General features: G+C 62.3%; 77 protein-coding genes and 2 pseudogenes (1 of these 79 only partly in view). 33 read left to right on the top strand and 46 right to left on the bottom strand.

The genetic code is table 11. The annotated features are described in order from the left end of the window. Together NKJ73_RS06525 and NKJ73_RS06530 are read left to right on the top strand one after the other, a co-directional pair. Nucleotides 1-551 carry the final stretch of a monovalent cation:proton antiporter-2 (CPA2) family protein gene (locus NKJ73_RS06525; RefSeq protein WP_352568753.1) on the top strand. It extends 1,285 nt beyond the left edge of the window, so only the last 551 of its 1,836 coding nucleotides appear in the window; the start codon falls outside the window, past its left edge; its stop codon occupies nucleotides 549-551. Nucleotides 552-568: 17 nt separating this feature from the next. Beyond that, complete coding sequence (locus NKJ73_RS06530; RefSeq protein WP_502894566.1) at nucleotides 569-1,120, top strand: DUF924 family protein; 552 nt, start codon at nucleotides 569-571, stop codon at nucleotides 1,118-1,120. Nucleotides 1,121-1,144: 24 nt separating this feature from the next. Here NKJ73_RS06530 and folK read toward each other — a convergent pair whose 3' ends face one another. From folK to folP, 3 genes are read right to left on the bottom strand one after another with little or no spacing between them, the layout of a single operon-like run. Further along, complete coding sequence (folK, locus tag NKJ73_RS06535; protein ID WP_352568754.1) at nucleotides 1,145-1,669, bottom strand: 2-amino-4-hydroxy-6-hydroxymethyldihydropteridine diphosphokinase; 525 nt, start codon at nucleotides 1,667-1,669, stop codon at nucleotides 1,145-1,147. Further along, on the bottom strand, nucleotides 1,653-2,012 hold the full coding sequence (gene folB / locus NKJ73_RS06540; protein WP_352568755.1) for a dihydroneopterin aldolase: 360 nt from the start codon (nucleotides 2,010-2,012) through the stop codon (nucleotides 1,653-1,655). The genes folK and folB overlap by 17 nt, the downstream gene beginning before the upstream one ends. Nucleotides 2,013-2,015: 3 nt before the next feature. Then, nucleotides 2,016-2,861, bottom strand: coding sequence for a dihydropteroate synthase (gene folP / locus NKJ73_RS06545; RefSeq protein WP_352568756.1), 846 nt, complete (start codon nucleotides 2,859-2,861; stop codon nucleotides 2,016-2,018). A 96-nt stretch (nucleotides 2,862-2,957) separates the two neighbouring features. Here folP and NKJ73_RS06550 point away from each other — a divergent pair, with 96 nt between their 5' ends. Together NKJ73_RS06550 and NKJ73_RS06555 are read left to right on the top strand one after the other, a co-directional pair. Beyond that, nucleotides 2,958-3,575, top strand: coding sequence for a DUF922 domain-containing Zn-dependent protease (locus NKJ73_RS06550; protein ID WP_023674836.1), 618 nt, complete (start codon nucleotides 2,958-2,960; stop codon nucleotides 3,573-3,575). A gap of 201 nt (nucleotides 3,576-3,776) precedes the next feature. Next, entirely contained in the window at nucleotides 3,777-5,258 is a 1,482-nt protein-coding gene (locus tag NKJ73_RS06555; RefSeq protein WP_352568757.1) for an MDR family MFS transporter, read from the top strand. Nucleotides 5,259-5,285: 27 nt separating this feature from the next. Here NKJ73_RS06555 and NKJ73_RS06560 read toward each other — a convergent pair whose 3' ends face one another. The 3 genes from NKJ73_RS06560 to NKJ73_RS06570 all read right to left on the bottom strand — a co-directional run bounded on the left by NKJ73_RS06560 (nucleotide 5,286) and on the right by NKJ73_RS06570 (nucleotide 7,183). Continuing rightward, nucleotides 5,286-6,314: an NAD(P)/FAD-dependent oxidoreductase gene (locus NKJ73_RS06560; protein ID WP_352568758.1), complete on the bottom strand. Its 1,029-nt coding sequence runs from the start codon at nucleotides 6,312-6,314 to the stop codon at nucleotides 5,286-5,288. An 82-nt stretch (nucleotides 6,315-6,396) separates the two neighbouring features. Continuing rightward, on the bottom strand, nucleotides 6,397-6,717 hold the full coding sequence (locus NKJ73_RS06565) for a 2Fe-2S iron-sulfur cluster-binding protein (RefSeq protein WP_023674833.1): 321 nt from the start codon (nucleotides 6,715-6,717) through the stop codon (nucleotides 6,397-6,399). A gap of 97 nt (nucleotides 6,718-6,814) precedes the next feature. Next, a complete protein-coding gene (locus NKJ73_RS06570) occupies nucleotides 6,815-7,183 on the bottom strand; it encodes an Hpt domain-containing protein (RefSeq protein ID WP_292660938.1) in 369 nt (122 codons plus the stop codon). Nucleotides 7,184-7,468: 285 nt separating this feature from the next. Here NKJ73_RS06570 and NKJ73_RS06575 point away from each other — a divergent pair, with 285 nt between their 5' ends. Next, nucleotides 7,469-13,855, top strand: coding sequence for an apolipoprotein A-IV repeat region-like domain-containing protein (locus tag NKJ73_RS06575; RefSeq protein WP_352568760.1), 6,387 nt, complete (start codon nucleotides 7,469-7,471; stop codon nucleotides 13,853-13,855). Between the two features lie 104 nt (nucleotides 13,856-13,959). Here the strand turns inward: NKJ73_RS06575 and NKJ73_RS06580 are convergent, their stop codons facing one another. From NKJ73_RS06580 to NKJ73_RS06595, 4 genes are read right to left on the bottom strand one after another with little or no spacing between them, the layout of a single operon-like run. Further along, complete coding sequence (locus NKJ73_RS06580) at nucleotides 13,960-14,613, bottom strand: ABC-type transport auxiliary lipoprotein family protein (protein ID WP_352568761.1); 654 nt, start codon at nucleotides 14,611-14,613, stop codon at nucleotides 13,960-13,962. 37 nt (nucleotides 14,614-14,650) lie between these two features. Then, nucleotides 14,651-16,024, bottom strand: coding sequence for an MlaD family protein (locus NKJ73_RS06585; protein ID WP_023679998.1), 1,374 nt, complete (start codon nucleotides 16,022-16,024; stop codon nucleotides 14,651-14,653). A gap of 13 nt (nucleotides 16,025-16,037) precedes the next feature. Beyond that, a complete protein-coding gene (locus NKJ73_RS06590) occupies nucleotides 16,038-16,856 on the bottom strand; it encodes an ABC transporter ATP-binding protein (RefSeq protein WP_352568763.1) in 819 nt (272 codons plus the stop codon). Nucleotide 16,857: 1 nt separating this feature from the next. Beyond that, on the bottom strand, nucleotides 16,858-18,042 hold the full coding sequence (locus NKJ73_RS06595) for an MlaE family ABC transporter permease (RefSeq protein WP_352568764.1): 1,185 nt from the start codon (nucleotides 18,040-18,042) through the stop codon (nucleotides 16,858-16,860). A 78-nt stretch (nucleotides 18,043-18,120) separates the two neighbouring features. On the opposite strand from NKJ73_RS06595, the gene dgcA reads away from it, so the two are divergent. Then, nucleotides 18,121-19,104 carry an N-acetyl-D-Glu racemase DgcA gene (gene dgcA / locus NKJ73_RS06600; protein WP_352568765.1) on the top strand — a complete coding sequence of 328 codons (984 nt, stop codon included), beginning with the start codon at nucleotides 18,121-18,123 and terminating at the stop codon, nucleotides 19,102-19,104. On the opposite strand, the gene NKJ73_RS06605 is transcribed toward dgcA, so the two are convergent. Both NKJ73_RS06605 and NKJ73_RS06610 read right to left on the bottom strand, forming a co-directional pair. Further along, nucleotides 19,075-20,292, bottom strand: a complete 1,218-nt coding sequence (locus tag NKJ73_RS06605) for an MFS transporter (protein WP_352568767.1) — start codon at nucleotides 20,290-20,292, stop codon at nucleotides 19,075-19,077. The genes dgcA and NKJ73_RS06605 overlap by 30 nt on opposite strands. Before the next feature lie 127 nt (nucleotides 20,293-20,419). Continuing rightward, a complete protein-coding gene (locus NKJ73_RS06610; RefSeq protein WP_352568769.1) occupies nucleotides 20,420-21,241 on the bottom strand; it encodes a UDP-2,3-diacylglucosamine diphosphatase in 822 nt (273 codons plus the stop codon). A 120-nt stretch (nucleotides 21,242-21,361) separates the two neighbouring features. Between NKJ73_RS06610 and NKJ73_RS06615 the strand changes: the two genes are divergently transcribed. The 5 genes from NKJ73_RS06615 to NKJ73_RS06635 all read left to right on the top strand — a co-directional run bounded on the left by NKJ73_RS06615 (nucleotide 21,362) and on the right by NKJ73_RS06635 (nucleotide 25,764). After that, complete coding sequence (locus NKJ73_RS06615; RefSeq protein WP_352448726.1) at nucleotides 21,362-22,141, top strand: SDR family oxidoreductase; 780 nt, start codon at nucleotides 21,362-21,364, stop codon at nucleotides 22,139-22,141. A gap of 163 nt (nucleotides 22,142-22,304) precedes the next feature. Continuing rightward, entirely contained in the window at nucleotides 22,305-22,604 is a 300-nt protein-coding gene (locus tag NKJ73_RS06620) for a hypothetical protein (RefSeq protein ID WP_352568770.1), read from the top strand. A 52-nt stretch (nucleotides 22,605-22,656) separates the two neighbouring features. Then, a complete protein-coding gene (locus tag NKJ73_RS06625) occupies nucleotides 22,657-22,920 on the top strand; it encodes a hypothetical protein (protein ID WP_352568771.1) in 264 nt (87 codons plus the stop codon). Continuing rightward, nucleotides 22,917-23,225: a hypothetical protein gene (locus NKJ73_RS06630; protein WP_352568772.1), complete on the top strand. Its 309-nt coding sequence runs from the start codon at nucleotides 22,917-22,919 to the stop codon at nucleotides 23,223-23,225. The genes NKJ73_RS06625 and NKJ73_RS06630 overlap by 4 nt, the downstream gene beginning before the upstream one ends. A gap of 214 nt (nucleotides 23,226-23,439) precedes the next feature. Continuing rightward, a complete protein-coding gene (locus tag NKJ73_RS06635) occupies nucleotides 23,440-25,764 on the top strand; it encodes an NADP-dependent malic enzyme (RefSeq protein ID WP_352568773.1) in 2,325 nt (774 codons plus the stop codon). A gap of 12 nt (nucleotides 25,765-25,776) precedes the next feature. Here the strand turns inward: NKJ73_RS06635 and NKJ73_RS06640 are convergent, their stop codons facing one another. After that, the gene (locus NKJ73_RS06640; protein ID WP_051406245.1) at nucleotides 25,777-26,397 is read right to left on the bottom strand and encodes a DUF1287 domain-containing protein; all 621 of its coding nucleotides are present in this window, start codon (nucleotides 26,395-26,397) and stop codon (nucleotides 25,777-25,779) included. A gap of 263 nt (nucleotides 26,398-26,660) precedes the next feature. Between NKJ73_RS06640 and NKJ73_RS06645 the strand changes: the two genes are divergently transcribed. Further along, the gene (locus NKJ73_RS06645) at nucleotides 26,661-27,875 is read left to right on the top strand and encodes a DUF2865 domain-containing protein (RefSeq protein ID WP_352568774.1); all 1,215 of its coding nucleotides are present in this window, start codon (nucleotides 26,661-26,663) and stop codon (nucleotides 27,873-27,875) included. Here the strand turns inward: NKJ73_RS06645 and gltX are convergent. From gltX to NKJ73_RS06670, 5 genes are all read right to left on the bottom strand, one after another. Then, nucleotides 27,793-29,166, bottom strand: a complete 1,374-nt coding sequence (gltX, locus tag NKJ73_RS06650) for a glutamate--tRNA ligase (RefSeq protein WP_352568775.1) — start codon at nucleotides 29,164-29,166, stop codon at nucleotides 27,793-27,795. The two genes, NKJ73_RS06645 and gltX, sit on opposite strands and share 83 nt — an antisense overlap. Nucleotides 29,167-29,299: 133 nt before the next feature. Next, nucleotides 29,300-31,105, bottom strand: a complete 1,806-nt coding sequence (locus tag NKJ73_RS06655; RefSeq protein WP_352568776.1) for an ABC transporter ATP-binding protein — start codon at nucleotides 31,103-31,105, stop codon at nucleotides 29,300-29,302. A 375-nt stretch (nucleotides 31,106-31,480) separates the two neighbouring features. Beyond that, nucleotides 31,481-31,882 carry a GNAT family N-acetyltransferase gene (locus NKJ73_RS06660; protein ID WP_352455666.1) on the bottom strand — a complete coding sequence of 134 codons (402 nt, stop codon included), beginning with the start codon at nucleotides 31,880-31,882 and terminating at the stop codon, nucleotides 31,481-31,483. Nucleotides 31,883-31,908: 26 nt separating this feature from the next. Further along, on the bottom strand, nucleotides 31,909-33,591 hold the full coding sequence (locus NKJ73_RS06665; RefSeq protein WP_352568778.1) for an NAD+ synthase: 1,683 nt from the start codon (nucleotides 33,589-33,591) through the stop codon (nucleotides 31,909-31,911). A 65-nt stretch (nucleotides 33,592-33,656) separates the two neighbouring features. Next, nucleotides 33,657-34,370 carry a DNA-3-methyladenine glycosylase I gene (locus NKJ73_RS06670; protein ID WP_023680014.1) on the bottom strand — a complete coding sequence of 238 codons (714 nt, stop codon included), beginning with the start codon at nucleotides 34,368-34,370 and terminating at the stop codon, nucleotides 33,657-33,659. Nucleotides 34,371-34,453: 83 nt separating this feature from the next. Between NKJ73_RS06670 and NKJ73_RS06675 the strand changes: the two genes are divergently transcribed. After that, the gene (locus NKJ73_RS06675; RefSeq protein WP_023680015.1) at nucleotides 34,454-35,017 is read left to right on the top strand and encodes a DUF1003 domain-containing protein; all 564 of its coding nucleotides are present in this window, start codon (nucleotides 34,454-34,456) and stop codon (nucleotides 35,015-35,017) included. Further along, nucleotides 35,014-35,289, top strand: a pseudogene (locus NKJ73_RS06680) (DedA family protein); the annotation flags it as partial. The gene NKJ73_RS06675 and the pseudogene NKJ73_RS06680, both read left to right, overlap by 4 nt. Nucleotides 35,290-35,292: 3 nt before the next feature. On the opposite strand, the gene NKJ73_RS06685 reads toward NKJ73_RS06680, so the two are convergent. Continuing rightward, the gene (locus NKJ73_RS06685; RefSeq protein WP_352568779.1) at nucleotides 35,293-35,622 is read right to left on the bottom strand and encodes a hypothetical protein; all 330 of its coding nucleotides are present in this window, start codon (nucleotides 35,620-35,622) and stop codon (nucleotides 35,293-35,295) included. 298 nt (nucleotides 35,623-35,920) lie between these two features. Between NKJ73_RS06685 and NKJ73_RS06690 the strand changes: the two genes are divergently transcribed. Next, entirely contained in the window at nucleotides 35,921-36,133 is a 213-nt protein-coding gene (locus NKJ73_RS06690) for a hypothetical protein (RefSeq protein ID WP_352568780.1), read from the top strand. Nucleotides 36,134-36,152: 19 nt separating this feature from the next. Here the strand turns inward: NKJ73_RS06690 and NKJ73_RS06695 are convergent, their stop codons facing one another. From NKJ73_RS06695 to NKJ73_RS06705, 3 genes are all read right to left on the bottom strand, one after another. Beyond that, a complete protein-coding gene (locus NKJ73_RS06695) occupies nucleotides 36,153-37,037 on the bottom strand; it encodes an IS1 family transposase (protein ID WP_352568781.1) in 885 nt (294 codons plus the stop codon). 361 nt (nucleotides 37,038-37,398) lie between these two features. Next, nucleotides 37,399-37,860, bottom strand: a complete 462-nt coding sequence (locus tag NKJ73_RS06700; protein WP_352568782.1) for a Panacea domain-containing protein — start codon at nucleotides 37,858-37,860, stop codon at nucleotides 37,399-37,401. Continuing rightward, the gene (locus NKJ73_RS06705) at nucleotides 37,860-38,072 is read right to left on the bottom strand and encodes an RNA-binding protein (protein WP_352568783.1); all 213 of its coding nucleotides are present in this window, start codon (nucleotides 38,070-38,072) and stop codon (nucleotides 37,860-37,862) included. Before NKJ73_RS06705 ends, NKJ73_RS06700 begins: the two co-directional genes overlap by 1 nt. A gap of 183 nt (nucleotides 38,073-38,255) precedes the next feature. Here NKJ73_RS06705 and NKJ73_RS06710 point away from each other — a divergent pair. Next, nucleotides 38,256-38,585 (top strand): annotated as a pseudogene (locus NKJ73_RS06710) (DedA family protein); the annotation flags it as partial. A 3-nt stretch (nucleotides 38,586-38,588) separates the two neighbouring features. Here NKJ73_RS06710 and NKJ73_RS06715 read toward each other — a convergent pair. From NKJ73_RS06715 to NKJ73_RS06740, 6 genes are all read right to left on the bottom strand, one after another. Further along, complete coding sequence (locus NKJ73_RS06715; RefSeq protein WP_352568784.1) at nucleotides 38,589-39,176, bottom strand: hemerythrin domain-containing protein; 588 nt, start codon at nucleotides 39,174-39,176, stop codon at nucleotides 38,589-38,591. 99 nt (nucleotides 39,177-39,275) lie between these two features. After that, the gene (locus NKJ73_RS06720; protein ID WP_031212866.1) at nucleotides 39,276-39,635 is read right to left on the bottom strand and encodes a diacylglycerol kinase; all 360 of its coding nucleotides are present in this window, start codon (nucleotides 39,633-39,635) and stop codon (nucleotides 39,276-39,278) included. A gap of 77 nt (nucleotides 39,636-39,712) precedes the next feature. Further along, the gene (locus NKJ73_RS06725) at nucleotides 39,713-40,132 is read right to left on the bottom strand and encodes a GFA family protein (protein WP_352568785.1); all 420 of its coding nucleotides are present in this window, start codon (nucleotides 40,130-40,132) and stop codon (nucleotides 39,713-39,715) included. Nucleotides 40,133-40,282: 150 nt separating this feature from the next. Next, nucleotides 40,283-41,656 carry a class II 3-deoxy-7-phosphoheptulonate synthase gene (locus NKJ73_RS06730; protein WP_352568786.1) on the bottom strand — a complete coding sequence of 458 codons (1,374 nt, stop codon included), beginning with the start codon at nucleotides 41,654-41,656 and terminating at the stop codon, nucleotides 40,283-40,285. 179 nt (nucleotides 41,657-41,835) lie between these two features. Beyond that, on the bottom strand, nucleotides 41,836-45,333 hold the full coding sequence (mfd, locus tag NKJ73_RS06735) for a transcription-repair coupling factor (protein ID WP_352568787.1): 3,498 nt from the start codon (nucleotides 45,331-45,333) through the stop codon (nucleotides 41,836-41,838). A gap of 13 nt (nucleotides 45,334-45,346) precedes the next feature. Then, nucleotides 45,347-45,634 carry an FAD assembly factor SdhE gene (locus NKJ73_RS06740; protein WP_023680023.1) on the bottom strand — a complete coding sequence of 96 codons (288 nt, stop codon included), beginning with the start codon at nucleotides 45,632-45,634 and terminating at the stop codon, nucleotides 45,347-45,349. Between the two features lie 91 nt (nucleotides 45,635-45,725). Between NKJ73_RS06740 and recG the strand changes: the two genes are divergently transcribed. Further along, nucleotides 45,726-47,834: an ATP-dependent DNA helicase RecG gene (recG, locus tag NKJ73_RS06745; RefSeq protein WP_352568788.1), complete on the top strand. Its 2,109-nt coding sequence runs from the start codon at nucleotides 45,726-45,728 to the stop codon at nucleotides 47,832-47,834. Here the strand turns inward: recG and NKJ73_RS06750 are convergent. Then, on the bottom strand, nucleotides 47,786-48,538 hold the full coding sequence (locus tag NKJ73_RS06750; protein WP_352568789.1) for a DUF502 domain-containing protein: 753 nt from the start codon (nucleotides 48,536-48,538) through the stop codon (nucleotides 47,786-47,788). The two genes, recG and NKJ73_RS06750, sit on opposite strands and share 49 nt — an antisense overlap. Nucleotides 48,539-48,618: 80 nt before the next feature. Further along, entirely contained in the window at nucleotides 48,619-50,442 is a 1,824-nt protein-coding gene (gene glmS / locus NKJ73_RS06755) for a glutamine--fructose-6-phosphate transaminase (isomerizing) (protein ID WP_352455656.1), read from the bottom strand. A gap of 227 nt (nucleotides 50,443-50,669) precedes the next feature. Here glmS and NKJ73_RS06760 point away from each other — a divergent pair, with 227 nt between their 5' ends. After that, entirely contained in the window at nucleotides 50,670-51,023 is a 354-nt protein-coding gene (locus NKJ73_RS06760) for an ADP-ribosylation/crystallin J1 (protein WP_352568790.1), read from the top strand. Between the two features lies 1 nt (nucleotide 51,024). Here the strand turns inward: NKJ73_RS06760 and glmU are convergent, their stop codons facing one another. Continuing rightward, entirely contained in the window at nucleotides 51,025-52,386 is a 1,362-nt protein-coding gene (glmU, locus tag NKJ73_RS06765; protein ID WP_352568792.1) for a bifunctional UDP-N-acetylglucosamine diphosphorylase/glucosamine-1-phosphate N-acetyltransferase GlmU, read from the bottom strand. A gap of 129 nt (nucleotides 52,387-52,515) precedes the next feature. Further along, nucleotides 52,516-53,463 carry an AraC family transcriptional regulator gene (locus NKJ73_RS06770; RefSeq protein WP_352568793.1) on the bottom strand — a complete coding sequence of 316 codons (948 nt, stop codon included), beginning with the start codon at nucleotides 53,461-53,463 and terminating at the stop codon, nucleotides 52,516-52,518. Between the two features lie 129 nt (nucleotides 53,464-53,592). Here NKJ73_RS06770 and NKJ73_RS06775 point away from each other — a divergent pair, with 129 nt between their 5' ends. After that, entirely contained in the window at nucleotides 53,593-54,498 is a 906-nt protein-coding gene (locus NKJ73_RS06775; RefSeq protein ID WP_352568794.1) for an SDR family oxidoreductase, read from the top strand. 53 nt (nucleotides 54,499-54,551) lie between these two features. Here NKJ73_RS06775 and NKJ73_RS06780 read toward each other — a convergent pair whose 3' ends face one another. Next, on the bottom strand, nucleotides 54,552-55,298 hold the full coding sequence (locus NKJ73_RS06780) for a cytochrome c biogenesis CcdA family protein (protein ID WP_031212847.1): 747 nt from the start codon (nucleotides 55,296-55,298) through the stop codon (nucleotides 54,552-54,554). Nucleotides 55,299-55,485: 187 nt separating this feature from the next. Here NKJ73_RS06780 and NKJ73_RS06785 point away from each other — a divergent pair, with 187 nt between their 5' ends. From NKJ73_RS06785 to rpmG, 9 genes are all read left to right on the top strand, one after another. After that, nucleotides 55,486-55,863 carry a COG4315 family predicted lipoprotein gene (locus tag NKJ73_RS06785; protein WP_352568795.1) on the top strand — a complete coding sequence of 126 codons (378 nt, stop codon included), beginning with the start codon at nucleotides 55,486-55,488 and terminating at the stop codon, nucleotides 55,861-55,863. 448 nt (nucleotides 55,864-56,311) lie between these two features. After that, complete coding sequence (topA, locus tag NKJ73_RS06790; RefSeq protein ID WP_352568796.1) at nucleotides 56,312-58,927, top strand: type I DNA topoisomerase; 2,616 nt, start codon at nucleotides 56,312-56,314, stop codon at nucleotides 58,925-58,927. Between the two features lie 6 nt (nucleotides 58,928-58,933). After that, complete coding sequence (gene rnr / locus NKJ73_RS06795) at nucleotides 58,934-61,240, top strand: ribonuclease R (RefSeq protein WP_023679975.1); 2,307 nt, start codon at nucleotides 58,934-58,936, stop codon at nucleotides 61,238-61,240. Then, nucleotides 61,240-61,692, top strand: coding sequence for a DUF983 domain-containing protein (locus NKJ73_RS06800; RefSeq protein ID WP_023679976.1), 453 nt, complete (start codon nucleotides 61,240-61,242; stop codon nucleotides 61,690-61,692). The genes rnr and NKJ73_RS06800 overlap by 1 nt, the downstream gene beginning before the upstream one ends. Before the next feature lie 72 nt (nucleotides 61,693-61,764). Then, entirely contained in the window at nucleotides 61,765-62,499 is a 735-nt protein-coding gene (locus NKJ73_RS06805; protein ID WP_352568797.1) for an NUDIX hydrolase, read from the top strand. Nucleotides 62,500-62,515: 16 nt separating this feature from the next. Then, a complete protein-coding gene (locus NKJ73_RS06810) occupies nucleotides 62,516-63,691 on the top strand; it encodes an MFS transporter (protein WP_023679978.1) in 1,176 nt (391 codons plus the stop codon). 109 nt (nucleotides 63,692-63,800) lie between these two features. Then, nucleotides 63,801-64,262: a YqfO family protein gene (locus NKJ73_RS06815; protein WP_352568798.1), complete on the top strand. Its 462-nt coding sequence runs from the start codon at nucleotides 63,801-63,803 to the stop codon at nucleotides 64,260-64,262. A gap of 51 nt (nucleotides 64,263-64,313) precedes the next feature. Beyond that, nucleotides 64,314-64,682, top strand: coding sequence for a YybH family protein (locus NKJ73_RS06820; protein WP_352455648.1), 369 nt, complete (start codon nucleotides 64,314-64,316; stop codon nucleotides 64,680-64,682). A gap of 319 nt (nucleotides 64,683-65,001) precedes the next feature. Next, nucleotides 65,002-65,169 carry a 50S ribosomal protein L33 gene (gene rpmG / locus NKJ73_RS06825; protein WP_006201775.1) on the top strand — a complete coding sequence of 56 codons (168 nt, stop codon included), beginning with the start codon at nucleotides 65,002-65,004 and terminating at the stop codon, nucleotides 65,167-65,169. A 67-nt stretch (nucleotides 65,170-65,236) separates the two neighbouring features. Here rpmG and NKJ73_RS06830 read toward each other — a convergent pair whose 3' ends face one another. The 8 genes from NKJ73_RS06830 to NKJ73_RS06865 all read right to left on the bottom strand — a co-directional run bounded on the left by NKJ73_RS06830 (nucleotide 65,237) and on the right by NKJ73_RS06865 (nucleotide 73,806). Beyond that, nucleotides 65,237-66,304 (bottom strand): ABC transporter ATP-binding protein, encoded by a 1,068-nt coding sequence (locus tag NKJ73_RS06830; RefSeq protein ID WP_352568799.1) that lies wholly within the window; start codon nucleotides 66,302-66,304, stop codon nucleotides 65,237-65,239. Nucleotides 66,305-66,308: 4 nt separating this feature from the next. Beyond that, nucleotides 66,309-67,157 carry a carbohydrate ABC transporter permease gene (locus NKJ73_RS06835; protein WP_352455646.1) on the bottom strand — a complete coding sequence of 283 codons (849 nt, stop codon included), beginning with the start codon at nucleotides 67,155-67,157 and terminating at the stop codon, nucleotides 66,309-66,311. Beyond that, nucleotides 67,157-68,080, bottom strand: coding sequence for a carbohydrate ABC transporter permease (locus tag NKJ73_RS06840; protein ID WP_352455645.1), 924 nt, complete (start codon nucleotides 68,078-68,080; stop codon nucleotides 67,157-67,159). Before NKJ73_RS06840 ends, NKJ73_RS06835 begins: the two co-directional genes overlap by 1 nt. Before the next feature lie 214 nt (nucleotides 68,081-68,294). Further along, entirely contained in the window at nucleotides 68,295-69,572 is a 1,278-nt protein-coding gene (locus NKJ73_RS06845) for an ABC transporter substrate-binding protein (RefSeq protein WP_031212851.1), read from the bottom strand. A gap of 29 nt (nucleotides 69,573-69,601) precedes the next feature. Continuing rightward, nucleotides 69,602-70,789, bottom strand: coding sequence for a PLP-dependent transferase (locus NKJ73_RS06850; protein ID WP_352568800.1), 1,188 nt, complete (start codon nucleotides 70,787-70,789; stop codon nucleotides 69,602-69,604). Then, on the bottom strand, nucleotides 70,786-71,520 hold the full coding sequence (locus NKJ73_RS06855) for a FadR/GntR family transcriptional regulator (protein WP_023679986.1): 735 nt from the start codon (nucleotides 71,518-71,520) through the stop codon (nucleotides 70,786-70,788). Before NKJ73_RS06855 ends, NKJ73_RS06850 begins: the two co-directional genes overlap by 4 nt. Nucleotides 71,521-71,982: 462 nt before the next feature. Continuing rightward, nucleotides 71,983-73,356 (bottom strand): PleD family two-component system response regulator, encoded by a 1,374-nt coding sequence (locus NKJ73_RS06860; RefSeq protein ID WP_352568801.1) that lies wholly within the window; start codon nucleotides 73,354-73,356, stop codon nucleotides 71,983-71,985. 33 nt (nucleotides 73,357-73,389) lie between these two features. After that, nucleotides 73,390-73,806, bottom strand: coding sequence for a response regulator (locus NKJ73_RS06865; RefSeq protein ID WP_348625950.1), 417 nt, complete (start codon nucleotides 73,804-73,806; stop codon nucleotides 73,390-73,392). 172 nt (nucleotides 73,807-73,978) lie between these two features. Between NKJ73_RS06865 and NKJ73_RS06870 the strand changes: the two genes are divergently transcribed. After that, entirely contained in the window at nucleotides 73,979-74,278 is a 300-nt protein-coding gene (locus tag NKJ73_RS06870) for a DUF3572 domain-containing protein (protein ID WP_352568802.1), read from the top strand. Between the two features lie 190 nt (nucleotides 74,279-74,468). Here NKJ73_RS06870 and NKJ73_RS06875 read toward each other — a convergent pair whose 3' ends face one another. Continuing rightward, nucleotides 74,469-76,016, bottom strand: coding sequence for a hypothetical protein (locus NKJ73_RS06875; protein ID WP_352568803.1), 1,548 nt, complete (start codon nucleotides 76,014-76,016; stop codon nucleotides 74,469-74,471). 96 nt (nucleotides 76,017-76,112) lie between these two features. Continuing rightward, nucleotides 76,113-76,688: a GNAT family N-acetyltransferase gene (locus tag NKJ73_RS06880; RefSeq protein WP_023679991.1), complete on the bottom strand. Its 576-nt coding sequence runs from the start codon at nucleotides 76,686-76,688 to the stop codon at nucleotides 76,113-76,115. A gap of 68 nt (nucleotides 76,689-76,756) precedes the next feature. On the opposite strand from NKJ73_RS06880, the gene NKJ73_RS06885 reads away from it, so the two are divergent. After that, the gene (locus tag NKJ73_RS06885; RefSeq protein ID WP_352568804.1) at nucleotides 76,757-78,085 is read left to right on the top strand and encodes a DNA polymerase IV; all 1,329 of its coding nucleotides are present in this window, start codon (nucleotides 76,757-76,759) and stop codon (nucleotides 78,083-78,085) included. A 248-nt stretch (nucleotides 78,086-78,333) separates the two neighbouring features. Then, on the top strand, nucleotides 78,334-78,621 hold the full coding sequence (locus NKJ73_RS06890; RefSeq protein ID WP_352568805.1) for a GIY-YIG nuclease family protein: 288 nt from the start codon (nucleotides 78,334-78,336) through the stop codon (nucleotides 78,619-78,621). Nucleotides 78,622-79,244: 623 nt separating this feature from the next. Here the strand turns inward: NKJ73_RS06890 and NKJ73_RS06895 are convergent. Next, nucleotides 79,245-79,751: a hypothetical protein gene (locus NKJ73_RS06895; protein WP_352568806.1), complete on the bottom strand. Its 507-nt coding sequence runs from the start codon at nucleotides 79,749-79,751 to the stop codon at nucleotides 79,245-79,247. A gap of 173 nt (nucleotides 79,752-79,924) precedes the next feature. On the opposite strand from NKJ73_RS06895, the gene NKJ73_RS06900 reads away from it, so the two are divergent. Further along, entirely contained in the window at nucleotides 79,925-80,806 is an 882-nt protein-coding gene (locus tag NKJ73_RS06900) for a DMT family transporter (protein WP_023679994.1), read from the top strand. A 14-nt stretch (nucleotides 80,807-80,820) separates the two neighbouring features. Here NKJ73_RS06900 and dnaE read toward each other — a convergent pair whose 3' ends face one another. Together dnaE and NKJ73_RS06910 are read right to left on the bottom strand one after the other, a co-directional pair. Beyond that, nucleotides 80,821-84,348, bottom strand: coding sequence for a DNA polymerase III subunit alpha (gene dnaE, locus NKJ73_RS06905; RefSeq protein WP_352568807.1), 3,528 nt, complete (start codon nucleotides 84,346-84,348; stop codon nucleotides 80,821-80,823). A 437-nt stretch (nucleotides 84,349-84,785) separates the two neighbouring features. After that, entirely contained in the window at nucleotides 84,786-86,798 is a 2,013-nt protein-coding gene (locus tag NKJ73_RS06910) for an acetyl-CoA carboxylase biotin carboxylase subunit (RefSeq protein ID WP_352568808.1), read from the bottom strand. A 213-nt stretch (nucleotides 86,799-87,011) separates the two neighbouring features. Here NKJ73_RS06910 and NKJ73_RS06915 point away from each other — a divergent pair. After that, nucleotides 87,012-87,345 (top strand): alcohol dehydrogenase catalytic domain-containing protein (locus tag NKJ73_RS06915; RefSeq protein WP_352568809.1); only part of this gene is annotated, 334 nt, incomplete at its 3' end.

An 87,345-nucleotide genomic window follows, 5' to 3' on the forward strand; every position in this document is an offset into this window, starting at 1 on the left:
TCTCGATCATCGACAATGAGGTCGAGATGATCCAGGCAGCGGCCGATTTCGGCTTCAAGGTCTATTACGGCGACGGCACGCGGCTGGACATCCTGCGTGCCGCGGGAGCCGGGCGCGCACGCGCCGTGCTGATCTGCGTTGACAAGCCCGATGCCGCCGTGCGCATCGCCGAGCTCATCAAGGCGGAGTTTCCGTTGCTGACGGTGCTGGCGCGGGCTTTCGACCGCGGCACGGCGTTGCAGCTCATTCGTGCCGGCGTCGACTATCAGCTCCGCGAGACGTTCGAATCGGCGCTTGTCTTCGGCGGCTCGACACTGGAAGCTCTCGGCGTCGATCCGGAAGAGGTCGCCGAGGTAGTCGAGGACGTCCGCCGCCGCGATGCTGCCCGTTTCGAACTTCAACAGGCAGAAGGCATCCGCGCCGGGCGGCGCTTCCTCAAAGGCAATATCGGCACCCCCATCCCGACGCCGCTCAGCACGCCACGGCGCGTGGGCCAGGCGCTCAACGAGGAGACCGCCGGCGTGCTGCAGAAATCCGAACCGGCCGATTAAACGTTGGAAAGACGCGAATGATGAACGAACTGGACGAGCGCGCTGTCTCCATCACCAGATTCTGGCGCGACGCCGGGGAGGACGCGTGGTTCGAGAAGAACGACGCCTTTGATGCCGACTTCCGCACCCGGTTTCTCGATCTGCACTTTGCCGCCGCCCGCCGCGAATGCGACGGCTGGTCCGAACACGCCGAAGGGTCGCTGGCACTGATGATCCTGCTCGACCAGTTTCCGCGAAACTGCTTTCGCGCCACCGGCCACATGTACGCCACGGACCCGCTGGCGCGGCATTTCGCCGGGAAAGCGATCGCTGCCGGCCATGACCTGGCACTCGACGAAGAGCTCCGCGTTTTTCTCTATCTGCCCTATGAGCATTCGGAGGACCTCGCCGATCAGCTCAAATCGGCAGAGCTTACCGCCGCCAAAGCCCCGATCTATCTGAAATATGCGATCGAGCATCGCGACATCATCCAGCGCTTCGGCCGCTTTCCGCATCGAAACAGGATGCTTGGCCGCGAGACGACACCGGACGAACAAATGTTCCTCGACGGAGGTGGGTTCTCCGGCTGATTTCAGGCACCGATGGCGGCAGCATCAGGTTTTCCACCAATCCCGGCCTGACGGCAGCCGTTCAATGCCCGATGTGTCGACGGCGGCCAGCCGCTCCGATACGCTCTTGCCGTCGACCACAAGCTCCGGCGCAATTTCTGCCAGCGGCGCCAGCACGAAGGCGCGCTCCAGCATGCGCGGATGCGGCACCTCCAGTCCGGTCTCGTGGATGATGCGGTCGCCGAACACCAGAATGTCGATATCGATCAGGCGTGGACCCCAGCGCTCCTCGCGCACCCGCTTCAGTTTTCGCTCGGCGTCGAGGCAAAGGTCGAGCAAAGCCCGTGGCGCGAGCGCGGTCGAGATTTCGGCCGTCGCGTTGAGGAAATCCGGCTGATCGAGCTTGCCCCAGGGGGGCGTGCGGTAGAGCGACGAAACGGCAACGACGCGCGTTCTCTCGTTGGCATCCAGAATGCCCAGTGCCGCAGCCATCGACTTCGCCGGATCGCCGAGATTGCCGCCAAGGCTGAGATAGACGGTGTTGTTGTTGTTACTATTCTGGCCAGACAACGGTCACCTCGACATGATCGAGCACACCCGGCACCGGGGCGTTCGGCTTGCGCACGGTGATTTCGGCCTTTTTGATCTGCGGAAACCGCGCCGTCAGCGCCCTCGCCACTTCGAGCGCCAGCGCTTCGATCAGAAAGCGCCGTTCGCCGGTAATGATCTTCTCGATGACCGCAAAGGCGATGCCGTAATTGACGGTGTCCTCGATGGAATCCTCGACCAGCGCCTGCCCGGGATCCACCGTGAGTGCCGCATCGACATAAAAGCGCTGGCCGAGCGTCTCTTCTTCGTCCAGCACACCGTGCCGGGCAAAGAAGGCGCAGTTCTTCATGCGGATGACATACATGGCTCAGCTTTCCCCGATCTCACGTGCCAGCATAGCATCGGCGATGGCCAGCGCATCCACGTTGATTGCGACATCGTGGACGCGAAAGAGATGCGCGCCTTTGAGCCTCAGGATAACGCTGGTGGCCGCGGTCCCGGCGCCTCTTGCGGCTGCGTCGCGGCCGGTGACGGTGCCGATAAAGCGCTTTCGCGATGTGCCGGCCATCAGTGGAAAACCCAGCGCATGAAGCTCGGAAAACCGTGCCATCAGGTCAAGATTTTCCGCTGCCGTCTCCTTGGCAAAGCCGAAGCCCGGATCGAGCACGATATGGTCGTCGGCAACACCGCTCCGCCGCGCGATTTCCAGCGACTTCCTGAGGAAGAAGAGCTGATCGGCAATCACGTCGGGCAGTTTCTGCCGGTCCCGTCCAGTGTGCATGACGACAAGGCCAGCGCCGGTTTCGGCCGCGACCCGGGCAATGCCCGGTTCGCGCTGCAGGCCCCAGACGTCATTGACGATATGCGCGCCGGCTTGGACGGCAAGCCGGGCCGTATCCTCGCGATAGGTATCGACCGAGATCAGCGTTCCGCCAGACGTCGCGAGCGCCTCGATGACCGGCAATATGCGAGCCTGCTCTTCCTTTGCGGAGACCGCAGACGCCCCGGGACGTGTCGATTCTCCGCCGATGTCGATGACGGAGGCCCCCTCCTCGACCATGCGGCGCGCCTGAGCCACTGCTTTTTCCGGCGCATCGAACAGGCCGCCGTCGGAAAAACTGTCCGGCGTGATGTTGAGGATGCCGACGACCACGGCCTTGCCGCCAAGGTCGAGATGGCGTCCGTGCGCCAATTGCCATCGCCCTGTCATCATTGCCCATCAACCATGTTCGATCTCGCGGCGTGGCGGGGGATCAATTCCGTTGCGCCGAGGACGGCGGTAAAGCAAGGTGGGGAAAGAGGCAACACGATGAAACGATCCCTCCTCTGCGCCCTGATGCTCGCTCTGACCGCATTCCCGGCCGGCGCTGCAACTCTCGTCAAGACATATAGTTATTTCCCGATCGGCGGCAGGACGCTCGACGACATCGAGACCCAGCTGTCGAAACTCGGGCCTCAGGTGAAAAGCACCGGGTCGCGGCATCCGGGAGCTACCCAGATGGCGTTCACCACCCGCGTCAGCTATGCGCAAAAGCCGGGCTCGTGCTGGATTGCCGACGCTGTCGTCACCGTCAAGGTCAAGGTCATCCTTCCTGAGTGGCGCCGCCCGCGCAAAGCCGATGCCGGCGTCAGGCTGTTCTGGGATACGTTGTCCGCCGACATCAAGCGCCATGAGGAACGCCACGTCGAGATTGCCAAGAACCACGGCCGCGAACTAGAAGACGCCTTGAAGGCGAGCTACCCGGAAAAGACCTGCGAACTGGCAAAGGCCAAGGCCGCAAAAATCACTGCGGCCATGCTTGCCAAACACGACCAGGACCAGATGCGCTTCGATCGCGTCGAAAGCGCCAATTTCCAAAGCCGCATCCTGCGGCTCTTGCACTATCGCATCGAGCGCATTGAGAACGGCCGGCTCGCTCCCGGCTGACTCCGCGTCGTCGGACAAAGCCAATTTTGCCGAAACATAGTGCCAGCTTCGGAAAACTTTCGAGCCGCTGTCGAAATCGGCCTATAGCGAACGACATATGCCAGGTTCGCAGGGATCAGCCTCCGGCAAACGCCAATCGGCGTACCTAGATGCTTCCCAGCCCGTCGCGGACGTGCACGCAGGCATAATGGATGAACGGATATGGACCAGGCTGTCGACAAGCAAACGATGGTGGAAACCAGCGCGCCGCTGACCGAAACCGAGAAAAACGCCATCATCGGCGGCGTGCTTTTGTCGATGCTGCTGGCGGCGCTCGACCAGACCATCGTCGCGCCGGCGATGCCGACGATGGCCCGTCTGCTCGGGCATGCCGAATATCTGCCATGGATCGTGACCGGCTATCTTCTGACCGCGACCGCCGTGGCGCCGCTCTACGGCAAGATCTCCGATATTTATGGTCGCCGGCCGACCGTCTATGCTGCAATCCTGATCTTTCTCGCCGGCTCGCTGGTCAGCGCCACGGCCCCTAACATGCTGGTCCTGGTTGTCGGCCGGGCGATCCAGGGCGCCGGTGGCGGCGGCCTGTTCGCCCTGACGCAGACCGTGATCGGCGACCTCGTGCCGCCGCGCGAGCGGGCCCGATACGCCGCCTGGATCTCGGGCACATGGGCCGTCGCCAGCATCGCCGGGCCGCTCCTCGGCGGCACCTTCGCCGAACATCTGCATTGGTCGCTGATCTTCTGGATCAACATTCCGCTCGGCCTGCTGGCCATGGCGATCATCAACAACCCGCTCAAGAAGCTGCCGATCGCCGCAAAACATCACCGCATCGACGGCCTCGGCGCGCTGCTTCTGGTCGCGGCCACCTCGCTGCTGCTGCTTGCCTTGAACTGGGGCGGCAGCGAGTATCCGTGGCTGTCGCCTGAAATCCTTGGACTGCTCGCCTGCTCGGCGGTGTTCTGGAGCGCGTTCGCGCTGCGGCTCATGCGCGCGGCCGAACCGCTGATCTCGCTCGAAGTGCTCGGCAATCCGATCGTTCTCGCCGGCACATTGTCGATGTTCCTGCTGCAGGCCGCCAATGTCGGCTTGTCAGTCTATCTGCCGGTCTACCTGCAATCGGTCGTCGGCCTGTCGGTCAGTCAATCGGGCACCGCGTTGCTTGGGCTGATGCTCGGCACGGTGGCCGGTGCGACATTCAGCGCGCGAATGATCCCGCGCTTTTTCCACTATAAGCGCATTGCCATGATCGGAACTGTTTTCTCGATCCTGTGCCTCGGCGTGCTCAGCCTGGTCGCCGGGCATGCCTCACTTTTGCTCGTCGAGGTGTTGACGACCTGCGTAGGCCTGGGTACAGGCACGACCTTTCCGGTTGCCACCGTCTCGGTCCAGAACGCCGTCGATCGCATGCACCTTGGCGTAGCGACCGGCGTTCTCACCTTCCTGCGCTCGCTGGGCAGCGCGCTTGGCGTCGCTATGCTGGGTGCCGTCGCCCTTGGTTACGGGCTGCCGCTGGCCAGCGAAGGCACGCAGCCGGCCGGCCATATCGCTTCGGCCATGCCGTTCGTGATGATCTTTCTTGCCGCGGCCGCGATCTTGCTGTTGTCGCTCATCACGCTCTGGCTGATGCCGGAGAAAACGCTTCGCGGCCATGCCGAGGCTGTGGCTCCAGCCCTGGCGGAGTAGACCGGCCCGACGAAAATATGGCGAGGTTCAGTCGACCACGCCGAGCTTCTTCTGCAGACTGGTTGACGAGGTCGTATACTGAAAAACGATGCGCTCGCCGGGGCTGACGATGCGCTTGGCCGCTTGCGCCATCAAGGCGACCTCGTGGAAGCCCGACAGGATCAGCTTCAGCTTGCCGGGGTACCAGTTGATGTCGCCGACGGCGAAGATGCCGGGCACCGACGTCTGGAATTTTTCGGTGTCGACCGGGATCAGGTTCTCGTGGAGGTTGAGGCCCCATTCGGCGATTGGGCCGAGCTTCATCGTCAGGCCGAAGAACGGCAGCATCCGCGTACACGGCACTTCGATATCGCCCTCCGGCCCCTTGATGGTGGCGGAGGCGAGCTGGCCGTCGGCGCCGGTCAGGCCAGTCACCTGTCCGACCTGGAATTCCAGCTGCTTCATCTCCTGCATGGCATACATCTTGTTGACGCTGTCGGGCGCTGCACGGAATTCGGGCCGCCGGTGCACCAGCGTCACGCTCTTGGCAACCGGCTGCAGGTTCAGCGTCCAGTCGAGCGCCGAATCGCCGCCGCCGACGATGACGAGGTCGTGGCCGCGAAAGTCCTCCATCCGGCGCACCGAGTAGAACACGCTCTTGCCTTCATAGGGTTCGATGCCTGGAATCGGCGGGCGCTTCGGCTGGAACGAACCGCCGCCGGCGGCAATCACCACAATTTTGGCTTCGAACACCTCGTTTTCGTCGGTAATGACGCGGAAGCTGCCGTCCTCCAATCTTTCCAGGCTCGAAACCATGCGGCTATAGGTGAATTCGGGCTTGAACGGCGCGATCTGCTCAAGCAGCTTGTCGACCAGGCCTTGCGCCGAGATCGAGGGCCAAGCCGGAATGTCGTAGATCGGCTTTTCCGGGTAGAGTTCGGCGCATTGCCCGCCGGGCCGGTCGAGTATGTCGATCAGATGGCACTTCATGTCGAAGAGGCCGAGCTCGAATACGGCAAACAGGCCGACAGGCCCTGCCCCGACAATGAGTACGTCCGTCTTGGTGATAGCGGTCATGAAGCATGCGCCTCTATGGGAAAACGGCGCGACACTGCATGACCATTGGTCCGCTGCCAAGCGGCAGCCGCAAAAATCGGCTTCAGCCCTGGCGGGCCGGCACGCGCACGACCAGCCCGTCGAGGGCGTCGCGCACCTTGATCTGGCATGACAGCCGCGAGTTCGGCTGGACCTCGTAGGCGAAATCCAGCATGTCCTCTTCCATGGCTTCCGGCTCGCCGACCTCCGCCGTCCAGGCTTCGTCGACATAAACATGGCAGGTCGCGCAGGCGCAGGCGCCGCCGCATTCCGCTTCTATTCCCGGCACCGCATTGCGGATCGCATTTTCCATGACGGTCGAGCCGTTTTCGGCATCCACGTCAAAATGCGTGCCGTCATGGGCGATGAAGGTCAGCTTGGTCATTTGTCACCTGAAGGGAGTCTGAGCCGACATAATCACTCTGCCGGACAAGTCAACTGCGGCGCGAAAGCGCCCGTGCGTGGCGTCTTTGGGATAAGTCCTATCGGCTGATGGCGGCGACGAAGTCGCGCACTTCTTCGATCAGCGAGCCAAGCCGCTTCAGCGTGCTGGCGTCTTCGGGCCGGCATTCGATCGCGCTGGCGCAATCGGCAATGGCGAAGGCGCCGACCCCGCGCGCCGAGCCTTTGAGCCCGTGTGCCAATAGCAGCCGCTGCCTGACATCCGCATCGACGATCTTGTCGCGCACCGACAGCGCCTGCTGCACGAACAGAGCCAGCACCTCCTGCTCGAGGCTCCGATCGCCCATCGTCTGGCGCGCAAGATGCGCCAGGTCGATCGGCCGCGCCCCGGCTGTCCCCGACACGTCGCCGCCGGGCATCGAGAAGGCAATGCCGTTTTCGCCACGTATCACTTTGAGACTCCGTTCTTCGACCGCCGCAAAAACTAGGCGTATCCGGTGGACAACGGGTTAATGATTGGCCCGGAAAAATGTCGCGATAACGGCGCCGGAATCACGGCTGTGTTAACCTTATATTTAAAGTTTTACGTATCGGGCGGAATGCATGTTTTCTTTACCCGGCTGTGTCATTACGATACGACAGGTCCATTTTCAGCCTCCTGCGCGGGACACGCTAGGCAGAATCAATAAGCAGAACCATAAGTCCCGCGGCAGCTTGTACAGGGTAGCGAAGGCATGGCGAAGAAACCGACGACGACAAGAACGCTCGACAGCGACGTAGCCAGGGAACTTGAAAAGGCACTTGATATCGATCTGAGCGGCGATGCCGGCGGCGACTTCGACATGGCTGCATCCATGGAAGATCTCGAAGCGCAAATATCGCAAGCCGCCGACGAGCTGGCGCGCGAAGGTCGCAGCCAGAACCAAGCGCCTGCCCCGGACCAGACCCAGAACGCGGCACCTGCCGCCAATCAAAGCCAGATCGCAAATCCCACGCCAAAGGCCAAGCCGGCTGAGTTGCGTCCTGTCGCAACGCGCAATGGCTCGCAGCCGGCAGCTTTCTCGCCGGCCAACGACGATCGTCAAAAAGACTATAAGACGCTCCTGCACACCCTCAATCGGCGCGCCTCGAACACGATCTACTGGGTCGTGGCTTTCGTTTCGCTGGCCTGGATCGCCGGCGCTGGCGGCCTTGCGAACCTGTTGTTCGGACCTGGCATCTGGAACATCCGCACCTTCGATCAGTTTTTCGCCCGTCCGGAGCTGATCGGCCTGGCGGTCGCGGCAATCGTGCCCGTCATCCTGTTCTGGGCATTCGCAGTGATGATTCGCCGCGCTCAGGAGATGCGCCTTGCCGCGCAGTCGATGACCGAGGTGGCCTTCCGTCTGGCCGAGCCGGAAAATCTTGCCCAGGATCGCGTCATGATGATCGGCCAAGCGGTTCGCCGCGAGGTGGCAGCCATGGGCGAAGGCATCGAACGCACGCTTGCGCGTGCCGTCGAGCTCGAAACGCTGGTCCACAGCGAGGTGAACCAGATCGAGCGCTCCTATTCAGAGAACGAGTCCCGCATCCGCTCGCTGGTCGACGGGCTGGGCAGCGAGCGCGAAGCGGTCGTCACCCATGCCGAGCGCGTGCGCGCCTCGATCACCGGCGCCCACGAGACACTGAAAGACGAGATCAACGCCGCCAGCGATATCATTCGCGACAGCATTCTCAACGCCTCGACCAAGCTGTCGATGACGATCAACGAATCCGGCGATACGCTGATCGACAGGATCAACGGAAGCTCGTTGTCGATCTTCGATTCGGTGGAAGGCCGGCTCGAGTCGATCACCGATCGGCTGTCGACGTCGGGCGAGGCCTTCGCCAGCCTGCTCGACACCCGGATCGCCAAGCTGACGGACACCACCGATGGCCTGACGCGGTCACTGACCGACCTGCTCGACGACCGCACGAGCGGCATGGTGTCGCTGCTCGGCGGTGCCGCCCGCACACTCAATTCGGAATTCGAAGCCAGCCTCAACGGCATCGAGCGGACGCTTGCTGAACGTGGCCAGGCGCTGATCAGCGAGTTCCAGACCCGCGCCGAGGCGCTCGACACCGGCACGCAGAAGCTCAACGCCGCGCTGGAGGCTCGCGCACGCCAGATCAACGAGACGCTGGTCGAGCGCGCGCGCGAAATCGCCCACACCTTCCAGGATAGCAAGGAGACGCTGTCGGCGATGATCGATCAGGGCAAGACCCAGATCGGCGCCGACATGGCCGACATCATTTCATCGACCTCGACCATGCTTGAAGCCCGCGCCGGCGATTTCGCCGGGCGCATGGAAGCGGCGCGCCATGTCGTATCGCGTTCGTTCGATACGGACATCCAGCGGCTTGCCGATGCTCGCGCCGGCATCGAGGAAGCCGTCGAGAACCACAGCCGCAAGCTTTCCGAAAGCCGCGACCGGATGGCGGCGGCAATGCAGGCCGATCTGGCGAAGTTCGCCGAAGGTCGCGCCGAAGTCGACGCAGCGGTGGCTAACCAGGTGCAGAAGCTAGCCGAAGGCCGCGGCCTGATCTCGCGCGCCCTTGAAGAGGATCTGCGCAAGGTCAACGAATCGCGCGCAGCGATCGACGCTTCGCTGGGCAGCCATCTCGAAAGCCTTGAAGAGGGTCGCAACAGGCTTGCCCAGGCCTTGAACGAAGACTCCGGAAAACTCGTGCAAGCTCGTACGATAATTGATGAAATGGTTGCCGGGCACGTCGGCAAGCTCGCCGAAGGCCGCAGCATCCTTTCGCGCGCGCTCGAGGCCGACCTCGGCAAGCTGGCAGAGAGTCGCGCCAGCATCGACGGCCTCGTCGCCGGTCAGGTCGAAAAGATCGCCGAGGGTCGCGCCATACTCGCCAGTGCGCTGGAAGCCGACATCGCCGGCATCAATGGCCTCATCGAGGCGCATTCGGCGAAATTGGCGCAAGACCGCAGCGGCCTTTCCCAGTCACTCGATAACGACCTGTCCGACATCAGGAGCCTGATCGCCGATCATTCTGGCAGGCTCGCCGATGACCGCAGCCTGCTTTCGAAGACGCTTGAAGACGATCTTGCCAAGCTGGCCGAAAGCCGGTCGAGCATCGATGGGCTGGTTGCCGGCCAGGTCGAGAAGCTGGCCGAAGGCCGCGACATCCTCAAGCGCGCGCTGGAATCGGACCTGAACGCGATCAAGGGCGTCATCGCCGGCCAGTCCGAAAAGCTGGCGGAAGACCGTGGCCAGCTGTCGCGGGCACTGGAGAGCGACCTGCAGGCCGTGCGGGGCGTTGTCTCCGATCACATGAACAAGCTCGCCGAAGACCGCTCGACCCTGTCGAAGGCGCTCGAAGACGATCTCGGCAAGTTGGCCGAAAGCCGCTCGAGCATCGATGTGATGGTTGCCGGCCAGGTCGAAAAGCTGGCAGAGGGCCGCGACATCCTCAAGCGTGCGCTCGAAGCCGATCTGAGCACTGTCAAGGATGTCATCGCCGGCCAATCCGAGAAGCTGGCGGAGGATCGCGGTCAGCTGTCGCGGGCACTGGAGACCGATCTCGAGACCGTGCGGGGCGTCGTCTCCGAACATATGAACAAGCTCGCCGAGGACCGTTCGGCCCTCTCGAAGGCGCTCGAGGACGATCTTGCCAGGCTGGCAGAGAGCCGGTCGAGCATCGACGGGCTGGTCGCCGGCCAGGTCGAGAAGCTGGCCGAGGGTCGCGACATCCTCAAGCGCGCCTTGGAAGACGATCTTGCCAAGCTGGCCGAAAGCCGCTCGAGCATCGACGGACTGGTTTCCGGCCAGGTCGAGAAGCTGGCCGAAGGCCGCGACATCCTCAAGCGCGCCTTGGAGGCCGATCTCAGCACGATCAGGGGCGCCATCGCCGATCAGTCGCAGCTATTGACCGATAATCGCGCGCAGTTTTCGCGTGCGCTGGAAGCCGATCTCGGCAACGTCAACAGCCTTGTCGCAACCCACGCAGAGAAGCTCGTCCAGGACCGCTCGACCCTGTCGAAGGCGCTCGAGGACGATCTCGCCAAGCTGGCCGAAAGCCGCTCGAGCATCGATGGGCTGGTTGCCGGCCAGGTTGAGAAACTGGCGGAAGGCCGCGACATACTCAGGCGCGCGTTGGAAGCCGATCTGGAGAGGCTTGCAATGAGCCGCAGCGAAGTCGACGAGATCGTCGCCGGTCATGTCGGCAAGCTGAGCGAGGGCCGCGACATGCTGACCCGCGCATTGCAGGACGATCTCTCCAGGCTCGCCGAAACGCGTAAGGATGTCGACCGTTCGCTGTCCGGCCATATCGACCAGATCGCCGCCAGGAGCACCGACATCTCCGATGCGATCGCTGCGGACGTAGAAAAGATCGAGCAGGCGTTCAGCCGGCAGACAGGCATCATTGAAGAGCGCGCCAGCACAATGGAGCGGGCGCTGTCGACGGGTGTCGACAACGTGCGCAGTGTGCTCGAAAGAAGCGCGGTCTTCGTCGCCGGCGCGCTGCGCGAGAAGGTCATGGAAGTTACGAGCGCGCTGCATGAGCAGGCGGGCGCGGCATTCAGCGATGCCGACCGCAAGATCGCCGAGCGCGCCGAGCAGACCTCGGCCGCCCTGCTCGCCAGGGCGGAGGACATCGCCCGCACCTTCGAGGAGGCGGATCGTCGCCTCGCCGCCCGCGCCGAGGACACGTCGAGCGCACTGATTGCCCGCGTCGACGACACGTCGAACAGCTTGCTCGCGCGTGCCCAGGAAACGGCCGATCAGCTGGCAGCCAGAGCAAGTGAGATTGCCGGTACCTTCGACGCGGCGGACCACCGGCTGGTCTCTCGCGCCATCGAAACGGCCCAGTCGCTGGCGGCACGTGCCGGCGACATCCTGCGCAATTTCGAAACAGCCGACGAGCGGCTGGGCGTGCGCATCGGCGAATCCGCCGAAGCGCTCGCGGCACGTGCGTCGGATCTCGGCCGCATTTTCGATGCCGCCGACCAGCAACTTATTTCGCGCATTGCCGAAGGCTCCGAAGCACTTTCGGCCCGTGCGTCCGAGATCGGCCGCATCTTCGAGGAGGCGGATCATCGCCTGGTGTCCCGTATCGCTGACAGCAGCACCGCAATCGGCGAACATGCCGACACCATTGTCGGTGCCTTCACCAGCACCGAGCAGCGGGTTGCCGAACGCGCCAGGCAGACTGGCCAGGAACTCGCCGTCCATGCCCGTGAAATCGAGCAGCTGCTTGCCGGTGCCGACGAACGCCTGGCATCGAGTGCTGCCGCCACTGCGGCCCGCGTCGAGGAGCAGGTCGCCAGCGTCGAGAACCGCCTCGCCTACTCCGCCGAGACAATGGGCCAAAAGCTCAACGAACAAGTCTCGGGTGCCGAGGCGCAGTTGGTCTCGCGTGCCAACTCGATCGCCGAGACCTTTACCGCGGTCGGCCAGCATATCGGCCAGAGCACCAACGACGCTGCAAAGACCATCGGTGCCAATACTCGCGAACTCAATACGATGCTTGCGGCACGTTCGGCCGAAATATCGAAAATCCTGGACGAGACGGCACGGCCTCTGGTCGAGCGCTTCGCCCAGGGCGGCTCCGAGCTGCAAAAGAGCATGGAAGAGGTCACCGAACGTGCGACCGAGAAGCTGCGCAATCAAAACGCCGCCCTCGTCGATGCCATCGCCAGCCGCACGGCCGAAACCCTGTCGGCCGTCGAAGGCGCGCGCTCGACGCTTGCCGACAGCGTTGCCGACCTCATCGGCCGCATGACCACCTCCAGCTCGCAGCTCGGTCAATTGATCGAGCAGGCGGCGACCAATCTCGGCCAGGTCGACGAACGCCTGACCGGGAGCACGCAAAGCTTCGCGGCGACCACGGAAAAGACCGCGCAGACCTTCGCCAGTTCGGCGCGTCTGGTCGATTCGAACACGACGCGGCTCACCGAGCTGTCGTCGTCGACCTTGCGCGAGGTTGCTTCAATCGCCACCAAGTTCGACGAGCACAGCCGGTTGCTTTCCAGTGCCTCGGACCTGTTGAGCTCGGCCCAGAGCAATCTTGAGCACACGCTCGAAAGGCAATCGTCGCTGGAGGACCTTGCCGTCGGCCTTGTCAAGAAGTCGGAAGATCTCGAAAGGGTCATGCGCTCGTTCGAGAATCTGGTCGGCCAGACGCTGCAGAACGCCGAAGGCAAGACGCTGGAATCCGCCGACAAGATCCGTACCGCGATTTCCGAAGTGGTCGATTCGGCAACCAAGCGCTTTGCCGATGCGACCGAGGAGATGCGGCGTACCGCCGGCTCGATCAAGAGCGAGCTCGACCTCACCCGGGCCGAGCTTAAGAAAGGCGTCATCGAGATGCCGGAAGAGGCAAAGGAATCAACCACGGCTATCCGCCGTGCCGTTTCAGAGCAGATCAACGCGCTGAAGGAACTTTCTGAAATCGTTGCGAAATCTGGCCGCAGCGCCGACAGTTCGGAACAGCGCAACCTGCGTCCGGCGCCGCAAGCGCCTGCCGCACGCCCCGCCGAACCGCCACGTCGCCCGGCTCCGGCTCCCGAACAGCGCCGTGCACCGCAGGCGCCTTCGGGCGAGACGGCGCTGCGCGGCACGCTCGACCTCGAACGTCCCGCAGACCAAGCGCCGCGCCAGCGCGACCCCAACGGCCGCACGCCGCAGGGCGGTTGGGTGCGTGACCTCCTGACCGGTGCATCACGCGAAGACGACGCCAAGCCGGCAGCGCCTGCCGAAGCGCCGCGCCCGGCTCCCGCTGCGCGTTCGCCGCTTCATGTCGTGGAATCGCTGAACTCGCTCTCGGTCGATATCGCACGCGCCATCGATCACGATGCCTCGATCGAGCTGTGGAACCGCTACCGGCGCGGCGAGCGCGACGTCTTCACGCGCCGACTTTACACGCTGAAGGGCCAGCAGACGTTCGACGAGATCCGCCGCAAATATCAGTCAGAGGCGGAGTTCCGCGCTGCTGTCGATCGTTACTGCGACGATTTCGAAAAGCTGCTCAAGGACGTGTCGCGCAACGACCGCGACAACATCATGGCGCAGACCTACCTGACGTCGGATACCGGCAAGGTTTACACCATGCTGGCCCACGCCAGCGGCCGCCTGCACTAAGCGGGCGACAGAGAACAAACGAAAAGGCGGGATTTCCCGCCTTTTTCATGCCGTACTGAATTCCATTGGCGCTGTAGAGTGCCGTGCCGGCAGTTCCGGCTGTGTCAGATCACGGTGTCCGTCCAGCGGACGATTTGCCCCGCCGCATCGCCGAACGCGGCATCGAGCGCGCCGACATAGGCCTGGTTGCCATTGCCCGAAACGGGCGCGATTGCGCTAAACGTCTTCGAAGACCGCACTTCACCGTTGCGATCGTTCAACAGGCGCACGAACAGCTCGACCTCGGCATGTTCGCCACCGTCGACACGCACCTCGAACGAGCGGATCTCGACGATCACCTGATAGTCGATCGCCAGCCCCTCGCCTGGCTTGCCGACGCCGGTGAAGCTGCCCGAGCGCTGGAACGTCTCTGCCAGCCGCGCCTGTACGATCATCGGCAGCCGGTCGGCCCATTGCGCGCCCTTGAGATACTGGATCGATCGCGGCGATGGCTTAATGACGATGTTCTGGCTGTCCAGCGCCTTGAGCGCCGATGGCTGAGCGATGAGTATCTGGCGACGGCTGTGGGCACGCGCTTCCAGCGACGGCGCCGAAAGCTCAAACGTATCCAGCGGCGCCGGCTTGCCGCCCAGCGCCGCGCAGCCGGCGAGCGAAAGCGCCAGCAGTGCCGCTCCGGCCTTGAACCCACTCGATCTGACGCTGCCTGAACTGATCGACTTCAAACGCGATCCCCCCCGGATCGTGGAAACAACGCGCATCCGCAAGCTATGTTCTTGCGGTGGGCGCAGGCCGAAGTCAACGGCGCACCCTGCCGTCGAACTGCCGGACCTCACCCTCGCCGCCGGACAGGATCCGCTGTGGATTGCGGCTGAGGTCGGTCACCGCCTCTTCGATGCGGTTGATCGAACGACGGCTGTCCTGGACCAGCGATTCGACGTTTTGCAGCCCCTGTCCCGAGAACCGCGCCAGATTGTCGGTGATGGTGCCGAGGCGGGCGTTCAGCGTGTCGGCGACCTGCTTGAACGATTTGAGCGTCGCCCTGGCATCGGCCATGACGCCGTCGGCCTGACCGGAGCCGAGCAGTTTGTCGACCTTGGCAAGGATACCGTCGACTCGCACCGAGGCATCGTTGAGGCGTCCTGCGAGCTGGTGCGCGTCTTTGATGGTTTCGTCGATGTCGTCGGCCCGGTTGGCGAACTTGTTGGTCACCTTGGCGATGTCGGCGGCAGCTTCATTGGCGTTTTCGCTGGCCTTCTGGATATTGGCCAGCGCGGTGCGAACCTCAGCCGGATCGATGCCGTCGAGAACGCCGTCGACCTTGGCCAGCGTGCCTTGCGTCTTCTGGGCGAACTCGTTGATCGAGCCTACTGCGGTGTCCACGTTCTTGATGACCGTGTCGAACTGCTTGCTGGTTTCCTTGAGGTTGGAAGTGACCGTGTCGACATTGGCGACGATGCTCTTGATCTGGTCCTTGTCGACGGCGTTGAGTAGCCCTTCCGCCGCCTTCAGGGTGCCGTCGAGCTTGCCCGAAACACCCTTCAGTTCGTCCGCCAGCGAGCTGACGCTGGCCAGGAACTTGTCGACGCCGTCCGCATTCCTGGCCAGTGCATCGGAGAAGGTCTGGACATTGTTGACGGTCTGCGTCAGCGGCCCGCGAACATCCTTGGTGAAGCCTTCGAGCTCCGAAAGGACCTTGTCGGCGCGGGTGAAGATGTTCTGCGCTGTCTGTAGCAGATTGGTGACCGCCGACGGGTTGGCAACGATCTCGGCGACACGGCCTTCCTTTTCCGCCTCGTCGAGAAGTTTTGGCTCTTTGGGGTCGGCGCCCTTGAGCTCGATGTTGGCCTGGCCGGTGAGGCCGGCAAGCCCGATATCGGCCTGCGTCGATTTGGTGATAGGCGTATTCCGGTCTATTTCGGTGTCGGCGATAGCAGCGGTCGGATTGTCGACGTCGATATAGACACGGCGCACGTCGCCGACTTTGACGCCATTGAACAGCACGAAGCTGCCACGGCCGAGCCCCGAAGCGGAGCCTGGAATGCGCACGCGCAGCACCGTCGTCTCACCCTTTTCGCCGATTGCCGCCGTCCAATAGACGAAAGCGAAAGCCGCGAGGATCGCGGCCAGCGTGAAAATGCCGACAATGACGTAGTTGGCCCTGGTTTCCATTGCTCACTTATGGCTATGCGCGCGCCGCAAGATCAAGTTGCCGGGCGCGTTTTCCGCGGAAATAGGATTTTACCCAGGGTTCCTCGCTCCTGAGCATGTCGTCGATCGTGCCCTCGACCAGCATTTTCTTGTTGCCGAGCACCGCCACGCGGTCGCACGCCGTAAACAGCGTGTCGAGATCGTGTGTGACCATATACACGGTCAAATCCATCGTATCGCGCAGCTTGACGACCAATTCGTCGAACTCAGCCGCGCTGATCGGATCGAGCCCGGACGTCGGTTCGTCGAGGAAAACGATATCCGGGTCGAGTGCCAGGGCGCGCGCCAGCGCAGCACGCTTGATCATGCCGCCGGAGAGCTCGGAGGGGAATTTCTGCGCCGCATCCGGCGGCAATCCGACCAGCTCGACCTTGAGCATGGCAAGTTCGTCCATCAGCTTCTTCGGCAAATCGAGATATTCGCGCATCGGCACCTGGACGTTTTCGAGGACCGTCAGCGCCGAAAAAAGGGCGCCATGCTGGAACAGCACGCCAAGCCGCATGTCGATGCGAAGGCGCTCCCTTTCGGTTGCCTTCTCGACGTCAACGCCGAACAGTTTGATTGTTCCCGATTGCTTGCGCGTCAAGCCAAGGATGGTGCGCAAGAGAACAGATTTGCCGGCACCGGAGGCACCGACGAAGCCGAGAATCTCCCCGCGCCAGATATCGAGCGACAATTTGTCGAGAACGACCTGGTCGCCGAACGACACCGTGATGTCGTGCGCCGACAGCACGATCTCGTCTTCTTTGGCTTTCGCCGCCACCTTGGTCGTGTTTGTGCCCGGCAGCGCCATGTCAGAACTCGATCGCTGCATAGAACATGGCGAAAAGCCCGTCGAGGATAATGACCACGAAGATCGACTTCACCACTGAGGCGGTCACATGCTGGCCAAGCGATTCGGCGCTGCCGCCAACCTTCATGCCCTCGACCGAGGCAATTATGCCGATGATCATGGCCATGAACGGCGCCTTGATCAGGCCGGCAAAGATGGTGCTGAGGTCGATTGCGACACGCAGCCGGTCGATGAACGCTGCCGGTGCAATATCGGAGTAGAGCCATGCAGCCAAAATGCCGCCGCCCAACGCGGCAAAGTTGGCGACGATCGTCAGGCAAGGCAGCGCGATGACCAGCGCGACCAGCCGCGGAAACACCAGCACGCCGATTGGATTAAGACCGATCACCTTCAGCGCATCGACCTCCTCGCGCATCTTCATCGAGCCGATCTCGGCGGTGATCGCACTGCCGGAGCGGCCGGCGATCATGATCGCCGTCATCAGCACGCCGAGCTCGCGCAGGATCAGCACCCCGACCAGGTCGACGACGAAGATGTCGGCGCCGAAATAGCTGAGCTGATAAGCGCCTTGCTGGGCGACGATCGCACCGACGATGGCCGACATCAGCACGACTACCGGTATGGCGCCGACACCCATGCGATCGATCTGGTTGAAGATCGCCGCCATGTTGACGGCATGGCCACGGCCAAGCTTCATCTGCGAGCCGCGTATCGTGGCGCCGAGGATATTCATTGCGGCCAGGAAATCGTCGCGCATCTCATAAACGCGCCGGCCAACCGCCTCGAGCCCGCGAATGATGATGTTGGGCGGCTTTGCCGGACCTGATTCGGGCTCGCGTCGGACCGCATCACCGACGGCGCCGAGCAGGATCGAGGCAATCTCGCTTTGCCCCTGCATCGTGATCTCGACGCTCTTCTTTTCGAAGCTGCTGACCAGGCGGTCGATCAGCCACGCCCCGGCAGTGTCCATCTTCTCGATTTGTGAAAGGTCGAGCGCCAGCGTCTTGAAGCCGCCGCGCTTCTCGATCTTACGCATCTCGGCATCGACCAGGGCAACGGTACGTGTCGTCCAGGTTCCCGAGAAAGCGCAGCCGAGAACGTCGCCCTCCTCGCCGATCGCGATGCGCGGCTGGTGGTCGGGCTCCGTGGCAGGGCCGCTTGCGTCGCGTTTGCGGATGGTCAACATGGCATCCTGTTTAGCCTGACGGGGCCGACCTGTCGATTTGCCGATATCCTCCTTGTCGCACAGCTGGAGCAGAAAAATATGGCGCGTGTCATTTCGGTCGAGGCCGAGCGCTTTCCGATAGCCGGGACCTTTACCATTTCGCGCGGCTCGAAGACCGAAGCGGAGGTGATTTCCTGCGCCATCACCGAAAACGGCCGTACAGGACGCGGCGAATGCGTCCCTTACAAGCGCTATGGCGAGACCATGGAGGGTGTGCGCGACGCGATCGAGGCGATGCGCAGCGAGATCTCGCGCGGCATCAGCCGCATCGCCCTGCTCAATGCCATGCCTGCCGGCGCGGCACGCAGTGCCATCGACTGCGCGCTCTGGGACCTGGAAGCGAAGATCAGCGGAACACCGGTGGCGCATACGATACGAACCGTTCCGTTACGACCGCTTGAGACGGCGTATACATTGTCGCTCGCCGAGCCGGAGGCGATGGCGGCGCAGGCCCGCGCTAACGCCCAGCGCCCGCTACTCAAGGTCAAGATCGGCGGCGACAACGACATCGCGCGCATCCGTGCAGTGACGGCGGCAGCACCCGACAGCCGAATCATTCTCGACGCCAATGAGGGCTGGAATGACGACAATATCGTCGCAAACCTCGCCTTTGCCGCCGAGCACGGTATCGCCTTGATCGAACAGCCGCTGCCGGCGGGACATGACCGTATTCTTCGCCACATCGCGCATCCGGTACCGATCTGTGCCGACGAAAGCGTGCACGAGGCGAAGGACCTTGAAGCGCTTGTCGGCCTTTATGACGCCGTCAACATCAAGCTCGACAAATCGGGTGGCCTGACCGCTGCACTCGTGCTTCGCGACCGCGCCCGCGAACTGGGTCTTGGTGTCATGGTCGGCTGTATGGTCGGCACATCGCTTGCGATGGCGCCGGCCGTGCTGTTGGCGCAGGATGCCGATTTCGTCGATCTCGACGGTCCGCTGCTGCTGGCCCGCGACCGCGTTCCCGGTCTCGTCTACCAAGGTTCGCTGGTGTCACCACCCGAGCGGGCGCTGTGGGGCTGAACGCGCGGCAAGCCCGATCAGAGCCAGGCCCGTCAGGGCGATCGGGATCATCGCAAAGAAGCCATTCGCGCCGAAGCGGTCGTAAAGAGGACCGGAAATCAGCGTCGCCGCCGCCATGAAGAAGCCATTGGAGAAGTAGGCGATGCCTTGCGCCGCCCCGGTGCGTTCTTCCGCGACCGTCTCACCGATCATCTTTTGCAGACCGATCAGCACCAGCGCCACAGAAACCGCGTGCAGCGTCTGGATCGCGAAAAACCCGCCAACGCCAAGCCCAAGCGGCCAGATCAGCGGAAAGGCGAACCAGCGCACGATCGCGCCAATCCCGGCAATCAGCATGATCGAGACGACCGAGAAGGAGGCGAAAGCGCGGGTGAAAACGACGAACATGCATATCTCGGCGACGACGCCCCACCCCCACAGAAGCCCGACAACCGAATCGCTGATGCCGATCGACTTCCAGTAGATCGACACGAAACCGTAGAGAAATGCGTGGCTGGCGGTGATGACGCCGACGCCTGTCGAAAAATAGAGGAAGTACCGGTTGAGGAGTTTCGGTGCCGATTGCTGGATATCGGCGGCCGAAAGCGGCGAGGCGCGGCGTGGACGGCCGAGGCGCGGCGCAATCAGTCCGGCGGCTAGCGCGGCAAACAGCGCCGCGAAGATGATCACCGGGACAGCCTGGGCACCGCTCGCCGACAGGATGAAACCGCCGGCGAGATTGGCGCAGAGATAGGAGATCGAGCCCCATTTGCGCATGCTTGCGTAATTCGAGCCGAAGCGGCGAACACCTGAAAGGGCGAGCGAATCGGCAATCGGCGAATGCGGCGTCCAGACGACCGTCAGGGCCAACGACACGGCAAGTACCGTTGCGTAGGTCGGCGGCAGGAGGTAGCCGGCGGACAGGATCAGCGATGCGGCGACCAGCGCAACATAGACATTGGCGCGGTCGCTCGCTTTGTCTGCCAGCGCAGTAAGAAAAGGCGTCGTCGCCACGCGCAGGAACATCGGCGCGGCGAGGATCACGGCTATCTGTTCGGCATGGAACCCCTTCGCCTGCAGCCACAGCGGGAAATACGGCACATGCGTCCCGAGCGGAACGAAGAGCGTAAAGAAGATCAAGCTCATGCGCAGTTCGAAATGGCGTGGCTTGACGAGCTGTTCGGGCGAAAGCGGCGGCAGCGAGGACATTGACAGGCGATCCGTCGGCACGGCATTCAGCCGGGTCGGCCCGCCACACCTGCCGCTGCTTAACACGGCGAAAAAGTCGATGAAACCGCTGGACTAACCGATTGAAGCGAGATGCGGCCGGATTTGGTCAAGCCGCCTGGACTGCCCTGCCCTTGATGTCGATCGGCACGAGCACCTCGCTGCCGACCGGAGTCTCCGGCAGGACATGCGCCCAGTGCAGGATCTCCATCCGGCCGTCAAAATGCTCGACCACCGCCGTGCAGCTCTCCACCCAATCGCCGGTGTTGATGTATTGCACGTCCTCATAGCGTTCGATCGCGGCATGGTGGATGTGCCCGCAGATCACGCCGTCGACATGCGAGCGGCGCGCCTCCTCGGTCAGCACGGTCTGGAACGAGCCGATGAAATTCACCGCCTTCTTGACCTTGACCTTGGCCCAGGACGAGAACGACCAGTAAGGCAGGCCGAGCACCTGGCGCAGGCGCGTGATGACGCGGTTGACCAGCATCGCCGCGTCATAGGCGTAGTCGCCGAGATAGGCCAGCCAGCGCGCATTATGGACGACGGTGTCGAACTGGTCGCCATGGATGACAAGAAGGCGTTTGCCATCGGCCGTCTCGTGGATGGCGCGATCGGCGACGACAATGCCGCCGAAATGCACGCCCTGGAACTGGCGCGCGAACTCGTCGTGATTGCCGGCGATGTAGGTGATGCTGGCGCCCTTGCGCGCCTTGCGCAGCAATTTCTGGACGACGTCATTGTGGCTCTGCGGCCAATGCCAGCTTCGTCTCAAGCGCCAGCCGTCGACGATGTCGCCGACGAGATAGATGATATCGGCATCGTGATGGCGCAGGAAATCGATCAGGAACTCGGCCTTCGCCGCCTTCGATCCGAGATGGACGTCGGAGATGAACATGCTGCGGAAAGTGCGGGGCTCTGCGCCGGACATCATTTGTCACCGTTGCTTTCGCGTGAGGCTATGCCCCGATTCATGCAACAACCGTATGACGGTTGCGATTGGTCCAGCCATCCGGATAGGTTGCCGCGGCAATCGGAGGAGAAAATCACCATGGATCTCGGCATTCGCGGCAAGAAGGCCATCGTCTGCGCTTCCAGCAAAGGCTTGGGACGCGGCTGCGCCATGGCACTGGCAGAGGCAGGTTGCGATCTGGTGGTCAATGGCCGCAACGCCGACGTGCTGGCCAAAACTGCCGCTGAACTGCGCGAGAAATTCGGCGTCAAGGTGACCGAAATCGTCGGCGACGTATCCAAGCCCGATGTCCAGAAGGCGCTGCTTGCCGCCTGCCCCGATCCCGACATCCTCGTCAACAACAATGGCGGTCCGCCGTTTCGCGATTTCCGCGCGCTCGACCGCGAAAAGATCCTCGAAGGCGTCACCCAGAACATGGTGACCCCTGTCGAACTGGTTCAGGCGGTGATCGACGGCATGGCGGCGCGCGGCTTCGGCCGCATCGTCAACATCACCTCGCTGTCGGTCTATGTTCCTATCCCCGGCCTCGACCTGTCGTCCGGCGCCCGCGCCGGCCTCACTTCGTTCCTCGCCGGCGTCGCGCGCACGGTGATCGACCGCAATGTGACGATCAACAACATGCTGCCGGGAAAACTCGATACCGACCGGCTGCGCGGCCCGCACGAGGCCGGCACGCCCGAAGATCCGGCCGCCGCCGCCGCGCGCAAGGCGCAAGCAGCGGCCAATGTTCCGGCCAAGCGACTCGGCACGCCGGAGGAATTCGGCCAGATCTGCGCCTTCCTGTGCTCGGTCCATGCCGGCTATCTGACCGGACAGAACATACCGGTGGACGGCGGCCTCTATGTCAGCGCGTTTTAGTGGGTATCTGACGCTTTGGTATCCGCTGGGAACGGCGGGAAACGACCCATTGCGGACGTTGTAGCCATCAGCATAAGCTCCGCCAATGCAACACTCGTCCCTCGTATCCTTCCTCAACGGCGACAAACTACCGGACGAGCTTTGGCAGGAGATTGAAGCCGAAGTGACCGAATGCGTGACCGCCGCATCCAAGCCTGGCTCCGTGGGGCATGTCATCATCACTGAGGGGCCAAATACGATCATTGACCGTCGGCATGTGGACGTGCTGGTTAACGGGCTGGCGGACGGCACGCTCCCGGTCCAAGCCGCCGCCTATGTTGCCGATGCGCTGATCATGAGCGACGACTTCAACTTTGCGGACGAGGGCGTCTTGGAGGTTCTGTTCTTCCTGTCAGACGAGAGCGCGCCCCTTTCGCGAGAAGAGGTGCAAGCGCTGCAGAGCCGCCTTTCGACGGGACTGTAGCGTCCGCTTTCCATCCATTGCGGGCCTTGCGTCTTTCGCAGATACTGGCGGCATGGTTGAACTGGCCGGGCGGAATTATGAAGCAACGATTGGCAGTGATGTTCAACGGGATGGCATGTACCTGGAGCTCGTCGACCAGGACAATCACATAGTGGGCGAGATTTTTTTCTCGGACATTGATGGAAAGATGACGATTACCTTAGGTCAGCCCGAGGTTTCCGTTGAAGTAGTCGAATGGATGATTGCTAAAGCCAAGGTTCGCCTGCCACCGACTGATCCTGTTTCTCCTAACGACGGATCGGGAGGAGTACTGTGAAAACCTTCGCAGAAAGAATGATCGGCAAGTCGATACGGTCCGTTGGAAGAAGTGAAGAAGGGTACGGGATTACTGTTCTTTTCTCCGACGGCACCGGCCTTACCGCCTATTCAGAGGTGTCGCTGCGCATGAGTGACGCAGCAAGCGGTTCGCACATCGAACGCGTCACATCTACCGATCAAGAGATTACCTTTCACTTGGAAGGGGATGACTTCGTCGCGATCTCGACCGACCGTCAAAAGCACGACGCCGTCGAGTTGTTCGTCTACCAAGACACGGACGGCACCTTTATCGTCGAGAACTAAGCGACCGCCCTCCACACATAATGATCATTCGAACCGGCGCCGACATAGCTCGCCGCAGCACTACTTCGTCGCAAACATCTTCCACAGCAGATCGCAAAGTTAGGCTAATGCGAGGCAGAGCGTCGCGCTTGCGACATATCACCCCTCGAAAAGCTGCGGCTGCATGCTAAGAGACTCAAAACACCAAACGGACTGAACTGAGGAGGCGGCCGTCATGACAGGCGAAAGCAAGAAGGCGGCCCGATCCGACCTCGACGAAGCAGCGCTCTATTTCCATAAGCACCCCCGTCCCGGAAAGCTGGAAATCCAGGCGACGAAGCCACTGGGCAATCAGCGCGACCTGGCGCTTGCCTATTCGCCGGGGGTCGCCGCCCCCTGCCTTGAAATCCGCGACGACCCGGCAACCGCCGCCGACTATACAGCCCGCGCCAATCTGGTCGGCGTTGTCACCAACGGTTCGGCGGTGCTGGGCCTCGGCAATATCGGTCCGCTCGCCTCCAAGCCGGTGATGGAAGGCAAGGCCGTACTGTTCAAGAAGTTCGCCGGCATCGACGTCTTCGACATCGAGATCGATGCACCGGGCATCGAGCGCATGGTCGAGACGATCTCGGCGCTGGAACCAACCTTCGGCGGCATCAACCTGGAAGACATCAAGGCGCCCGAATGCTTCGAAGTCGAGGAACAGTTGAAAGCCCGCATGGGCATACCGGTCTTCCATGACGACCAGCACGGCACCGCCATCATCGTCGCCGCCGCTGTGCTCAATGGGCTGGAATTCGCCGGCAAGTCCATCTCCGACATCAAGATCGTCACGTCGGGCGCAGGTGCTGCGGCGCTTGCGTGCCTCAACCTTCTGGTCTCGCTCGGCGCGCGGGTCGAAAACATCTGGGTCACCGACCGGTTCGGGGTCGCCCATAAGGGCCGCGTCGAGGAGATGGACCGCTGGAAAGACCCCTACGTGAAGGATACCGAGGCGCGCGCGCTGGCTGACGTTCTGCCCGGCGCCGACGTGTTTCTCGGCCTGTCTGCCGCCGGCGTACTGAAACCGGAACTGCTCCACCACATGGCGCCCAAGCCGTTGATCCTCGCGCTGGCCAACCCCAATCCCGAGATCATGCCGGAAGCGGCGCGGGCAGCACGGCCCGACGCGATGATCTGCACAGGCCGCTCCGATTTCCCCAACCAAGTCAACAACGTACTCTGTTTTCCCTACATCTTCCGTGGCGCGCTGGATTGTGGTGCAAGCGCCATCAACGAAGAGATGAAAATGGCCGCCGTGCGAGCGATTGCAGCGCTTGCCCGCGAAGAGCCGTCCGACGTTGCCGCGCGTGCCTATTCCGGCGAGACGCCGATCTTTGGTCCGGAGTTCCTGATCCCCTCGCCTTTCGATCCGCGGCTGATCCTGCGCATTGCCCCTGCTGTCGCCAAGGCAGCGTGCGAGACCGGCGTCGCGACCCGGCCGATCACAGATTTCGCCGCCTATATCGACAAGCTGAACCGCTTCGTCTTCCGCTCCGGCCTGGTCATGAAGCCGGTATTCTCGATGGCCAAGACGTCGAGCGCCAAGCGCGTCATTTATGCCGACGGCGAGGACGAGCGCGTGCTTCGCGCCGCGCAGGTCGTGCTCGAGGAAGGCATTGCCGAACCGATCCTGATCGGCCGCCCGCATGTCATCGAGGTGCGGCTGAAGCGCTACGGGCTGCGCATCAAGCCGGGCATCGATTTCGGCTTGATCAACCCGGAAGACGATCCGCGTTACCGCCACTATGTCGACCTTTTGATCGAGCTTGCCGGCCGGCGTGGGGTGACGACGGAAGCCGCGCGCACCATGGTGCGCACCGATAATACGGTGATCGCGGCCCTTGCCCTGAAGCGCGGCGACGCCGACGCCATGGTCTGCGGCCTCGAAGGCCGATTCGAGCGCCATCTGCGCAACGTGACGTTGATCATCGGGCCACGCGCCGGCATTAGGGATCGCGACCTGTCGACGCTCTCCATGCTGATCTCGCAGCGCGGCATCATTTTCCTCACCGACACCCATGTCTCCGTCGACCCGACCGCCGAAGAAATAGCGGAAATGACCGTTTTGGCGGCCGAGGAAATTCAGCGTTTCGGCATCGAGCCCAAGGCAGCCCTGCTTTCGCATTCTGATTTCGGCTCTCGCGATTCGCCAAGCGCCATGAAGATGCGGCAGGCAGCGGCAATCCTGGCGCGCATCGCGCCCGACCTGCAATGCGACGGCGAGATGCATGCCGACTCGGCACTATCGGAGCAGCTGCGCCAACGCGTCTATCCGCATTCGCGGCTGAAAGGCGAAGCCAATCTGCTGGTGTTCCCCAATCTCGATTCGGCGAACATCACACTGACGGCGCTGCGCACAATGATGGACGCGCTGCATGTCGGCCCGATCCTGCTCGGCACCGACAGCCCGGCGCATATATTGACGCCGTCGGTGACGTCGCGCGGCGTCGTCAATATGACGGCACTGGCCGTGGTCGAAGCCGCGCACAAGGCGCAAGCCATCGTCGATCTGGAATAGCCGCGGGCTTTCTCAGATTGGCCTGAACCGGAAATGTCCTGTCTGCCTGAAGGCAAACAAAGTGTCCTCTTCCCTGGCGCCGCCGCCGATATTGTGAATGACCAGTCTTCTTGTCGGTACCAAAGTGGAGCGATTGGACGACACGATGGCAATATGCGACAGATTGCCGGGCAGCATCTGGGCGATGAGATCCCCTGGCCGATAGTCGGCCGGGTCTTGGCTGACGGGCAAGGCAGCACCGCGCCGCTCGAAATAGACCGCAAGGTTGGGCACACGGCGGTGGTCGATGTTGCGGTCGGGCGCCTTCAAGCCCCAAGCCTTCGGATAGGCGGCAAAATTGGCCCGCATATCCTCATGCACCAATTCTTGCAGGTCGAGATCGAAGGCGCGGCGATAGGCACGGATCACGACATCCGTGCACACACCCCGCTCGGGCCCAACGTCCCCGCCCGGATAGGCCAGGCGTGTATAGGTCGGATCGTAGAGCATGGTGACGCCGATCTGCTCACGGGCAGCTTCGACCAATTTGGTACCCCAATCCGGCGTGATGGGCTTTTCCTGCGCCATGGCATCCGGCATCGCCAGGCACAAAAGACCAAACTGCACTGCGGCTCGACGGGTAATCGCGGTCATGCCAAGCCTCCGGGCATTCTGGATCCGGGCATTCTTCTGGGCGAATACGCCTTTTTCGTGCATCGCCAGGATGTCTCGGTCGTGGCTCTGTCCGAGTATGTCGTGCGGCGTGGTCGATATGACAGCGCTGGTCGTGGTCGAAGCCGCGCACCGGCGCAAGCCATCCGATTTGGGATGAAGCCGGAATCGGCGGTATGCTAAACAAACGGTTAACCGCAAGCGCGGTAGCTTTCTGAACGACAGGCAGGCGGAGTTTCGGAGGGATGACGGGCGCATGTTGGAAGCTGACGCGGGCCGCCGCGCTGCTCGGCGCTCTGCTACTGTGCGGCATTGCCGTCACTCAGGCGCAGGCCGCTCCGCGCCTCTGCCGCCAGCTTGAAGCCGATCTTGCCGCCGCTTCTCGTGGTGGCGGCGGCAAACCGGCTTTGCTCAGGAAATATGACGACGCAATCGTCCGGCAGCGCCAGCAGATTTCAAAGGCCGTCAGCCAGGCCAGCAGCGCCGGCTGCGGCTTTTCGCTGTCTCGCCGCAACGCCAATGCATGCGCGGCACTCGACGCCACCATCGATCGCATGGCAGCCAATCTCGACGCCCTCCAGGCCAAGCGCGCCGACCTTGCCGGCGGTGGTTCGCGACGCGATCGCGCGCGCATATTGACGCTGCTTGACGCCAATGGCTGCCGCGATGATGGGGCGGCGCGGACGCCCGCGCCGGTCCGCGAAGCCAGCCGTGAAAACGGCAAGCGAAACCTGCTCGACCAGCTTTTGGGCAGTGACGCAACTGAACCCGGTGCGCCCGATCAGCCTGAAGAGCCCGACCAGGCTGAAGAACTAAGTCAGCCGCGCAACATTCGCACCATGCTCAACAACGCCGACGAGTTGGGCCAGCCGCGAGGCGAATTCCGCACCATGTGCGTGCGGACCTGCGACGGTTATTTCTTTCCGATGTCGAATGCCGCCTCACTGGGCGATTTCGAGCGCGACCAGAAGAATTGCGAATCGAGCTGCCCCGGCACAGAAATGCAGGTTTTCTACACGCGCGGCATGAATGGCGATTCGGCGTCCATGACGTCTTCGGTGACCGGCAGGCCTTATATCGAACTGCCGACGGCCTACCTCTACAAGCAGTCCGACATGCCGCGGCCGCCGACCTGCGGCTGCAATGCCGCGCAGAATTTCGAGATCATCGCCGGCAACCCGCCAACCCGGGCACAATCTGAGGCGAATGTAGAGAGTACCCCGTTCATTCCGCTGCCGGTTGCTAGGCCTGATCCGGGCGCCGACCCGGAGTCCTTGGCCAATGCGCAAGACGGTCTCGACCGTGAGGCGATCAGACGCCTTGCCGTCAAGCCCGTGCCTTCGCCGACGTCCCTGCCCCCGCCAGAACAGCGCAAGGTCAGGGTCGTCGGGCCAACGTTCCTTCCCGACCCAGCAGCGGCAACAGATCTGCAAGCTCCGGACCCGAAGGCTGTCCCGTAAGCGCCAGCCTGAGCGGCATGAACAGCGCCTTGCCCTTACGGCCGCTCGCCTCTCGGATCTTGCCGGTCCAGTCTTTCCAGACGGTGCCGTTCCAAGGCTCCTCCGGCAGCAGTTCGAACGCCTGGCGAAGAAAGTCGCGGTCATCGTCGGAAAACTCCGCCGGCTCCTCTGGACCGTCTCGAAGCGTACGCCACCAGATCGCCGCATCGGCCAGCCTGTCGAGATTGCCGCGCACGGCCAGCCAGAAAGGCTCGGCCTGTTCGCCGGAGATGCCGAGCACGATCAGCCGGTCGCGCGCCTCGGAAAACGGCATGTGATGCAGCAGCGTGCGGTTGAGCACGAAGAGCTCGTCCGGGTCGAATTTGGCGGCGGATTTCGATGTTGCAGCCGGATCGAAGCGCTCGGCTAGCTCGGCCATCGTTGGCACCGCCACGACGTTTTCCGAGGTGCCGACGAGCACCGCCAGCGAAGCGATCGCCATCGGCTCGATGCCGCTCTCACGCAGGCTCTGGATGGACAGCGCGCCGGTGCGCTTCGAAAGTCCCTCGCCTGATGCCGTTGTCAGGAGATTGTGGTGGCCGAACACCGGCGGCTCCGCGCCAAGTGCTCGGAACAGGGCTATCTGGACGCCGGTATTGGTGACGTGGTCGTCGCCGCGAATGACATGGCTGACGCCCATGTCGATGTCGTCGACAACCGAAGGCAATGTATAGAGGTAGGTGCCGTCCTCACGCCGCAGAACCGGGTCTGAAAGCGAGGCGAGGTCGACGGTCTCTTCGCCGCGCACCAGGTCGTTCCACTGGATTTCGGTGCGCTCCGGCTGCAGCGGATCGCTGCTGAAGTTGGGCAGCAGAAAGCGCCAGTGCGGCCGCCGGCCATCGGCCTCATATTCCGCCACCTGCTCGGGTGCCAGCGTCAGCGCCTCGCGGCCATAGACTGGCGGCAGGCCACGCGTGCGGCGCACCTTGCGCCTCAGGTCGAGCTCTTCAGGCGTCTCATAGCAGGCATAGACGAGGCGCGCCTCCTTCAGCTTCTGCAGTGCGGCATCATAGATTTCGACCCGCCGCGACTGATACTCCGTGGCGTCGGGGAAGATGCCCAGCCAATGCAGGTCATAAAGGATGGCGTCGGAAAATTCCTGCGTCGAACGGGCAACGTCGGTGTCGTCGAAGCGCTGGATGAAGCGGCCCTTGTTCTTGATGGCGAACAGCCAGTTGAACAGAGCGGTGCGCGCATTGCCGATATGGATGCGGCCGGTCGGTGACGGGGCGAAACGGACGGTAACTGTCATGAGCGGGGCGTACCGGATGGTTTTGCTATTGACAAGACGCGCCCCCGCGCTCGGCGGCAGACATAGAACATGACGAAGGCGAAGAAAAGACTGCAGCGCCACGCGTCCATCAGGACGCGCGGCGCCGCAACCGTCAGATCACCATGCCTTTGGTCAGCTCAAGCGCCTGGCGTTCGAACAGCCGGCGGTAGATGCCGCCTTGCAGCCGGATCAGCTGGTCATGCGAGCCCTCTTCGACGATGCGGCCGCGATCGAACACCAAAAGCCTGTCCAGCGCCCGCACCGTCGACAGCCGGTGGGCAATGACCAGCGTCGTGCGGCCGACCATCAAGCGCTCCATCGCCTGCTGGATCAGCACCTCCGATTCCGAATCGAGGCTCGACGTTGCCTCATCCAGGATGAGAATGCGCGCATCGGCAAGAAAGGCGCGTGCGATTGCAACGCGTTGACGCTCACCACCCGATAGCTTTACGCCACGCTCGCCGACCAGCGTGCCATAGCCTTTCGGCAAATTGGCGATGAAGTCATGCGCGCTGGCCAATCGCGCCGCGTGCTCGATCTCGGCCTGCATGGCGGCCGGCCGGGCATAGGCGATGTTTTCGGCCAGCGACCGGTGAAACAGGATCGGCTCCTGCTGGACAATCGCGATCTGTGCGCGCAGCGACGCCTGCGCCACATTGGCAATATCCTGGCCGTCGATCAGGATATTGCCCGCAGTCACGTCGTAGAGGCGCTGGATCAGCTTGACGAATGTCGTCTTGCCGGAGCCCGAATGGCCAACCAGCCCAACCCGTTCGCCCGGCGCGATGTCCACCGAAAAGTCGCGATAGAGCGGCAGGCGGTGGCTGCCATAATGGAACGTGACCTTGTCGAAGGTGATACGGCCATCGGTGATCCGGATCGGTTTGGCTCCGGGCCGATCCTCGATGCCGAGTGGTTCGGACTGGAAGTCGACCAGTTCCTCCATGTCGTTGATCGAGCGCTGCAGATTGCGGATATGTGTGCCGATGTCGCGCAGATAGCCTTGCAGCACGAAGAATGAGGTCAACACGAAGGCGACGTCGCCGGCGCTCGCCTGCCCCCACGACCACAACAGCAGGGAGAATCCGATAACCGCTGCCCTCAAAAGCAGCAGCATCGTCCCTTGCGTGGTGCCGTTGACGGTGCCGCGCATCCAGGTGCGGCGCGTGCGACCGCGCCATTTAGCGACGACCTCGGCAAGCCGCGTCTCCTCGCGTTCCTCGGCGCCAAAACCCTTGACCACGGCGTTGCAGCTCACCGCGTCGGCCAGCGAGCCGCCGAGCCGTGTATCCCACGCATTGGCAAGCCTTGCCGCGGGCGCGACATAGCCAAGCGACAGCATCGTCGTCACCGCGATGAACAGAACCGAACCGGTGGCGACGACAGCACCCATCAGCGGCCAAAACCAGCCAAGCAGCAGCGTCGAGCCGACGAGCATGACGACCGATGGCAGCAGCGCGATCAGGATCGTGTCGTTGAGCAGGTCGAGCGCCCACATGCCGCGCGTTATCTTGCGCACCGTCGATCCGGCGAAGCTGTTGGCGTGCCAGTCGGTGGAGAAGCGCTGGACGCGGTGGAAGGCGTCGGCGGCGATATCCGCCATCATCTTCAACGTCAGCTCGACAATGGCCATGAAGGCGAGATTGCGCAGCACGACACCGGTGAGCGCCAGGGCCACCAGCATCGAAAAGGCCGCTGTCGCCGCGTTCCACGCAACATCGTCGGCCGCAGCACTGCTGGCGACGGCATCCACCAGCCGGCCGGAATAGAGCGGCGTCAGCACGTCGGCCAAGGTCGAGAGCAGGAACGTGCCCATAATGCCGGCAAGCCGCCACGGCTGACGCCGCCAATGGCTGAGCGTGAAGCCAAGAACGCTGCGAAAGGCGCCCGCGCGCAAATCTATTCGAAAACGAGTCATGATGTCATTCGGGCGCAAACGAGCCCGATCCCACGAAAGTAGAAATTGAAATACCGCGTCGGCGCCGCTAGGCGCCCGGAGATGCGGAGGTTTGGCGTATTTGGCGGCCCTGTAGAGGGGCGGCGACCGGCAGCGGCGAAATACCTGCCTCGGTTCAGCCTTGCCGCGAGGCTATCTCGCGGCGCGCTGACCAAGACCTAGGCTTCGCGGCCTCGCATAACGATGTCAAATCCTGGCATTCGGTTCCTCCTGAAGGGGAATCGCGGAGAGGTGTTTATAGAGACGCCTCAACGCCGCGCCAAGTCACTAGATAGCCCAAAGCGCATCTGGTCCAAGCAGTGAGACGATTTTGCAACAATCGCGGGTTGTGCGCCCTCATCGGTCGAAGCGCATATAGCGGCCGTCGGTGGAAGGCCTGAAGCCGAGCTTCTCGTAAACCGCATGGGCGTCGTTGGTCGACAGGCTCCAATGCGTGACCGTCTTGACGTCCGGGTGGTCGATAAGCGCCTGGACAAGCCGGGTTCCGATGCCTTGTCCGCGATACCCCGGCCAGACAATTATGTCGGCGAGATAGGCAAATACCGTACGGTCGGTGATCGCCCGGCCGAAGCCGACCTGATTGCCGCCGACATAGGCGCCGACGCACAGTGAGTTGGCGAAGGCGCGGTGGTGCTGTTCGTCGCTGCGGCCACTGCCCCAATAGCTCTCCTTCAAAATGTCGGACGTCGCCCGGAAATCGATCCGCGACAGGTCGAAGCTGATTTCAAGGTTGGCCATGGCTAAACCGTTATGCAGCCAATCGCCTACCCGCCATCCCTGAACCGGTTGGTAATGGGATAGCGGCGGTCGCGGCCAAAGTTCTTCCTGGTGATCTTCACGCCGGGCGCCGCCTGCCGGCGCTTGTATTCGGCGACGTAAAGCAGGTGCTCGACGCGCGTCACCGTCGCCCGGTCATGGCCGCGCGCAACGATGTCGTCGACACCCATCTCGTTTTCGACCAGACATTCCAATATGTCGTCGAGCACCGGATAGGGCGGCAGCGAATCCTGGTCCGTCTGGTTCTCTCGCAGTTCCGCCGAGGGCGCCTTGTCGATGATGTTGTTCGGGATCACCTCGCCGGACGGACCGAGCGCACCCGGCGGCATATGCGCGTTGCGCCAGCGCGACAGCGCATAGACCTGCATCTTGTAGAGGTCCTTGATCGGATTGAAGCCGCCATTCATGTCGCCATAGAGCGTCGCGTAGCCGACCGACATCTCGCTTTTGTTGCCGGTGGTGACCACCATCGAGCCGAATTTGTTGGAAATCGCCATCAGGATGGTGCCGCGGGCCCGGCTCTGCAGGTTTTCCTCGGTGATGCCTTCCTTGGTGCCCTCGAAAAGCTGTGTCAACGTGTGCAGGAAGCCCTCGACCGGCTCGAAGATCGGCACGATATCGTAGCGGCAGCCGAGTGCGCGGGCGCAGTCCTCGGCATCCTTCAGCGAGTCCTTCGAAGTGTAGCGGTAAGGCATCATCACGGCGCGCAGCCGTTCCTCGCCCAGCGCATCGACGGCAAGTGCCGCGCAGATCGCCGAATCGATGCCGCCGGAAAGGCCGAGCACGACATTCTTGAAGCCGTTCTTGTTGACGTAATCGCGCAGGCCCAACATGCAGGCGCGGTAGTCGGCCTCCTCCTTCTCCGGGATTTTCGACATCGGTCCGTCAGAGCAGACCCAGATGTCATTCTTTCGCTTCCAGGTGGTGACGTTGACCGTCTCCTCGAACTGGCTCATCTGGAAGGCCAGCGTCTTGTCAGAACCTATGGCAAACGATGCGCCATCGAAAACCAGCTCGTCCTGGCCGCCAAGCTGGTTGGCATAGATAATCGGCAGTCCGCATTCGATGACCTGGCGGATGACGATCTGGTGGCGGACGTCGACCTTGCCGCGGTAATAGGGCGAGCCGTTCGGGACCAGCAGGATTTCCGCGCCGCTTTCGGCCAGCGTCTCGCAGACGGCAACCTCGCCCCAGATATCTTCGCAGATCGGCACTCCCACGCGCACGCCGCGGAAATTGACCGGCCCCTGGATCTCGGGGCCGGCCTGGAAGACGCGCTTCTCGTCGAACTCACCGTAATTCGGCAGATCGAGCTTGTAGCGTTCGGCAAGGATCTTGCCGCCATCGGCAAAGATGATCGAATTGTGCGTGCCGGTCTTGCGCTTCAACGGCGTGCCGATGACGAAACCCGGGCCGCCGTCGGCGGTATCGCCGGCGAAATCCTCCGCCGCCCGCTCGCAGGCCTTCAGGAAGGCGGGCTTCAGCACCAGATCCTCAGGCGGATAGCCGGCAAGGAAAAGCTCGGTAAACAGCACGAGGTCGGCGCCTTGGCGGGCGGCATCCGCCCTCGCCTCGCGTGCCTTGGCAAGATTGCCGGCGACGTCGCCGACCGTCGGATTGAGCTGGGCGACGGCGATGCGCAATATGTCTGGAGCGGTCTTGTCTGTCATGCCCGTGGGTTTAGCGCGGCAAAATTCGTCGAGCAATGGCGTTCGTTTGGACCAAACAGTCGATCCTATTCGCCCATATATTCGCGCAAGGCTTCCGGCGGATGGTTCTCGCCGATCGACATTGCCAGAATGCGCGAAATGTGCCGGCGCGGCAGCCCGGTTTCCGCCGCCCAGGCGTTTATCTGCACTTGGATCTTGTCCAGGTCCTTCTTCGATGTCGGGCTCTGCGCGAGGTCGAGCCCGGCGTCGCGCAGCGCTGCCGTCATGTCGGCCGAGACGATGAAGGCGTCCCACTCCAGCCAGCGCAGAAAATACTGGCCGGTATTGCCGCCGAGCCGGCTGCCATGCTTGCCGAGATAGGCCATCAATCCGACCTGGTCATCCGCCGGCCAATTGGCCAGGAACTTGCCGAAGCTGCCATGCTCCTTCGACACGCGCGCGACGAAGGCTGCGTTGTCGCGTACGGATTTGATCTTCTGCGGATTGCGGACGATGCGCTTGTCGGCTGTGAGATCGTGCCAGAAATCGTCAGGCTGGAACAGCAGCCGCCTCGGCTCGAAGCCAAGAAATGCTTCCTCGAAACCCGGCCATTTCTGCTCGATGACCCGCCAGACAAAGCCGGCGGCAAAAACCCGCTCGGCCATGGTCGACAGGATCCGGTCGTCCGCAATTTTTGCCACCGCGGCATTGTCGGGCATAGGACCCAGCAGCGACGTCAGCGCTGCCTCACCGCCTTTGCGCTTCGCTGCACGGGCGCGAATTTTCTGAAAATCCACCATTGTTTCCTGACCCCATCGCGTCAATCTACCACTTCCCGTATGAACCGGCAGCTTCTACCTCATCGCTGACGACGGAGGCGACGATGAACAAAACGATCGAGGACCTGGCAAGCCGCTGGCTGAAGCGAAAGCCGGACGGCCTCAGCGCGCTCGAAAGCCGGGTACTGCAATCTACGCTCGAGCGCACCACGATCTCCAAGGACACCAACAAGGCCGTCGCCTTTCACCAGACGTTTGGCGATCGCCTGGCCGACACCATCGCCCGGATCGGCGGCTCGTGGTCCTTCATCCTGGCATTCATTGGCTTCCTGATCCTGTGGACGGCAGGCAATGTCTGGCTCTTGTCGCGCGCCGCCTTCGATCCCTATCCCTTCATCTTCCTCAATCTCGTGCTTTCCATGGTTGCCGCCCTGCAGGCGCCAGTGATCATGATGGCGCAGAACCGCCAGACGGAGCGCGATCGTATCGACGCCGCCCACGACTATGAGGTTAATCTCAAGGCCGAGATCGAGATCATGGCGTTACACGAAAAGCTCGACGAACTGCGCCACAGCCAGATCATCGGCATGCGAGACGAGATCGCCCGGCTGGCCGAGCAGGTGAAGCGCATCGACGACATTCTGTCGAAGCAGCGAACGTCTTCATGACGGAAGTCATCCATCGTCTCATTGAGCAATATGGATTGGTCGCGGTTTTTCTGGGCTGCGTCGCCGAGGGCGAAAGCGCCGCAATTCTTGGCGGTTTTTTTGCGCATCAGCATGTCTTCGTCCCGTGGCAGGCGTTTCTCGCAGCCGCGCTCGGCGCCTTCGGTGGCGACACCTTGTTCTTCATCTTGGGACGGAGCTTCGCCGACCATAAATTCGTGATCAGGCTCCGAGCCCGGCCGGGCTTCAGCCACGCCTACCGCCTTGTCGGTAGTGCATCAGTTTGAATTCTCGTGCCTGAAGACGCGGGTCGCTCCTTCTTCGGGCTTGATCACCAGCACGACGTTTTCTGGGTTTTGCCAAGGCAGCGACATCACGTAGGCCGCAAAGTCGTCTTCAGGGAAATGGTTGAAGCCGCCGCCGGCTACAAACATTTGCGGGTGCTTGCTGCCGCCAAAGCTATCCTCGACGCTGTTAAGTTGCTGGAAGGGGCCGGCGCGCTCCGCGAGCCATTCCTGTATGCGCTCAAAGAGAACAGGCCGACCGTTCGGGCTCGAACAGTCTTCGGCAGAGGATGTACAAAGCACCACACCGCTCACGACACTCACTTTGGTTCCTCCGGGGATAACCGCGCTTTTCACACAACTTAGCCGGGGGCTGCGACAAATCGACTCGGATTCCGTGTGGACTTTTGCTAATTTGTTCATGGTGATTCGGATCACCAAAAAGGCGGCCCGCATTACCAGTGCGGAACCGCCTTTAAGTGACAAGCCTGAAGTCGATTGCTATCCGAGTCAGGCGAGGTCGAATCGAAAGCTTTGAGGCTTCCCGTTGACTCGGACTCCTTACAGCAATTGGGGCGGTCTTTCAACTCGGATAGTGCGCGTGGCACAAGGAAAAACGCGCATGTCAGAGGACATCATTGTCCCGTTCCCTCGCCGCCGCCGTTCGCCGGACGTTACTCCGGAAATGGCGGCAAAGATCAAATTCCTGATCGATCTCGGGATGACGCAGCACGACATCGCTGCACATTTCAAGATCAACCAGGGCCGCGTAAGCGAGATCAATACCGGGATGAAATTCCCCGGCGTCTCGTCGTCGCAGCTTGATCTGTTCTAAAAGTTGAGAAGGCCCCGGCTCACAAGGCTGGGGCCGTTTTCCTGTAGGTCGCCGGGCGCTTAGGTGCGGCTTCGCGCGCATCGATCAGGCTGACAATCCATTCCACATCGCGAAGGGTTTCCGATACGCCGGCAGCCATCGCCGGCGACATGCGAAGCGTCTTGTGCACTCTGCAAAAATTGTAGTGACAAAAATAGAGCGACAGCATGTGCAGATGGTTGTCGATCTTTTTCGAGAATGCATTGGTGAGCCGCGTAAAGCGACGGTTGCCCATGCGGATATTGAGGTTCATCCGCTCAACGTATGACGTGCTGACGTGCGCTATATCAGGGTCGCCTTCGATACGGTTCTTCTTGATGCCGGTGCAATCGGCGGGGCTGTAGCGGCCCTTGGCGCTATCCGGCGAAGCGCCGTAAATCTTGATCAACTGCGCGTAGTCGACATCGGCACCGAAAGCGCCTTCGACCGCTTCAAGGTAGGCACGGTGGCCGTCTGTCGTCATCTGGACGCGATTGGCTAGGCGGGCGGCGACATCATCCATGAAGGCCAGCGCATATTCGCTATCGCGACCGCCGACCAGATAGGAAATGATCATCTTGCTGTCGGCATCGAGCGCGGTCCAAGTCCAAACGTCGCCCGCGCCATCGACCGGCGTTTTCATGTTCGGAACGTTCTTCTGCTTGGCAGCAACAAATGCCCATATCTCATCACATTGAACCCTTTTCGCCTGCACGTTGCGAACGGTTTCGTCGTGATAGGCGGCGCAAGCCTCGCCAGCCTCGATCATCAGCTTTGCAATGGTGTTGAACGAGACATCGGCCACGCGAGCGACGGAACGCATGGAAGCGCCTTCAACCAGCATGGAGAGGATTTGGACGCGGGTGGTGAGAGGCAGCTTGTTCATGCCTCTAATATAGCGTGATAAATTCAGTTATCAAGCATTTTGTTCATTTTCGTTTCACGTGCTCAGAAACCCATTGGGCCGATCGCTCCATGGCTTCTACAGCCCAATCGACGCCAAGGTATCTTGCCAAAGCTGCCATAACGAAAAACTGCGGCACGAGCAAAACTAAGAATATGAAGTCGTTATCAAGAAACTTAGCAAAAATAGCGTTTAGCAAAAAACGATACCTCCAATCCAATAGTATCGTTCTTCACGACGCTCATCCTTGGAGGACGTTAATTCGTACTCTAAGCGCTCGATTTTCTCAATAATTTTTTCATAGAGAGCGGCGTCGATAACATCCTGAGATGGATCGATTACCTCAGGCAGCCTTTCGCTTTTCTGCTCTCTCGACCCGGTTTCTGTATTCATCTAGCATATCCTCATCGGATATGATCTCGTTCTCACCGGGAACATATTTCTTCGCCCACGCCCCACCAGACCAATGCGTATTTCGAATTAACTCGCCAGCAGACTTTTGTGCAAGAATGCCGCAAGCCTCCTTTAGCAATTCTGCCTCAGGTGTGCCGTTTATGTCGGGGGCCGACCAAAAGACCGTCTCTGGTATTGGTTTTGCTCCGAATCCTTTCAACTGGCGGTAAAGACTAGGGGCTACTGGGCCGTAGTCCCAAGCCTCAAAGTCAATATCTACCAGTTTAGATCCAGTGCGACCCAATTGCACGACCTGAGCAATGTACAGAATTTTCTGGATTGTAAGATTGGTGGCGTTCCATCCGCTGCAGTGAGCAATGAATTTCGCGGCGCTGGCAGAACTAACAGTCATCACCCCCACCTCTCGTTTGCGGCCTTGCGGGCAATCGCTGACCGTTCCTCGGCCGTCAATTTCTGCGCGCGAGCCTTCGCCCCAGCCTTGCCGGACTTGGTGCGGTTCGACTTCTTGTTGTCTTCGATCTCGCCGGTCGCGATTTTGCCGACCATTACCGCAAGGGCGATGGTGTCCGCTGGCCTTCTCTGGCCTTGTGGTCCTTTTGGCATGTAAATCTCCGTTCGAATCAGGCCGAACGTCCCCAACGAGATATGGGGACACGTTACACAAACGATACCATAGCCGCAACGCCCATGCGCGAGGCTTGTTCCGATCATTGGCCCAAGATGTTACGATGGAGTTATGGCGTGGGTGAGACATATTCAAGGCCCGCCAATTTCAAAATGATGCACTACCGCCTTGTCACCTCTCATCCCAACATTTTCGTGCTGTCGAACCGTTACATCTATGGCCTGCGACTGGTCGGCGGAATCGCGGCCGGGCTGTCGGGCATCGCCGCGGCGCGCTTCATCATCCTCAACGCCATCTCGTCGGTAGTCTGGGCGGCACTGTTCTGCACTGTCGGTTATGTCTTCGGACTGGGCGCGGAGCACATCGTCGGCCAGGCGCTGGCCCGCCACGAGCGGTTGCTGATCGCTCTGGCAATCGGCCTCGTTGCGGCCATCCTCGGCTGGCTCGCGGCCCATATCGTCGCCAAGAAGGAACTCCACAAGGGAAGCTGATCGTCAATCAATGCCGAGCGCACGATCACCCTTCTCGAGGATCAGCGGAATGATCAGGTCTTCCTCGTCGGCAAGATGCCGGGTCAACATGGCGATCAGCCGGCTGTTCTCGTCAGCATAGGCATCGGCGGCGAAACGCTGTTTGTCTTCGCTCTCCTGAAGCGTGCGGATGAAGGCATTTGCCGCCTGGCCATTGCGCTCCAGTCCCTCATGGATTGTGTGGTGATCGGCATCCAGGATTTCGAAGCCGCGCTTCAGACGGGTCTCGGCCTTGGCGAAGACCGGGAAATAATGATGGTCCTCGACATTGTGGTGGCCGTCGAGATTGCCGAGGAAATGGTTGAGGCGCGGCGCGAACCAGCGCGCGAATTCCTGCGCGTTCAGCCTGCCATCCCGATAATCGCCAATACCACTGGTGAGCATGCCGCCAAGCTCGCGGAACATGTCGTGCCGCTGCAGCCACATATTGGCTATGCCGTGGATGTTGGCATGCGCCTGCCAGACCTCGCGTGGAAATTTTTCAACCAGCCAGCGAAGATCGTCCGGCAGGCCCTCCCGTTCGAGCAGCAGAAATCCGGCGGTATCGGCCATATCGGTTTCCTCAGACCATGATCCCGAAAAGTGGTACCGGTCTTCCAAAGATCATGGTCAAAACGAGAAATGCAGTGACGGCATGTAGTGTCTGAAACCTCAGATCGGTACCCCGAGGATCCGCTCGATGACGGCGACGCCCCAGACGCCGGCAGCGATCACCACCGAAATCAGCACCGCCAGCGAACCGCAATCCTTGGCCAGTTGGATATCGATGTTGAATTCGCGGCTGAACGCGTCGCATGCCGCCTCGATGCCGGTGTTCAACACCTCGATCATGATCATGAGCAGAACCGCGCCGATCAGCAACGCATAGCCGCGCCACGATTCCGAAAGGAACCAGCCGAGCGGCAAGGCAAGCACGAGCAGTGTCAGCTCCAGCTGGAAGGCCTCCTCGCCGGCGGCCAGTTTGCGAAACGCCCGCACCGAATTGTAAAAAGCGTCGATCAGCCGCTGCATGCCAAAACCCTTCGGAATCACCGGCAGGGGATTAGCGCAATGGCTGGACCAAGGGAATAAGGCGACCCCTTCAAAAATCAGTCGCCTGCCACCTTGATCGACGGTGTCGACTTCTCGAACTGCGGCAGCCCGTCATCGATGGCGTAATAATCGCCCTTGTCGCCGACGAAGATATGGCATTCTCCTTGAAGCCCGGTTGGCGCGTCGAACAGCCCTGCCATGACCGAAACATAGCCGTCATCGCTCGGCTTCCAGAACAGCAGAGAGCCGCATGTCTTGCAGAAGCCGCGCCTGGCGAACGGAGAAGCCTCGTACCAGGTGATGCTCTCCGCGCCGGTGATTGTGATGTCGCGGTCGGCAACATTGGTCGCCGAATAAAAATGCCCGCTCTGCTTCCGGCACTGCGAGCAATGGCAGTAGACGACACCGCGTAGCGGTCCTCGTGTCTGGAACCGCACTGCCCCGCACAAGCATGATCCGCTGTGACTGTCAGCCATGTCGGCCTCCCGATGCAATTTGCCATCGCCTGGCAGGATTCCAGTTTTGCGCGCGTTAGGCACGAGCAAACGCGACACCGGCGGGATTGAATAGAAAAAGCGCCGGTTTTCGCCCGGCGCTTCTTCAATGACATCACAGTTCAGATCGTATCAGCCATTGACGGCCTGCTTGTGCTGCACCGGATGGGTCTTCTTGAGCAGATCGGAGACCAGGAACGCCAACTCGATCGCCTGGTCGGCGTTGAGGCGCGGATCGCAATGGGTGTGGTAGCGATCCTGCAGCTCTTCGGCGGTGATGGCGCGGGCGCCACCGGTGCATTCCGTGACGTTCTTGCCGGTCATCTCGACATGGATGCCGCCCGGATGCGTGCCTTCGGCGCGATGCACCTCGAAGAAGGTCTGCACCTCCTTCAGGATGCGGTCGAACGGCCGTGTCTTGTAGCCGGCGGCCTCGATGGTGTTGCCATGCATCGGGTCGGACGACCACACCACGCTGCGGCCTTCCTTCTGCACCGCGCGCACCAGCTTCGGCAGGTGGTCAGCAACCTTGTCGGAACCGAAACGCGCGATCAGCGTCAGCCGTCCCGGCTCGTTCTCCGGATTGAGCAGGTCGATGAGCTGCAAGAGGCCTTCCGGCGTCAGCGACGGGCCACATTTCAGGCCGAGCGGGTTCTTGATACCACGGCAATATTCGACATGGGCATGGTCGGGCTGGCGCGTGCGATCGCCGATCCAGATCATGTGGCCGGAGGTGGCGTACCAGTCGCCGGAGGTCGAATCGACGCGGGTCAGCGCCTCCTCATAACCGAGCAGCAACGCTTCGTGGCTGGTGTAGAAATCGGTCTCGCGCAGCGCGTAATTGGTCTCCGAGGTGATGCCGACGGCCTTCATGAAGTCCATCGTCTCGGTGATGCGGTTGGCGAGCGATTCATATTTTTCGCCTTGCGGGCTGTCGGAGACGAAGCCGAGCATCCATTGATGCACGTTCTCCAGGCTGGCGTAGCCGCCCTGGGCGAAGGCACGCAACAGGTTGAGCGTTGCCGCCGACTGGCGGTACGCCATCTCCTGTCTTGCAGGATCGGGAATGCGCGACTTGGCATCGAACTCGATGCCATTGATGATGTCGCCGCGATAGCTCGGCAGCGTCACACCGCCCTTGGTCTCATTGTCGGACGAGCGCGGCTTGGCGAACTGGCCGGCGACACGGCCGACCTTCACCACCGGCTGGGCGCCGGCGAAGGTCAGCACCACCGACATCTGCAAGAAGACGCGGAAGAAGTCGCGGATATTGTCGGCGCCATGTTCGGCGAAGCTCTCGGCGCAATCGCCGCCCTGCAGAAGGAATGCGTCACCGGCAGCGACGGCTGCAAGCTGCTTCTTCAGCTTGCGTGCCTCACCTGCAAAAACCAACGGCGGAAACGTGGCAAGCTGGGCTTCCGTGTTCCTCAGCGCGGCAAGATCCGGATAGGCAGGAACCTGCTGGATCGGCTTAGCTCTCCACGAATTCGGCGACCATTTCGTCATCGAAGCACCTAACGCTCTTTCACACGGACGCCATCGCCCGCCAATCCGCCCCATATGGGGTCGCGGCTCCATACACGAAGCCGATTTCCTATTCTAGACCGGAAGTGGTCGCGTGGCGAATGAGCACGGCACGGCGAAAGTGCCGGTGCGGTTGTGCCCAGAGCACCACCGACGCGCTGCTACGCCGCCTTCTCCACCAGCCGCGCCAGCTGCGTCATGACAACCGCTGAGCCAGCCAGCCGCTTCTCGGGCGTCGCCCAGTCACGGCTGAAGACGACGCTCTGGTCGGGTCGGATCTTGGCCAGCGAGCCTTGTTCGCCGATGAGCTTGACCAGCCCGACCGGATTGGCGAATTCCCGCTTGCGGAAATGGATGACGACGCCTTTCGGCCCGGCGTCGAGCTTCTCCACGTTGGCCTTGCGGCAAAGCGCCTTGATGAAGACGATCTTCAACAGATGCTTTACCTCTTCCGGCAGCGGCCCGAACCGGTCGATCAGCTCGGCGCCGAAAGCATCGATCTCTTCCGTATTTTCGAGATCGCCAAGACGGCGATAGAGCGCCAGCCTGAGCTGCAGATCCGGGACGTAGCTTTCCGGGATCATCACCGCCGTGCCGACGGCGATCTGCGGCGACCAGCCGCCGTCCTGCACCTCGCCGGAATCCTTCACTTCGGCCACCGCCTCCTCCAGCATCTGCTGGTAGAGCTCGAAACCGACCTCCTTGATGTGGCCCGACTGCTCTTCGCCAAGCAGATTGCCGGCGCCGCGGATATCGAGGTCGTGGCTGGCCAGCTGGAAACCGGCGCCTAGCGTATCGAGCGACTGCAGCACTTTCAGCCGACGCTCGGCTGTATCGGTTAGCTTGCGGTTGGCGGGCAGCGTGAACAGCGCATAGGCGCGCACCTTCGAACGGCCGACGCGGCCACGCAACTGATAGAGCTGCGACAGGCCGAACATGTCGGCGCGATGCACGATCAGCGTGTTGGCGGTCGGTATATCGAGGCCGGATTCGACGATTGTGGTCGACAAAAGCACGTCGTACTGGCCGTCATAAAAGGCATTCATGATATCGTCGAGCTCGCCGGGCGGCATCTGGCCATGGGCCACCGCCACTTTCAGCTCAGGTACAGATTCGCGCAGAAAATCATGGATTTCCGCGAGATCGCTGATGCGCGGTACGACGTAGAAGGAATGGCCGCCGCGGTAGCGTTCTCTGAGCAGCGTCTCGCGGATGACCAGCGGATCGAAGGGCGAGATGAAGGTGCGCACCGCCAGGCGGTCGACCGGCGGCGTAGCGATCAGCGACAACTCGCGCACGCCGGTCAAGGCAAGCTGCAGCGTGCGTGGGATCGGCGTCGCCGACAAAGTCAGAACGTGGACGTCGGTCTTGAGATCCTTCAGCCGCTCCTTGTGCTTGACGCCGAAATGCTGCTCCTCATCGATGATCAGCAGACCAAGATTCTTGAACGAGATCGAGGAGCCGAGCAGTGCATGCGTGCCGACGACGATGTCGATCTGGCCTTCGGCGACGCCCCTCTTGGTCTCGGCCAGTTCCTTGGCGCCGACCAGCCGCGAGGCCTGGGCGACGCGGATCGGCAGGCCGGAGAAGCGCTGCGAGAAAGTCTTGAAATGCTGGCGCGACAACAATGTCGTCGGCACCACTATGGCCACCTGAAAGCCTTCCATCGCCCCAATGAAGGCGGCGCGAAGTGCAACTTCGGTCTTGCCGAAGCCGACGTCACCGCAGATCAGCCGGTCCATCGGCTTTCCGGCGCCTAGATCATCCATGACTGAATCGATCGCGGTCTGCTGGTCATCGGTCTCCTCATAGGGAAAACGCGCTGCAAACTCGCCATAGAGGCCTTCCGCCGGCACCAGCGCCGGTGCTGCCCGCATTTGCCGCTCGGCGGCAATGCGGATCAGCTGCCCGGCCATGTCGAGCAGGCGCTTCTTCAGCCGCGCCTTGCGCGATTGCCAGGCGCCACCGCCAAGCTTGTCGAGCGTCGCCTCGGCCGAATCCGAGCCATAGCGCGACAGCAGCTCGATGTTTTCCACCGGCAAGAATAGCCGATCGTCGCCGGCATAGTGGATCTCGAGGCAATCGTGAGGCGCACCAACCGCCTCGATGGTGCGCAACCCGATGAAACGGCCAATGCCATGGTCGGCATGGACGACGATATCGCCTGACGACAAGGCCGAAGCCTCGGCGATAAAGTCGGACGCACGCTTCTTGCGCTTCGAGCGCCGGATCAGCCGGTCGCCGAGAATGTCCTGCTCGGCGACGACGACCAGTTTCTCTGTCTCGAAGCCGGATTCGAGCGGCAGCACGGCCAGTCCCGCCTGCCCCGGCTCAAGCTTTTCGGCTTCGGCAAGCGTCGCCACCGGCTTCAGATTGCCAAGGTGATGCTCGACCAGGATCTGGCCGAGCCGGTCGAGCGAACCTTCAGTCCAGCCGGCGACGATGACGCGGCGGCGTCCAGCGCGCTCGTCGGAAATGTGTTTGACGACGACGTCGAAAACGTTGGCGTTAGGATCGGCGCGTTCCTCGACGAAGCTGCGGCCGTGGCGCGAGCCGGCATGGAACACCTTTTTCGCGCCGGCATCGGGCGCGTCGAAGGCCGTGAAATCTATCGCCTCGCGCGGGCCAAGCGAGGCAATCAGGTTCTCGGGCGACAGATAGAGCAGATCCGGCGGCACCGGCTTGTAGGGCACCGCGTCCTTCAAGGCGCCGTCGGCCTGTTTTTTGCGCGCCTCGTAATGATCGAGAATCAGCGTATGCCGCTCGGCCAGTGCCTCATGCGCCAGATGGTCGAAAACCACAGGCGCATCCGGCAGGTAATCGAACACGGTTTCCAGCCGCTCATAGAAGAACGGCAGCCAGTGCTCCATGCCGGCAAACCGCCTGCCCTCGCTGACCGCCGCATAGAGCCCATCGTCGCGGGAGGGCGCGCCAAAGGCTTCGATGTAGGCGCGGCGGAAGCGGCTGATAGTTTCCGGCGTCAGCGCCACCTCGCTCATCGCCTGCAGCGCCATCGATTTGCGTTGGCCGATGGTGCGCTGGGTTGCGGTGTCGAAGACGCGGATCGATTCCAGCGTATCGCCGAAGAAATCGAGGCGCAGTGCCTCCGTCCAGCCGGGCGCGAAGAGATCGAGAATGCCGCCGCGCACCGCAAATTCGCCGATGCCGCGCACCGTCGGCACTCGCTCGAAGCCGGAATTCTCCAGCCGCGACACCAGCACGTTCATGTCTATCTGGTTGCCGGGTTTGGCGTGGAAGGTCTGCGCCTCGACGAGTTCAGCCGGTGGAATGCGTTGCAAAAGCGCATTCGCGGTGGTGAGGACGACGGCGCGGTGCGGCTTTTTCGCCAGCGCAATCATTGCGGCCAGTGCGTCGAGCCGCCTTGCGGCGGCATCGGCGCCGGGCGAGACGCGGTCGTAAGGCAGGCAGTCCCAGGCCGGCAGTTCCAGCACCGGCAGGCCCGGCGCGGCAAAGGCAAGCGCCTCGACGATCGCCGGCAGGCGCTGGCCGTCGCGCGCCACGAACAGCACCGGCTTGTCGGGGGCGATCTCGCGCGCAGCCTGCACCAGCGCAAAGGCTTCGTAGCCGTCGGCGACGCCATCGACGATGAACTGGCCGGCGCGGCCTTTCGGCAGACCGATCGTAGGGATAAGGCTCATGGCTACACGTTGTTCAGAAGGTCATCTCCCGGCGCGAAGCCAGGATTTTTTGCAGGACGGCACAGTCGATATCCGCCGGAACCGGGCGTTCGCCAGTGACGAGAGGCAGGAATTCGGTGTCGGGAATGTCGAGGAGCCTCTCATATTGGTCGATTTCGTCGCCGGTCAAGGCGCCGATCTCGGCGTCGGCGAAGCTGCCGAGTATAAGGTCCATCTCGCGCATGCCGCGGTGCCACGAACGAAACAGAAGCTTGCGGCGGCGGGCATCGAGCCCCTCGCTTGATCGTTTCGTTCCGGTCATCTTGCAACATCCTTGCCCAGGCGGCGCATATAGCGTGGATAGAAGGCGGTGTCAGCCTTGCGCTACAGTCGCCGCAACATAAGCTGACATCATGCGTCCCTCCCTCCTCGATCCGCTGTTTGTCCCGATCACCTCGCTTGCCGGGGTCGGGCCAAAAGTTGGCGCCCTGATCGAAAAAGTCGTAGCAGCCGACCTCGGCGACCGGGCCGCGCGCGCCGGGGATCTCTTGTTCGTGCTGCCGCATACTGTCATCGACCGCCGCAACCGGCCTGGCATCGCCGGCTCGGCGGAAGGCGCCATCGTTACGCTCGACGTCCGCATCGATCGCCACCAGCCGCCGCCACGCGGCAACAGGTCGGTCCCGTACCGGGTCTACGCCCATGACGACACCGGCGAGATCGCGCTGACCTTCTTCCATGCCCATGCCGCCTATCTCGAAAAAGCAATGCCCGCAGGCGAGCATGTCGTCGTCTCCGGCCGCATGGAATGGTTCAACGGCCGCCCGACCATGGTTCACCCCGACCATATCGCACTTGCCGGCGACGCGGAAAACCTGCCGCTGGTCGAGCCGGTCTATCCGCTGACCGCCGGGCTCTCGGGCAAGGTGCTGCGCCGGGCCATCGGCCAGGCGCTGGCCCGCCTGCCGGTGCTGCCCGAATGGCAGGACGGTGAGTTCCGGCGCCGCCACGCCTTTCCTGCTTTTAGCGATGCGCTCAACCGCATCCACAATCCTGCCGACCCGATCGACGTCTCTGTCGACGGCGCAGCGTGGCGGCGCCTTGCCTATGACGAGTTCTTGGCCGGCCAGGTATCGCTGGCGCTGGTGCGGGCCAAGGTCCGCCGATTATCTGGCCGGCCACTCGTCGGCGACGGCCGCATAGTCGAACAACTGCGCGTGGCACTCCCCTATTCGCTGACCATGTCGCAGGAAATGGCGCTTGCCGAAATCAACGCCGATCTCGGTGACCCCGAACGCATGCTGCGCCTTTTGCAGGGCGATGTCGGCTCCGGCAAGACGGTGGTCGCGCTGCTTGCCATGGCGCGTGCCGTCGAGGCCGGCGGCCAGGCGGCATTGATGGCGCCGACCGAAATCCTGGCGCGCCAGCATCTGGCAACGATTGCGCCGTTGGCGGAACGGGCCGGCCTGCGTGTCGCCGTCCTCACAGGTCGCGAAAAGGGCCGCGAGCGTGCCGACACGCTGACCGGGCTAGCCAATGGTGACATCGACATCGTCGTCGGCACCCATGCGCTGTTCCAGGAAACGGTGACGTTCCGTGATCTCGTGTTCGCCGTCATCGACGAGCAGCACCGTTTCGGCGTCCACCAGCGCCTTGCCATTACCGCCAAGGGCGATGCGCCCGACATGCTGGTGATGACAGCAACGCCGATACCGCGGACGCTGGTGCTGACTGCATTCGGCGACATGGATGTGTCGAAGCTGACGGAAAAGCCGGCCGGCCGCCAGCCGATCCGCACCGTCACCTTGCCGCTTGAACGGCTCGACGAACTGATCGGACGCATGCTCGACGCCGTCGCCGATGGCCAGAAAATCTACTGGATCTGTCCGCTGGTCGAGGAATCCGAGGAGATCAAGCTGATGTCGGCCGAGGACCGTTTTGCCTCGCTGAAGCCGCTGTTCGGCGACCGCATCGGCCTGGTGCACGGCCGCATGAAAGGCACCGACAAAGACGAGGCGATGCGCGCCTTCAAGCAGGGTGACACCCGTATCCTGATCGCCACCACAGTGATCGAGGTCGGCGTCGATGTGCCTGATGCGACAATCATGGTTATCGAGCATGCCGAGCGTTTTGGCCTTACCCAGTTGCACCAATTGCGCGGCCGGGTCGGGCGTGGCGACAAGCCTTCATCGTGCGTGCTGCTCTACAAGGATCCGCTCGGCGAGACGGCAAAACGCCGTTTGTCGGTAATGCGCGAGACCGAGGACGGCTTCCGTATCGCCGAAGAGGATCTGAAGCTGCGCGGCGAAGGCGAGTTGCTCGGCACCCGCCAGTCCGGCACGCCGGGCTTCCAGGTGGCGCGCATCGAGGCGCATGCCGACCTGCTCGAGGCCGCTCGCGACGATGCGCGGCTGATCCTGTCGCGCGATCCGGAATTGCAGTCCGATCGCGGCACGGCGCTGCGCCTGTTGCTCTATCTGTTCGGCCGCGAGGAGGCCGTGCGGCTCCTGCGTGCCGGCTGAGGCATCGTGTCGAGCGGAGGATTGGCAAGCGCGCCGTGGATCTGCTCGCCGTTCACCGTCACTATTTTGACCGCCGGCGCCACCAAGCCGGCCGACACGATCAGCTTGGCTCCGTCCTCGATTGTCATGTCGAGCAGCACAATGTCGGATTTCGGCACATACATCAGAAAGCCTGTCGTCGGGTTGGGCGTACATGGCATGAATACGGCAATCAGCGGATCGCCTTCCCGGTCGAGCTTCTGGTTGATCTCGGTTTCCTTCTCGCTGGCGACGAAGACCAGGGACCAGACCCCTTTGCGCGGATATTCGACCAACCCGACCTGGCGGAACATGTCGCCCTTGTTCGACAGCACGGTCTCGAAAATCTGCTTCAGCGAACGGTAGATGCCGCGCACCAGCGGCATGCGGCCAAGCAGGCGCTCGCCGAAGTTGACGATGGCGCGGCCAACGATATTGGCGGTCATAAAGCCGATGAAGGTGATGAGGATCAAGGCAACGATCAGCCCAAAACCCGGCACTGGAAACGGCAGGTAGGTGTCCGGATTGTAGCGTACCGGAATGTAGGGTTTCACCCAGGAATCGACCCAGCCGATCAGCGACCAGGCAATGTAGGCAGTAATCGCCAGCGGCGCGCAAACGACGAAGCCGGTCAGGAAATAGTTTCTCAGCCGGGTCATGCCTGAGGTCTTGAGAGCATCCGACATGGTTCACCGCAGCGTGTGTTTGCAGCGCGACACTACTGAACCCCAAGGCGCTTTGGAATGGCGAAGTTTTTAAACGAGACCTATTCCACCGTTACCGATTTCGCCAGGTTGCGAGGCTGGTCGACATCCGTGCCCATGAACACGGCGGTGAAATAGGCGAGCATCTGGATCGGCAGCGCGTAGATGATCGGCGAGATGATTTCCGGCACGTCCGGCAAAACGATCGTCTCCATCGTCTTCACCGTAGCGTGTGCGGCGCCCTTGCTGTCGGTGATCAGGATGATCTTGCCGCCGCGTGCCGCGACCTCCTGCATGTTCGACACGGTCTTTTCGAAGATGCGGTCATGCGGCGCGATGACGATGACGGGCATGTTCTCGTCGATCAGCGCGATCGGGCCGTGTTTCAACTCGCCGGCAGCATAGCCTTCGGCATGGATGTAGGAGATCTCCTTGAGCTTCAGCGCACCTTCCATGGCCAGCGGAAAATTGGTGTCACGGCCGAGATAAAGCACATTCTTGTAGTGCGAGAGGTCGCGCGCGACCTTTTCGATCTGCCCGTCGAGCTTTAGCACCTGGTTCGCATAACGCGGCGCTTCCGACAGCTCGCGTATCAGCGTTTTCTCCTGCTCCTGCGAAATCGTTCCGCGCGCCACGCCCGCCCGCACCGCCAGCGAGGCCAGCACGGAAAGCTGGCAGGTGAACGCCTTGGTCGAAGCGACGCCGATCTCCGGGCCGGCCAACGTCGGCAGGATGACGTCGGATTCGCGCGCCATGGTCGATTCGCGCACATTGACGACCGCGCCGATCTTCATGCCGGCCTTGCGGCAGTAGCGCAGCGACGCCAGCGTGTCGGCGGTCTCACCCGATTGCGAGATGAAGAAAGCGGCATCGTTCTTCGACAGCGGCATCTCGCGGTAGCGGAACTCCGAAGCGACATCGATGTCGACCGGCAGCCGCGCATAGCGCTCGAACCAGTATTTGCTGATCAGCCCGGCGAGATAGGCGGTGCCGCAGGCCGAGATCGCCAGCCGGTCGATCTTGGCGAAATCGAACGGCAGGTCGAGCGGCTTCGAGACGCCGCTGACGAAATCAACATAATGCGCCAGCGTGTGCGAGATCACTTCCGGCTGCTCATGGATTTCCTTTTCCATGAAATGGCGGCGGTTGCCTTTGTCGACCATGAAGCTCGTGCTGAGCGACTGTTGGCGTTTGCGGTCGACCTTGTTGCCGCCCATGTCGAAGATATCGACCTCGTTGCGGCGCACCACCGCCCAGTCGCCGTCTTCCAGATAGGTGATCGAATTGGTGAAAGGGGCAAGCGCAATGGCGTCGGAGCCAAGGAACATCTGGCCGTCGCCATGACCGACCGCGAGCGGCGGGCCATTGCGCGCGCCGACGATCAGATCCTCGTCGCCCTTGAACATGATGGCGAGCGCAAAGGCGCCTTCCAGCCGCTTCAGCGCCTTGTGCGCCGCCTCAACCGGCTTCAGCCCCTTGGCCAGTTCGCGCGCCACCAGATGAGCGACGACTTCGGTATCGGTCTGCGAGGCGAAGCTGTAGCCGTCGCGCATCAGCTCGTCGCGCAATTCGGCGAAATTCTCGATGATGCCGTTATGGACGATGGCGACGCCGTCGGAAAAATGCGGATGCGCATTGCTCTCGTTCGGAACGCCATGTGTGGCCCAGCGCGTGTGGCCGATGCCGATCATGCCGTCGAGCGGTTCGTCCTTCAGCCGGCGCTCGAGATTGACCAGCTTGCCCTCGGCACGGCGGCGGTCAAGCCTGCCGTGCTCGATCGTGGCGACGCCGGCCGAGTCATAGCCGCGATATTCGAGCCTTTTCAGCGCATCGACGATAAGCGGCGCGACCGGCGAGTTACCGACAATTCCAACGATACCGCACATGGCGCTTGCCCCCGATTCCGACCTCAAACCCGGCGCTATTTAGAGACTGCCGGGCTGTCGCGAAAAATCACATTCCATTTCGTCCGGTATCAGCCGGACTATCCTGCACAGATGCACCATGACAGGGCGCACTTGCAATCCGGTTACTGCAATTGCTCAGTTTCTCCGCTTATGTATCCTATCTCGGCTCAACGGCTCCAGAAATCAGTCAAAGACATGATGCGGCTATGAACGAACGAATTGACACGGTGACGCTTTGGCGTCCGGTTGGGCCCCGCGAACTGGAGTTGATCCAGAGGGCAGGGATGCGCGCCTTTCCTCCTCGACTTGCCGATCAGCCAATCTTCTATCCGGCCACCAGCGAGGCCTATGCCACCCAGATCGCCCGAGACTGGAATGTGCCCGCGAGCGGATCAGGTTTCGTGACGCGTTTCGAGGTGCGTCGCAGCTTTCTGGACCGTTACAGCGTCCAGCATGCCGGCAGCCGGGCGCATCTGGAATACTGGATCCCGGCCGAAGACCTGTCGGCCTTCAACGATGCAATCGTTGGCGAAATCGAGCTTGTCGCCGAGTTCCGCTAGTCTACCCTTTTTTGCGGGCCGCCGCGGCCTGAGAAAAACGCTCTCGCAACTCCTTGCCCTTGCCGGGTAGAGTCCGCTGGCGGGCGCGGCCGAAGGCCAGCGCATCGTCGGGTACGCTTTCGGTGATGACGCTGCCCGAGGCGATGTAGCCGCCCTTGCCGATCGACACCGGCGCCACCAGCGAGGAGTTTGAGCCGATGAAGGCACCTTCGCCGATATCGGTGAAGAATTTCGAATAGCCGTCATAATTGCAGGTGATGGTGCCGGCGCCGATATTGGCACCGGCGCCGATGCGGGCATCGCCGATATAGGTCAGATGGTTGACCTTCGCGCCCTCCTCGACGATCGCCTGCTTCACCTCGCAGAAATTGCCGACCTTGGCCTTGTTTCTCAGATCGGCCCCGGGCCGCAGCCGCGCGAACGGCCCGACATCGCAATTCGACGCGATGGTGGCGCCTTCGATATGGCTGAAGGCATGGATCTTGGCCCCCGTGGCGATTTTCACGCCCGGCCCGAACCAGACATTGGGTTCGACGATCGTATCGGCGCCGATCTCGGTGTCGTGCGAGAAGAACACGGTTTCGGGCGCGATCAGCGTAACGCCAGAAAGCATCGCCTCGCGCCGGCGGCGCTGCTGCCAGATATCTTCCGCCTGGGCAAGCTCGGCACGGTTGTTAATGCCGAGCGCGTTCTCGAAACTGGCTTCGGTGGCTACGACATCAAGTCCCTGCGCAGCGGCGATCTCGACGATGTCGGTGAGATAATACTCGCCCTTGGCGTTCTTGCTGCCGACTTGATCGAGCAGATTCAGCGCGTGCCTGCCGGCGACCGCCATCAGCCCGCCATTGCAGAAGGTGATTTTCTTCTCCTCGTCCGAGCAGTCCTTCTCCTCGCGGATGGCCACGAGCTTGCCGGCCTTTTCGATAAGCCGGCCGTAGCCCGAAGGATTTTCCGTACGGAAGCCGACCACGACGACGGCCGCACCTTCCGCCAGCTTCAGCCGCGCCGCCGCGAGCGCTTCCGGATCGATCAACGGCGTGTCGCCAAACATCACCAAGATGTCGTCATAACCTTTTGATATTGCTGCGCGTGCGGCAAGCACGGCGTGCGCGGTGCCGAGACGTTTTTCCTGGACGAAAGCCTCGGCCTTCGGCGCAAACTTGAGTGCCGCCTTGCGCATCTCATCGGCGCCATGGCCGATCACCAGCGCCAACTCGCCGCTGCCGGCGGCTTCGGCCGCCTTGACGACATGGGCAACCATCGGCAGGCCGGCGATTGTGTGCAGCACTTTCGGCACTACACTCTTCATGCGCGTGCCTTCGCCGGCGGCGAGGATGATGGACAGGCAGGTTCTCTGGCTCATGGGATGGCAACCGTTGAAAGGGGTCTGGAATCGAAGCGTTAGTAGCACTGGCGCCATGCTGCACCAATGCGGTTAAATTCCGGTGAGACGGTGGAACCTCCAACCCGCGACACGCTCAAGCCGATCGGCTCACGCGGCTTCCGCCTCGTTGCGTGATGCGAAACTGGAGGCTCGGCCACGGCCGTATTGCCGTGGCGAACAGTTCATGACCCGCTTGAAGGCTGTGCTGAAGGCGCTTTCGGATTCGTAGCCGAGCGAGAGCGCTATGACGGCGACGGGATCGCTGGAATTCGTCAGCCGGTCGCCGGCCAGCAGCATTCGCCAGCGCGTCAAATAGTCCATCGGCGACGCGCCAACCGTCTCCTTGAATCTGAGCGCAAAGGTCGATCGCGACATGCCGGCCCGTTCCGCCAGTTCCTGTAACGTCCAGCCATGCGCCGGATCGTCATGCATGGCGCTGATCGCCGCGCCGATCTGTTTGTCCGCGAGGGCAAAGAGCCAGCCGATGCCACCTTTCAATCCTTCCGAAAGATGCAGCCGCAGCGCCTGAACCAGCATCATGTGGGCGAGGTGCTGGATCATCAGAAAGCCGCCCGGCTGCGGCTCGCGCAGCTCCTGCATCATCCGCTCCACCGACCAGCGCAGCGCCGACTGGTCCGACTCTTTGCGGATATGCACAATGGCTGGCAGCATCCGCAACAGGATGCCGGCATGATTGCCGCCAAGCGCGAAGCGGCTGCTGACCAGAAAGAAATCACCACCGCCATTGTGGGTCACGACACCGCCGGCTCGCGCAGGCGGAAAAATCCTGACGGCTTCAACAGGCGTCAAGCTCATGTCGCTTGCAAGGCGGAAAGGCCGTCCACTCGGCAGCAGGAAGCAGTCTCCCGTCTCAAGGCGCACTGCGTCAGCAACGCCCTCCACAGATAGCCAGCACCGGCCGGAGACCACCGCTCCGGTCTTGATGCTTTGCTGCTGGTCGGGGAACTGGATCGACCATTCACCACCAGCATCGAAACCGGCCGACATATAGTTTCGCGGCTTCAGCAGCGAGAGCACATCTGAAAGGGGATCCACAGGTCATTCCGGACGATTGCGAAGATAATACGGACTTTACCGCATAGATCGTATTTTCTCAAGCGCCTATCACGACACAACTGCGCCGCGAAAATGGTCGTGGCCAGAAACGAACAAGGAGAAGTCGTGATGCGTGTTTTCGTTACCGGAGCGACCGGATTCGTCGGTTCTGCCGTCGTTCAAGAACTCATCGGCGCCGGCCATCAGGTGCTCGGCCTCGCCCGCTCGGCGGCGTCGGCCAAGTCGCTTGCAGCCACCGGAGCCGAGGTGCATCGAGGTGACCTCGAAGACCTCGAAAGCCTCAGCAGGGGCGCAGCGGCAGCTGATGGAGTGATCCATACCGGCTTCAACCACGACTTCTCGAAATTCGCGCAAAATTGCGAGATGGACCGGCGCGCCATCGAGGCCTTGGGCGGTGCACTCGAAGGCTCCGAGCGGCCCCTGCTCGTCACCTCCGGAACCGCGCTCCAGGCGCGGGGCCGTATCGCGACCGAGGAAGATGCGCCTGTCCCCTCTTCCGCTTCGTATCCCCGCGCCTCCGAAGCGACAGCCGCCGCGCTGGCGGCACGCGGCGTGCGCGCGTCGGTTGTGCGCCTTCCTCCATCGGTCCATGGCCAGGGCGACCACGCCTTCGTTCCTATTCTCATCGACCTCGCTCGCAAGAAGGGCGTGTCGGCCTATATCGGCGAAGGGCTCAATCGCTGGCCTGCCGTGCATCGGTTCGATGCCGCTCGCGTTTACCGGCTTGCGCTCGAGCATGGAGCCGATGGCGGGCGATATCACGCGATCGCCGAAGAAGGCGTGCCGTTCAAGGACGTCGCCGGCGTGATCGGCCGGCACCTGAACGTGCCGGTGGTCGCCAAGTCCGCGGAAGAAGCCGCCGATCATTTTGGCTGGTTCGCGATGTTCGCGGCGATGGATGTCCCGACCTCGAGCGAGCGGACTCGCGCGCTGCTGGGGTGGGCGCCGAGCGGACCCGGGCTCATCGCCGATATCGACCAGCCGGGCTATTTCGAAGGTGAATGGACCGCGTAGCTGCGGTGCCTTGCGCCGCAGCTACGGCCTCGCGCTTCGGCCGGGCGGCAAACCTATCCCAATTGCCCCAGCACCGGAAAATTCTCGAGCAACCAATAGGACACCGCCTGCACGCCGCCGGTCAGGAAAAACACGCCGGCGACCACCAGCAACGCGCCGATGGCCTTTTCGACGCGGCCGAGATGGACGCGGAATTTCCCGAGAAAGCGCATGAAGGCGCCTGAAAACAGCGCCGCAACGAGGAAGGGAATACCGAGGCCGAGCGAATAGGCGGCAAGCAGCAGCGCGCCCTCGCCCACCGTCTCGCGGCCGCCGGCAAGCGTCAGGATCGGCCCCAGCACCGGGCCGATACAGGGCGTCCAGCCAAAGGCGAAGGCCAGGCCCATTACGTAAGCGGCGATCAGGCTGGCCGGCTTGCCTTGTGACTGGAAGCGCGCCTCGCGTGAAAGCAAAGGGATGCGCAGTACGCCGAGGAAATTCAGCCCCATCAGGATGATCAGCACGCCGGCCGCCATTGCCAGCGGCTCCTGCCAGACTCGCAGCAGATGGCCGATGGTCGAGGCGCCGGCGCCGAGCGCGACGAAGACGGTCGAGAAGCCGAGCACGAAGGCGATGGAGGAATTAACCAGCGCGCCTCGCGCACCGGCCTTTGCCGTAATGCCGGCCTCGCCGCGGAAATCGTCGACCGACACGCCGGCCATATAGCACAGGTACGGTGGCACCAGCGGCAGCACGCAAGGCGACAGGAACGAAATCGCTCCCGCCCCGATCGCACTGACATAGCCGACGTCCAATGCCATTTCCGTCTCCCGATGACTGCGCAGCCATATAGCCGCGACAACAGCTGTCCGCCAATCACCATCGCGTGGCCCCATCACATTGGGTAGCAAGTCGACGCCCGCCCGGGAAGAAAGGGCAGCCAGGCAGCGTTGATCATACGAAGCTGCGTTGTTCCGCGCGCTTTTCGAATGATCCAGGGAGAAATCCATGAAAACGATCGCAACTGGCATGGCCGCGCTTTTGCTCGGCACTGCCGCATCCTTCGCCGCCGAGGCGTGGAAGGAAGCGGAGGTCGGCGGCACCAAGATCTACACCGACGCCAGCGGCATGACGCTCTACACCTACGACAAGGACGAGGCGGGCAAGTCGAACTGCTACGACAAATGCGCCGCCAATTGGCCGCCGCTGAAGGCTGACGCCAACGCCAAGGCCGAGGGCGAGTGGACGATCGTCGACCGCACCGACGGCACCAGGATGTGGGCCTACGAAGGTAAGCCGCTCTACACGTTCATCAAGGACAAGAAGGCCGGCGACGTGACCGGCGAGGGTGTCGGCGGCGTCTGGCATATCGCCAAGGCCGACTAGGCCTTGAGCTTCTGATCGGCTGTAACCGGCGGTAACACGGCTGGTCGCTGGGAACTCGACCCAACCGCCCCGGCGGCCAGCTTTTCAGCACGGTACTTCCTTGCGACTGTCCGAGCAAAATGCCGGGCTACCGATTGCGCGCTTCACAGCATCTGTTCAAGCAGGGCTGGCGCGTGCTCGATGTTTCTCTTATATCCGCGGGAGAGTTTGTCCCGTTCTCCAGGATCAATTGCCGGGCTTGTCCAGTGATAGGCTGGCCATTTCCCTTATCCAGGATTGCGGAAAATCGCATGGCGCGCCGCTGGGTTGCGCATTCGGTACAGGGCCGCATTTTGACTGCTTGGCCTTGACCGGATGCAAAAGCGCGGCCATGTGAGCGACACATTGAACGAGATTTCGTCGCGCGCAGCGGAATTCTTCTGCCGCATCACAACTGATATGAGACCGTATGGACGTCGTCGTCGTCGAATCGCCGGCCAAGGCGAAGACAATCAACAAATACCTCGGCAAGAACTACAAGGTTCTGGCCTCGTTCGGCCATGTCCGCGATCTGCCGGCCAAGGATGGCTCGGTGCGTCCGGATGAGGACTTTGCCATGTCCTGGGCCGTCGACACCGCGTCTGGAAAGCGTCTCGCCGATATTGCCAAGGCGGTCAAGGACGCCGACGGGCTGATCCTCGCCACCGATCCGGACCGCGAGGGCGAAGCGATCTCCTGGCATGTCCTGGAAGTGCTGAAGCAAAAGCGCGCGTTGAAGGACAAGCCGGTCAGCCGCGTCGTCTTCAACGCCATCACCAAGGCGTCCGTGCTGGAGGCGATGGCCAATCCGCGCCAGATCGACGCGCCGCTGGTCGATGCCTATCTCGCCCGCCGCGCGCTCGACTATCTCGTCGGCTTCACGCTGTCGCCCGTGCTGTGGCGCAAGCTGCCCGGCGCCCGCTCCGCCGGCCGCGTCCAGTCGGTGGCGCTGCGTCTGGTCTGCGACCGCGAATCCGAGATCGAGCGCTTCATCCGCGAGGAATACTGGCAGGTCGCCGCCATTCTCGGTACGCCGCGCAAGGAAAATTTCGAGGCGCGGCTGACCGCCTTCGAGCGCAAGAAGCTGCAAAAGCTCGACATTTCCAACAAGGCGCAGGCCGACGACATCAAAGCGATGCTCGAAGGCGCCAGCTTCAAGGCGGCGTCTGTCGAAGCGAAGCCGACCAAGCGCAATCCCGGGCCGCCCTTCACCACCTCGACGCTGCAGCAGGCAGCCTCATCGGGTCTCGGCTTTTCGGCCAACCGCACCATGCAGGTGGCGCAGCGGCTCTATGAGGGCATGGAGATCGGCGGTGAGACCACCGGCCTGATCACCTATATGCGGACCGATGGCGTGCAGATGGCACCGGAGGCGATCTCTGCCGCACGCGATGCGATTGCCAAGGAATTCGGCCCTAAATACCTGCCTGAAAAGCCGCGCTACTATTCCGCCAAGGCCAAGAATGCCCAGGAGGCGCACGAAGCGATCCGTCCGACCGATTTCATGCGCACGCCTGCTTCCGTCAAGCAGTATCTCGACGCCGACCAGGCGCGGCTTTACGAGATGATCTGGAAACGCGCCATCGCCAGCCAGATGCAGCCGGCCGAGATAGAGCGCACCACGGTCGAGATAGAGGCAGTCAACGGCCCGCGCACCGCCGAGCTTCGCGCTGTAGGCTCGGTTGTTCGCTTCGACGGCTTCCTTGCCGCTTACATCGAGCAGAAGGAAGAAGATTCGGAAGACGAGGAAAGCCGCCGCCTGCCCGAGATCCGTGCCGGCGAGCAGCTCACACGCGAGGCGATCAACGCCACCCAGCACACCACCGAGCCGCCGCCGCGTTATTCGGAAGCTTCGCTGATCAAGAAGCTGGAAGAGTTGGGCATCGGCCGGCCGTCGACTTATACGGCGATCCTGAAGACGCTCGAGGATCGTGACTATGTCACCATCGACAAGCGCAAGCTGGTGCCGCAGGCAAAGGGCCGGCTATTGTCGGCCTTCCTCGAAAGCTTCTTCGAGCGTTATGTCGAGTACGACTTCACCGCTTCGCTGGAGGAAAAGCTCGACGAGATTTCCGACGGCAAGCTCGCATGGAAGGACGTGCTGCGCGATTTCTGGAAGGATTTTTCCGGCGCCGTCGCCGACATCAAGGAGTTGCGCGTCACCGACGTCCTCGATGCATTGAACGAGGAACTGGCGCCGCTGGTCTTTCCCGCGCGGGAAGACGGTTCGAACCCGCGCATCTGTCCGAAATGCGGCACCGGCAACCTGTCGCTGAAGCTCGGCAAGTTCGGCGCCTTCGTTGGCTGTTCGAACTATCCCGAATGCTCCTTCACCCGCCAGCTCGGCGACGCCGCCAATCCCAATGGCGAGAACGGCGGTGGCGAAGACGGCACCAAAGTGCTCGGCAAGGACCCCTATACCGCCGAGGAGATCACGCTGCGCAATGGCCGGTTCGGCCCCTATATCCAGCGCGGCGACGGCAAGGATGCCAAGCGCTCCAGCCTGCCCAAGGGCTGGACTGTCGATTCGATCGATCACGAAAAAGCACTCGCCCTTTTGTCGCTGCCGCGCGACGTCGGCAAGCATCCGGAATCCGGCAAGATGATTTCGGCCGGGCTGGGGCGCTACGGGCCGTTCGTGCTGCATGACGGCACCTACGCCAATCTCGACAGCATCGAGGACGTGTTCTCGATCGGCCTCAATCGCGCCGTCTCCGTGATCGCCGAGAAGCAATTGAAGGGCAAAGGCGGCCGCAATGGCGGCACAGCCGCTGCGCTCAAGGAACTTGGCGAGCATCCTGCCGGCGGCGGCAAGATCGTCGTGCGCGACGGCAAATACGGGCCTTATGTGAATTTCGGCAAGGTCAATGCGACGCTGCCGAAGGGCAAGGATCCGCAATCGGTGACGATCGAGGATGCGGTGGCGCTCATTGCGGAAAAGGAAGCCAAGGGCGGCAATGGCCCCAGGAAGCCCTTCCGCAAAGCGGCCGCGCCTGCGAAGAAATCGGCTGCGGCCAAAAAACCGGCGGCCAGGAAAAAGGGATAGGACGGGTTGGCGCGCAAAGTCTCCGGAAGAAGCCACGGCGATCTGCGCACCGCCGATACCCGTGCCAAGGTCAGGGACAATTACCGGCCTTCACGCGACGAGATACTGCGTTACATCGCCGAAAATCCGGACCGCGCCGGAAAACGCGACATCGCCAAGGCGTTTGCGCTGCGCGGCGAAGACCGCATCTGGCTGAAGGACGTCTTGCGCGACCTGCAGGATGAAGGCCTGCTGACCAAGGAGCGCAAGCGGCTTGCCCGTGTCGGCGCCCTGCCCCACGTCGCGGTGCTCGACATCTTCGGCCGTGACGCCGACGGTGTGCTGCTGGCGCACCCGACCGAAGCGATCGGCAATGGCGAACCTCCGGTCATAGCGATCCGCGTGTCGCGCGGCGGCAATGGGCCGACGCCTGGCATCGGCGACCGCGTGCTGGCCAAGACCTTTCCGACCGACGATCCGGCAGGCCCGGCCTATACCGGCCGGGTGATGAAGATATTCGAGAAGCGCACCGATGCGGTTCTCGGCGTTTTCCGTGTGCTGAAGGACGGCACGTTCCGCATCGAGCCGGTGGAAAGGCGCCAGCCGGAGCTGGTCGTCGACAAGGAATTCCAGAACGGCGCCAAGAACGGCGACCTGGTCGAAGTCGAGCCGGCGCGGGCCTCGCGCTACGGGCTGCCGCGAGCCAAGGTTCTGGCGGTGTTGGGGTCGCTGACCAGCGAAAAGGCGGTCTCGATGATCGCCATCCATGCACACGACATTCCACATATTTTTCCCACCGACGTCATCGCCGAGGCGGAGGCGGTCAAGGCGGCGACGCTTGCCGGACGCGAGGATTGGCGCGAGCTGCCGCTGCTCACCATCGATCCGGCCGACGCCAAGGATCATGACGACGCGGTGTTCGCCATGCCCGACACCGACGAGAAGAACGCCGGCGGCGTGGTTGTCACCGTCGCCATTGCCGATGTCGCTGCATACGTGCGCTATGCCACGGCGCTCGATCGCGAAGCGCTGAAGCGCGGCAATTCGGTCTATTTTCCCGACCGCGTCGTACCGATGCTGCCGGAGCGCATCTCGAACGACCTCTGTTCACTGCGCGAGGGCCAGGATCGTCCGGCGATAGCGGTGCGTATGACTTTCTCGGCCGATGGCCACAAACTCAGACACTCCTTCCATCGCGTCATGATGAAGTCGGCGGCGAAACTCGCCTATCAGCAGGCGCAAGCGGCGATCGACGGCGCACCGGACGACACGACCGGCCCGATCCTCGATACGGTGCTGAAGCCGCTATGGGACGCCTACACGATCCTGAAGCGCGGCCGCGACACGCGCCAGCCGCTTGAGCTCGATCTGCCCGAGCGCAAGATCCTGCTCAAGCAGGACGGCACCGTCGACAAGGTCGTCGTGCCGGAGCGGCTCGACGCGCACAAGCTGATCGAAGAGTTCATGATCCAGGCCAATGTCGCCGCCGCCGAGACACTCGAGGCGAAGCGCCAGGCGCTGGTCTACCGCATCCACGATGCGCCCTCGCTCGCCAAGCAGGAATCGTTGCGTGAATTCCTGCAGACGCTCGGCCTGTCGCTGGCGCGCGGCGCGCAAATGCGGCCGAACCAGTTCAACGGCATCCTCGCTCGCGTGCGCGGCGCCGACAATGAGGGGCTCGTCAACGAAGTGGTGCTGCGCTCGCAGAGCCAGGCCGAATATTCGCCCGCCAATATCGGCCATTTCGGCCTCAACCTGAAGCGCTACGCGCATTTCACCTCGCCGATCCGCAGATATGCCGATCTGATCGTGCATCGCGGGCTGATTGCCGCACTCGGCCTTGGTCCGGGGGGCCTGACGCAGGACGAGGCGGAGCGGCTGGAAGAGGTCTCGGCGCTGATTTCGGCGACCGAGCGGCGCGCGATGGCCGCCGAGCGCGACACGGTCGACCGGCTGATCGCTGCCTATCTCGCCGAGCGCATCGACGACCGTTTCGACGCCCGCATCTCGGGCGTCACCAAATCGGGCCTGTTTGTCCAATTGCCGCAGTATGGCGCGGATGGCTTCATTCCGGTTTCAACCCTGGGCGGCGACTACTATATATACGACGAAACTGCTCGATCGCTTTTCGGAGAACGCACCGGCAAGGGCTATCAGCTTGCTGATCGCGTCGAGGTTCGCCTGATCGAGGTGGCGCCGATGGCCGGCGCGATGCGTTTCGAGATGCTGACCGAGCCAAAGCCGCTGCCCGGCTCCAAACGGTCGTTCCACAAGGCCAAAGGCCGCGCCCGGGCGTCGCAATCGCGTCCAGGCTCGCGCGGCAGGAGACGGTAATGCCAACAGAACTGCAGGTGGAAGAACGGATTTTCGGCGGCGAACATCACTCGGGCCGGACCGCCCGGCCGCTATGGACGGCAATGAAGCGCGGCATGCTCGGCCGCTGCCCGCATTGCGGCGAGGGCAAGCTGTTTCGCGCCTTCGTCAAAACCGTCGACAAATGCGATCATTGCGGCGAGGAACTTCACCACCATCGCGCCGACGACCTGCCGGCCTATCTTGTGGTGGTCATTGTCGGCCACATCGTGCTCGGCGCCTTCATGGGTGTCGAGGCAACCTCGACGCTGTCGACCTGGCAGCACATCGCCATCTGGGTGCCATTGACCATCATTCTCGCCGTCGTCCTGCTGCAGCCGGTCAAGGGCGCTGTCATCGGCCTGCAATGGGCGTTTTATATGCACGGCTTTGGCGGTGAAGAAGATCTGATCGAGTCGCATCCCGAGGCTTGAAACCGAGGCTGGCGCAATCGGCATGGCTGGACGCCACTTTCGCATCGGAGAAGATTCCGCTAGGTCGAGCGCATGGACGTTATGACCAAGGCGGAAGTCGACAAGGTTGAGCGGAACGCGCTCGAGGCCAAGCCTATACGCCCGCGCGACGCCGCGACGCTGATCCTGCTCGATCGCAAAAGCGACGAATTCCTGGTGCTGATGGGCCGGCGCCACGCCCGTCATGCCTTCATGCCGGGAAAATTCGTGTTTCCTGGCGGCCGCACAGATCCGGCCGACAGCCGCATCCCGATAGCCACCGCACTTCATCCCGAGGAAGAAGCGAGATTGACCGCTGGCATCGGTCGCACCAGCCCGGCTCGCGCCCGCGCCATTGCCTTGTCGGCAATCCGCGAAACCTATGAGGAGGCCGGCCTGCTGATCGGTCAAAAAGGCGTGTTCGCAACCGCCAGGCGCGACTGGCAGGGCTTTGTCGAACACGGCGTCATCCCATCACTGCAAGCGCTGCGCTTCGTCGCACGCGCCATCACCCCGCCCAACCGGGTGCGCCGCTTCGATACGCGCTTTCTCGCCGCATGGCGCGACGATGTCGCCGTGCAACTGCCGGATGGCGGTCCGACCGACGAGTTGGAAGACGTCGTTTGGCTGCCGCTGGCCAAGGCCCGGCAAGTCGATATTCCAGACATCACGCGCACGGTCCTGGAGGAGCTGGAAACCCGGCTCGTCCGGGATCCGCTGCTGAGCCCCGGCGGTCCCGTGCCGTTCTACCGGCTTGTCCGCAATCGCTTCGTCCGCGAAATTCTCTAGAGCAGCCAGGCATTCCATGACAGTCGATATCCAGCCGCAGGGCAAGGAACGCGTACACTGGCTGCCGATGGTCGCGGCGATCTCGTCGATCAGCGTCGTCGGCATTGCCATCGGCCTTGGCATGCCGCTGCTCAGCGTGATCCTGGAAACGCGTGGCCATTCCGCGTCGATGATCGGTCTCAACACCGCGGTCGCCGGCCTCGCCTCTATCGCCGGCGCGCCGCTCGCCACCCCGCTCGCCATGCGGTTCGGGGTCGCCTGGACGATGCTTGCCATGATCGCCGCCGGGGCGCTGGCATTTGTCGGTTTCCATTTCGCGCCAGCTTTCTGGATGTGGTTTCCGCTGCGCGTGCTGCTGCATATCGCGCTGACGGTGCTGTTCATCCTGTCGGAATTCTGGATCAGCACCTCGGCGCCGCCACACCGGCGCGGACTGGTCCTCGGCATCTATGCCACCGTGCTGTCTCTCGGCTTTGCCGCCGGGCCTTGGCTGTTCGCCCATCTCGGCAGCAGTGGCTTCCTGCCCTTCGGCGTTACCATCGCCTTGGTTACGCTCGCTGCCATACCGGTCCTGGCGGCACGCAACGAGAGCCCGACGATCGTCTCGGACGGCGAAACCAGCAATTTCCTGCGTTACATCTGGCTGGTGCCGACGGCAACCGCCGCCGTGCTGGTGTTCGGCGCGGTCGAGACCGGCGGCTTTGCACTGTTCCCGGTCTACGGTAGCCGCATCGGCTACTCAGAGGCGGACGCCGCCCTTTTGCTCACCATGATCGGGCTTGGCAATGTGCTGTTGCAGATCCCGATCGGCATGATCAGCGACCGCGTCAGCGACCGCCGCTATCTGCTGATGGCCTGTGCCACTGTCGGGCTTGCCGGCACGGTCTTCATGCCGTTCTTCGCGCATAACTGGCATTTGATGGCAGCGCTTCTGTTCATCTGGGGCGGTGTGGTCGCCGCTATGTATACAATCGGTCTTGCTCACCTCGGCTCCCAGCTTTCCGGCCACGAACTGGCCTCCGCCAACGCCGCCTTCGTTCTCTGCTACGGCGTCGGCATGGTGCTTGGCCCGCAGGCAATCGGCATCGGCATGGACGCTTTCGGGCCGTCGGGCTTCGGTTGGGCGCTCGGCCTGTTCTTCGCCTGCTATATCGTGCTGGTCGGCACCAGGCTGCTCCGCAAAATCCTCTGAGTCGGCCCAGCTGCCGACATCGCTCCCACTGCTGACCAACTCCTGACACAACCATGTCAGGAGGGCTCGAGTATATGCTCCCCCAAAATGCATAGCAGGGAGACCTCGGATGATCGATAGTGGCTTTGAAACGAAATCGCTGCGGATGGAATTGCTGCTGCTGGTGACCTTTCAGGCACCGGCAGCCGATGTCGACCGCATCATGGAGGCGGTGGTCGCGATCGTACCGCTCGGAATGGGCAAATATGACAGCAATGCTTTCCAGTCGGCGGACGGCATCGAACGCTACCGGCCGCTTGAAGGTGCCGCCGCCGGCGCCGAGACGGAATTGCGCAGGCGGCCAGGGACTGTCGAGGTGTCGTTCGAACTGCCTGACGACCAGAAGCTCGCCGCTCGCGTCGTCGAAGCGATTTACCAGGTTCATAGCTATCAGGAGCCGGTGATCCGCATTCAGCCACTGCTTGCCAGCCGCTCCAAGGGTCTCGACGACCGCGCCAACCCGAACCGCTGGTGGAACACGACGGGAGACTGGAAGAAGGCGTTGCAACCGGAAACCGTCGCGGCGGAGTGACCGGAACCTGGTCGTATCTCGGTTTGAATTTGGCTGTCAGGAAGCCTGCCGATGAATGATGAAGCAAACCGCAAACCGGCAAGCGATCCCCAGGACCTGGCGCGGCTATTGGTTTCTCGCGAGCAAGCGGGAGACGCGGAAGGAATGGCTGCTCTTTACGAACCCGGTGCCATCCTCGCTACCGGCAACGGACAGTTGGCCTGCGGCAGAGATGCCATCCGCCGATTTTACGCCAAGTTGGTGGCAGCGGGACGAAAGTTTGATCTCGGAGATCAGCGTCCGGCTATCATCAACAGGGATTTGGCGCTCACTTCCACGCGCCTTGCCGATGGCACCGTTACTGCGGAAATCGCTCGCCGGCAAGGTGACGGGAACTGGCTTTGGGTGATCGATCAGCCGTCCATCGCTCGATACTCATAGCTAGCATTCAAACTGAGACGCCACCCGGAGGACGGCCGGAGGCACACAGGAGCCTCCCGCGGCTGTCGGCACCCAATCAAATTGTCGGGTTTTGGTAGCACATCAATGTCCGCTTCGTCCCCAGCCTCCATCGGCTGGCAATAAACCCGGACAACTCATGTGCTACCTAATCCGGACAACTCATCTGCTTACGACACAGAACCTGGACAAGGGTTGACTTTCCGGGCGCGTTCTTTATGTGTCGCGGCAAGTTTCCCGCGTCCGGGTGTTTCCCGTGCTCCAGCGGCCAAAACTCCACGAACATTAACGGACGAACATCATGGCCAAAGCCGCAAACATCAAGATCAAGCTTCTGTCGACCGCCGACACCGGTTTCTTCTACGTGACCAGCAAGAACAGCCGCACCAAGACGGACAAGCTGTCGTTCCGCAAATACGACCCGGTCGCCAAGAAGCACGTCGAATTCAAGGAAACCAAGATCAAGTAATCGGGTTTTCTCTCGCAGTACCGAAACGCCGCCTTCCGGGCGGCGTTTTTCATTTCGGGATGCAGGATTAGCCGATGCGATCGCCGCTTGCCGGATCGAACAGATGGAGCGATGCCGGATCAGCCGATAGGCGCACGGCCTCACCCGGCTTCACGCTGGCCCGGCCCATGGCAAACACGCAGACCTGCTGGCCGGCAAGCCCGGCATAGAACTGGGTGGACAGGCCGAGCGGCTCCACGACACCCACCTCGCCCTTCAGCGCGCCATTGTCGGCGAGCCGGATATGCTCGGGCCGCAAGCCGACGGTGATCGCATCGCCATCCCTGAGCGGCAGGCCGTCCGGCAGCCTCAGCTTCTGGCCGTCGGCCAGGATGGCATCCGGCTTGGCGCCCTTTTCAACTACGGCAGGCAGAAAATTCATGCCGGGCGAGCCGATGAACCCGGCGACGAACATGTTGACCGGCCGGTCGTACAGATCGAGCGGCACACCGACCTGCTGGACGAGGCCGTCATGCATGACGACGATGCGGTCGGCCATTGTCATCGCTTCGGTCTGGTCGTGGGTGACATAGACCGAAGTGGTCTTCAATTGCTGGTGCAGCGCCTTGATCTCGGCACGCATGTGGACGCGCAGCTTGGCGTCGAGGTTCGAAAGCGGCTCGTCGAAGAGAAAGACCTTCGGGTCGCGCACGATGGCCCGTCCCATGGCGACGCGCTGGCGCTGGCCGCCGGACAATTGCCGCGGCAGGCGTTGCAGAAGCGCATCGAGCCCGAGCCGCTTGGCGGCACTGTCCACCCTTGCATCGATCGCCGGCTTGCCGGCCTTTCTCAGCATCAGGCTGAAACCCATGTTCTTCGACACGTCCATGTGCGGATAGAGCGCGTAGGACTGGAACACCATGGCAATGTCGCGGTCCTTTGGCGCAATGTCGTTGACCAGGCGCTCACCAATATGGATTTCGCCGTCGGAGACTTCCTCCAGCCCGGCGATCATACGCAGCAGTGTCGATTTCCCGCAGCCGGACGGGCCGACCAGAACGACGAACTCGCCGTCGGCGATTTCGAGATCGACCGCGTGCAGAACGCGCACGGCTCCATAGTCTTTGCGGACTTTGTCGAGTGTAACGGAGGCCATCGATCTATCCCTTGACGGCACCGGCGGTAAGGCCGGTGACGAGGTAGCGTTGCAGGAAGGCAAAGAAGACGCAGACCGGGATCAGCGCCAGGATGGAAGCAGCCATCATCTGTCCCCAGTCGACCGCGAATTTGCCGATATAGGTGAGCAGGCCGACCGCGAAGGTCTTCTGGTCGTCGCTGGAAATCAGCATCAGCGCAAACAGCAACTCGCTCCAGGCGGCGGTAAAGACGAAGCCGAGCGTCGCGCCCATGCCGGGTAGCGTCAGCGGCACGATCACCTTGCGCATCGCCTGCAGGCGCGTGCAGCCGTCGATCATGGCTGCCTCTTCCAGGTCTCGCGGGATGCCGTCGAAGAAAGATTGCATCAGGAAGGTCGCAAAGGCCGTATTGAACGCGGTGTAGATGATGACGAGGCCGGTCAGGCTGTTGATGAGGCCGATCTGTCCCATGATGCGGTAGATCGGCGGAATGACCATCACCAGCGGAAAAGTCTGGGTGAGCAAAAGCAGGATGGCCAGGGTCGCCTTGCCGCGGAAGGAAAATCGCGACATGGCGTAGCCGGCCAGCGTGGCAATGACCGTTACGAAGGCTGCCGTCGACACCGAAACGATAACGCTGTTCAGGAAATAGCGCGGAAAATCGGTGGCTTCGAGCACGGTGACGAAGTTCTGCAGCGTCGTTTGCGACGGCCAGAAAGTGATGCCTTCGGAATAGAGCAGCCGCTCCGGCGTGACCGAGATCTTCAACGTCCAGAAGATCGGGAACAGCGCGAAGGCCATATAGGCGGCGATGGCGCCGTAAAGGCCGATGCCGCCGAGAATGCGCGAGGAGACGGAGCGTCCGGCAATCATCAGACGTGCCTCACCAGCGAGCGGCGGATGCCTATCAGCGCAATCGCATAGACGATGAGCAGCACAAGCAGCAGCACCGCCACCGCCGAGGCATAGCCCTTATCCAGTGACTTGAACGCGCTGACATAGATATAGACCGGCACCGTGGCGGTCGAACCGGCAGGCCCGCCTTCGGTCATGACGAAGATCAGGTCGGCGAATGTGGCGATCCATATCGTGCGCAGCATGACGGTAATGACGATGGTCGGCGCCAGGAACGGCAGCGTCACCTTGGTGAAGCGCTGCCACGGCGAGGCGCCGTCGATCGCCGCCGCCTCATGCAGTTCTGACGGGATCGACTTCAACGCCGCCAAAAGCGTGACGGCAAAAAAGGGAATGCCGAACCAGACATTGGCGACGATCGGCCCCCACATGGCTGTCGAGGGATCGGAGAGCACGTTGGTTGGCTCGGCTTTCAGCCCCAAGGCGTAGAGCCAATGCGGCAGCGGCCCGATGATCGGGTTGAACAGCCAGGCCCAGGTCAGGCCCGAGAGGAAGGACGGTACCGCCCAAGGCAGGAACACCACGGCCTGCACGATCTTTCTGCCCCGGAACGGCGTATCGAGCAGCAGCGCCAGGCCAAGTCCAAGGAAAAATTGGAAGAACAGGCTGGCTGCCGTCCACCATAGCGTGTTGACGAGCGCCTGCCCGAGCACAGGATCCGACAGCATCGCCTGATACTGCCCAAGCCCGACATATTCGGATTTGAAAGCGGAGAATTTGCGGAACGAGTAGCCGACACCGATAACCAGCGGCACCAGGAGCACGACGACCAGCAGCGCGATCGCCGGGCTGAGATAGAGCCAAGGCTCGATCGCGGCATGGGATAGCCGCTTCTTTCGCGGCCTGCCGGCGGATCGGATTTCGGACACGGCATAGGTCATTGGTACTTGATCGTCTCCTGGGTAAGCACGGGCTGGCGACAGCGCCTTCCCCGTTTACGGGGAGATGCCGGTCCACCCTCCGCAGCTGCAGCGCAGCTGCTGCGGAGGACGGGCAGGCAGATGAGAAGCAGCGCGAGCCAAGTCGGGTTGGCGCCGCCCCTCATCCGTCACGTCGTGACACCCCCTCCCCGTGAACGGGGAGAAGGAACAAAAGCTATTTCTTGTTCTTGGCCAGCCAGTCCTGCTGTTCCTTGGTCAGGAACTTGGCCCATTCGTCGGCCACGTCCTTGGCCGCCTTCTGGCCAAGAAGCACTTCCTGAAAATTCTTGATCGCCACCTGGTCTACGAAATTGCCAAGGTTTTCCAGATGCGTCGGAGGCGTCACCATCTCGTATTTGTCGCCGTTGTTCAGTTCCTCGAACCAGCCTTTGAACTGCTCGGTCCTGAAGTGGGCGTCCTGGTCGGCGCCGTTGTGGATTGGAATGACACCGACTTCCTTTGCCCATTCCAGATTGTCCTTGGGCGACAACAGCGTCGCCATCAGCTTCCAGGCATCGTCCTTGTGCTGGGAATTGGCGAACATCGCCCAGCCGGCATAACCGAGCGTCGGATAGGATTTGCCGCTCGGCCCGACCGGCATCGGCGCCACGGCGAAATCGTCGGCGCTCATCTTGTCGGCGATGCCGAGCAGCGCGTCGGGATCCTGGTTCAGCATGGCGCAGGTGCCGCTGTAGAAGCCGGTGACGGTCTCGTTAAAACCCCAGCTCACCGCATCTTTCGGCGCCAGGCCGTTCTTGTACATGTCGGCGAGCATCTGCAGGCCCTTGACCGAGCCTTCCTCGTTGATGGTCGAGGTGCCGTCCTCGTTGAAATAGCCGCCCTTGCCGGCGGCGATGTTCATGAACATATGCATGCCGTTGAAGGCGCCCGGGCCGCCGCGCAGGCAGTAGCCGTATTTGCCCGGTATCGCCGAGATCTTCTTGGAGTCTTCGACGAATTCATCGAGCGTCGCCGGCGGACCGTCCAGACCGGCCTCCTTGAACAGCTTCTTGTTCCAGAACAGCGCGTTCAGGTAATAGCCGTAAGGGATCATGTACTGCTTATTATCGACCGTCGAGCCGAACTGCTTGGCACGCTCGCCAAGCGTTTTGGCATCGTCCCATTTGGCCATGTATGGCCCGAGATCCTCGAGCTGGCCGTTGGTCGCATAAAGACCCATCCAGCGTTCCGGCATCTCGACGATGTCGGGCGTGTCGCCGGCCTGCACCATGGTGAGGAACTTCTCGAACGCCTGGCCCCAGGGCAGCGATACCAGCTCGACCTTGACACCCGGATTGGCCGCCTCGAATTCGGCGATCTGCTTCTTGAGGAATTCGGTACGCGGCGGGCTGGTGATGACCTCGACCATCTTGACCGTGGAATCGGCCAGCACGCTGCCGGCGGAAATCGCCAGACCCGCGACGGCACCAAGAAGGATGCTCAGTTTTTTCATGTTCAGCACTCCCATTTTGAACGGCTCCTTTATCTTTTTGCTCTGTCGAAGGCCTGGGCAACATCCGCCCACAGGTCTTCGACACTTTCCAATCCGACACTGAAGCGGATGGTTCGTGGGCTGACGCCGAAGCGCGCCATCGAATTCAGGCCCGGCGTCTGCTCGAGCGAGGCCTTTGCCGGAACAACCAGGCTCTCATGGCCGCCCCAGCTGACGCCGATGCGAAAGAGTTTCAGCGCATCGACGAAAGCCGGGATATCGACGTCTTCCGTCACTTCGAACGAGAACAGCCCGGCATAGCCGGCAAGCGTCGCCTTGCCTCGATGGTTGGAATAGGCCGGGTGGTTGACCCGCTCGACATGGTCATGCGCTTTCAGCCGTTCGGCGATGGTCAGCCCGCTCTTCATGTGATGCGGCAACCGCAGCGGCAATGTGCGCAGGCCACGCAGCAACAGCCAGGCCTCGAAAGGCGAAAGTTTGCCGCCGAGATAGGAATAGGTCTGCTCGTTGATATGTCGGATATGGGCGGCCGAACCGGCCACCACACCGGCGACGGTGTCGCTGTGGCCGCCGAGATATTTCGAGGCCGAATGCAGCACCAGGTCGACACCGTGCGAAATCGGCTTCTGGAACACCGGCGTCGCCCAGGAATTGTCGATCGAGGTGATGATGCCCTGCTCTTTGGCCAGCCGCGCCAGGTGGGTTATGTCCTGGAGTTCGAACATCATCGACGTCGGGCTTTCCAGGTAGAGCAGCTTGGCGCCGGGAAGTGCTGCCGCGACCGCGTCCGGATCGGAACCGTCGACATAGTCGACCTTGATGTTGAGCCGTGGCAAAAGCCGTTCGAACAGCCGGTAGGCATCGCCGTAGCAATTGCGCACGACAACCATGCGCTCACCGGCACCGACGAAAGCAAGCACCGTGGCGCTGATCGCCGCCATGCCGCTGGAAAAGCCGCGCGCGGCCTCCGCGCCTTCGAGAGCGGCGACACGCGCCTCGAACTCCATGACCGTCGGGTTGTCGCCGCGCGAATAGATCGGCTGACGTCGCCTGCCGGCGAATGTGTCGGCCATCTCGGCATAGTCGGCGAAGGTGAAGAGCGAAGTCTGGTAGATCGGCGGGACCACCGCGCCGCCGGGGAAAGGCTCGTCATGGGCGAGAAGCGTCGCTGCCTCGGCGAGATAGTCGTTTTCGAAACCGGCGGGATGATCGCTCATTTCTGGCCTGAAAGTTCGAGTTTGGCCGCGCCGCGCTTCAGATCGTCCTCGACGGTGGCGATCAGCTTGAGCGCCTCGGCCCGGGCCCCCTCCGGATCGTGCGCGGCGATGCGTTCGTAGATGGTGCGGTGGTAAGGAAAGCTGGCGTGGCCGAAATCACGCACGCCGAGCGGATGCTCCCAGAAACGATGGAACAGTTCGTGCATGGCGGCGATGATCTGCTCGAACAGCGGATTGCCGGAACTGCGGTAGATCGACTGATGGAATTCCCAGTCCTCCTCCGCCGACATCCCGGCGCGGGTGTGGAAGGCCTGCTCCATAATGTCGAGCTTGCGCCCGATCTCGACGAGATCTGCCTGGCCCGCGCGGACGGCGCACAGGGCGGCGGCTTCCGCTTCCAGTGCCCGGCGGATTTCCAGCGTCTGCATCAGGCTGGTGAAATCATTGCCGCCGGCCAGCGTCAGCGGCATGTGCAGCATGTCCAGCGAGACCACTCCCTTGAGATAGGTGCCGCTGCCTTGCCGCCGTTCGACCAGGCCGAGCCCTTCCCAGCGCGTCAGCGCCTCGCGCACGGTGTTGCGGCTCACCTTGAGGCGCTCGGCAAGGATGCGTTCGGTCGGCAGTCTCTGGCCGGGCCCGAGAGCTTCCCGCATCACAAAGCCGGCCAGCGCCTTGAGCACCGCGTCGTCGCGAGCAGTTGCCTGTATGGGGGAAAGGCCGAATTCGGTCATGCCAACGGGTCACCAAATGGCTCAATGGTCCAACCAATTTCTGCATAGAAGACGGGCCCTGTCAACCGACTGCGGGCGCATACGCTCTGCCCAGCCGGCTATTTCAAAGGGCGCTGTCGCTGCCGTAACAAAAACCAAGCGTTTTCCGGGTCTTGGCGTAGAATCCTGATGTATTTTGAAAATTGGGGGCCGGCCGGCGTTTGGCAGCGGTACGAGGAGGCCACTATGTGCCAGCGCCGGCCGGCCGACCCCACGGACCCAGGAGATGCGGCGGACCTGAGCATCATGGGGTATTCTTCGGGTCGAACCGGCGATCTAGCCTCGTGCCGGTTACGTCTAAGGGCTGCACATTTGCGCAACAACTTATGGAAATCAACCGTTTCTTAACCAAGCCTCGCAAATCGCTTAGATTAAGGTAAATTCGTAACCTTGTCGCGTTGACCGGGCAATTGGTGTTCGGTGCTAAGCCGCCTTGGCGACGACGCGATTGCGGCCGCCGCTCTTGGCTTCGTAGAGCGCGAGGTCGGCGCGTTTCATCAGCGCCGAGACCGTGTCTACCCCCTTCAGCACCGACGACACGCCGACGCTGACGGTGACTTCGACGGCCTTGCCTTCGGTGCCGACGGCAAACGGCAGCTGGGCGATTTCGGCGCGAATGCGCTCGGCGACCTTTTCGGCTACCGCGCCGTCGGTGTCCGGCATCACCACGACGAACTCCTCACCGCCGAAGCGGCAGGCCAGGTCGATGCCGCGCACATTCTTGCGCAGCCGCCGCGCGAATTCGCGCAGCACGTCGTCGCCGCCGTCATGGCCATGCGCGTCGTTGATGCTCTTGAAGCGGTCCAGATCGGTGATCATCACCGACAGCGGCCGGCGCCGTGCCACGGCGCGGTCGAACAGCGTCTGCAGATGGCTGTCGAGATAGCGGCGGTTGTGCAGGCCGGTCAGGGCATCGGTCACCGCCATCTCGATGGTCTGGGTGACGCTGGCGCGAAGCTGGTCGTTGTAGCGCTTGCGGCGCACCTGCGTACGCAGCCGCGCGGTCAGCTCCTGCTGGTCGATCGGCCGCATCAGATAATCGTTGATGCCGAGTTCGAGGCCGCGGATGATACGCCCCTCCTCGCCCTCGTCCGCCAGAAGGATGATCGGCAGGAAACGGGTGCGATCGAGCGAGCGCAATTGCGAGCAGAGCCTCAGCGGGTCGAAATCGGCGAAGGCCGTCGAGATCATCACGCATTCATACGGCTGCTCGGCGGCCTGGAAGAAGCCGGCATGCGGATCTTTGGCGACGTCGAGATCGGCACTGCCGCGCAGCATCTTCTGGATGCGCTCGAACGAGGATTTGCGCTCGTCGACCAGCAGCACCTTCGGCACCGCATCGTCAGTAGCGAAGTTGCGGCTCAAAAGCTCCTCGATGCCGATATTGCGTGTCGTCGAGGCGCGCAGCCGCAGCTCGTCGGTCAGCGATTTCAGCCTGACCAGGCTCTTGACGCGCGTCATCAGTTGCAGATCGTTGACCGGCTTGGTCAAAAAATCGTCGGCGCCGGCCTCGAGGCCGCGCACCCGGTCCGAAACCTGGTCGAGCGCGGTGATCATCACGACAGGGATGTGCGATGTCGCCGGGTCGCCCTTCAGCCGCCGGCAGACCTCGAACCCGTCCATATCGGGCATCATCACGTCGAGCAGCACGACGTCGACCTTGCCGTTCTCGCAGATCTCGATCGCGTCCGGCCCGTTGGTGGCGGTCAGGACCTCGAAATATTCGGCGAGCAGCCGAACCTCCAGCAGCCTGACATTTGCTGGGATGTCGTCGACGACGAGGATCCGCGCGGTCATTTCACAAAGCTCCGGCTCGGCTGGAAAGATACATCAGGCATCGCCCAGGTAGGATTTGATGGTTTCGATGAAACGCGGCACCGAGATCGGCTTGGAGATATATGCCTCGCAGCCGCCCTGGCGAATGCGCTCCTCGTCCCCCTTCATCGCGAAGGCGGTGACGGCGATGACCGGGATGACGTGGAGATCATCGTCCTCCTTCAGCCATTTGGTGACCTCGAGGCCCGACACTTCCGGCAGCTGGATGTCCATCAGGATGAGGTCCGGCCTGTGCTGCCGCGCCAGATCCAGCGCTTCCAGGCCGTTGCGTGTGCGCACCGTCTCGTAGCCGCTCGCTTCGATGAGGTCGCGAAAGAGCTTCATGTTGAGCTCGTTGTCTTCGACGATCATAACCTTCTTTGGCATCGATTTCCCGTCCCGGCTGGCCTTCCACTCGAAGGGTGCCGTCATGCGCCCCTTGTCGGCACGCACCAAACCTGTTCCCACTATACGGCAATATGATTGACGAAACGGAAACCGGTCGCCCTAAAAGCGTTCGGATTCCAGGTCGGCGAGCTTGCTGCCGGCGACACTTGCCACTACTGCGAAAACAGAACGATTCCGCCCATGAAGGAAGGTAGCGATGGCAAACGCAGCGTCAATGCGCGAGGAAGCGGAAACGGTTGCCGTAAAGGCGTTGGGCTTCGTCGCCGCCGATTCGGAACTTCTGCCCCGCTTCCTGGCGATCACCGGCATCGAAGCCCATTCCATCCGCCGGGCGGCGGGCGAGCCGGGATTCCTGGCCGGCGTGCTGCAGTTCATCCTTGCCCACGAGCCGACGTTGATGCGTTTTTCCGAGGAGACCGGAACGCCGCCCGCCGCAGTCGGCAAGGCATTGCGGGCGCTGCCGCTCGGCGACGACAATCATGAGCATTCGATATAAGCGGCGATCCCGAGACTGCGGGCAGATCGCGGCGGCGAAAATCGTGAGCGCACTCGGGCGTTAACGCCAGCCGCTTCTAGAGCAATTCCAGGAAAAGTGTGAAACGGTTTTCCGTCCGGATTGTGCAAAAACAAAGACATGGAGCGGTTCGGCGTTTCCGGGAAACGATGAACCGCTCCAAGCTCGGCGCTTAGGGTTTCAACTTCGCCCCTGCCCCGCCATTGTCATTCTCGCCCGAGCCATGATCCGGAACGGTAGCCTCGCTTGGGTCCATGACGGGGTTGTCCTGAACGGCATCGGCCGGCTTCAGCATGGCGCCGTTGACCGTGACCGAACCGTCTGCCTTAGCGTTGACGACCCATTCCAGTCGACCATCCGGCAGCGCCTTGCCAAATCCTTTGACGGCGAGTGCGAAGGGGAAATACTGCGCCGCTTCCGGCTCGGTCTTGGCCGCCGTCTGCAGAGCCTCCACAATCTTGTCATAGCCCGCGACATCGATGGTCATGCTCGCCTCGGGCTTCTTGCCGGGGAACGTCATTTCACCTTCCATCGCAATCTCGATGTTGCCGTTCTTGATCGTGCTGTGTCCGAGAATGGCCTTTGGCGTCTTGGCCAGGAAATCGGCGAAGATCTGGTTGCCGAAATCTGCCGGCAGCGGTGGATCCTTGCTGAAATCAAGGGTTTCGATGGTTTTCTTCGCCATGCTGTCCAGATCGATGTTGGTGCCGCCGAAGTTGAGGTCGATATCCGTCGGCAGCAACGCAACGCTCCAGCTGGGCAGCACCTGCTGTGGTATTGTCAGGCCGGAAACCTTGAACGCGTAGTTGATCTTGCCGTCCTTGGCGATGCCGTCCATGCCGACGGCGGTATTCAGTTGCGTCGCACCGAACTTGCCTACCGGGCTCTCCACCACAAAGTCCTTGAAGCCGTAGGTGCCGTCGATCCGCTCCCACAATGGCAGTGCTGCCGTCAGAAGCGATTTGAACTCCGCCTCATCCGCCTTGAATTTGGCTGCATCATCAGTCGCCACGATGAAAGCAAGCAGGTCGAGCAGCGGCTTTGTCCGCAAACCCTTGCCGGACGCATCCACGGAAAGTTCAGGCGCTTTTACAGCAGCCGGAAAACTCAACCCACTTTTGGGATCGTTGACTTTGATCGTTTCGGCGAAGTTCGTTATTTTTTCCATCACCGTGAAATCGATGCCGCCATTTGCGGATTTGGTCGAAACTATTACGGCAGTGCCAGCACCGACCGTGACATCCGCCTGCTGCTTGGGCTCTCGGGTGGTCATCGTCATGCCAGCCATCGAACCGGTTGCGCTCGCGAAAGCGGCCAGGTCGGGGTCATAAACTCCGGTGAACTTGTTGTCCGACACGGAGAAGTCGATGTGCTGCGCCCCCTCAGGGCCAACGAAATCGATAGACCCCTTCGGGGACACGTCCGCCGAAACGTCCCAGTGTCCATCTTGGCGTGGCTTGACCAAGATGAAGTAAGGCGTGACGTCGAACTTGAAGGCTTGCTGCTTTGCCATCAAATCCGTGACTGGCTTGAAGTCGAAAGCGAGCTTGTAGGCATCGCCGTCGACTGAAATTTTCACGAACCCGATATCGAACAGCTTCTTGCCGATGTAGTGCGCCAGATCGTCGGAAAGCTGCTTCGCGCCTTGCCTGTCGACCGCTTGGCCGAAGGCCGGTGCGCTGCAGGCAAGAAGTAAAACAAGTGGCAAAACGCGCTTCATCTCGATCCTCACTTAATCGCGGCCCTCAAGCCGTTCTATCACTGGTAGGCAAATACCATCGCAGCCGCAAGAGAAGGCCTATGTGTTGCGGAGCTGTTACAGCACCAGCCGCATCAGCGGTCGGCCTGGCTTACGTTCGACCAACCGCTGGAACCCGGCCTTTTCGAAGACCCGCGACGAGCCGACGAACAGCCCGATCGAGCGCGAATCCTTCGATAGATCGATCGGGCAGGCTTCGATCAGCCGCGCTCCGTTCTGGCGGGCGAACTCGATGCCGCCTTGGACCAGGCGGTGCGACAGGCCCTTGCCGCGTGCTTTGGTGCGGATGAAGAAGCAGGAGATCGCCCAGACGCCCGGATCGCTGGCGTCGGCGGGGTCGATCGGCGCCGACCCCCTGCCCTGGTTGTTCCATTCGGGCACGTCGGCACGCGGGCCGATCTGCATCCAGCCGACCGCCTGGCCACCCTCGAAGGCCAACAGGCCGGGCGGCGGCCCGGCCTCGATCCGCGCCTTGATGTGGTCCTTGTTGCGCTCCCGGTTGCTCGCGCGGCGCGCTGCGGGCGACAGCCGGAAATGTGTGCACCAGCAGCCGTAGCAGGCGCCTTGCCTACCGAAAAGATCTTCGAAATCCGCCCAAAGCTCGGGCACTAGCGGCGCTATGGTCGTATTCATGAGCTCTCTCCCGGCCCACCGCCTTGTCGTGGCGTCCGTCCTGACGTACCATTGCATTTGTTCTCTTTATGTTCGCAGCGATGGCGGCCCCTGTCAACAATCCCGAACACGGTTTTTGCCGCGACTGCCTGAGTTTTCAGCGCAGCGAGGCAGGCCGTTGCGAGCGCTGCGGCAGTCCACGGCTCGCCCGCCATCCGGAGCTCTACCGGCTGCGCCTTGCCCATATCGATTGCGACGCGTTCTACGCGGCGGTCGAAAAGCGCGACAACCCGGCGTTGAAGGACCGGCCATTGATCATCGGCGGCGGCAAGCGCGGCGTCGTCTCCACCGCATGCTACATTGCCCGCATCCACGGCGTGCGCTCGGCAATGCCGATGTTCAAGGCGCTCGAAGCCTGCCCGGAAGCGGTGGTCCTGCCGCCGGACATGGAAAAATACGTGCGCGTCGGCCGCGAGGTGCGCGCCATGATGCAGGCGCTGACGCCGCTGGTCGAGCCGCTCTCGATCGACGAGGCCTTTCTCGACCTCGCCGGCACCGAGCGCCTGCATGGCCTGCCGCCTGCGGTGGTGCTGGCGCGCTTCGCACTCGGCGTGGAAAAGGAGATCGGCATCACCGTTTCGGCCGGCCTTTCCTACTGCAAGTTCCTGGCCAAGGTGGCGTCGGACTTCCGCAAGCCGCGCGGCTTTTCGGTGATCGGCGAGGCCGAGGCTATCGGCTTCCTGGCCGAGCAGCCGGTGACGCTGATCTGGGGGGTCGGCAAGGCCTTTGCCGCCACGCTCGAGCGCGACGGCATCCGCACCATCGGCCAGTTGCAGCGCATGGAACGTGGCGATCTGATGCGCCGCTACGGCGTCATGGGCGACCGGCTCTACCGGCTTTCGCGCGGCGAGGACGACCGTCGCGTCGTTCCCGACCAGGACGCGAAAAGTGTGTCGGCAGAAACCACTTTCGATACCGACATCGCCTCCGTCGACGAACTGGTTTCGGTGCTGAGGGCGCTGTCGGAAAAAGTCTCGGCCCGGCTGAAGAAATCCGGCATTGCCGGACGCACCGTCGTCCTCAAGCTGAAGACCCAGGATTTCAAGATCCGCACGCGCAATCGCCAGCTCGGCGATCCGACCCGGCTGGCCGACCGCATCTTTCAGACCGGGCTCGAGCTGCTGCGCAAGGAAGCGGATGGCACGAAATACCGGCTGCTCGGCATTGGCGTCAGCGATCTCTCCGACGATGACCGGGCGGACCCGCCCGACCTGGTCGACGTCCAGTCACGCAAGCGCGCCATGGCCGAAGGCGCCATCGACACGCTGCGCGGCAAGTTCGGCCGCAGGGCGGTGGAAACCGGCTATACCTTCGGCAAGGGCCGCGATGCCCATCCGCCCGAACCGGTCGAGGACTAGTTCCTCTGCACAGAGGTTTTGGTTCTTTGACAGAGCCTGAAAGGGCTGTGGATGGGAGCCTGCCGATCGGGCTGCCAATCTCCAAGGTTGCGATTAGCGATAAGCCACCACGTCTTCGTCATCCCAGGGCGGAGCAGGAGCGAAGCGACGTCGCGGAGACCCTGGGATCCATGCCGTGACGTCAGCCGAAGAATACAGCGGCTCAGAACGGCGCTTGTATCCGCAACTGTGCCAGCTACCCTTCAGCCATGACCGGCTATACCTACATGACCGCGAGCCAGAAGCGCGGCACGATCTACATCGGCGTCACCAACGATCTCGGCCGCCGCATGCCGGAGCACAAATCCGGCCAAGGTTCGCGCTTCCCCGGCCGCTACGGCGTGCAGCGCCTGGTCTGGTACGAGGAACATTTCGACATTCGTGACGCCATTCAGCGCGAGAAGTCGCTGAAGCGCTGGCCGCGGCAGTGGAAGATCGAGCTGATCGAGAAGACCAATCCAGAGTGGTTCGAGCTTTTTCGCGGAACGGGGTGGTAGTTCGGTTCTGGTCCGCAGGCGCACTGCCGCGTGATCCCAGGGTCTGCGCCGCGTCGCTTTGCTCCTTGCTCCGCCCTGGGATGACGAATTGGAGGGATGTTTCAGCCAATCTCCGAAGTTAGCGGTTTGCCACTGAAATTGGCCGCTGACAGAACTATCGACGGTTGCTGCCGATCGGCTTAGCGATTAGCGCAAACGCCCATCGCTTCGTCATCCTGGGGCGGAGCAAGGAGCGAAGCGACGCGGCGCAGACCCCTGGATCCATGCCGCGACATCAGAGCGCTGCCGTGGTGCGGAATTGTGCTCCGCTGCACTCTTCGGCTAAGGTTACCGCATGGATCCCAGGGTCTCCGCGACGGCGCTTCGCTCCTGCTTCGCCCAAGGATGACGAAGTTGGGGAAGTTTCGGCCGATCCCGAATGTTTATGAAGGTCCAACGAAACGAACGATGAAATCTTGGCTGCCGATCGGCTTCCAACCTGTCAAGATCGCTGTGCCGGGACTGACTGCTGCCCACCCCGAGCCGTCGTTCGCGTCGGTACTAAGCGTCAGATTTTCACAACCAGACCATGATCCCGAACCGAAGGTCCGCGTACGCGAAAAGATCATGATCAAACAAGAAGATCACGTGCGCTGCAGATCGATCCGGGTGGTCACCACACTTTTCCCGGTTTTCGGATCGGTATCGACGACGATCAGCCGCATGCCATCCTCGCCGTTCTTCTCGACCGTCATTTGCGCCTTGCGATCGCCATTGACCTCCTTCGCCCAACGGATGCCGAGATTGATTGCGTTGCCGGAGCGGCTGCCGCTCAATTGCGCCGGCCCGGTGCGCGATCCGACATAGGTGCCGGTGTATTTCGTCCCGCTCGATTTGAGATCGGCGCTGATGGCGCGCGTTACCACGATAAGACCGCGGCAGCTGCCGTCGAGCGATAGCGAGCTCGACGTTGCGTCGGAATTGAAATGACAGGAGACATTCACCGTCGGCGCATCGGTGGTCACCTTGACGATGCCTTTGCCGGCGAAATTCCCCTGGAATGAGCGAAGAAAATCCGGATCGTCGGCATGCGCTGCGCCGGCCCCGGCCGTCAGGCAGCCGGCAAGTACAAATCGTGCGAATGATTTCATCGGACCGCTCCTCGTTGGTATCCAAAACACAGAACGCAAGCAGTGACAGACCAACGCTTCCCTCAGTCGCGAGTTCCGGCTTCAACATCACTGCGTGAAGCGCTGCACGGCTGGCCCAGCCGAATGCGTCGGCTAGCGGTTGCGATGAGCGCTCCGGCTTGCGACATAGCCGCATGGCACCCGCACCCTCGATCCCCAAGGCCGCGTTCTGGATGGCGCTGTCGATCGCCTCGTTCCTGGCGATGTCGGTGGCTGGCCGCGCCACGACGGCCGAACTAAACGTCTTCCAGGTGCTCGAGCTGCGCTCGGTGATCGGCTTTTTCATCCTGTTGCCGCTGGTCATGATGTCAGGCGGTTTTGCGGCGATGCGCACCGGACGCCCGCTGGCTCATATCGCCCGCAACGTCGTCCACTATACCGGCCAGGCTGCCTGGCTCTACGCCCTGACGCTGATCCCGCTTGCGGTACTGATCTCGATCGAATTCACGACGCCGATCTGGACTGCTTTGCTGGCCGTCGGTTTCCTCGGCGAAAGGCTCTCCCGGCCACGGCTCGCAGCGATCGTGCTCGGGCTGATCGGCGTTGTGATCATCGTGCGTCCGGGCGTCGGCGCGGTCAATCCGGGACATGTAATCGTGCTGGGAGCCGCGGTCTGCTTCGGCGTCTCGGTGGTCCTCGTCAAGTCGCTGACGCGGACGGACAGCGTCGTGCGCATCATCTTCTGGATGCTGATCATCCAGTCGCTGCTTGGCCTGGTCCCGGCGCTTTACGAATGGCAAAACCCGCCGCTTGAGCTCTGGCCGTGGATCCTGCTCATCGCCTTCACCGGCATGTCGTCGCATTTCTGCATGGCCCGCGCACTTGTCTATGCCGATGCGACGGTCATCTCGCCAATGGACTTTTTGCGCGTGCCGCTGTCGGCGGTGATCGGATGGCTGCTCTATCACGAGCAGATCGACGCCTTCACCGCCGGTGGCGCCCTGCTGATCCTCATGGGAAATCTGCTCAACCTGCAGCGGAGAGCACCGCAACCGGCGGAGATCGCCGCTTCATAAGCGTGCGCTAACTCTTAGACCAGTTCCACCTCGACCACGCCCGGCACCGCCCGCATCGCCGACGCGATCTGAGGCGATACGCGGTAGCGGTTGGGCAACTCGATCTCGACCTCGCCCTCGCCGCCTTCCTTGATGACGATGATGCTCACCTGACTGTCGCCACGCTGGCCAAGCTGCGATTGGATTGTCGATGCCGGTGCGTCATTTCTGACGAAGATGCGCAACGCTTTCTGGATACGGCTTGCCTCTTCCTCCAACGACTGCACGGTCTGGATGCGCAGATTGACGCCTTCAGGCCTGTCCTCGGCCGAAACGGTGATCACCACAGAGCGGCCGGGTTCGAGCAAGTCGCGGTATTGCGCCAGCCCCTCGGAAAACAGCACCGCTTCATACTGGCCGGACGTGTCGGAGAATTGCACGACGCCCATCTTGTTGCCGGTGCGCGTCTTGCGCTCCTGCTTGGTGGTCACCGTGCCGGCGAGCCGGCCGGCGGCAGCACCGCGTTTAACGGCGGCCGAAAACTCGCCCCAGGTCTGCACCCGCATTTTCTGCAGCGCCGCCTTGTATTCGTCGAGCGGATGCGCCGAGAGATAGAACCCGACCACCTGGAATTCACGGTGCAGGCGGTCGGCGGCGAGCCAGGGATCGGTCGCCGGCAAGTTGAGCGCCTGCGACTGTGCGCCGAGCGAGGCGCCAAAGATGTCATGCTGGCCGGTGACGGCATTCTGCTGCGCCAGCGACGCCAGCCCCATCATCCGCTCGACGCCGGCCATCATCGCCGCGCGGTCATGACCGAAGCAGTCGAGCGAGCCGGCCATGATCAGGCTTTCGAAGACGCGCTTGCCGACGATCTTCGGATCGACCCTTTCACAGAAATCGGCGAGGCTCTTGAAGGGTTTTTCGCCGCGCGTGGCGACGATGTGCTCGACCGCCGCGTCGCCGACGCCCTTGAGCGCGGCCAGCGAATAGAAGATGCGGTTCTCGCCTACCTCGAAATCCCGGAACGACGTCATGACCGACGGCGCCACCACCTCGATGCCGAGGCGCAGCGCATCCTGGCGGAAATCGGCGAGCTTGTCCGTATTGCCCATGTCGAGCGTCATCGATGCCGCCAGGAATTCGACGGGGTAATGCGCCTTCAGATAGGCGGTCTGGTAGGAGACGACGGCATAGGCGGCGGCATGCGATTTGTTGAAACCGTAGTCGGCAAACTTTGCCAGCAGGTCGAAGATGAAGTCGGCTTGCGGCTTGCCGACGCCGCGCTCGACCGCGCCCGAAACAAAGCGCTCGCGCTGCTTGTCCATCTCGGCGCGGATCTTCTTGCCCATGGCGCGGCGCAGCAGATCGGCTTCGCCCAGCGAATAGCCGGAGAGCTCCTGCGCGATCTGCATCACCTGTTCCTGGTAGACGATGACGCCTTGCGTCTCCTTGACGAGATGGTCGATCTTCGGGTGGATCGACGCCATCTCCTCCTCGCCGTGCTTTCTGGCGTTGTAGGTCGGTATGTTCTCCATCGGCCCCGGCCGGTAGAGCGCGACCAGCGCGATAATGTCCTCGATACAGTCGGGCCGCATGCCGATCAGCGCCTTGCGCATGCCGGCACTTTCCACCTGGAACACGCCGACCACCTCGCCGCGCGACAGCATGGCGTAGGTTTCGGGGTCGTCGAGCGGAATGTGGGCAAGATCGATCTCGATGCCGCGGCGGCGGATCAGCTTGACGGCCCTGTCCAGCACCGTCAGCGTCTTCAGGCCAAGGAAGTCGAATTTCACCAGCCCGGCCTGCTCGACATATTTCATGTTGAACTGCGTGACCGGCATGTCCGAGCGCGGATCGCGGTACATCGGCACCAGCTCCGACAGCGGCCGGTCGCCGATGACGATGCCGGCGGCGTGCGTCGAGGCGTGCCGATAAAGACCTTCCAGTTTCTGCGCCGTATCGAGCAGCGTCTGCACGATCGGCTCACGCTCCGCCTCTTCGGCAAAGCGCGGCTCGTTGGCGATGGCGTCGGCGAGCTTGACCGGATTGGCCGGGTTCGACGGCACCATCTTGCTCAGCTTGTCGACCTGCCCGTAAGGCATCTGCAGCACGCGGCCGACGTCGCGCAGCACCGCGCGCGCCTGCAGCGTGCCGAAGGTGATGATCTGGCCAACCTGGTCGCGGCCGTATTTCCGTTGGACGTAGCGGATGACTTCCTCGCGCCGGTCCTGGCAGAAGTCGATGTCGAAGTCGGGCATCGACACGCGGTCGGGATTGAGGAAGCGCTCGAACAGCAACGAAAAACGCAGTGGGTCGATGTCGGTGATGGTCGTGGCATAGGCGACCAGCGAGCCGGCGCCCGAACCGCGGCCCGGGCCGACCGGAATCCCTTGTGCCTTGGCCCATTTGATGAAGTCGGCAACGATCAGGAAATAGCCCGGATATTTCATCTTCTCGATGACGCCGAGCTCGAAATCCAGCCTTTCGCGATATTGCTCGACGGTATAGCCGGGCGTCGGCCCGTGCGCCGCCAGCCGCGCCTCTAGCCCTTCATGCGCCTGCCTGGCAAGCTCCTGCGCCTCAGCCTTCACCGCAGCATCGGCGTCGGCGACATCGCGGCCGGCAAAGCGCGGCAGAATCGGATTGCGGGTCTTCGGGTAATACGAGCAGCGCAGCGCGATCTCGACGGTGTTGTCGATTGCTTCCGGCAGGTCGGCGAACAGCCTCGCCATATCGGCCTGGCTTCTCAGGAAGTGGTCGGGCGAAAGGCGGCGGCGATTGTCGGCCGCAACCACGGAACCTTCGGCGATGGCGATCAGGGCGTCATGCGCCTCATAGTCTTCACGAGAGAAGAAAAACGCCTCGTTGGTGGCAACCAGCGGCAGATCGTGGCGGTAGGCGAGATCGACCGACGACTGCTCGATGGCGCGGTCGTAGCCGGAGACCCGCTCAAGCTCGACATAGAGCCGGTCGCCGAACAGGCTCTTGAGCGCCGAGAGCCGGGTCTCGGCGAGTTCGCGGCGATCCTGTTTCAAGGCAGTGCCGATCGGACCGCGCGGCCCGCCCGTAAGGCAGATCAATCCGTCGGTGTGGCCCTGCAGCATCTCGCTCGTCAGATGCACCGCTTCGCCGGGCGGTGTCTCGAGGTAGACGCGGCTGACCAGCCTGACCAGATTGCCGTAGCCGGCCTCGGTTGCGGCGATCAGGACGACCGGCCGCATCTCCGGTCCTTGCCGCCTGCGGTCGCGCTGGCTGTCGCTCGCCTCGCCGGAAAAGGCGAGGTCGATCTGGCAGCCGATGATCGGCTGGATGCCGTCCTTTACCGCCTTCTGGGCGAATTCCAGCGCGCCGAACAGATTGTTGGTGTCGGTGACGGCGATTGCCGGGCATTCGTCCTGCACCGCATGGCCGACGATCTTGCCGAGCTGCAAGGCACCTTCGAGCAGCGAATAGGCCGAATGCACGCGCAGATGAATGAACCGACGCGCCGCCGCCTCCGCCCGCGACGCCTTTGCATAGGCCTCGCGCAGCAAGGGATCGCGTGGAAGTCTTTCATCCGCCATGGTTTTTTCGCGCCGCCTCACAAGGACTCAGTCGATGAAGATGTATTGTCCGGCACCGGGTAACACGAGTCCAGCGGTAGTGATTGGAGCTTTGGAAGTTTAGAGCAACCGCCGAAGCTGCCAATCTCCCCCCTCGTGGGGGAGATGTCCGGCAGGACAGAGAGGGCGCTGTCCCGCCAACCTCAGGTCGGAAACACAAAACCCGCCACAGCGGGCGGGTCATTGGAGCCAATTAACACCATAGCCAAATTAGTAGCATAGCTGCCGGCACAAAGCAAGAACAAAATACGCTGTGACGGCAAAAAAGTGCGAATTCCTCACGGCCTCGCCTTGTCCCTCCTCAAGCGAGCATGCTCAACCAATTGCAAAGTCGCGTTCCTTCGCGCCCCCCTCTGTCCTGCCAACTTCTGACGGGCGTCGAGGGCGGATTTCAGTACTCACGCAAATTCCATGATCACCGCGTCGACGGCAAGGCTGTCGCCGGGCTTGGCGTTGAGCTTCGAGACGATGAGATCGCGCTCGGCGCGCAGCACGTTTTCCATCTTCATCGCCTCGACCACGGCAAGCGTCTCGCCGGCCTTGACCTCCTGCCCCTCGGCAACGGCGATCGATACGACGAGGCCGGGCATCGGGCAAAGCAGCATCTTCGAGGTATCCGGCGCCACTTTTTCCGGCATCAGCCTTTCGAGCTCGGCGGTGCGCGGCAGCATGGCGCGGGCTGTCACCGAGATGCCTTTCCAGGCGATGCGGAACCCGTTCAGCACCGGCCTGACTTGCGCCGCGACCTTGCGGCCGCCGACCGCGCCGCGCCAGATGAGATCGCCCGGCCGCCAGTCGGAGGCCACCGTCAGCGGTTTGCCGCCGTCGATTGTGAGGTCGAGCTCGATCGGAATGGAAATCATGCCTTCGACGACGGCAACCGAAAGATAATCCCGGCCGATCTTCACCACCCAATCGCGTTTCAAGGCGCCCGAATGCGGCGCCAGCCGCCCGCCCAGCCGGTCGAGCCGGTCGCGGCGCAGCAGTTCGACCGCGGTTACGATCGCGGCCAGCACCGCGTTTTCTTCGCTGTTCGGCACAATGGGCGCGAAGCCGTCGGGATATTCCTCGGCGATGAACGCCGTCGATAGCCGCCCTTCCCGCCAGCGCGGATGCTGCATCAGCGCCGCCAGGAACGGTATGTTGTGCTCGATGCCGTCGACGACGAAACTGTCCAGCGCTTCCGACATCGCGTCGATCGCCGCCAGCCGTGTCGGCGCCCAAGTGCACAGCTTGGCGACCATCGGGTCGTAGAACATCGAGATTTCCGAGCCTTCGGTGACGCCGGTATCGTTGCGGATGACGATTTCGCCGAATTTTCCCTCTTCCGGCGGCCGGTATTTCGTCAGCCGGCCGATCGACGGCAGAAAGTTGCGATACGGGTCTTCGGCATAGAGGCGGCTTTCCACCGCCCAGCCGTTCAGCTTGACGTCGCTCTGCTTGATGGCGAGCTTTTCGCCGGCCGCCACGCGGATCATCTGCTCGACCAGGTCGATGCCGGTGACGAGCTCCGTCACCGGATGCTCGACCTGCAGCCGCGTGTTCATTTCCAGGAAATAGAAGTTTTTGTCGCTGTCGACGATGAACTCGACCGTGCCGGCGCTCTGGTAGTCGACGGCCTTGGCCAGCGCCACCGACTGCTCGCCCATGGCTTTGCGGGTCTTGGCGTCGAGGAACGGCGACGGCGCCTCCTCCACGACCTTCTGATTGCGGCGCTGGATCGAGCATTCGCGCTCGCCGAGATAGAGCGTGTTGCCATGCGCGTCGGCGAGCACCTGGATTTCGATATGGCGCGGATCGACGATGAATTTTTCGATGAAGACGCGGTCATCGCCGAACGAGCTTTTGGCCTCCGACCGCGCCCGGTCGAAGCCGTCGCGCACCTCTGCCTTGCTCCAGGCGATGCGCATGCCCTTGCCGCCGCCGCCGGCCGAAGCCTTGATCATCACGGGATAGCCGATTTCGCCGGCTATTCTTTCGGCATGGGCGGCGCTTTCGACGACGCCGAGCCAGCCGGGTACCGTCGACACCTTGGCCGCGTTGGCGAACTTCTTCGATTCGATCTTGTCGCCCATCGCCTTGATGGCCTTGGGCTTCGGGCCGATGAAGACGATGCCTTCCTGCTCCAGCGCTTCGCAGAAGGATGCCCGCTCGGACAGGAAACCGTAGCCGGGATGCACGGCCTCTGCTCCTGTCGCCTTGCAGGCGGCGATGATCTTTTCCGCGACCAGATAACTTTGCGCAGCCGGCGAAGGCCCGATATGCACCGCCTCGTCGGCCATTTCGACATGCACGGCGTCGCGGTCGGCGTCGGAATAGACCGCGACGGTGGCGATGCCCATCTTGCGCGCCGTCTTGATCACGCGGCAGGCGATCTCGCCACGGTTGGCGACCAGGATCTTTGTGAACATGCAGGCCTCGTCCCTCGGCTGCCCTTCTTTTACGGGCTTCCCGTTTTATGGGCTTCAGGGGGCCGGTCAAGGCAAAGTCGGAGCCTATCCCGCATGCAAATCGGCGGGCGCTGACGAAAATCCGGGGTCAGAACGTCGCTTCGTGCATAGCGCAGAGCTGAATGGTAAGTTAAATCTAACCTGGATTGCAGACTGCCTTGGGAGGATTGCCTGATGAAAACGCGCGCCGCTGTCGCCGTCGCCGCCGGAAAGCCGCTGCAGATCATGGAGGTCGACCTCGAAGGCCCTCGCGATGGCGAGGTGCTGGTCGAGATCAAGGCAACCGGCATCTGCCACACCGACGAGTTCACGCTGTCGGGCGCCGACCCGGAAGGTCTGTTTCCGGCGATCCTCGGCCATGAGGGCGCCGGCATCGTCGTCGACGTCGGCAAGGGCGTCACCTCGGTCAAGAAGGGCGACCACGTCATCCCGCTCTACACGCCGGAATGCCGGCAGTGCCCGTCCTGCCTGTCGCGCAAGACCAATCTGTGCACCGCCATCCGCGCCA

The sequence above is a fragment of the Mesorhizobium sp. M0074 genome, assembly GCF_040322975.1.
In the GTDB taxonomy this organism is placed as follows: Bacteria; Pseudomonadota; Alphaproteobacteria; order Rhizobiales; family Rhizobiaceae; genus Mesorhizobium.

Bases quoted from the DNA above. Each gene is read 5' to 3' on its own strand.
- NKJ73_RS06530 (WP_502894566.1), top strand. From the start codon at position 569: ATGATGAACGAACTGGACGAGCGCGCTGTCTCCATCACCAGATTCTGG.
- folB (WP_352568755.1), bottom strand. From the start codon at position 2,012: ATGTATGTCATCCGCATGAAGAACTGCGCCTTCTTTGCCCGGCACGGT.
- folP (WP_352568756.1), bottom strand. From the start codon at position 2,861: ATGATGACAGGGCGATGGCAATTGGCGCACGGACGCCATCTCGACCTT.
- NKJ73_RS06550 (WP_023674836.1), top strand. From the start codon at position 2,958: ATGAAACGATCCCTCCTCTGCGCCCTGATGCTCGCTCTGACCGCATTC.
- NKJ73_RS06555 (WP_352568757.1), top strand. From the start codon at position 3,777: ATGGACCAGGCTGTCGACAAGCAAACGATGGTGGAAACCAGCGCGCCG.
- NKJ73_RS06560 (WP_352568758.1), bottom strand. From the start codon at position 6,314: ATGACCGCTATCACCAAGACGGACGTACTCATTGTCGGGGCAGGGCCT.
- NKJ73_RS06565 (WP_023674833.1), bottom strand. From the start codon at position 6,717: ATGACCAAGCTGACCTTCATCGCCCATGACGGCACGCATTTTGACGTG.
- NKJ73_RS06575 (WP_352568760.1), top strand. From the start codon at position 7,469: ATGGCGAAGAAACCGACGACGACAAGAACGCTCGACAGCGACGTAGCC.
- NKJ73_RS06580 (WP_352568761.1), bottom strand. From the start codon at position 14,613: ATGCGCGTTGTTTCCACGATCCGGGGGGGATCGCGTTTGAAGTCGATC.
- NKJ73_RS06585 (WP_023679998.1), bottom strand. From the start codon at position 16,024: ATGGAAACCAGGGCCAACTACGTCATTGTCGGCATTTTCACGCTGGCC.
- NKJ73_RS06590 (WP_352568763.1), bottom strand. From the start codon at position 16,856: ATGGCGCTGCCGGGCACAAACACGACCAAGGTGGCGGCGAAAGCCAAA.
- NKJ73_RS06595 (WP_352568764.1), bottom strand. From the start codon at position 18,042: ATGTTGACCATCCGCAAACGCGACGCAAGCGGCCCTGCCACGGAGCCC.
- dgcA (WP_352568765.1), top strand. From the start codon at position 18,121: ATGGCGCGTGTCATTTCGGTCGAGGCCGAGCGCTTTCCGATAGCCGGG.
- NKJ73_RS06605 (WP_352568767.1), bottom strand. From the start codon at position 20,292: ATGTCCTCGCTGCCGCCGCTTTCGCCCGAACAGCTCGTCAAGCCACGC.
- NKJ73_RS06610 (WP_352568769.1), bottom strand. From the start codon at position 21,241: ATGTCCGGCGCAGAGCCCCGCACTTTCCGCAGCATGTTCATCTCCGAC.
- NKJ73_RS06615 (WP_352448726.1), top strand. From the start codon at position 21,362: ATGGATCTCGGCATTCGCGGCAAGAAGGCCATCGTCTGCGCTTCCAGC.
- NKJ73_RS06625 (WP_352568771.1), top strand. From the start codon at position 22,657: ATGGTTGAACTGGCCGGGCGGAATTATGAAGCAACGATTGGCAGTGAT.
- NKJ73_RS06635 (WP_352568773.1), top strand. From the start codon at position 23,440: ATGACAGGCGAAAGCAAGAAGGCGGCCCGATCCGACCTCGACGAAGCA.
- NKJ73_RS06640 (WP_051406245.1), bottom strand. From the start codon at position 26,397: ATGACCGCGATTACCCGTCGAGCCGCAGTGCAGTTTGGTCTTTTGTGC.
- NKJ73_RS06645 (WP_352568774.1), top strand. From the start codon at position 26,661: ATGACGGGCGCATGTTGGAAGCTGACGCGGGCCGCCGCGCTGCTCGGC.
- gltX (WP_352568775.1), bottom strand. From the start codon at position 29,166: ATGACAGTTACCGTCCGTTTCGCCCCGTCACCGACCGGCCGCATCCAT.
- NKJ73_RS06655 (WP_352568776.1), bottom strand. From the start codon at position 31,105: ATGACTCGTTTTCGAATAGATTTGCGCGCGGGCGCCTTTCGCAGCGTT.
- NKJ73_RS06660 (WP_352455666.1), bottom strand. From the start codon at position 31,882: ATGGCCAACCTTGAAATCAGCTTCGACCTGTCGCGGATCGATTTCCGG.
- NKJ73_RS06665 (WP_352568778.1), bottom strand. From the start codon at position 33,591: ATGACAGACAAGACCGCTCCAGACATATTGCGCATCGCCGTCGCCCAG.
- NKJ73_RS06670 (WP_023680014.1), bottom strand. From the start codon at position 34,370: ATGGTGGATTTTCAGAAAATTCGCGCCCGTGCAGCGAAGCGCAAAGGC.
- NKJ73_RS06675 (WP_023680015.1), top strand. From the start codon at position 34,454: ATGAACAAAACGATCGAGGACCTGGCAAGCCGCTGGCTGAAGCGAAAG.
- NKJ73_RS06690 (WP_352568780.1), top strand. From the start codon at position 35,921: ATGTCAGAGGACATCATTGTCCCGTTCCCTCGCCGCCGCCGTTCGCCG.
- NKJ73_RS06695 (WP_352568781.1), bottom strand. From the start codon at position 37,037: ATGAACAAGCTGCCTCTCACCACCCGCGTCCAAATCCTCTCCATGCTG.
- NKJ73_RS06700 (WP_352568782.1), bottom strand. From the start codon at position 37,860: ATGACTGTTAGTTCTGCCAGCGCCGCGAAATTCATTGCTCACTGCAGC.
- NKJ73_RS06705 (WP_352568783.1), bottom strand. From the start codon at position 38,072: ATGCCAAAAGGACCACAAGGCCAGAGAAGGCCAGCGGACACCATCGCC.
- NKJ73_RS06715 (WP_352568784.1), bottom strand. From the start codon at position 39,176: ATGGCCGATACCGCCGGATTTCTGCTGCTCGAACGGGAGGGCCTGCCG.
- NKJ73_RS06720 (WP_031212866.1), bottom strand. From the start codon at position 39,635: ATGCAGCGGCTGATCGACGCTTTTTACAATTCGGTGCGGGCGTTTCGC.
- NKJ73_RS06725 (WP_352568785.1), bottom strand. From the start codon at position 40,132: ATGGCTGACAGTCACAGCGGATCATGCTTGTGCGGGGCAGTGCGGTTC.
- NKJ73_RS06730 (WP_352568786.1), bottom strand. From the start codon at position 41,656: ATGACGAAATGGTCGCCGAATTCGTGGAGAGCTAAGCCGATCCAGCAG.
- mfd (WP_352568787.1), bottom strand. From the start codon at position 45,333: ATGAGCCTTATCCCTACGATCGGTCTGCCGAAAGGCCGCGCCGGCCAG.
- NKJ73_RS06740 (WP_023680023.1), bottom strand. From the start codon at position 45,634: ATGACCGGAACGAAACGATCAAGCGAGGGGCTCGATGCCCGCCGCCGC.
- recG (WP_352568788.1), top strand. From the start codon at position 45,726: ATGCGTCCCTCCCTCCTCGATCCGCTGTTTGTCCCGATCACCTCGCTT.
- NKJ73_RS06750 (WP_352568789.1), bottom strand. From the start codon at position 48,538: ATGTCGGATGCTCTCAAGACCTCAGGCATGACCCGGCTGAGAAACTAT.
- glmS (WP_352455656.1), bottom strand. From the start codon at position 50,442: ATGTGCGGTATCGTTGGAATTGTCGGTAACTCGCCGGTCGCGCCGCTT.
- NKJ73_RS06760 (WP_352568790.1), top strand. From the start codon at position 50,670: ATGAACGAACGAATTGACACGGTGACGCTTTGGCGTCCGGTTGGGCCC.
- glmU (WP_352568792.1), bottom strand. From the start codon at position 52,386: ATGAGCCAGAGAACCTGCCTGTCCATCATCCTCGCCGCCGGCGAAGGC.
- NKJ73_RS06775 (WP_352568794.1), top strand. From the start codon at position 53,593: ATGCGTGTTTTCGTTACCGGAGCGACCGGATTCGTCGGTTCTGCCGTC.
- NKJ73_RS06780 (WP_031212847.1), bottom strand. From the start codon at position 55,298: ATGGCATTGGACGTCGGCTATGTCAGTGCGATCGGGGCGGGAGCGATT.
- NKJ73_RS06785 (WP_352568795.1), top strand. From the start codon at position 55,486: ATGAAAACGATCGCAACTGGCATGGCCGCGCTTTTGCTCGGCACTGCC.
- topA (WP_352568796.1), top strand. From the start codon at position 56,312: ATGGACGTCGTCGTCGTCGAATCGCCGGCCAAGGCGAAGACAATCAAC.
- NKJ73_RS06800 (WP_023679976.1), top strand. From the start codon at position 61,240: ATGCCAACAGAACTGCAGGTGGAAGAACGGATTTTCGGCGGCGAACAT.
- NKJ73_RS06805 (WP_352568797.1), top strand. From the start codon at position 61,765: ATGGACGTTATGACCAAGGCGGAAGTCGACAAGGTTGAGCGGAACGCG.
- NKJ73_RS06810 (WP_023679978.1), top strand. From the start codon at position 62,516: ATGACAGTCGATATCCAGCCGCAGGGCAAGGAACGCGTACACTGGCTG.
- NKJ73_RS06815 (WP_352568798.1), top strand. From the start codon at position 63,801: ATGATCGATAGTGGCTTTGAAACGAAATCGCTGCGGATGGAATTGCTG.
- NKJ73_RS06820 (WP_352455648.1), top strand. From the start codon at position 64,314: ATGAATGATGAAGCAAACCGCAAACCGGCAAGCGATCCCCAGGACCTG.
- rpmG (WP_006201775.1), top strand. From the start codon at position 65,002: ATGGCCAAAGCCGCAAACATCAAGATCAAGCTTCTGTCGACCGCCGAC.
- NKJ73_RS06830 (WP_352568799.1), bottom strand. From the start codon at position 66,304: ATGGCCTCCGTTACACTCGACAAAGTCCGCAAAGACTATGGAGCCGTG.
- NKJ73_RS06835 (WP_352455646.1), bottom strand. From the start codon at position 67,157: ATGATTGCCGGACGCTCCGTCTCCTCGCGCATTCTCGGCGGCATCGGC.
- NKJ73_RS06840 (WP_352455645.1), bottom strand. From the start codon at position 68,080: ATGACCTATGCCGTGTCCGAAATCCGATCCGCCGGCAGGCCGCGAAAG.
- NKJ73_RS06845 (WP_031212851.1), bottom strand. From the start codon at position 69,572: ATGAAAAAACTGAGCATCCTTCTTGGTGCCGTCGCGGGTCTGGCGATT.
- NKJ73_RS06850 (WP_352568800.1), bottom strand. From the start codon at position 70,789: ATGAGCGATCATCCCGCCGGTTTCGAAAACGACTATCTCGCCGAGGCA.
- NKJ73_RS06855 (WP_023679986.1), bottom strand. From the start codon at position 71,520: ATGACCGAATTCGGCCTTTCCCCCATACAGGCAACTGCTCGCGACGAC.
- NKJ73_RS06860 (WP_352568801.1), bottom strand. From the start codon at position 73,356: ATGACCGCGCGGATCCTCGTCGTCGACGACATCCCAGCAAATGTCAGG.
- NKJ73_RS06865 (WP_348625950.1), bottom strand. From the start codon at position 73,806: ATGACGGCACCCTTCGAGTGGAAGGCCAGCCGGGACGGGAAATCGATG.
- NKJ73_RS06870 (WP_352568802.1), top strand. From the start codon at position 73,979: ATGGCAAACGCAGCGTCAATGCGCGAGGAAGCGGAAACGGTTGCCGTA.
- NKJ73_RS06875 (WP_352568803.1), bottom strand. From the start codon at position 76,016: ATGAAGCGCGTTTTGCCACTTGTTTTACTTCTTGCCTGCAGCGCACCG.
- NKJ73_RS06880 (WP_023679991.1), bottom strand. From the start codon at position 76,688: ATGAATACGACCATAGCGCCGCTAGTGCCCGAGCTTTGGGCGGATTTC.
- NKJ73_RS06885 (WP_352568804.1), top strand. From the start codon at position 76,757: ATGTTCGCAGCGATGGCGGCCCCTGTCAACAATCCCGAACACGGTTTT.
- NKJ73_RS06890 (WP_352568805.1), top strand. From the start codon at position 78,334: ATGACCGGCTATACCTACATGACCGCGAGCCAGAAGCGCGGCACGATC.
- NKJ73_RS06895 (WP_352568806.1), bottom strand. From the start codon at position 79,751: ATGAAATCATTCGCACGATTTGTACTTGCCGGCTGCCTGACGGCCGGG.
- NKJ73_RS06900 (WP_023679994.1), top strand. From the start codon at position 79,925: ATGGCACCCGCACCCTCGATCCCCAAGGCCGCGTTCTGGATGGCGCTG.
- dnaE (WP_352568807.1), bottom strand. From the start codon at position 84,348: ATGGCGGATGAAAGACTTCCACGCGATCCCTTGCTGCGCGAGGCCTAT.
- NKJ73_RS06910 (WP_352568808.1), bottom strand. From the start codon at position 86,798: ATGTTCACAAAGATCCTGGTCGCCAACCGTGGCGAGATCGCCTGCCGC.